We start from the raw sequence: 108,010 nt of genomic DNA on the forward strand, positions 1-108,010 counted from the left end.
TCTCCAACGGCGCCTTTCGGGCCCGGTGACACCACCCCCCAGGTCATTGGTTCGACAGGGGGGAACAGTCATGCCGGGCCCGAAGGCCAGCGGCCCTCTTGCAGGACCGCGAAGAAGATAACGGGGGAGCGGGGCGCGGCCGGGGCGGGCGGGCGCCGTGCTCAGTCGCGGGTGCGGGCGCGGTGGGCGGCGACCTTGTGCCGGTTGCCGCAGCGCTCCATCGAGCACCACCGGCGGCTGCCCGGCCGGGAGGTGTCCAGGAACAGCAGGCGGCAGTCGCTGGCGGCGCACTCGCGCACGCGCTCGGCGCGGGCCGAGGCCACCACGTCGATGGCGTCGCGCGCCAGCGCCCCCAGCACCTGGGTGCCGCTGATGGGCAGCTCCCAGGCGCGGGCGCGGGTGGCGGGGTCGATGCGCGGGCGGGGCGCGGCCCCGGCGGCGTCGTTGAGCGCGCGCAGGTGCTCGGGCCGCGCGGGGAGGTCGGCGGCCAGGTCGCGCGCCAGGGGGTGCAGGGTGTCGCGCAGCCGCTTGACCTCGCGCAGCTCCATGGGGCTGATGCGCAGGTGGGCGGGCACCAGGCGCACCGGCGCGCCCAGGCGGCTGCGCGGCAGCCAGGCGGCGAGGTCGGCCGGGGCGTGCAGGATCTCGAAGCGCTCGTAGGGGCCGGGGCCGCCGGTGAGCAGGATCTCCAGGAACAGGGTTCCGGCGTCGAAGCGGTAACGCGCACCGTCGGAGGAGGTGAGGAGTATGCCGGCGGCCATGTAACCACTATAGTCGGTGTCGGTAACCGGTTAAGGCGGTAGCGGGCGGCCGGCCCGGCCGCCGCAGGAGGGGAGGACGCCATGGCGCCCGTGGGCAAGACGCGCGACGCGGGGTACCAGATCGGCGTGTCCACCACACTGGACGTGCCCGCGGAGGCGGTCCTGCGCGTGCTGGCGGGCGCGCGGGGCCAGGAGTGCTGGCTGGGCGCGGGCGCCCGCCTGGAACTGGAGGTGGGCGCCGCCTTCCGCGCCGCCGACGGCTCCACCGGCGAGGTGCGGGGACTGGGCCGCGGCGAGCGGATCCGGGTGCGCCGCCACTGGCCCGACGGGCGCTGGACCACCCAGCAGGTCGCCGTGGGGCGGCGCGGGGCGCGCACGGTCATGGTGCTGCACGAGGAGGGGCTGGCCTCGGGCGAGGAGCGCGAACTGCGCCGCGACCACTGGCGGGCGGTGGCCCGGGAACTGGTGCGCCTGGCCGAGAAGGAGGCGGCGCGGGGGGCGGGGACTGAAGAGTGCGGGCCGGTGCGGCGGTCGCCTCACGGCGCAGGGCACAACGCGGCTCCATGGTCCGCCCGCGAAGCCGGGTGACCCGGCCGCGCGGACGCGGTATTCCGCGAAGGCGATATGTGGAGCCCGGGGGACACTTCTACCGCACCGGCCCGCACCCCGCACAACACCCCGCCGACCGGCCATTATTCCCGCGCGCGCCGGGAAGTCGCCCGAGTCCGGCCGGGGCGGCCGCGCGGCCGTGGGGTGCGGATCCGCGCGGAATTCGCGAGACTCGCGGTCTCCGGTTTCCCGTGCAATGCCGCAACCTGTGATGATTCACAGTGTGTGGCGTGAACTGATCCGTGAACTGTACCCGGAGGCCGAACCGGCCGACCCGGCAGAAGAGGCCGCCATCGCCGAGATCGAGAAGGCGCTGGCCCTGCCGCTGCCCTTCGAACTGGCCTCCCTGCTGCGCGAGTGCGACGGGGTGTACAACGAGTACGGCGACGCGGTGGTGTGGACCGCCGAGCGGCTGGTGGAGGACAACCTCGCCATGCGCGGCGAGCCCGACTACCTGGAGCTGTACGCCCCCTTCGACGAGATGATCTTCTTCGGCGACTCCGACATGGGGCCGCAGTTCGCCTACGTCCACACCGACTACGGCCCCGGGATCGTGGTGTGGGACCACGAGACCGACCGCCGCCGCCTGGTCGCGGTCTCCCTGCGCGACTACCTGGTGCGCTGCCTGACCCAGGGCAACGGCTGGTTCCGCTAGCCGCGCCGCCCCGCCCGCGCCCGCGCGCACCGTGCCCGGGCGCCCGCTCTCACGGAATCGGTTTGACCTGCGACTTTGTGCTATTTTGCGAAGGCCGCCCCGCGCAGCCGGGGCACCACAGCACACCGCAGCCCCACCAAGAGCGAGAATCCCAAGACCATGCCTGAGCCCTCCACCCCCCAGGAGCCCGCCGACCAGCGCGTGCGCGTCCAGGGCCACCCCGTCGACTCCTTCCCCGAGATGGCCCCCGAGGCCCTGCGCGGGCGGGCGCGCGCCATCACGGTCGTGGGCGAGGAGGTGCTGCACCGGCGCAACCGCGACGTCGCCCTCGAGCAGTTCGGCACCCCCGAGTTGGCCGCGCTCGTGGACGACATGTTCGCCACCATGTACGTCGCCGAGGGCGTGGGGCTGGCCGGCAACCAGGTCGGCGTGGACCTGCGGCTGTTCGTCTACGACTGCCACGACGACGACGGCGTGCGCCATGTGGGCCACGTGTGCAACCCCGTGCTGGCCGAGCGCGACCCCGAGGACAGCCCCCTGGTGGTGGACAACGAGGGCTGCCTGTCGGTGCCCGGCCCCCACGCCGAGGTCCCCCGCGCCGAGTACGCCCGCGTCAGCGGGTTCGACCGCGACGGCAATGCCGTGGAGATCGACGGCACCGGCTACTTCGCCCGCTGCCTCCAGCACGAGACCGACCACACCCTGGGCCGCCTCTACATCGACCGCCTCGGCAAGCGCCCGCGCCGCAAGGTCCTCAAGCAGATGGAGGAGATGCGCGAGGACGTGTTCGCCCGCCGCGAGGCCAACGCCGCCAAGCTCGCCGAGCAGCAGGCCGCGGCCGGCGCCCCCACCGCCGAGTCCTGACACCGGCACCGCGACCGCCGCCGCGATGCCGGGCGGCGGCCGGTCCACCGGCCGGTCAGCCGCCCGGTCAGCGCCGGGCGGTGGCGATGTAGTAGTCGACCAGCCCCTCCTCATAGGCGCGCAGCCAGTTGCGGCTCCACACGTCGCGGTACTCGGTCCGGGCGATCCAGGCGTCGAAGCGGTGCCACACGCGCGGGCCGATGGACTCCGCGGCGACGTCGGTGAACCCGGCCGCGCGCAGCACGGCGGTGAAGTCGTCCACCGCCACCACCACGTCGACGCCGTTGCCGAAGGTCTCCAGCAGGGTCGTGGCGCGCGCCCGGGCGGACTCGGCGGTGAGGAAGAACACCGCCACCGCCAGCCGACCCCCGGGGCGCAGCACGCGGCGGGCCTCGGCGGCGAACGCCGGCAGGTCCTCGAAGTGCTGGGCGGCCTCGACGGAGTACACGGCGTCCAGGGCGGCCTCGGCCAGCGGCAGGCGGTCGGCGTCGGCCTGGACGAAGCGCAGCGGCGCCGCCGCGCCCGGTCGGGCCTGGGGCACCCGCTCGCGCGCCCGGCCCAACTGCTCGGCCGAGAGGTCAAGAGCCACCAGCGCGGCGGGGGAGAACTCGGCGGCCACCAGGGCGGCGCCCACCCCCAGCCCGCAGCCGACCTCGGCCGCGCGCTGCCCCGCACCCAGGTCCAGGCGGCGGGCGACCTGGCGGTACATCTCCTGCTGGCTGGCGGTGCGCTCGGCCACGGTGGGCGCGGAGTCGGGGCCGCCGGGCGGGTCGGCCCAGTAGCCGAAGTTGATGAAGCCGCCGGAGAACAGGGTCAGCGACGACAGGTCGTTGGCGCCGTACATGGCGGAGCGCCGGGCGCGCCGATCGGCGGCGCCCGGCGCCTGCCCGTCGGCGCGCGGAGGGTCGGGTTCCACGACAGGGGCTGTGCCCGTCCCCGCTCCGCCCGAAACCGCGCCCTGCGGGGTGGGGAGGAGTGCGGGAGAGGTGTGTGCGGCGGCCCTGGCCGCCACGGGGGTCGGCGGGCTCGGCCGGCCGCTCCTGGCCGCCGCGTGCGCGGGGCGGAGGGGGCGCGTCCGAGGTGCGCCGCCCATGGCGGCCTGCGGACGCCCCCGGCCTCAGCGGGAAAGGGGGCGCACGGGTTCGCCGGGGACGAGGTGGTCGGTGAACCCGAGGGCGGCCAGGCGCTCGGCGGCCCGCCACGCCTCCTCGGGCACCTCGACGGGGGCGCTCCAGCCCCGGCCGGCGTAGACCGCCAGGCGTTGCAGGTCGCCCACCAGGAAGTGCACCAGCTCCTCGGCGGTGTGCTCGGGGTCGGCGCAGTAGCCGGTGTAGCCGCCGCCGAAGCAGGCGAAGGTCCAGTCCGCCGAGGGCCAGTGCACGGCGGCGGTGGCCAGCGCCCGCTGGGCCATGTAGGGCTTGGCGGTGACCACGGCCCGCCGCACCGGGATCCCGGCCGCCTCCACCAGGGCGCGGCTGCGGGTGAAGTTCTCCCCGGTGTTGGTGGCGCCGGTCTCCAGCAACAGCGCGGAGTCGGGGATGGGCGCGGCGGCGCGGGCGGCGTCGGCGAACACGTGGGCCTCGGAACGCTCCCAGCGCGGGGCGCGCCCGTCGCCGCCGGTGCGCCGCCCCCGGTCGCCGGAGATCACCACGAGCGGGGCCACCCCCTGCCGCCACATCCGCGCGGCGTGTCCGGCCACCCGCACGTCGTGGCTGCCCAGCACCAGGATGAGGTCGTTGCCCGCGCCGGGCACCGGATCGCACACCGGCCGGGTGTGGAAGTCCCACAGCACCCGCGCCAGGGCGTGCACCTCGCCGCCTAGTTCCTCCAGGTTTTCCAGCACCTCGCTCACGCCCGCCAGCCTAGATCTTCGAGGGGGGTTCGGTGGCCTTCGGGGCGGGCGGCCACCGGGCCGCTTGGGGGTGGTTGAGGCGGGCAACGAAGCGGCGGCGGGTGGTCCGGGCGGGCGGGTCCGGCGCGGCTTGGTGGCGGCCGCCCGCGCGAGTACGGCCTCAAGGTGAGGAGGGTGTCGGGGCTCCTGGCCGCTGGTCTCGCCGTTCCTCTGCGGTTGGGCGAGACCGCCTCATTCCCGAACCGGACAAGAGGGGCGCCGGGTGCCTGAAATCTCACATGGTAAGACGAAAACGGCCCCCTTTCACCACGAGATGCGCCTACGGATCGCCAGGGCGAAGGAGAAGGCACTTTCGTCGCCCTTGGAAACGGAGAGGGGGACAAAAGGGTACGGCGGGCACTTCGATCGTCTCACCATGCGGACGCTTTGGCCCTCATGGGGCCACTTCGGTGCAGTCATGGCCCATTCTGTAAGCGACAAACAGGGCAAAACATCATGAAACGCCGCGCCGAGTCCAGACGAGATGCGGATTCGCCCCGCCCACCCGCTCCGCCGAGCCACCTGAACGCGGAAACGGCCATCGGCGCCGCCGCGCCCGTCGCGTCGCCGCCTCGGCCGTCCACCCTGGGTACCGATGGCCGCCCCGCCGGACCACCCGCCGCCGTCGCCGCCCCGTTGCCACCTCGCCCATCCGCCCGGCTGGTCGGTGGCCGCACGCGCGGACCCGCGTCCCGCCTCGGCGCCCCGTCGCCCCCTCACCATCCGCCCAGGTGATCGGTGAACGCATGCCCGGACTCCCGCTTCGCGTCGGCGCCCCGTCGCCACCCCACCCATCCGCGGTGGTCGCGGCCCCGGACCCCCCTCGCATCGGTGCTCCGTCACCACCCTCGCCACTTGCCCAGGCGACCGCTGAACGCACGCCAAGACCAGGGCGCCGGGCGCCGCATTCGCGGCGCCTTCGCCGGTTTCGGCCCGGACGGTGGGGCGGCGGCGGTAGTCTGCCTGCTGCGGTGCGGCGCCGAGTCGTGGCGGCCGCGCGGTAGGAGAGGGGGCGCATCCGATGAGCCGGGCCTGGACCGCCGTGGACTTCGAGACCGCCAACCCCGACCGTGGCAGCGTGTGCGCCGTGGGGCTGGTGCGGGTGGTCGACGGCGCGGTCGTGGAGCGCTACTCCACCCTGGTGCGCCCGCCCGAGCCGGTGCGGTTCTTCTCGGCCCGCCACACCGCCATCCACGGCATCACCGCCGCCGACGTCGCCCAGGCGCCGCAGTGGCCCGAGGTGCTGGAGCGAATCACCGCCGTGGCCGGCGACGACCCGCTGGTGGCCCACAACGCCGCCTTCGACGTGGGCGTGCTGCGCGCGGCCTGTGCCCACACCGGGCTGGCCCGCCCCGCGATCTCCTACGCGTGCACGCTGGCGCTGGCCCGGCGCGCCTGGGCCGAGCTGCCCGACCACCGGCTGCCGACCGTGTGCGGGCGCATCGGCTGGGACATGGCCGGGCGCCACCACCGCGCCGACGCCGACGCCGAGGCCGCCGCCCGCATCGTGCTGGCCGCCATGGAGGCCACCGCCGCCGCGTCCCTCAGCGCGCTGGCGGCGGCGCTGAGCTGGCCGCTGACCCGGCTGGCCGGCGGCCTGGACCCCCGTCCGGCCGCCACCGGTGGCGCGGCCCGCCCCGGCGACCGGTTCGCCGCCTGGCAGGAGGCGGCGCGCGCCGAACTGCCCGAGGCCGACCCCGACGCCGACCCCTCCGGCCCTTTCTACGGCCGCACCGTGTGCATCAGCGGCGACCTCGACGGCATCCCCAAGCCCGACGCCTGGCGGCGCATCGCCGAGGCCGGCGGGCACCCGGCCAAGAACGTCACCCGCGCCACCGACGTGCTGGTGGTGGCCGACTCCACCACGAGCGCGCCTACCGCCAAGCAGCGCCGCGCCGAGGACTACCGCGCCCGGGGCCAGGCCATCGAGATCATCGGCGAGCGCGAGTTCACCGCCCGCCTGGCCCTGGCCGGCGGCTGAGCCGCACCGCGCCCCGTCCCGTCCTCTCCCACTCCCCGCCCGCCGCCCCCGGGACCGCCGTCCAACGCCCCGGGCGGCGTGTTTGCACGCGGCCGGCGAGGGGTAGAGCACAGGCGCTCCGCCGGGTCGCGCGACCGGGCCAATGCCGCTTCGGCAGCGCCTTTTCCATGCCTGCGAGGGTGCCACTGCCCTCGATTGGCCCTTGTCTGGCCCTGGTTTCGGCTCTCCGTCGCCCCGACGCGGCCGACCACCCCCCAGTTCCGGGCGTCGTTCAGGCCGGCGGCCGGCAGGTCGCGGACGTCCCGAAGGGTCAGCCGGATTTGGGAGTCGGCTCCCCGGCCGGTGCGGCGGCGCGGCGGGCCGCCCTGCGGTCGCCCGCGGCCGAGGCCGCCACCAGGAGCAGGCCCACCACCCCCAGCCCGGCGCCGAGCAGGCTGGGCGCGGCGAACCCGTAGCCCGCGGCGATGACCAGCCCGCCCAGCCAGGCGCCGCTGGCGTTTGCGAAGTTGAGCGCGGAGTGGTTGAGGGCGGCCGCCAGCGAGGGGGCGTCCTCGGCCTTGTCCATCAGCCGCGTCTGCAACGACGGCACCAGGGCGCTGCTGGTGAAGCCCAGCAGGAACACCATGGCCACCGCGCCCACCGGCGAGGCCGCCAGCAGGTGCAGCAGGAGCAGCGCCAGCGTCATGGCGCCCATGGCCAGGTACATGGTGGGCATCAGCGCGCGGTCGGCCGCCCGGCCCCCGGCCAGGGTGCCGCAGGTCATGCCCACGCCGTAGAGGGCCAGCACGTAGGGCACCGCGCCCAGCGGCAGGCCGGCGACCTCGGTCATCATGGGGGAGATGTAGCTGTAGGAGGCGAACATGCCGCCGAACCCCAGCGCGCCCACCGCCAGCGCCAGCCACACCTGGCCGCGCGCCAGCGCCCCGAACTCCGAGCGCATGGAGGCCCCCGGCCGGGGCCGCTGGTTGGGCACCAGCAGGGCGATGGCGATCACGGTGAGCACGCCCACCCCGGCCACCAGGGCGAACGCGGCGCGCCAGCCGAACTCCTGGGCGGCCATCGTGCCCAGCGGCACGCCCACGATGTTGGCCACGGTCAGCCCGGCGATCATCAGCGCGACCGCCTGGGAGCGCTTGTTGAACGGCACCAGCGCCGCCGACAGCACCGCGCCGACCCCGAAGAACGTGCCGTGGGGCAGGGCGGTGGCCACGCGGGCGGCCAGCAGCAGCCCGAAGTTGGGCGCCAGCGCCGAGGCGAGGTTGCCCAGGGTGAACATGGCGGCCAGCCCGATGAGCAGGTGCTTGCGGTCGACGCGGGCGCTGAGCGGCGCCAGCAGCGGGGCGCCCACCACCACGCCCAGGGCGTAGCAGGAGATGACGTATCCGGCGGTGGGGATGGAGACCCCGAAGGCGTCGGCGACGTTGGGCAGAATGCCCATCGCGACGAATTCGGTGGTTCCTATGCAAAAGGCGCCGACGGCCAGAGCGAGCAGGGCGATGGGCACGGCAGCCGTCCTCACTGGTGGGTGGTGCGGGAAGCGTCGCGGCGGAGGCCCCGGCCGCGCGCGCCGGGTGCCGGGGCTCGTGCGGGTCCGCCCGTCGACCGGGTGCACGGCGCCGGGGCGGCGGATACGGTCGCCGATCCCATGATGGGATCAAGAAGGCCGTCCGCCGCGCGGTGTTTCGTCCCCATCCTAACCAGGGCGTTCCGGTCTGTACGGTCTCACTGATGTTCGCTCCGCCACGCCGACCGCGCACGCCGCCCCGCGCCGCGCACGTCCGCACCGGGTTCACCCGGGCGGCGCCGGGGCATGGATCCGACCATGGTGAACGTCCTCAGCAGCCGCGTCCTGCTGCACCCCCGCGACCTCGCCGCCAGCCGCGCCTTCTACCGCGACGTGCTCGGCCTCGCCGTCTTCCGCGAGTTCGGCACCCCGCCCGACCACGGCACGGTGTTCTTCCTGGGCGGGGGCTTCCTGGAGGTCTCGGGCACCGGCGAGCCCGCCGCCGACCCCGCCGCGCTGCGGCTGTGGCTCCAGGTGCCCGACATCGCCCAGGCCCACGCGGAGCTGGCCGAGCGCGGCGCGCCCATCCTGCGCTCGCCCCAGCGCGAGCCCTGGGGGCTGCTGGAGATGTGGATCGCCGATCCGGATGGCGTCAAGATCTGCGTGGTGGAGGTGCCGGCCGACCACCCCATGCGCTACCGCCCCTGAGGAGGGCGGCTGGGCGCCCGAAGCGTGCGGAAAACGGTCGATCGCCGAACGCCGGAGTCCGTCCCGCGCAAGGGGTTCAGCGTGTCCTACGCTCCCGGTAGTGTTCCCCCAGCCGGCGAACACGCTTTCGATCAGGGCGGCCACATATCCGGCTCGGCGGCCGTGGTCGGGCGTCCGGGTGCACGCGCCGCCCGGCGGCCGCACCGTGGCGGGCACCGCCGCCGACGACGAGTACAAGGAGCGAGCATGTCCGAGCCGACGCCCCCCACCCCGGGCTACACCCCCGCCGACAAGGAGACGGTCCTCGGCGTACTGCGTCGCCTGGGCACGGCCGCCGCCCAGGCCCAGCGCGAGGCCGCCGCCGCGCCGAACGAGGCAGCGGCCGCCGAGCATCTGCGCCGGTCCCGGGAGGCGGTGGCCGAGCAGGCCCGCAGGGACATGCTCGCCATCCGCCCCGAGGCCATCGCGGCGCTGCACGCCGACATGGACGCCGACGACGACGAGAAGTGAGCTTCATGCCGCCGGATGATCCGCCGGCCTAGGCGGCGGTGGACCTCGACCGCTCACCCCCGGGGGTGCCGGTGCCAAGCGGATCCGGTGGCGGTCGCCCCCCGCCGGACGTGGCCCCGCGGATCGGTTCAACCAGCCTTAGCGCGCCCTTCACCGGCGCCCCGGCCCCCCGCCGCGCACGCGCACCACGATGGGGCGCATGCTCCTGCGCTCCCTCACCACCCTGCTGGTGGCGGCCGGGCTGGCCGCCGCCTCGCTCACCCCCGCCGCCGCCGACACCACCGACGGCCGCGACCACGACCGCCACCGCCCCGGCCGCTCCTTCGACCTCCAGGCCCACCGCGGCGGCCTCGGCCTGGTCGTGGAGAGCACCCTGCCCGCCTTCGCCAACGCCCTGGAACTGGGCGTGAGCACGCTCGAACTCGACGTCCAGATCACCCGCGACGGCGAGGCCGTGGTCACCCACGACCGCCGCATCAGCGACCGCAAGTGCCGCGACACCCAGCCCGTCACCCCCGGCGACCCCCAGTACCCCTACGTCGGCTCCTACATCAAGGACCTGACGCTGGCGCAGGTGCGCACCCTGGACTGCGGCTCCCAGACCCTGCCGGAGTACCCCGGCCAGCGGGCCGCCCCCGGCGAGCGCATGCCGCTGCTGCGCGAGGTGTTCGACCTGGTGCACCGCTACCGCGCCCACGGGGTGGGGCTCAACATCGAGACCAAGGTCGAGGCGGGCGCCCCGCACGAGACCGCGCCGCGCGAGGAGTTCGTCCAAGTGGTGGTGGCCGAGATCCGCCGGGCGCGGCTGCTGCGCCAGGCCACCGTCCAGAGCTTCGACTGGGGCGCGCTGATGCGGGTGCGCGAGGTGGAGCCGCGGCTGCCGATCGTGGCGCTGACCAACCACGACTTCCTCCAGACCGGGCAGCCCGGCGCCTCGCCCTGGCTGGGCGGCATCGACATCGACGACTTCGACGGCGACCCGGTCGCCGCGGTCGACTCCTTCGGCGCCGACGCCTTCTCCCCGGTGCACGGGTTCCCGCAGAACGGCACGGTGGGCGATCCCGACTACCGGCTCTACGTGGACGCCGCCATGGTGGCCCGCGCCCACCGCCGCGGCATCGAGGTGGTGCCCTGGACCGTCAACGACCCCGCAACCATGCACGCCGTGCTGGACACCGGGGTGGACGGGCTGATCACCGACTACCCCGACCGGCTGCGCACGGTGATGCAGGAGCGCGGGCTCAAGCTCCCCAAGCCCTACCGCCCGCGCGGCCGGGCCTGAGCCCCAGCCCCACGTCACGTGGGTTGGTGCGCCCGTCCCGGGCGGGGCGGGCACACCAACCGTCCGCGCGTCGGCCTTCCGCACGCTAGCGCGGCGCGGCCTCGGCGCTGTCGACGCTCCCGGCGTCGCCGGCTCCCTCGGGCGCGCGGGCGGCGCGGGCCCGCTGGTCGGCCGCCCCGCCCGCGCCCACCGCCGCGGCGCGCCGGTCGCGGGTGGCCTCCAGCCGGGCGTCCAGCCGGCTGATCTCGCGCGGCCCGAACGCGCCGATGAACCCCGGCAGCGCCCCGCGCACCCCTTGCAGCGCGCGCAGCCACGGCTGGCCGTAGACATGGGCGCGGCGGCGCGCGATCCCGGCCACGATGTGGTCCACCGCCGGCTCCAGGGGGAAGGTGCGGTTGAGCGGCCAGGGCAGCCGCGAGCGCATCTCGCGCAGCTCGTCGTCGGCGTCGGCCCCGCGCACCATGTCGGTGTCGGTCCAGGTCAGGTAGGCCACGCCCACGTCGACGCCCTTGTAGGCGACCTCGGGGCGCAGGCAGTGCGCGAACGCCTCCACCCCCGACTTGCTCGCGCAGTAGGCGGCCATCAGCGGCGCCGGGGTGATCGCCGCCAGCGAGGCGATCTGGAGCAGGTAGCCCCGGCTCTCCAGCAGCGCCGGCAGGAACGCGCGCGCGGTGGCGATGCTGCCGAGTAGGTTGACCTCGATGACGCGGTCGAAGGACGCGGCCCGGGTGTGGGCGAAGGGGCCGCCGGTGGCGATCCCGGCGTTGGCCACGACGATGTCGATGCGGCCGTAGCGCTCGGTGATCGCGGCCGCGGCCGCCTCCAGGGCGGCGGCGTCGGTGACGTCGGCCTGCCACCAGTCGGACTCGGCGCCGCAGTCCTTGGCGGTGGCGGCCAGTTCGTCGGGCTCCAGCCCCACCAGGGCGGTGCGCACGCCCTGGTCGGCCAGGCGGCGCGCCAGCAGCGCGCCCACCCCGCGCGCGGCGCCGGTGATCACGGCGGTGCGGCCGGCCAGGCGCGGATAGCGGCGGGTCATGCGGTCTCCTCCCGATGGGCGACGGGTGTGCGCAGGTGGGCGGCTGCGAGGTCGGCCAGCGCCCCGGCCACCGTCTCCGGCGCCTCCAACGGTGTCATATGGCCGGCGCCCGCGACCTCGATAAACCGCTCGCAGTTGGGCAGCAGGTCGCGGATGTGGCGGGCCTGGGCGATGGGGGTGAGGCGGTCGCGGGTTCCGGCCAGCACCACCGAGGGCATCTCCAGGTGCGCCAGGCCCCGGTCCAGTTCCAGGTGGGCCAGCACCCGGCCCCAGCGCCCGCGCGGCAGCCGGGCGCAGCCGTGCACGATGCGCACGCAGTAGTCGACCATCGCGGGGTCGGCGTCGGGGGCCATCGTGACGTAGTGCAGGGCCGCGCGGGTCAGCGGGGTCAGCGGCCCCAGGGGCAGCGTGGAGCCCAGCAGCAGCCGGTGGGCGGCGGCGCCCAGGCGGGGGAAGCGGGCGGCACCGGGCAGCACGCGCGAGGAGCCGGGCAGTGCGGTGCTGCCGGTGCTGGCCAGCAGGACGGCGGCGGCGCGGCGGGCGAACCGGGGCCGGTCGGCGGCGGCCATCACGGTCATGGCGCCCATGCTGTGGCCGCCCACCACCGCGCGCTCCTCGGGAGCGAGGACGGCCTCCAGCACGGCGCACAGGTCGTCGGCGAGGGCGGCGACGCTGTAGCCGTGGCGGGCGGGGTGGGAGCTGGCGCCGTGGCCGCGCTGGTCGTAGCAGATGACGCGGTGGTCGGCGCCCAGGTGCTCGACCACGGGCCGCCAGAAGTGGGTGGAGCAGGTCCAGCCGTGGCTGAGGACGATAGCGGGGGCGTCCTCGGGGCCGTGGGTCTCGACGTTGATGCGGGTGCCGTCGGGGGAGAGGACGGTGGTGCGGCGCGGGGCGGCGGTCATCTCGCCTCCCGGAGGGTGGTTCGGGGGCGGCGGCCGGAGGGGGCGCGGGGATCGCTGGAGGTGGGGCGGGAGGAGGGACGGAGGGTGCTCATGGGGGCCTCGACTCGCTCGGAGGTTACCGGTGAGTTCAGTAGTGGTGCCCGAGCGTAGACCATGACAATGATCATTGGAAGGGTTGGTGCGCGGCGGGACGGGTCCACCGCCCACGGCGGCGCTTCCGGGCACCGTCCGGCGGCCAGGCCTCTAGGATCGGGGCCAGGTCCGAGGCGCGCGGGGGGCGCGCCCGCGAGGGGAGAGGCGGCGGCGCGTGGACGAGGGAGCGGGCCTGGCCCACATCCTGGCGGGGGTGCCGCTGTACGCGCCCGTGGACGAGCCCCGCCGGGGGCGCGTCAGCTCCACCACCCTGGAGCCGGGCGGCGGGCGGCTGCTCAAGGCTGTCGTGGACTTCGGGTCCACGCCCGAGGGCGCCGACCTCGGCCCCGACCTGGAGATCGCCACGCGGCTGTGGGAGCGCGCCGAACCGCCCGCCGAGCGCGACCTGCGCGCCTTCTGCGCCGAACGCGACCTTATGGAGCGGCGCGCCCGCGACCCCCTGGCCGCGCAGTCCTTCACCCTGGGCGAGGACGCGCGGTGGTCGGAGCAGACACTGGCCGTCGAGGGCCGCGACCACCCCTGCGCCGTGCTCACCACCGACCGCTCCTGGGTGGCCGCCGCGGTGGTGGAGGGCGGGGCCATGGTGCGGGTGTTCACCCCGGCCCCGGGCCCCGGCCCGCGCGCGCTGCGCCGTCTCACCGACCCCGCCGAACTGGAGCCCCTGCGCGGACGCGGCTGAGGGGGCGGGCGGTCATCGACGTGCCCGCCGGCGGTCGAGGCGGGCGACCAGGGCGGCGTCGGCAGCGCTCACCGGGTCGCGGGTCGGATGGCCGGCGTGGGCGGCTTGTTCGCGAGCCCGGACACGCCAGTCATCGGCACTCATCGGTGTCGCGGCGCCCCGGTCGCAGCGGTCCCCCGCCGTCTCCCCGTCCGCCGCCGCCGGCCAGGGCGAGCGCCCGGCTAGCCGCCGCACTCCGCGCCGATCCCCGAGCAGCCGCGCGGGGTGAGCAGGCGGCGCGGACCGGGGCCGTCCTGGGCGAGTTGGTCGTAGGGGTTGGACAGCGCGCAGCGCTCCAGCGACAGGCAGCCGCAGCCGATGCAGTCGGTGAGGTTGTCGCGCAGCCGCTCCAGTTGCAGGATGCGGTCCTGCAACTCGTCGCGCCAGCGCTCCGACAGCCGCGCCCAGTCCTCGCGGGTGGGCGTGCGGTTGTCGGGCAGGCACTCCAGCGCCTCGCGGATCTCACTCAGCGGGATCCCCACGCGCTGGGCGGTGCGGATGAACGCCACCCGCCGCAGCGTGTCGCGGCGGTAGCGGCGCTGGTTGCCCGCCGTGCGGCGGCTGGTGATCAAGCCCTTGCGCTCGTAGAAGTGCAGCGCGGACACGGCCACGCCGCTGCGCTCGGCGACCTGGCCAACGGTCAGTTCCTTGGACTTCCACGACGCCTGGGTGGCGGTGGGCATCACGCATCCCTCCCCATCGACCTCAACGGCCCTTGAGGTTAACCCACCGGGGGCGGCCGGGGCGCCGCGCCCCCGGGGCCGGTCCCCGCGTCCGCGCCGGGCGGAGGGGGACCGGCCCCGGGGACCGGGCGAAACCGGAGCTTCGGGGCACCACGGCGAATTCGCCGTCAATTCCCGAAACCAGCCCACAGGGTCAGGAAAAGGCTGGACGGCGCGTAGAACCGCAACGCGTCGTTTTCAGCGCATTTTCGTCGCTTTCAGGGTGAGCGCGGAATGTCGGAGAGGACGCCCTCGATGAGTTCGGCCGAGCGGAGGGGGTCGAGCGCCTTTACGGTCAGGTCGTCGAAAAGCAGGTCGTAGGATTCCAGTTCCTCGGGCTCCTCCAGGTACACCGCACCGGTGCGGTACTCCACGTAGGCCAGGTCGCGGTCGCGCGGGTCGGGGAAGCGCAGCATGACGAACGCGCCGTCGGTGCCGGCGTGGGCCCCGGCCGCGAACGGTAAGACCTGGAGTGTCACGTTGGCCAGGTCGGCGGCCCGCAGCAGGTGGCGCAACTGGGCGCGCATGACCTCGTCGCCGCCGACGCTGCGGTACAGGGCGCCCTCGCCCATGATCGCGCGCAGCCGCACGGGGTCCTCCTCCCACACCCGGTGCTGGCGCCGCTGGCGCACGTCCACCCGGCGGAACACCGCCTCCTCCGGGCGCGGGGCGGGCTCGCTCTCGATCAGCGCGCGGCTGTACTCGGGGGTCTGGAGCAGGTCGGGGACCTGCTCGACCTCGTAGACGCACATCTGCGACGCCTCGGCCTCCAGGCCGACGTAGACGCTGAACCACGAGGGCATGTCCTTGGAGTAGCGCTGCCACCACCCCCGCCGCCGCGCCGAGCGGGCCAGGTCGATGAAGTAGCCGCGGTCCTCCGGGGGCACCTCGTAGAGTTCGAGCAGCATCGCCACGGTGCCGACCTCGGCCCGCACCTCGGCGTTCTCCAGGCGGGTGATGGTAACCGGGTTCTTGCCGACGTACTGGCCCACGCGCTCGCGCGGGATGCCCGCCGCGCGGCGGCGCTCACGGAGGAACCGTGCCAGGCTCCGGCGCGCGGCGGTGGGGCTGTTGCGTGGCACGGGGCACCTCCGAAACACGGCGAAATGAGGGGACGAAAAGGTATTCGCACTTGTGCTTTTCCAACGGGTTCTTTAATACAGCTTGCACGCCATACACGCGTGAGTGATATTGGAAGCGTAGCGAGGCGCCGCCGGGCCGGGATGCAAAACCGGACATGCGGCGCCAGCGCGAAAGTGCGCTGACCGGGTCGGGAGCGCCCGGTCACAGCCGCTTCCACCACCTTGCGGGATTCGGGGAGTCGTCTCGTGCACCACATCACCGCCAGCCCTGACCCGTCCTGTCCGGGCGCTCGGCGGCGCGACCCCGACCACCAGCTCACCTTCGCCGGCCAGCCCGCCAGCGTGGGCGTCATGCGCGACTGGGTGGCCCAGCACCTGCGGCGCGGGCCCTACGCCTACCCGTCCGGCCTGATCGACGACCTGCTGGTGTGCGCCAGCGAGATCGGCACCAACGCGGTGCGCCACTCCCGCTCGGGCCTGCCCGGCGGGGTGTTCACCGCCTCCCTGTGGCAGGCGCCGGCCGGGGTGTGCCTGGAGGTCCGCGACATGGGGCCGCGCCCGGGGCGCCCCAGCGTGCCGCGCATCAACGGCATCGCCCTGGACGACCCCGCCGCCGAGAACGGTCGGGGGCTGGGCTTCGTGTTCGCCCTGTGCGGTGGCAACTGCGGCTCCACCGCGCCGCCCCACCCGCGCGGCCACACCGTCTGGTGCGAACTGGAGGTCGGCGCCGACACCTCCTAGCCGGCCCGCGCCGGGGCCTGGCCCCCGGCACGTCGCGCCCGCCCGCCGCCGCCCCGCGCGGGTAGATTGGGCACACGGCGCCCGGCGCGCCCGGCGGCCTCCCCGCCCGGGTCCGCGCCTCCTCCCGCCCCTCTCGTCCCTCCCGCCCCCTGCACCGGCCCGCAGACCGCACCGTTTCGACAAGCCGAACCAGGGAGCAGGACATGATCACCAGATTGGGCGTGGCCGGCGTCTACGTGCTCGACCACGACGAGGCCAAGCGGTTCTTCATCGACCGGCTGGGCTTCGAGGAGCGCTTCGACCTCACGATGGACAACGGCATGCGGTGGCTGACCGTGGGGCCGCCGGCCGACCCGCGCTTCCAGCTCAGCCTCACCGTGCCCGGCTCGCCGATGCACGACGAGGAGACCGCCGCCGCCATCCGCGACCTGCTGGCCCGGGGCGCGCTCAGCGGCGGCGCGTGGAACACCGACGACTGCCGCGCCACCTACGCCGAGTACACCGCCCGGGGCGTGGAGTTCGTCCAGGAGCCGCACGAGGTCCCCTACGGCGTCGAGGCGGTCTTCCGCGACCCGTGGGGCAACTGGTACAGCCTCAACGAGGTGCCCGACTCCGCCTTCGACACCGAGGAGATGGCGCGCCACTACCGGCGGGGCGACTCCGCCTGAGCCGCCTGAGCGGCCCGGTCCGGCCGCGGCGACTGGGGCGGCTGAGCCGGTCCGGCCGGGCGCGCGGCGCGGGGCAGGCGCCGCGCGGTGTGGCGGGCCAGCTCCACCAGCGGCGCGGGCGCGCCGGGCGCGCGTTCCACCCGCAGCAGCGCGGTGCGCAGCCGGCGGCGGTTGCGGGCCGACTCCACACCGGCCGCCGCCTCGGGCAGCCCCGCCAGCGCGGCGGCGCACTCGGGCCAGGCGCGGGCCGCCGCCGCGGCGCCCACCGCCGAAACGCGGTGGAACAGGGCGCCGCGCGCACCGGCGGGCTGGGCCGCCACCGTCTCGGCCGCGCCCAGCAGCGCCTCCAGGGCCGCGCCCGGGCGCCCCAGCGCCAGCAGGACCAGCCCGCGGTGGCCCAGCACCTCGCCCTCGTCCACCCACCACGTCCACGCCGGGTCGCGGGCGGTGCGGGAGTCCTCCAGCGCCGCCTCGGCCCGGCCCAGGGCCGCCAGCGCCGCGCCGGTAGAACCGCCGCGCGCCAGCGCGCGGGCCAGCCGCACCCGCGCGAGCAGGGCGGTGCGCCCCGGCAGCCGGGGCCGCTCCAGGAGTTCGGCGGCGGCCGCGCGGGCCGCGCCGGCGCGCCCGGCCTCCAGCTCCTGGAGCGCCAGGTTGGTCAGCGCGAACGCGGCCATGGCGGAGTCGCCGGCCTCGGCCGCCAGCGCGTGGGCCTCGCGCGTGGCCAGGCGGGCGCCCGGGTGGCCGGCGTCGAACAGCACCCATCCGGCCACCTCGGCCGCCTCGGCGCGCGCGGCGGCCAAATCGCGCTCCACGCGGGCGGGCGCCGGAGGTCCCGGGCGGCGCGCGCAGCGCCACGCGGCCAGGGCCGCGCCGGCGACGGCGTCGCCGCCGCGGCGGGTGTCGTGGGCGACCAGCCGGCGGGAGCGGGCGCGCAGCTCTTCGGCGCGCTCGCGTGCGGGCGCGGCCACGCTCAGCCCCGGCGGGCGGGCCGGTGCTCGGTCGCGTCGTAGGCGCGGCGGGCGTCCTCGACCCGGTCCAGGTTGTCGGCGGCCCAGTGGGCGAGGCCGGCGAACAGCGGCGCCAGGCTGAGTCCCAGGTCGCTGATCTCATACTCCACGCGCGGAGGGACCTCGGGGTGGTAGGTGCGGACGACCAGGCCGTCGCGTTCGAGCTGGCGCAGCCGCTGGGTGAGCACCTTGGGCGTGACGGCGGGGATGCGGCGGTGCAGCTCCACGAACCGCTGCCGACCGAAGCGGTGCAGGCACCACAGGATGGGCGTGGTCCAGCGGCTGAAGACGATGTCGACCACGGGCGCGATCGGGCAGGCCGCGGCGGGGTCGGCCGGCGCGGCGGGCCGCCGCCCGACGGTGGTCTCGCTCACAGTGCCCCCCATTTCCCAATACTTTCTTCTAGGAACCTACTATCCCGCCGAATGTAGCCTCCTGGCGACCCCCGCGGAAACACCGCGGGCGTAGGCGAGGAGCGGGACATGATCGTGGTGACCGGAGCCACCGGCAACGTGGGGCGGCCGCTGGTGCGGGCGCTGGCCGAGGCGGGCGAGCGGGTGACGGCGGTGTCGCGCGGCCCCGGGGACGCGGGGTCCGCGCCCGGCGTCACCACACTGCGCGCCGATCTGACCGCCCCTGACGCGCCCGAGGTGCTGGCGCCCGCCCTGGCGGGGGCCTCGGCGCTGTTCCTGCTGACGGCCGCCTCGGTGCTGCCGCTGGGCGGGGCCGGGGTGGCGGGCGTCCTGGCGGCGGCCCGGGCCGCCGGGGTGGGCCGGGTGGTGCTGCTGTCGTCCCAGGGCGTCGGCACCGGCCGCCACCCCTCCGACATCGAGGACGCCGTGCGGGCGGCCGGAGTGGAGTGGACGGTGCTGCGGCCGGGCGGGTTCCACTCCAACGCCGGGCAGTGGGCGCCGGGCGTGCGGGCCGAGCGGACGGTGGCCGCGCCCTTCGGCGACGTCGCGCTGCCCACCGTGGACCCCGCCGACATCGCCGCCATGGCCGCCGAGGCGCTGACCGGCGAGGGCCACGCCGGCGCCACCTACGTGCTCACCGGCCCCGAACCCGTCTCGCCGCGCGGCCAGGCGGCGGCGATCGGCGCGGCGCTGGGCGAACCGGTGCGCTTCGTGGAGTTGAGCCGGGAGCAGGCCCGCGAGCGGATGCTGGGCTTCATGCCAGCCCCGGTCGTGGCGGCCACCCTGTCCGTGCTGGGCGAGCCCACGCCCGAGGAGGTCCGCGTCAGCCCCGACGTGGAGCGCGTCTTGGGCCGGCGCCCCCGCGCCTTCGCCGAGTGGGCCGCCGACAACGCCGCCCTGTTCCGCTGAGCGCGCGCCCCGGCGGCGGGGGCGCCGGGGCGGCGGGCTAGCGGGCCGGTGCGGGTGCGGCGTGGGCGCCGGCAGCCGCCGCGCTCGCCCAGGTCCCGGCGGGGATGGTGAAGTAGGACGGCCACTCCTCGTGGCGGTCGTCGGCGTCCAGGCGCACCAGGTAGCGGTAGGTGCCGTCGCCGCTGGGGGTGGCGTCCAGCACGCTGGCGGTGCCGCGGACCATGGCGCCGCGGTCGGTCTCGCCGACATCGTGGACGCGGGTGTGCGGCGCGTAGGGGTGGGCGGGCAGCGGCTGGCGCGTCACGGGGGCCTCCGAGGGCGGGGGTCAGGGGATGTGCCCGGCGCCCGCGCCGGGGCGGGGCCGGTGCGGGTCGCGCTACCCCGCCCCCTCCCGGCAAACGCGGCGCACGGCCCGCGCCCGCCGGGTCGGCGGGGGCCGCGCCCGCGACCTGCGCCGATGCCCGGCGCAGCGGCCGCGGAGTGACACAGGCCACGCGGCCGTGCGGCGGGCCGGCGGTCAGCCGGTGGATTCGGCGGGCGGGGGGGAGTCGGCGCGGGCGGGGGCGGCGAAGGAGAGCGCGCCGGGCAGGGCGTCGAAGGCGGCGTCCAACCGGGCGGCGAGGGCGCCGCGGGTGTGGCCGCCCTCCTGGGCGGTCCAGGTCTCCAGCGCGTGGTGCCAGGCCGCGACCACCAGGTCGATGGCCAGGCGCGGCCGGGGGTCGGCGGGGTCCACGTCGAGGCGGCGGTGCAGGTCGGCCACGATCCGCGCGCTGGTGCGGTTGCAGAAGTGCAGGCCGTGGGCGTCCATGGACGGCGTTGCCGCCGCGAGCCTGCGGCTGAGCAGCATGCGGTGCTCCCACCCCTCGTCGGGCATGGCCGCCACGGTTTCGCGCAGCACGGCCCGGAGTTCGGCCGCCACCGGCCGCCCGCCGAGGTCGCGGCCGGCCAGGCGGTCGGCGAAGGCCCGCCACATGTCCTCGGCCGGCGCCATGGCGACGTCCTCCTTGCTGGCGAAGGTGCGGAAGAAGGTGCGCTTGGACACCTCCACCGCGTCGCACAACTCGTCCAGGGTGGCGCCGTCGAAGCCCCGCTCGGTGAACATCCGCAGCGCGGTGTCGATGAGGGCGTGCCGGGTGCGCAGCTTCTTGCGTTCGCGCAGCGGCAGGCCGGAGGGCGGGGCGGCGGCCGGGGGCGGAGATGGGGTCACGCAGAGGAGTGTACTCGGAGCGCTTTTGCCTCTTGTAGGTTTATGCCACTTAGTGGCAAAGTCGTCCGGGTGGCGCCCGCTCCGGGCGTCCGCACCGTCTACCCATCCAACGCAGAAAAAGGTCCGCCATGCGCGCACTGCTCATCGACCACTCCGCCCCCGGCGGCCTGCGGCCGGGCGAGGCCCCGGCCCCCGACCCCGCCCCGCACCAGGCGCTGGTCCGGGTGGCGGCCACGTCGCTGAACTTCGGCGAGGTCAGCACCGGCATCGCCGGGGCGCCCGAGGGCAGCGTCCTGGGCTGGGACGCGGCGGGGGTGGTGGAGCGCGCCGCCGCCGACGGCTCCGGCCCCGCCGAAGGCACCCCCGTGGTCACCCTGGGACTCGACGGCGGGTGGGCCGAGCTGCGCGCGGTGGACACCGCCCTCCTGGGAACCGTGCCCGGCGGCGCCGACCTCGGCGCGGTGTCCACCGTCCCCGTCGCCGCCACCAGCGCCCTGCGCGCCCTGCGCCGGCTCGGCCCGCTGCTGGGCGCCCGCGTCTTGATCACCGGCGCCACCGGCGGCGCGGGCCGCTACGCCGTGCAGCTCGCCCGCCGGGCCGGCGCGCACGTGGTCGCCTCCACCGGCGACCCCGACACCCACGGCGCGGGGCTGCGCGCCCTGGGCGCCCACGAGGTGGTGCGGGGTCCGGGCGCCTACGGCGGGCAGGTCGACGGCGTGATCGACCTGGTGGGCGGCCCCCAGATGGTGGCGGCGTTCGAGCGCCTGGCGGCGGACGGCACGCTCGTGTCGGTGGGCCACAGCACCGGCGAGCCCGTGGTGTTCCCCATCGAGGCACTGCTGGCCACCGAGGGCCGCCACAACCGCTCCGTCACCACGTTCTACCTGCTGGGCGAGTCCGACCTGGCGCCCGACCTGACGTGGCTGGCCGAGCGGGTCGCCGCCGGCGAACTGGACCCCGCCGTCTCCTGGCGGGGCGGCTGGGAGCGGGCCGCCGAGGCGGTCGGCGCGCTGGTCGAGCGCCGCCTGCACGGCAAGGCGGTGCTCGACCTGTCCTGAGCGAGGCGCCGGGCGAACGCCGCATCGACCGCTCCGGCGTGGGTAGCCGGAGCAGCACGTTCACCTCCGGGGCCGCCGCCCCGCCCCCGGGCACCGCCGGCCGGCGCGGTGGCCCGGCGGGGGCGGTGCGGCGGCCCCGCCGCCCGCACGACAGGTCACCGCCCATGGTCTCGATCGAGGACTCCGCCCGCCTGCTGCACACCCTGCTGCGCAACAGCCACCTGAGCGTTTTCGAGGAGCTGCCGGGACTGGTCACCAGCGCCGCCGCGGCCGCCGGCCTCGCCGACGTCCGCATCCTGCTGGCCGACATGCAGGAGGAGACGCTGCGCGAGGCCACCGGCCGGGGCGACGACGCCGGCGACGGCGGCCAGGAGGCGCGCATCGACACCACCCTGCCCGGCCGCGTATTCCGCGCCGCCCAGGCGCACTCGGCGCCGGGGGAGGGGCGGGTGCAGCACTGGCTGCCGATCCTGGACGGCACCGAACGCCTGGGCGTGCTGCACGTGAGCACCGCCGAGGAGCCCGACGACCCCACCTGGGCGGCGATGGAGGACCTCGCCTCGCTGGTGGGCATGCTTGTGGTGTCCAAGCGGCCGCACAGCGACTCCCACGCGCGGCTGACCCGGCTCCGCTCCATGTCGGTCTCCGCGGAGATGCAGTGGACGCTCATGCCGCCGCGCACGTTCGCCGACAAGCGGGTCACCATCGCGGCGGCGATGGAACCCGCCTACGCCACCGCCGGCGACGCCTACGACTACGCCCTGGCCGGCGACACCGTCCACCTCGCCCTCTTCGACGCCATGGGCCACGACACCTCGGCCGGCCTCACCGCCAACCTCGCCCTGGCCTCCTGCCGCCGGCAGCGGCGCGAGGGCGGCGGCCCGGTCCGCATCCGCGACGCCGTGGAGGCCACGCTGCTGGAGCAGTTCGAGGGGTCCCGCTACGCCACCGCCGTGCTCGCCGAGCTCGACCTGCGCACCGGCGTGCTGACCTGGCTGAGCTGCGGCCACCCGCCGCCCATCCTGGTCCGCGCCGGGCGCTGGATCACCGGCCTGCCGTGCGAGCCCACCCATCCGATGGGCACCGATTTGGGGCTGCCCGCCGTGCTGTGCCGGGAGCACCTGGAGCCCGGCGACCGCCTGCTGCTCTACACCGACGGCATCACCGAGGCCCGCGACGCGCGGGGGCGGGAGTTCGGGCGCGAGCGCTTCGTCAACTTCGTCATCCGCCACCAGGCCGACGGGCTGGCCGCGCCCGAGACCCTGCGCCGCCTGGTGGCCGCCGTGCTGGCCCACCACGACGGCCGGCTCAACGACGACGCCACCGTGCTGATGTGCGAGTGGCACGGCGCCCCCGACGCCGACCCCCGGGCGCCGGTCCAGTACGGGGGCGGCCACGTCCCCGACGTCACCGGCCGGTCCTGAGTCCGCCTGAGCGGCGTTCCGGCGGACTCAGGCGGGCTCGGCCGGCACGCGCACGCGGTCGGACTCCCCGTCGCTGAGGAAGGCCGCGAGCGCGGCGCCCTCCTCGGCCGCGGCGGCGCGCTCGGCGGGGGACAGGCGCCGCAGCGGGGCCACGGCCACGGCGCCCTCCTCCACCGTCCAGGTCGCGGCGACCCGGCCGTCCAGCAGGAGCACGCGCGCGCCCGCCACCGACAGGCCCCGGTGGGCGTCGTCGACGATCCGGCCGCGGTCGTGGTAGCCCAGCAGCGCGTTGTCGAACGCCGGCAGGAACCGCACCGGGGCGGGGGTGTCGGGGTCGGGGCGCGGGGCGTCGGGCAGGTCCAGCAGTTCCCGGCCGCGCTCGTCGCGGAAGGACACCAGTTCGTCCCGGACCGCCGCGACGGCGGCGGGCAGCCCGGCGAGCCCGCACCAGGCGCGCAGGTCGGCGCTTGCGGCCGGCCCGAACGCGGCCAGGTAGCGGCGGACCAGGTGGGCGCCGACCGGGTCGGTGCCGTCGGGGGCGGGCGGGTCGGGCTCGCGGCCCAGCCATGAGGAGAGCAGGACGTTGCGCACCCCGGCCTTCTCGCGCCACAGCCCGCGCGGCGGGATCTGCACCACCGGGACCAGGGCCGCGACCACCAGCTCGCCCAGGGGGCGGCGGCCCGGTCGGGGCCAGCGGTCGGCCAGCGCGGCGGCGACCTCGGCCAGGGTGCGCGGCTCGCCGTCGGCCAGCAGGTCGCGGCCTGCCGCGGCGAGCGCGTCGAGGTCGAGGCCGCCGAATTGGTCACGGTAGACCCCGACGACGCGCTGGCGCAGCATGGCGTCGTGGCGGGAACGCCACGCCAGGGCGTCGGCGGCGGTGACGAGGTGGACGGTGCGCCGCATCAGGTGCATCCGCACCACGGCGCGCTTGCGGAGCAGGTCCGACAGGCGGGCCGGATCGAACGCCCGCAGCCGCGACCACAGTCCGGTGAACGGCTCCTGCGGCTCCTGGGCCTGCAAGCCGCACAGGTGGGCGACGGCGTCGAGGACGGGCAGGTCGGCGCGGTCGAGCAGGAGTTGGCGGGCGAGCGTGGCGCGGTTGAGGGCGCGGGTGCCCAGGACGGTCACCGGGCACCGGCCCGTCGGCGGTGGTGCGTTCTCACGGTGCGGGTTCCTTCCTGTTCGCGCCGAGGGGAGGCGCGGAGGCGGGCGGGGGCGGGACGGCGGCTCGGCGGTGGGGCGGTCCGGGTGGCACGACCTGCGGGGGCGCCGTTGTCGGTGCGCACCCCACGGTGCCAGAAGAAGAGGCCAGGGAGTGTCCGCGTCAGCGGGCATGATGGATGCCATGCCGAAGACCTCCGCGCGACTGCTGGCGCTGCTCTCCCTCCTCCAGGCGCGCCGGGACTGGCCGGGGGCGCTGCTGGCCGAGCGGTTGGACGTCAGCCCCCGCACCGTGCGCCGCGACGTGGACCGGCTGCGCGAGCTGGGCTACCCGATCGCGGCCGTGAAGGGTCCCGACGGAGGCTACCGGCTGGACGCCGGCTCGCACCTGCCCCCGCTGCTGTTCGACGACGAGCAGGCCGTGGCCCTGGCCGTGGCGCTCCAGACCGCCGCCGCCACCGGGGCCGGCATCGGGGAGGCGGCGGCGCGCGCCCTGACCACCGTCCGCCAGGTGATGCCGGCCCGGCTGCGCCGCCGCGTCGACACCCTCCAGGTCACCGCCGTGGGGGCGCCCGGCGACGCGCCCCGCACCCGGGTCCGCGGCGAGGTGCTCACGGCGCTCAGCACCGCCGTGCACGCGCGCGAGGTGCTGCGGTTCGACTACGCCGCCGCCGCGCCGCCGGAGGCGGCCGGGGGCGGGGGTGGAGGCGAGAGCGGGGGTGGCGGTGACCGTGGGGCCGAGGGCGGCGCCGACCCGCTCCCGCCGCTCCCGCCGCGCCGGGTGGAGCCCCACCACCTCGTGACGTGGGGCGGGCGCTGGTACCTGGTGGCCTGGGACCTGGGCCGGGCGGACTGGCGCACGTTTCGCGCCGACCGGATCTCGCCGCGCACCCCCACCGGTCCGCGCTTCGCCCCCCGCGAGGTGCCCGGCGGCGACGTGGCCGCGTTCGTCGCCTCCCGGTTCCGCGGCGGCGCGGAGGGCGTTCCGGACTGGCCCTGCCGCGGCGAGGTGGTCCTGGACCTGCCCGCCGCGGCGGTGTCCCCCCACGCCCGCGACGGGGTGGTGGAGGCGCTGGGCCCCCACCGCTGCCGACTCGTCCTGGGTTCGTGGTCGTGGGTCGGCCTGGCCGCCGCCATAGGCGCCTTCGACGCCGACGTGGAGGTGGTCGGCCCACCCGAGTTGGCGGACGCGTTCGCCCGCCTGGCCCGCCGCTACGGCCGCGCGGGCGCGGGGGATGAGTAGGAAGTCAGCGGCCGACCGGCTGGGAGGTCGCGGCATCAATCAGCCCATCAGGGCTCAAGGGCGGCAAGGGGGCACCGAGGACAAGCACGGCGTCAGGAGCGCGACCACCCCATCCGGGGCGGATGGTGAGGGTGGAGACGGGGCACCGAGGCGGGGCGCGGGTCCTGGTCCGCGGTCACCGGTCGGCAGGGCGGATGGTCGGGGTGGCGGCGCGGCGCGGGGCCATGGCCTGTTTCCGCTCTCGGCGGCCCGGCGGAGGGGCGGTGAAGTGAACCCGCATCTCGTCGGGACTCGGCGCGGCGTTTCCTTGTGATTTGACCTTTTAGTCTCTTGTAAAATGGGCTGCGGCGGCGCCGAAGTGACCCCATGAGGGCGAATATGTCCATATGGCGAGACAGCCGAGGTGCTCGCAATTCCTTTTTGTGTGCAATGCCCGTTTTCAACGGTGACGAAAGTGCTCTTTGCTTCGCAGTGGCGATCCGTAGGTGCATCTCCTGGTGAAAGAGGCCACTTTCTTCTCACCATGTGAAATTTCAGGCGCCCAGCGTCCGGCTTGTCCGGTTTGTGAATTGGGGGGCTCTCCCAACCGCAGAGGAACGGCGAGATCAGCGGCCAGAAGCCCCCGCGCCCGTTCCCCGGTACCGCGATCACCAGGGGCCGCCCCCCGAGCCGGTCCAGCTCGCCCGAGCCACCCGCCGCCTTCGGCGCCCCGACGCTCACACCAACCCCCGGTGCGCGATCCGATGACCACCCGCGCGAACCATCCGCCGCCGTCGCCGCCTCGTCGGGGGCATCGGCCACTGGCGCGCGATCCGATGGCCGCCAGCCCCGAGCGCCTGCCGCCGTCGGTCTGTCCCGTCTCCCACCTCAGCGACCCATAAGAGCGGGCGGCGCACGCTCTAGGGGGTGAGCGCCGGGGCGGCGTGCGGGTGGTGTTCGGCGGCGCGTACCGCGCAGGCGACGAACGCGGCCACCTCGCGTGAGCGGCTCCCGGCCGACCACACCACACCCAGGGTGGTCGGGGAGGCGTCGGTCACCGGTACGCACACCACTCCACCCCAGGCGTGGGCGCGCACCGACTCCGGGGCCACCGCGATCATCCGGCCCACCGACACCAGGTGCATGAGGTGGCCGATGTCGGCGACCGGGGCGCCGCCCGGCGCCGCGCCGGGTTCCGGGGTCCAGCGCGGCAGCGGCTCATCGGCCAGGTCGGCCGTGCTCAGCCGCTCGCGCCCGGCCAGGCGGTGGCCGCGCGGCAGCATCGCCACCTGCGGCTCCACCAGCAGCTCCTCGGTCTCCAGCCCGCGCGCGTCGGCCAAGGGCAGGTGCGCCAGCGCCAGGTCGGCGCGGCCGTCGCGCACCCGCGCGGGCAACTCGCCGGGCCGCGCGGCGGAGATCTCCACGGGGGCGAGGCCGGGCTCGGCCTCGTAGGCGGCCAGGACCGCGCCGAGCAGGCCGCCGTCGCCGCCCGGCTTCACGGCCAGGACCAGCGCGGCGCCGGGGCGGGCGGCCCGCCGGGTGCGCCGGGTGGCCGCCGCCACCGCGTCCAGGGCGGTGCGCGCCTCGTGCAGCAGCACCAGTCCGGCCTCGGTCAGCTCCACCCGGCGGTTGCCGCCGCGCTCCAGCAGCGGCCCGCCCATGCGGCGCTCCAGGCGCTGGATGGCGCGGGAGAGCGGCGGCTGGGCGATGCCCAGGCGCTCGGCCGCCCGGCCGAAGTGCAGTTCCTCGGCGACCGCCACGAAGTAGCGCAGCTCCCGCACGTCCGCAGCGTCCATACCCGCACGGTATCAACGGCCACCCAGGCGGTGTTGGCGCCGCCGGGACGGCACCTGGTGGAGTCGCGGCATGAGCGAGACGACTCCCACCGGCGCCTCCGGCGCCCGCACCCCCCGCGACAGCGGCCGCACCGCGAACCCCGAGAACGGCGCGGCGCCCGCCCCCACCGACACCCCCGCGACCACCGTGACCAGCGAGAACGTCGAGACCACCGAGAACGCCCAGCACGCCCCCGCCGGCGGCACCGCGCCCGTCGCCCTCGTCAGCGGCGCCACCCGGGGGATCGGCCGGCAGATCGCCGAGCAGTTGGCGCTGCGCGGCATGACCGTGCTCGTGGGCGCCCGCGACGCCGCGGCGGGCGAGCGCGCCGCCGCCGAGATCCGCGACGCGGGCGGCAGCGCCTACGCCGTGCCGCTGGACGTCACCGACGCCGCCTCGGTGGCCGCCGCCCGCGCCTGGATCGACGACCGGATCGGGCGCCTGGACGTGCTCGTCAACAACGCCGGGATCGCCGGGGACCCGGCCGCCCAGGCCCCCGGGTCGGCCGACCTGGCGGTCGTGCGCGACGTCTTCGACACCAACGTCTTCGGCGCCGTCGCCCTCACCGAGGCGGTCTGGGACCTGCTCGTGCGCTCCCCGGCCGCCCGCGTAGTCAACCTCTCCAGCGACGTCGGCTCCCTGACCCAGGCCCGGGACCCCGGCCACTACCTGTCCCGGCTGCCGGGCTTCCTGGCCTACGGCCCGTCCAAGACCGCGCTCAACGCCGTCACCGTGCAGTACGCCAAGGCGCTGGCCCGGCACGGCGGCCTGGTCAACGCCGCCGCGCCCGGCGCCTGCGACACCGACCTCACGCGCGGCACCGGGATGCCCGCGCCGCGCACCGCCGCACAGGGCGCGGAGGTGGCGGTGCGCCTGGCCACCCTGCCCGACGGCGGCCCCACCGGCGGCTGCTTCGGCGAGGACCGCGAGGTCCCCTGGTAGGCGCCCGGGGGCCGCGCGGCCGGTGCGGGTGGCGTGGTCGGCACAGGTGGCGCCGCCGTGTCCCCGTGTCCGCGACGCGGTGGGCGGCGCCCCTGCCCCTCAGGCGGGGACCGAGGCGACCTCGCGGTCCCACACGCGGTGGCCGGCCAGGATGCGGCGGAACTCTCCGTACAGTTCGGCGGCGCCGGCGCCCCGGCAGGTGACCACGCCCTGGTCCACCACCGCCCCGGTGTCGCCGGGCCGCGCGGTGCGCAGTTGCGGCAGCGGGGCGCGGACGAGTACGTCCACGCCCTCGTCCAGGGCGGCCACCGGCTTGGCGTGCTTGAACGCCTCGGCCACGAAGAACAGCGCGAGGCCGTCGGTGGCCAGGGTGGCGGCGCTCGATGCGCCGCCGGCCACCACCACCGCGTCGTAGAGCACCGAGGCCATGGTGTTCATGGCGCGGTCGGCGGCCAGGCGCGCCCCGTCCTCGGTGGTCAGCGCGCCGTCGTGGGGCGCCAGCACCTCCACCAGGGCGCCGTGCTCGGCCATGGCCGCGCGGAAGCGCTCGACGCCCCCGGCGTTGACCCCGTCGGCGGCCAGCACCGCGATCTGGCGCGAGTGGACGGAGTCCAGCACGGTGTTGGCCTGGCTGAGCGCGGGGGAGGACCGTCCGTGGTTGGGCACGGCCTCCTGGGCGGGCGGGGTGACGCCGATCCCCTGGGCGACCTCGACGGCCAGCGCGTGGTCGACGTGGTTGAGCCGTTCGACCACCCGCTCGCGCACGGCGACCTCCTCGCACTTGCCCAGCTCGAACCGGAACGCCGCCACCAGGTGCTCGCGCTCCCAGTCGGCCAGGCTGTTGAGGAACAGGGTGGCCTGGCTGTAGTGCTCCTTGAAGCTCTCGCTGCGCTTGCGGATCTTGGCGCCCTCCACCTTCTCCTGGTAGTGGGTGTAGGGGTTGTCGCCCAGGAAGGGGCAGCCGGCGCCCAGCGAGTTGGGGAAGTAGCTGGTGCGGCCCCGGTGCACCTTCTGCTGGCCGTAGCCGTCGCGCTGGTTGTTGCTGACCTCGGCCACCGGCCGGTTCACCGGGATCTGCTGGAAGTTGGGGCCGCCCAGGCGGATGAGCTGGGTGTCCAGGTAGGAGAAGTTGCGGGCCTGCAACAGCGGGTCGTTGGTGAAGTCGATGCCCGGCACCACGTGGGCGGTGTGGAAGGCCACCTGCTCGGTCTCGGCGAAGAAGTTGTCGGGGTTGCGGTCCAGCACCATCCTGCCGACCGGGGTGACCGGGACGACCTCCTCGGGGATGATCTTGGTGGCGTCGAGCAGGTCGAAGTCGAACGCGAACTCGTCGGACTCCGGCACCAGTTGCACGCCCAGTTCGTACTCGGGGTACTGCCCCCGCTCGATGGCGTCCCACAGGTCGCGCCGGTTGTAGTCGGGGTCCTTGCCGGCGATCTTCTGGGTCTCGTCCCACACCAGGGAGTGGGTGCCCAGCAGCGGCTTCCAGTGGAACTTGACGAACGTGCCCTCGCCGCGCGCGTTGACCAGGCGGAAGGTGTGCACGCCGAAGCCCTGCATCATCCGGTAGCTGCGTGGGATGGCGCGGTCCGACATCAGCCACATCATCATGTGCAGGGTCTCGGGCTGGAGGCCGACGAAGTCCCACAGGGTGTCGTGCGCCGACTGGGCCTGGGGGATCTCGTTGTCGGGCTCGGGCTTGACCGCGTGCACGAAATCGGGAAATTTAATGCCGTCCTGAATGAAGAAAACCGGCATATTGTTGCCGACCAGGTCGTAATTGCCCTCGCGGGTGTAGAACTTCGTGGCGAACCCCCGCACGTCGCGCACGGTGTCGGCCGAGCCGCGCGAGCCCGCCACCGTCGAGAACCGCACGAACACCGGGGTGCGCAGCGCTGGGTCGCACAGGAAGTCGGCGCGGGTGTAGCGGCTCAACGACTCATAGACCTGGAAGTGGCCGTAGGCGCCCGCGCCGCGCGCGTGCACCACCCGCTCGGGGATCCGCTCGTGGTCGAAGTGGGTGATCTTCTCGCGGAAGTGGAAGTCCTCCAGCAGTGTCGGCCCGCGTTCGCCCACGGTCAGCGAGTTGTCGGTGTCGTCGACCCGGACCCCGGTGTTGGTGGTGAGCGCGCCGGCGGAGTCGTCGCGGCGCTCCTGGAGTTGGCGGTCCTTGGCGTCGCCGCCCTCGGCACGGGAGTCGCCGTCGACGCGGGCACGGGAGAAGTCGGACATGGCGGTGGCCCTTCTGCGGTCTCGCACGGGGCGTGCGCGCCGCGAGGCGCGCGGCGGCGCACACCGGTCCCGCGCGGCCGCTGACCGCGCGGGTGTGGGCCCAAACCCCCGCGAGCGCCAAGACCGGATCCCGCGGTGCCCCGGTGGATGAACCGCCGGGGCCGCGCCTCCCGGTGTCAGTCGGCGGGCGCCTCGGCGGGTGGTGCCCCGGCGGGCGCGACGGCCGACAGGTCGGGTTCGAGGGTCAGCCCGAGGCCGGCCATGCCCAGCCAGTCCAGCCGCACCCCGGCGCGCCGCGCCCGCTCCTCCAGGCGCAGCCGCAGCCCGTAGACGCCCAGCAGCAGCGCCTGGAGTGAGTCGACCCCGAAGGAGGAGTCGGTCTCGGTGGCGCCCAGACCCTCGACCTGCCAGGGGCAGCACCAGTCCGTGCCGGTGCCCTCGGGATGGGTGTCGGGCCTCGGCCGTCCGAGCCGTACGCGCACGGGTGTGCGGGTGCCGTCGGCCGCGACGGCCTCGACCACGCGTTCGGCCACCACCTCGCCCAGGTCGGGGCCGGCGGGGGCGCCGGTCGCCGGGGGAGTGGGGGGTACTGCCATGGGTGCCGTTCCCTTCTCCGGTTGCGGGCTGCCCACCCTAGTCGGCCCGGTACGGGAGTTGCGGGGGCGCGGACATCACCAGGCCCGGGCCGGTCGCCTCCGCCATAGGTCTACTCGCGATCGGCGCCATCGGCCCCCGCCCGGGGGGCCGCCCCTTTGAGCAGGGTCTGGACGAATCCGGCGGCCACCCGCTCGGCGGGCTCCTCGGCGCGGTCGCGCGGGCCGGGGAACTTGCCCAGGAAGGCGTGGTTGAGGCAGGCCCCGATGAGCAGGTCGGCGGCCGACTCCGGGTCCAGGTCGGGGGCCAGGCGTCCGGCGTCGCGCTCGGCGGCCAGGTAGCGGGCCAGGGCGGTGGTGATGGCGGACGGCCCCGCCCGGCGCTCGCGCAGCGCGGCGCGGTGCGCCTCCAGGAGGGTGGGCTCGGAGAACACCGAGGCGGCGATCGGGAAGGTGTCGGTGTAGAAGGCGATGGCCGCGCGCGCCACCTCCTCCAGGGTGGCGCGGACCGATCCCTGCCCCACACGGTCGGGCAGGCCGGCCAGCAGCGGCTGGAGGTTGCTGGGCAGGCCCTCGCGCAGCACCGCGACGAACAGGTCGGTCTTGTCGCGGAAGTGCTTGTAGAGGGTGGCCTCGGAGAACCCGGCGGCCTTGGCGATCTCCTTGGTGGTGGAGCGGGCCAGTCCCCGCGTGCGCATGACGTGCGCGGCGGCGTTCACGATCCGGTCGCGGGTCTCCACGGTGCCTCCCTGCTCGGTGCCTGTGCGGTGCCTGCTGGCCTCGATGCCTGCCCGGCGGCGCCCGCTTGACAGGTTAGTAAGTACTCACCCACACTGTGGTTAGTGGGCACTCACCAACCTAGCAGTCCCCTGGCAGCCCACCCGATGGCCCCTGGCGGGCCCCGAAGACCCTTAACCAAAACCGCATGAGCACATGGGAGTGGAAATGAAGTTCACGCTGTTCGGCGCCACCGGCGGGGTCGGCGCCCAGTTCGCGCGGCAGGCGTGCGAAGCCGGGCACGGCGTCACCGCCGTGGTCCGCGACCCCGCGCGCATGGCCTACGCCCACCCCGGCCTCACCGTCACCCGGGCCGACGTCATGGACCCCGACGCCATCGGCCCGCTCATCGCCGGCCGCGACGCCGTGGTCTCGGCCCTGGGCCACCGGGGTCCCGGCCCCGCCACCGTCTGCGCCCAGAGCGCCCGCAGCATCACCGCCGCCATGGCCGCCCACGACGTGCGCCGGCTGGTGGTGGTCAGCGCCGCGGGCATGTTCACCGAGGGCGACGGCCCCTTCACCCGCTTCGTCGTCAAGCCGATCCTCCAGCGGGTGCTGCGCGACAGCTTCGCCGACATGCTCGCCATGGAGCAGACCGTGCGGGCCAGCGGCCTGGACTGGACGATCGTGCGCCCTCCCCAGTTGCTGGACCGGCCCCGCACCGGCACCTACCGCACCTCGGTGGACCGCACCGTCCCGCGCGGCATGCGGGTGGCCCGCGCCGACGTCGCCGACCTCATGCTGCGCAGCCTGGAGCGCGCCGAGCCGCTGCGGAAGGCCGTCTACCTCGCCAACTGAACCCGGCGCCGCCCCGAACGCCGCACCACCGCCCCCGTTTCCCCGCCCATCGCCCCACCTGCGGCGACGCCGCGCTTACGCCGGGGGAGAACGCTATGCCCGCTTAGTCGGCGATGTGCCATGCTGAGCGGCGAGCGCCCCCCGGTGGCGGCGGCGCGGGCACCGAGGAGCGGGGATTTCGGCCATGAGCAAGCCTGTCATCGTGACCGTCGACGACGACCCGGGGGTGTCCCGCGGCGTGGCGCGCGACCTGCGCCGGCGCTACGGCCAGGGCTACCGGATCGTGCGGGCGGAGTCGGCCGGCCAGGGCATCGAGGCCGTCCGCGAGATGCGGCTGCGCGGCGACGACGTCGCGGCCATCCTCGCCGACTACCGCATGCCGCAGATGAACGGCGTGGAGTTCCTGGAGCAGGCCATGGACCTCTACCCCTACGCCCGGCGGGTGCTGCTCACCGCCTACGCCGACACCGACGCCGCCATCCAGGCCATCAACGTGGTCGACCTCGACCACTACCTGCTCAAGCCCTGGGACCCGCCCGAGGAGAAGTTCTACCCCGTCCTCGACGCCCAGCTCGACGCCTGGCAGCGCACCGAGCGCACCGAGGTCGGGCGGCTGCGCGTGGTCGGCGCCCGCTGGTCGGCCCCCTCCTACCGGGTGCGCGACTTCCTCGCCCGCAACCACGTGCCCTATGAGTGGCTGCTGGACGAGGACCCCGAGGGCGAGCAGCTCGTCGCCGCCGTGCGGGCCGGCCTCGATCCCGACTCCTCCGACGCCCCGCCGCGCCTGCCGCTGGTGGTCACCGCCGAGGGCACCGCGCTGAGCGCGCCCACCGAGACCGAACTCGCCGCCGCGGTGGGCCTGTCCACGACACCCTCCACCGACTTCTACGACTTGGTCGTGGTGGGCGGCGGCCCCGGCGGGCTGGGCGCCGCCGTCTACGGCGCCTCCGAGGGGCTGCGGACGGTGCTGGTGGAGCGGCACGCCTCGGGCGGCCAGGCCGGGCAGAGCTCCCGCATCGAGAACTACCTCGGCTTCCCCGACGGCGTCTCCGGCGCCCAACTGGCCGACCGCGCCCGCCGCCAGGCGCTGAAGTTCAACGCCGAGCTGCTGACCGCGCGCACCGTCACCGGCCTGGAGGTCCACGGCAACACCAAGGTGGTGCGCTTCTCCGACGAGGAGAGCGTCTCGGCCCACACCGTCATCCTGGCCACCGGCGTGTCCTACCGGCGGCTGCCCGCGCCCGGCGTGGACGAGTTCGTGGGGCGCGGGGTCTTCTACGGCGCCGCCCTCACCGAGGCGCCCTCCTGCACCGGCTGCGACGTCTACATCGTGGGCGGCGCCAACTCCGCCGGCCAGGCCGCCGTGTACCTGTCGGGCTACGCCCGCCGGGTGGTGCTGCTGGTGCGCGGCGCGAGCCTGGAGGCGTCCATGTCCCACTACCTCATCGAGCAGATCGCCGCCATCGGCAACATCGAGGTGCGCACCCGCACCGAGGTGGTCGGCGGCGCCGGCGAGGGCCACCTCCAGCGGCTCACCCTGAAAGGCCCCGAGGGCACCGCCGACGTCGCCGCCGAGTGGCTGTTCGCCTTCATCGGCGCCGAGCCCTGCACCGACTGGCTGGGCGACACCGTCGAACGCGACGCCAAGGGGTTCGTGGTCACCGGCCCCGACCTGCTGGCCTCGGGGGAGCGACCGCGCAACTGGCCGCTGCGCCGCCAGCCCTACTTCCTGGAGACCAGCGTCCCGGGCGTGTTCGCGGCCGGCGACGTCCGCGCCGAGTCCATCAAGAGGGTCGCCTCCGCCGTCGGCGAGGGCGCCATGGCCGTGTCCCTGGCCCACCGCTACCTGGAGAAGACGTGATCGACGAACTGCGGCGGCTGTTCCTGTTCGAGCGGCTCGACGACGACCAGTTGCGGTGGCTCGCCGACCACGGCGAGGTCCGCTCCTTCGCCGAGGGCGACTACATCGTGCGCCAGGGCGACCCCGCCGACACCTTCGCGGTGCTCATGGAGGGCGAGGTCGTCATGGTCACCGACACCCCCACCGGCGAGGTCGGGCGCACGCCCACCTCCCAGCCCGGGGTCTACGCCGGGGCCACCGCCGCCTACCTGGGCGACCGCGCACCCGACACCTACGGCCACTCCCTGCGCGCCACCCGGCCCTCGCGGATGTTCCTGCTGCCGGCCGAGCGGTTCGCCCACATCATCGCCGAGTGGTTCCCCATGGCCGTCCACCTGCTGGACGGCATGCGGCTGGGCGGCCTGGCCCAGCGCGAGCTGATCGACCGCCGCCAGCGCCTGGCCGCGCTGGGCACCATCACCGCCGGCCTCACCCACGAGCTGAACAACCCGGCCGCCGCGGCGGCGCGGGCGGTGGGCGAGCTGCGCGGCCGGGTGGAATCCACCCGGCGCCGCCTGGCCGAACTGGCCGCCGCCGGGGTCGACCCCGCCGGGATGCTGGCCCTGGTGGAGTTGCAGGCCCGCTACGCCGCCGGCGCCGGCGCGGCGCCCCAGCGCGGTCCGCTGGAGGCCGCCGACGCCGAGGACGCGCTGGCCGAGGCCCTGGAGGAGCACGGGGTCGAGGACGGCTGGGACATCGCGCCCGCCCTGGTGGGCGCCGGACTCGACGCCGCGGCGGTGGAGGAGGTCGGGGCGGCCGTGGGCGCCGGCCACGTCGGCGCGGCGGTGCGCTGGCTGGCCGAGACCATGGAGATCGCCGAGCTGATGGACGAGGTCGCCGACGCCACCGGGCGCATCACCTCGCTGCTGGCCTCGGCCAAGCAGTACTCCCAGATGGACCGCGCCCCCTACCGCACCGTGGACCTGCGCGAACTGCTCGACAGCACGCTGGCGATGTTCCGCGGCAAGATCCCGCCGGGGATCAGCGTGGCCACCGACTACGACCCCGAGTTGGGCACCGTGCCCGCCTACGCCGGCGAGCTGAACCAGGTCTGGACCAACCTCATCCACAACGCCCTGGACGCCATGGGCGACACCGGCACGCTGACCGTGCGAACCCGCCGCGAGCACGACACCGCGCTGGTGGAGATCGCCGACACCGGCCCCGGCGTGCCCGAGGAGCTGCGCGAGCGCATCTTCGAGCCGTTCTTCACCACCAAGGGAGTGGGCCGGGGCACCGGGCTGGGGCTCGACATCAGCTACCGCATCGTCGCCGGGCGCCACGGCGGCGACCTGCGGGTGGAGTCGGTGCCCGGCGACACCCGGTTCCAGGTGCGGCTGCCGCTGAGCGAGCGCGTCGCGGTGTGAGGGCGGGGGGCGGCGCGCCGCACCCACCGCGGTGACCGCGCGCACGCGCACCGTCACCGCGTGTCGCAGCCTGTCCGCCCGCCGGCGCCTGGTCTCATGGGCGGGGGAGAGGGGTGAGCCGGTATGCGCCGCGAGACCGCCAACGCCGACACCGCCGTGCGCGCCGTGGCGGCCGCCGCGGCACTGTTCATGGTCGGGATCGGCTGCTGGGCCTGGTGGGACCCCGAGGGGTTCGCGGGCTGGGCGAACTGGCCCGTCCACGTGCACTTCATCCGCGACGGCGCGGTCTTCCAGATCACCATCGGTTTGATGATGCTGTTCGCGCTGCGCTGGCGCGACGTGCTCGCCGTCGTGCTGGCGGGCTTCACCCTGGCCAACGGGCTGCACGCCTTCAACCACTTCCTCGACGTGCACGCCGGCGGCCGGGCGTCCCACCCCTGGATCCTGCTGGGCGCCACCCTCCTGGGGCTGGCGGCGTGGGCGGCGCGCATGCGCGTCCTGCGGTCGCGCCGCCACCACCGCCGCGCCTGAGCGGGCCGGCTCACCCCGCCAGGCGCCGGCCCAGCTCCCGCACCCGCTCGGCGACCTCCGCCGTGGCCTCCTCGACGGAGAAGGGCGCGGCCAGCGCCGCGACCGCCGCCACGAATCGCACCACCAATTCGGGCTCCTCGGCGCTCAGGTGCACCGCGCAGTCGGCGGGGCCGCGCTCCTCCACCCACCCCGGCAGGGAGGTGAACAGCCGCTCGCCCAGTTCCCGCGCGGGGACCCCCACCGCGACCACGGCGCGGTGAGGGTAGACGGCGCCGGCCATGGACGCCGTCAGGTAGGCGGCGGGGTCGCCGCCGGGCAGTTCGCGCGGGGCGAAGCGGCGGCGGGTGGGCGAGGCGCGCTCGATCCGGTCCACCCGGAAGGTGCGCCAGTCGGCGCGGTCGGGGTCGAAGGCGATGAGGTACCACCGGCCGTGCACGGTGACCAGGCTGTGCGGTTCGACCCGGCGCTCACCGCGCCGGCCCGAACGGTCGCGGTAGTCCAGGGCCAGCGCCTCGTGCTCGCGGCAGCAGGCGGCCAGCCGGGCGAGCACGGAGGGGTCCACGGGCGGGGCGTCGGGCCGGACCACGGCGGCGGTGGCCGTGCCCAGCGCGGCCAGCCGGGGGCGCAGCCGGGCGGGCAGCAGCCGCTCCAGCTTGGCCAGCGCGCGCAGGGCGCTGTCGGCGATCCCGGCCGGGCCGGTGCCGCCCACGGTGGCCAGGCCCAGCGCCACGGCGGCGGCCTCCTCGTCCTCCAGCAGCAGCGGCGGCATGTCGCGGCCGGAGGCCATACGGTAGCCGCCGGCGGTGCCGGGGACCCCCTCGACCAGGTAGCCCAGCGCGCGCAGCCGCTCGACGTCGCGGCGCACGGTGCGGTCGGTGACCTCCAGACGCGCGGCCAGTTCGGCGCCCGACCACTCCCGGCGCGCCTGGAGGAGCGACAGCAGCCGCAGCAGCCGGCCCGGCGCGCCGCTCCCCGGTTCCCTGGCCATGCCCCCACCCTGCCACACTCGCGGACAAGGAGTGTCCGCAAGGCTTCCTAGCCTGGCCGCATGAGCGAAACGACAATCGACTCCGCCGCCGTGGCGCGCGCCCTGGAGGGGCGCGTGGCCGCCCCCGTCCACCTGCCCGGCACCGACGCCTACACCGCCGCGTGCACCGGCTACCAACTGCTCGCCCCGCACCGCCCGGCCGCCGTGGTGGCCGCGCGCGACGCCGAGGACGTCCGCGCCGCCGTGGCGGCCGCCGCGTCGCTGGGGGTGCCGGTCGCGGTGCAGGCCACCGGCCACGGCCGGGGCGCCCCGCTGGAGGGCGGGGTGCTGATCAGCACCGCCGCCATGGACGAGGTGCGGGTGGACCCGGAGGCGGGCACCGCCTGGGTCGCGGCGGGCGCGCCGTGGCGCCGGGTCATCGCGGAGGCCGCGCCGCACGGCCTGGCCCCGCTGTCGGGCAGCATGCCCGGGGTCGGCGCGGTCGCCTACACCCTGGGCGGGGGCGTGGGCCTGCTCTCCCGCCGCCACGGGTTCGCCGCCGACCACGTGCGGCGGCTGGAGGTGGTCACCCCCGACGGGGTCGCGCGCACCGCCACCGCGCGCAGCGAGCCGGAGCTGTTCTGGGCGCTGCGCGGCGGCGGGGGCGGCTTCGGCGTGGTCACCGGCATGGAGATCGGCCTGGTCCCGGTGGAGCGGATCTACGGCGGCGCACTGTACTTCGACACCGCCCACGTGCCCGGCGTGGTGGACGCCTGGCGGCGGTGGACCGCGACCGTGCCCGAGGAGTTGACCTCGGCGGTGACGATGCTGCCCTTCCCCGACATCCCCGCGCTGCCCGAGCCGCTGCGCGGCCGGCACGTGGCCCAGGTGCAGATCGCGTTCGCCGGGCCGGCCGAGGAGGGGGCGCGCCTGGTGGCGCCGCTGCGCGGGATGGGTGAGCCGCTGCTGGAGACCCTGCGCGACCTGCCCTACGCGGAGTCGGGCGCGGTGTTCGACGAGCCCGAGCAGCCGCACGGCTACCGCTCCCGCGCCCTGCTGCTGAAGGGGGTGGACCCCGGCGCGGCGGCCGCGCTGACCGAGGGCGCCGGCCGCAAAGCGCCGCTGATGTGCGTGGTGGGACTGCGCCACCTGGGCGGGGCGCTGGACCGGGCGCCGCGCGTGCCCAACGCGGTGCGGCGCGGCGGGGCCGCCTACGCGGTGAGCGTGCTGTCGCCGGTGGAGCCGGGCCAGGAGGACGCCGCCCGCGACCTGCACGCCGGCCTGCTCGCGCCGTTCGCGCCGCAGGCGGTGGGCACACCGCTCAACTTCTCCTTCGGCCCCAGCGACGCCGCGACCGTGCGCTCCGCGTTCACCCCCGAGGACCACCGGCGACTGGCCGCGCTGCGCGCGCGGCTGGACCCGCACGGGCTGCTGCGCACCAATCACCCGGTCGCCCCCGCGCCCGAGGCCGGCTGAGGCGGCCGGGCGGTGCCGGGACGGTGCCGCGCGCGGGGTCAGCGCGCGGCACCACCGGGCGCGGGCGCCGCCCGCCGGGGCGACCAGCCGCCCCAGGCCAGCAGCACGCCGACCAGCGCCAGGGCGCCGAAGAACACGCGGGCGGCGGCGAGGGCGGCGGGGGAGTCCATCGTGGCCTGGACCCCGGCCTCCATCGCCCCGGGCGCGGCGATGAGCGCCAAGCCCCGCAGCGCCACGAACCAGCCGAACAGGGACACGGCCACGGCCAGGGGGCCGCGCCAGTGGCGGTGGCCGCCGATGACGGTCAACCCGCCGGCCAGCATCAGGGCGCCCAGCATCCACACCATGAGCGGCTGGGCGAAGAGGTCGCCGGTCAGCCCGGCGAGGTCGGGCAGGCGGACGGCGATGACGGCGGTGAAGACGGCGACGTAGGGGCCGATGACGCGGGCGTAGGCGCGGGTGCGCTCCTGGGCGGCGGAGTCGGTGGACGGCATGGCGGGTTCCTCTCCTCTGCGGTCCGCCCCGGCGGGGCGGCGGTCAGGGGGCGTCGGCGTCGGGCGGGTGCGCGGCCGGCCGGTACCCGGCCTGGCGCAGCACGGCGCGCAGGTACTCCCGCGCCTCGGCCGCGGTGGTGGTGTCGGGACGGGTGGCCAGGTGCTGCCAGACGGCGCCGGTCAGCAGGTCCAGCACGACGGCGGGGTCGGTGTGGCCGGGGAGTTCGCCGCGCTGTCGGGCGCGTTCGAGGACGTCGCGGCGGACGCGGTCGCGCTCGGCGCCCAGCCGCGCCTGGTAGGCCCCTGCGACCTCGGGGAAGTCGTCAATGGCGCCGTAGAGGCGGCGAAGCAGCCGGCGCCAGCGGGGCTCGGCCAGCGCGAGGGCCCAGCCGTCCAGCAGGTGCTCGACGTCGCGGATATCAGGCGCGGCCGGCGGATCGCCGAACGCCGACTCGACGGCGGCCAGCAGCAGCCGGGTCTTGTCGGGGAACCGCCGGTAGACCGTGGCCCGGGTGACGCCGGCGCGCCGCGCCACCTGCTCGACGCTGGCGGCCTCGGCCCCCCGCTCGATCAGCAGGTCCAGGGCGGCGGCGAGGATGGCGGCGTCGGCGTCGGCGCTGCGGGGCCGACCGGGCGGGCGCGGAACGGTGCTCACCCGATTAACGATACAGGGCAGACCTGTATTGAAAAAGGGGCAGGCGCCCGCACCGTGCGGTTCTTCGAGCATGCGGGCTTGACCTGGCCGCCGTAAGGTCGTCCGCACCGGGGCCGTGGTGACCTTCTAGCTCGACCACGTGCGGGGTCGTGGCCGTCCGCCCCCGCACCTGAGCGGCCCCCGCCGGGCGCGGCCGCGCCCTGATCCTGACCCACCGATAGGGCGGATCGTTCTCGCGTCAATACCCCGTGCGCGACCGCATGCGGTCAGGGCCGCGCCTGGCCCCGTGGACTGTGCGGCAGCACCGCGTCCGGTCATGGCCATACATGGACGCCCCTGGGGCCTGGCTGCGCCGGCCAGGGAACGGCACGCTGTCCTCGCCCTACTTCCCCTTGACACGAGGAGTCTCCGCCATGCTCTTGAAGAAGGCCGCCGCGGCGGTGGCCGCCGCCTCCGTCGCACTCGGTCTGAGCCTGGCCACCGCCCCACCCGCCGCGGCCGCGAGCGGTCAGTTGGTGCGGTACGGCAACACGAACCCGATCACCTCCAGTTCCAGCACATGGCGCTGCGGCGGCAGTGAGGCCATCGCCACCAACATGGTGGCGCAGGTGTGCGCGGTCAGATCGGCCAACGGGACGGGGGTACAGGCGGCGGTGATCTTGCGGAACAACGCCAGCTACAGCCGGAGCGTCAATGTCTCGGTGAATCTTCTCAACAGAACCGACGGCACTGTAGGCAACTGGACCTGCGACTCCGCAGGCGTCTCGTCGAATTCCTGGTCGGTGTGCTTCGGGAGGACCCTCAGCCGCACCAGTGACCACTCGGCCTGGGGCTTCGCCAACGGCACAGACCTCGGGTCCTCACCGTTTGTCTGAGTATCCCCAGTGGCACCGTGCTCAGTTCGCGACATCGGACGGGGGCAGGGCCGGCTTGCCGGCGGCCGCGAGCGCGACCCGAGGGAAGCGGGAACGGGCGGCATGCTGATCCGGACCGGCGGCGGTGATGCCCGGTGTCGCGGATCTGCCAGGCGTGCTCGTAGGCGCTCTTCTCCCGGGCCCGGTACCAGGCAGGCACCCCGGGTCGACGTCGAGCTGGTCGGCGACGAACGCGACCGCGCGTTTCCTCCTCGACCCCCTGACGCGCGCGGACGCGACGGGCGCCTCAGCGCGGCGCGCCCGACCCCGCCGCCTCGGCGTCGGGGTCGGGGGCGGCCAGCCAGGTGTCGACGCGGCGCAGCAGGTCGGCCTTGAGGTCATCGGGGGCGAAGGAGGCGGCCACGCTCGCGCGGGCCAACTCCGCCAGGTCGGCGTCGTCCCAGCCGAAGGCCGCCCGCACGCGCGCGTACTCCCGCGCCAGCGTGGTGCCGGCCACGTCGGGCACGTCGGTGTTCAGGGTCACCGCCAGCCCGGCCGCGCGCAGGCGCGGCAGCGGGTGCTCGGGCAGGGAGGGGGCGAACCCCAGCGCCACGTTGGAGGAAGGGCAGACCTCCAGCGCGATGCCGCGCTCGCGGACCTCGGCGACCAGGTCGGGATCGTCCAGGACGCGGATCCCGTGGCCCAGCCGCTCGGCGCGGCCGAGCCCGACCGCCTCGCGGACGCTGGCGGCCCCGGCCGCCTCCCCGGCGTGGTGCACCAGGTGGACGCCGGCCTCGGCGGCCTCGCGCAGCACGCCGGCGAAGGGCGCCAGGGGGTAGGTCTCCTCGCCGGCCATGCCCATCGCCACCACACCGTGGTCGCGGTAGCGCACGGCGAGGTCGAGCGTGCGGCGGGCGCGCTCCACCGACCGGCGGCGGGAGTGGTCCAGGATCACCCGGCACCGGACACCGTACGCCTCACCGCCCTCGGCCAGCCCGCGCAGCACCGCCTCCAGCGGCATCTCCGGCTGCCCCAGCCGCTCGCCGTGGGAGGCGGCGGTGAAGGTGACCTCGGCGTAGGCGGTGCCGTTGGCGGCCTCGTCGGCGCAGAACTCCCGCGCGATCCGGGTGAAGTCCTCGGGGCGGCGCAGGCAGGCGCGCACCAGGGCGTTGTGGTCGGCGAACGCGCGGAACCCCGCGAAGGCGCCGCCGCCCACCGGCCGGTCCGGCACCTCCACCCCGGCCCCCGCGCAGATCTCCCGCAGCGTGCCGGGGCGGATCGTGCTCTCCAAGTGGACGTGCAGGTGAGCCTTTGGCAGGCGGACCGGATCGCGCATGCGGGCCAGGATAGGGACGCGCCATATCGGCCCGCACCCGGATTTCCGCGCCGACCGGAGCGCGCGCCCGGCCGCTCAGGCGCCGTGGGAGGCGCCCGGCCGCACGATCATCAGCACCGTCACCACCGCCCACAGCAGGTTGAACACCCCCGTCCACATCGCCAGGCGGGCGCGGGCGCGGCGGGCGTCGAAGCCCGCGGCCGCCGCCCCGCCGGCCGACAGCGCGGCCAGCGCGCGCTCCTGGCCCGGCAGGACGAGCGCCACCAGCACGGCGGCGGCCAGCGCGGTCAGGCCGATGGAGACCATCAGCCACGGGTCACCCAAAACGCCCATGCTGATGGCCGTGGCGAACCCGAACATCGGCACCAGCGCGCCCAGCACGGCGTAGACCCGGCAGATGCGGGCCAGCAGCCGCATGGCGGTCAGGCGCGGGCCGGTGTCCTCCTCGGCGCCGGCCGCGCGCACGTAGGGCGGGAACATGCTGGCGGCCACCGCCACCGGGCCGACGGCGAGGATGGCCGCCAGGACATGGACGCTGAGCAGGAAGTCGTTCACGGCCAAGGCTTCCCGTACACGTGGGGAGGAGGGACGCGGCCGCCGCCACCCCGGCCGCCGGTCGGGCGGCGGGGGTTGGGGGCGGGCCACCACGACCCTAGGAACCCGCCGGATCCCCCACCAGCGGCGGAAACGCCACACACCCGCGAATTCGTGCCATGGCCGCTCCCGGTCGCCGCCCGAGCCGGGGCGCGAGTGGTCTTTCAACGCGCGAACAGGGCAGGATAGGGTGCGCGCCCCGCCGGCGGGCGCCCGCGCGCGGGCGTCGGAGGGTCGTGTGGCGCGTGCCATGCTGGAAGCGGACCCCTTCGCCGCACTCCGGCGGGCGAACCGTTAACCCGCAGGCCACCGCCGGTTGAGCAAGACCCTGTACACCGGCAGTAGGCGCAGCCCCGGCCGGCAACGGCAGCCAGCAACCGTCCACCACAACGACAACAACAATGAGGCAGTCCCGTGAGGATTTCGGTGATCGTCCCGGCCTACAACGAGGAAGCGGTCATCGGCCGCTGCCTGGAAGCCCTCGTGACCCAGACGGTACCGGCTGACGAGATCATCGTGGTCGACAACAACTCCTCCGACCGCACGGTCGAGGTCGCCGAGCAGTTCAGCGAGCACGGCGTGCGGGTGGTCCGCGAGACCCGGCAGGGTGTGGTGTACGCGCGCAACCGCGGGTTCGACGAGGCCACCGGCGACATCCTGGGCCGCATCGACTCCGACACCATGGTCGGCCCCGAGTGGGTGGGCCGCCTCGCCGAGGCGTTCGCCACCGACCCCAAGGGGATGCCCGCCGCCGTCACCGGGCCCTCCTGGTTCTACGACATCCCCATGCGCCGCTTCGGGCTGTTCGCCCACCGCCTGTTCTGCCACCAGGTCAACCGGCTGATCTCGGGGCACCCGATGCTGTGGGGCTCCAACATGGCCGTCAGCCGCGAGTGCTGGGCCAAGGTGCGCGACCACGCCTGCACCGGGACCGGGCTGTGGGAGGACCTCGACCTCGCCGTCCACCTGCACCGGCTGGGGCTGCGGGTGCGCTACGTCGACAGGCTGCGGGTGCCGGTGTCGGCCCGGCGCATCGGCGCCACCACCCGCGACCTCTACTCCTACCTCAAGGCGTGGCCGCAGACCTACCGCCGCCACGGCCAGCGCCGCGCCGCCGGCGGCGCCATGGTGTTCCTGCTGTTCGGCCTGGTGGCGCTGCGGCCGTTCTCGCTGCTGGTGCGCGCCCACACCCCCTACGACGGCACGCTGTCGCTGGGCCGGCTGTTCTCGCGCTCCTCCTCGGCCAGCCGCCCGCTGCCCTAGCCGCGAGCCCGGCGGGCGGGGTGCGGGGGCCGGCGGCGCTCAGCGCGCCACGCCGCCGGCGAAGGGCGTCGTCCGCCAGTGGTCCAGGGCGGGGCGCAGGAAGTCCGCCGCCGAGGGCAGTTGCGGCACGAGCGTCAGGTAGGCCACCACCCGCAGCATGCCCACGGCGTTGACGAACCCCAGGACGTCGGCGTCCAGTTCGCGCAGGCCGTTGCGCCGCGCGCCGCGGTTGTAGGCGGCCTCCAGGTCGGGGCCCAGGGCCGCCATGTCCCACTCCACCGGCCCCAGGGTGACCAGTTCGAAGTCGGCGTGGCGGTCCCCGGCCGCGCCGGGGAACACGTTGGCGGCGGGGGAGTCGCCGTGCACGGGCTGGAGGCCGATCCCGGGGAAGCGCGCCTCGAACGCCGCGCGCGAGCGCACCCACGGCTCCAGAACCGCCCACTCACGGCGCGCGCGGTCCAGGTCGGCGGCGCCGATGAGGTCGGGGCGGCGGCCGAGCCGCTCCAGGCTCCCCGCCACGAAGTCGGGTTCGGCCGCCGACAGGAAGGACAGCCGGCCCGGGTAGCCGCGCAGCGCGGCGTGCAGGTCGGCGACGGACTCGGAGTTCGCCGCGTAGTCGGGCACGGCGTCGGCGTCCTCCTCCACGAACTGCCAGAACGTCATGGAGAACCCGCCGCGCTGGACGGGCTCGGGCGGCACCAGCGGGCTGGGCGGGATCACGGGCGTGCCCTGGTCGGCGAGCCAGCGGGTGACGTCGAGTTCGGCCCGCTGGCGGCGGGCCAGGGCGGGGAGGTCGTCGGGGTCGGGCAGCACGGTGGGGATCCGGGCCACCACGGGCGCGGGCGCCAGGTGGACCACGACGGAGAACAGGTCGTGGAGCACCCGGGCGTCGGTGACGGTGAGCCCGTGCTCGCGCCCGGCCGTGACCGCCGCGTCGACGGCGGCGGAGGTGCGGCGGGCGGTGTCCTGGTGCGTAGCGAATCCGCTCATGCCCTGATGGTTCCATGCCGCGCCCCGGGCGCGCGGGCGGATGAAGAGCGGAGCGCCGACCGCATTCCATAGCATTGCACTGCTATAGTTTGCTGGCTGGACCGCGCGGCACACGGCCGCGCGGGCGGCCGCGACGCGAAGGAGTCGGCATGGCCGTCACGCTGGTCAATCCCGAAGGACTGCCCCAGGGCGGCGCCTACCACCAGATGGCCCTGGCCCGCGGCTCCACGATGGTGTTCCTGGCCGGCCAGGTGGCCCGCGACGCCGAGGGCCGCCGGATCGGGGAGGGCGACCTGGCGGCCCAGGCCGAGCGGTGCTACCTCAACGTGGGCACCGCCCTGGCCGCCGCCGGCGGCTCCTTCGACGACGTCGTCAAGCTGACCGTCTACGCCGTGGACTGGTCCCTGGACAAGATGCCGCTCCTGATGGAGGGCGCCTCGCGCGCCGCCGCCGCGCTGGGCACCGCCGCCCTGCCGCCCGTCACCCTGGTGGGCGTGGCGGCGCTGGGCGAGCCCGACCTCCTGGTGGAGGTGGAGGCGGTCGCGGTCCTGGACTGAGCCGGGGACGGGACGCCGGAGCCGACGAGGCGGCGATCCGGCGCGGCGGCGGGGCGCACCGTGCTCAGGCCAGGGGGTGGCCGGTGGTGGCGTCGACGTGGTCGGGGACCTCCTCGTGGCGGTCGCCGACGCTGAGCGTCCCGGCCGCCTCGACCATCATGATCGCCGCGCCCTCCGGCGAGGAGGGGCGGTGCTCGACCCCGCGCGGGACGACGAAGGACGCCCCCTCGCCCAGCACCACCGTGCGCTCGGCGCCGCCGCCGCGCAGGCCGATGCGCAACTCCCCCGACAGCACCAGGAAGAACTCGTCGGTGGCCTCGTGCACGTGCCAGACGTGGTCGCCGCCGACCTTGGCGATGCGCACCTCGTGGTCGTTGACCCGCGCGAGCACGCGCGGGCTCCACAGTTGGTCGAACCCGGCCAGGGCGTCGGCGAGGCGGACGGGGGCGGGGGCGGTCTCCGGTGCGCTGTGCTGCGGCTGTTCGCTCATGGGGTGATCCTGGCGTCCGGTGCCGCTCGGCGACAGTGCTAGGAATCGCATATGCCGCACCGTTCCTCGCACCCCGCCCCGCCCGCCCGCGCCCACCGCGTCGCCGTCATCGTCGACGAGGGCTCCAACCCCTTCGAACTGGGCGTGACCACCGAGCTGTTCGGGCTGCGCCGCCCCGAGCTGGACCGGCCCTGGTACGACTTCACCCTGTGCGCGGCCCGGTCGGCGGTGCGCATGCACGCCGGCCTGTTCACGCTGTCGGGGGTGGCCGGGCTGGAGGCCGTGGACGCCGCCGACACCGTGATCGCGCCCAACCGCCCCGACCCCCTCGAGCCGCCGAGCGCGCCGGTGCTGGCGGCGCTGCGGCGGGCCGCGGACCGGGGCGCGCGGCTGGTCAGCCTGTGCACGGGGACGTTCACCCTGGCCGCCGCCGGGGTCCTCGACGGCCGCCGCGCGACCACGCACTGGCGCTGGGCCGAGGTGTTCGCCGCCCGCCACCCCCGTGTGCGGCTGGACCCCGGCATCCTGTTCGTGGACGACGGCGACGTGCTGACCGCCGCGGGCAGCGCCGCCGCCCTGGACCTGGGGCTGCACCTCATCCGCCGCGACCACGGCGCCGAGGTCGCCAACGCGGTGAGCCGCCGCCTGGTGTTCGCCGGCCACCGCGACGGCGGCCAGCGGCAGTTCGTCCCGCGCCCGGTGCCCGAGGTCCCCGACACCTCGCTGGCGCCGGTGCTGGCCTGGGCGCGCGAGCGCCTGGACGAGCCGCTGGCGGTGGCCGACCTGGCGGCCCGCGCGGCGGTCAGCCAGGCCACCCTGCACCGGCGGTTCCGGGCGGAGGTGGGCACCACGCCGCTGGCCTGGCTCACCGGCGAGCGTGTGGCGCTGGCCTGCCGCCTCCTCGAACGCGGCGAGCACCGGCTGGAGGTGGTGGCCCGCGCCAGCGGCCTGGGCACGGCCGCCAACCTGCGCGCCCAGCTCCGCCGGCGCACCGGCCTGAGCCCCTCCGCCTACCGCGACCGCTTCGGGCGGGCCGCCGGTCCGGTGTGAAAGCGGTCGCCGTCCGTCCGCCCCGGACGGCGACCGGGCGTGGGGCCGCGGCTACCGGCGGCGGAAGTAGGCGTTGGCGCTGGGCCGGTACATCAGGACCAGGCCCGCGAACACCGCGACGACGTGCAGGGCGCGCAGTCCCGCCATCACCGCGAACGGCGGGGTGAGCAGCGGCAGGCCCTCGGCCAGGCCGCCCTGGAGCAGCCAGGCGACCGGCTCGTAGACCAGGCTCAGCGTGCCCACGACCCCCAGGCCCAGCGCCAGCGCCGGGCGGGCCCAGCGGTGCCCCCGGTACAGGGCCGCCACCACGGCCAGCACCACCCCGTACACCACGGCGCGCAGTCCCAGCCCGGGCAGGAGTTCGGTCCACGGGGTGCCGCCGGCGGTCAGGCCGGCCGCCATGACCGCCGACTCGGCCACGCCCAGGGCCACCGCCGCCGCCCACACCCCGGCCGCGATCCCGACCGTCCTGGGTCGGGCCGGCGCGCGGCCGGCCTCCCGCTCCGCGCGCGCTTGCCGCTGCTCCACCGTCGTCGCCGCCATGGCCGGTTCCTCTCCGCCGTGCCTGTGCCCTGCTGACGGAGACGATTCTGGCGGGGCCGACCGGCCGCGGTCGGGAGTGCGCGGCCCCCACCTGCCCCGCTGCCGCCCACCCCCCGACGTGGTGGTGCCCGCACCCCCGCGCCCGGTGGGGCGCCGCCGGGCGCGGGCGGCTCAGGCGCCGACCCGCAGGTGGGTGGTGAGGAACTCGACCTGGTCGGCGACGATCCGCTCGACGGCGGGCGGGTGGTAGACGGTGAAGTGGTCGGCGTCGTAGTGCTTGAGGACCGCGTCGCGGGCGGAGGCGGCCACGGTTGCCGCGATCCCGGGATCGATGAGGTTCTCCCGCTCGCAGGCGCACACCAGCAGCGGGCAGCGCACCCGGCCGGCCTTGGCCGCGGCGTTGTAGAAGAGCATGCCCAGCCCCGAGGCGGCGGTGATGCGGTTGTCGAACCGGTGGCCGGGCGGGGTGACGGACCCCCAGCCCTCCAGGGCGCCGGGCTGGTTGACGAAGGCGAGTTCGCCGGGCCGGCCGACCAGCGGCACGTACCTGCGGGGCAGGCCCAGCGCCGCGCGCACCAGGTCGGAGGCGATCGGCCCGGTGAACCTGGCGAGGTGGCGCAGCCCGGCGCGGGCGACGACCGCCCGCCCGCTGAACACCGGGCACTGCACGACCGCGGCGGCGAGCCCGGAGTGGCGGGCCGCCGCGGCGAGGACGTGGCTGGCGCCGAAGGAGGTGCCCCACAGGGCCGTGCGCGCGGCGTCCAGTTCGGGGCGGGAGCGCGCGAAGGCGAGCGCGGCGTCGACGTCGGCGGCGTAGCGCCGCTGGCTGACCAGTTGGCGGGGCCGGCCGCCGGACTCGCCGAGGTGGCGGAAGTCGAAGGCCACGACCGCGATGCCGGCCTGGGAGAACCACCGCTCGTACTGGTCGAGCATCATCCCGTGGGTGGCGCCGCCGCCGTGGACCAGCACGACGACCGGGTGCGGCCCGGGGCCGGGGGGAACGGTGAGCCAGGCCGCGCACTGGTCGCGGCCGGACGGGAAGGCGGTGCGGATGGTGATCATGGCCCCTCGTTCAGGTACGACGTACGTTAACGCGGACAGTCAATCACGTACGTTGTACTTGAACAAGGCGCGCACAGACCGGCTCCCGCATCACCGCGCGGGCCGCCGGGGGCGCCGCGCGCGGCGCCCCCGGCCGGGTTCAGAGCGGCAGCGGGCGCTCGGGGACCACCTGCTTCATCACCAGCGTGGAGTTCAGCCGGCCCAGGCCGGGCAGGGTGGCCAGGCGCTCGTCGTAGAGGCGCTGGAACCCCTCAAGGTCGGCGGCCACCACCCGCACCAGGTAGTCGGGGTCGCCGAAGAGGCGCTGGGCCTCGACGACGTTGGGGATCGCGGCCAGGGCCGCCTCGAAGTCGGCGACGGTGGCGCGGTCCTCCTGGCGAAGCGTCGCGAACACCAGCGCCTCGAACCCCAGGCCCACCGCCGCCGCCTCCACCACGGCGCGGTAGCCGCGGATGGTGCCCGCGCGCTCCAGTTCGCGGACCCGGCGGTGGCACGCCGAGCCGCTGAGCCGCACGCGGGCGGCCAGTTCGGTGAGGGTGGCGCGGCCGTCCCGTTGCAGCTCCGCAAGAATCTTCCGGTCAAGCGCGTCCATACCGTCGATTCTCCCGCGAATCACCGCTCAGGTGGGCAAAGACCGCAACACCTTCGGCCCCCGCGCGTCTAGGCTCAACCCCGCCCCCCGAGCCCCCGCCGCCCCGCTGAAGGAGGAGAACCGATGGACGCCGGCGCCGTGGTCGCCTTCCAGACCGTGTCGCTGCTGCTGGTGTGCGTGCCCGGCGCCGACTGGGCCTTCGCCGTCAGCGCGGGCCTGCGGCACAACGCGGTCGCCCCCGCCGTGGCCGGGCTGGTGGTGGGCTACCTGGGCTACACCGCCCTGGTGGCGGCCGGCGTGGGCGCGGTCATCGCCCGCTCGCCGCTGCTGCTGGCGGCCCTGACCTGGGCCGGCGCGGCCTACCTGATCTGGCTGGGCGCCGCCTCGCTCCTGCGCCCCGCCGCGGCGCCCACGGCCGGCGATACCGCCGCGGCGGGCGGCGGACGCCGCGCGCTGGCCCAGGGGATCGGCGTCACCTGGCTCAACCCCAAGGCGCTGCTGCTCTACCTGGCCCTGCTGCCGCAGTTCGCCGACCCGGCCGACCCCTGGCCCATGGCCGCCCAGATCGGCCTGCTCGGCGCGCTGCACACCCTCAACTGCGGCGTGGTGTACTTCGGCGTGGGCACGCTGGCCCGGCTGGTGCTGCGCACCCGCCCGGCCGCCGCCCGCGCGGTGAGCCGCCTGGCCGGCGCCGCCATGGTGGTGATCGGCGCCCTGCTGCTGGTGGAGCGGCTGGTCGGCTGAGCGGCCGGCCGCGCCCGCCGCCTACAGCAGCACCACGCAGCCGCGCCGGCGCAGGCCCTCCAGCCAGGGCGGCTCGCTCTCCAGCTTGGTCCAGCGCAGGTCCAGCTTCTCCAGGCGCGGCAGGGTGGCCAGCGTCGCGGGCAGCGCGCGCAGCCGGGTCGCCCGCAGGTCCAGGTGGCGCAGGTCGGTCAGCCGGCCCACCGCCGCCGGCAGGTGGTCCAGGGGGTTGTTGCGCAGGTCCAGCAGGCGCAGCCCGCGCAGGTTCCCGACCGACTCGGGCAGGGTGCGCAGCCGGTTGCCGGCGGCGTGCAGCTCGCGCAGCCGCCCCAGCCGCCCCAGCGAGGCAGGTAGGCGCTCCAGGCGGTTGCCGTAGACGCGCAGCTCCCGCAGGGCCGCCATGTCCCCGATCGTCTCCGGCAGCTCCCGCAGCCGGTTGTCAGTGGCGTTGAGGTAGTCCAGCCGGGCCAGCCGCCCGATGGAGCGCGGCAGCGCCGCCAGCCCGTTGTCGCTGAGGTAGAGGTAGCCGCTCAGCCCGGTCAGCCCGCCCACCGCCTCGGGCAGCGCGCCCAGCCGGTTGTGGCCCAGGTCGAGCATGCGCAGCCGGGACAGCCGCGCGACGGCGGGCGGGAGTTCGGTGAGCGCGTTCTGCGCGAGGTTGAGCGTGCGCAGGCCCCGCAGCTCCCACAGCCGCGCGGGCAGGCGCTCCAGCGCGTTGGCGCCCAGGCTGAGGTCGGTCAGCGCCCGCGCGCCGCCCAGCTCGGGCGGCACATCGCGCAGCCGGTTGCCGTAGAGCAGCAGCGCGCGCAGCCGGGGCAGTGCGCCGACGAACGGCGGCAGCACGGTCAGCGCGTTGTGGTCGAGGTCGATGCGGGTGAGGCCGGTGAGGCCGGCCACCGCCTCCGGCAGCCGGGTCAGCCCCGCGCCGGGCGCCACGAGTTCCACCGCGCCGTCCCCGCCGCGGCGCAGCGCCCCCTCGGGCAGGCCCGCGAGCCCCCGCGCGGCCACCTCAGCGCTCCAGGACGTAGGTGCGGGTGCGGGCGTAGGGGGCGAACCCCAGCCCCCGGTACAGCGGCAGCGCGGCCTCGGCGTTGGGGTGGTTCTCCACCGGGTACACCACCGCCTCCTCGGCGCCCAGCGCGCGCAGGGCGTGCAGGGCCGCCAGGCAGACCGCGCGGCCCAGCCCGGCGCGGCGGAAGGCGGGCGCGGTGCCCACCGGCTCAAGTTCGCCGACGCGGTTGTACTCGTCCCACCAGACCAGGCAGTTGGCCGCGAACGCGCCGCCGGGCGCCTCGACCACCCAGTCCAAATCCTCGCGGTAGGGCCAGGCGGCGCGCACGTTGCGGTAGGAGTCGACGGTGACCGCCGAGGGGTGCCACACCTCGCGGTGCAGCGCCACGCGCCGCTCCAGGTCGGCCTCGCCGCGCAGCGGCCGGGCGGTGAACCCGGCGGGCAGCACCGGGCGCGGCAGGCCGGCCAGGGAGCGGGACATGTACACGCCCCGGTAGGCGCGCCTGTCCCACGTGTAGCCGGCGCGCTCCAGCGCGGCGACCAGGTGCGCCTCGCGCTCCAGCACCGTGACGAGCAGCCGGGGCGCGGTGGCGGTGGCCGCGAACCAGGCGAGCACGTCGTCGGCGAGTTCGGGCCGCGCCGGGTCCACCAGCAGGTCCAGGGTGCCGGGCAGCTCCACCCACCCCCACGCGCGCACCCGCCCGGCCTCCTCCCACAGCAGGGTGGGGCGGTCGGGTTCGCGGCCCAGGTGCTGGTTGCGCTGCCAGGCGAGGTCGCCGACGTGGAAGCGGGCGGACCGCGACCACGTCCGCCGCGCGAGGTCCTGCATGGCCCGCAGGTCGGCGGGGACGGTGTAGGGGCGGATCGTCGTGGGCACCGCCCGATCATGCCAAGGCGCCCGCCGGGCCCGCCACTCCTTTGGCGCGGCGCCGCACCGCCACCCGGGCGCGCGCCCTCGGTAGTGTCGCAAGGGTGCGGCCCGGTCGGGGCCGCAGCGATTCGACCGCGCCGCCCGGGGCCGCGCCCCGGCGGCGCACGAGGGGGGAGCAGCACATGGCACGGATCCTGTTCGTCGTGACCGGCGCCGACCACTGGACGCTGACCGACGGCACCAGGCACCCCACCGGCTTCTGGGCGGAGGAGCTGCTGGCGCCCTACCGCGTGTTTGTCCAGGACGGCCACGAGGTCGCGGTGGCCACGCCCGGCGGCGTGCGCCCGGTGGCCGACGAGGCCAGCCTGGCGCCCGACGCCAACGGCGGCGAGGAGGGCGCCGCGCGCGCCCGGCGCGAACTGGCCCAGATCACCCAACTGGAGTCGCCGCTGGTGCTGGCCGACGTCGACCCCGCCGCCTACGGCGCGGTGTTCTACCCGGGCGGGCACGGTCCCATGGAGGACCTGGCGCGCGACGCCGACTCCGCCCGCGTGCTCACCGAGGCGATGGGCGCCGGCACACCGCTGGGCGTCGTCTGCCACGGCCCGGCCGCGCTGCTGGCCACCGCCGCGGCCCCGGGCGGCTCGCCCTTCGCCGGGCGCCGCCTCACCGGGTTCACCAACGCCGAGGAGCGCCAGGCCGGGCTCGCCGACAAGGCACCGTGGCTGCTCCAGGACCGGCTGGGCGAACTCGGCGTCGAGTTCGTCGAGGGCGAGCCGTGGCTGCCCAACGTGGTGGTCGACGGCACCCTGATGACCGGGCAGAACCCGGCGTCCTCGCTCCCGCTGGCCCTGGAGGTCAGCGCCGCGCTGCGCTGAGGGCCGGGCCGGGCGCCGGCCGCGCGGCCGTGCTCAACGGGTGTCGGCGGCCAGCCGCACGGCCAGGGCGGCGTAGACGGTGCCCGAGATCCCGTTGAGCCAGCGCTGGACGGCGGGGCGGGCGCGCACGGTGTCGCCCAGGCGCCCGGCCAGCACGCCGGCCGTGCCGTCCACCGCCAGGCCCACCGCGATGAACATCAGGCCCAGCAGGAAGAACTGCGCCAGCACGCCGCCCTGCTCGGGGTGGATGAACTGCGGGAAGAAGGCCAGGTAGAACGCGATCACCTTGGGGTTGGCCAGGTTGGTCAGCAGCGCCTGGCCGAAGACCCGGGCGCCGGAGCGGCCGCGCGCCCCCGCCTCCGGCGCGCCGGCCCGGCCGGCGGCGGGGCGGGCGGCGTCGCGGAAGGCGCCGACGGCCAGGTAGAGGAGGTAGACCGCGCCCAGCACGCGCACGGCGGTGAAGGCGGCGGGGAACGCCTCCAGCAGGGCGCCCAGTCCCAGCGCGGCGGCGGTGGTGTGCACCGCCAGCCCGGCCGAGACGCCGAGGGCGGCGACGATCCCCGCGCGCGGGCCCGTGGCCAGGCCGGTGGCGGTGATGAAGAGCATGTCGGGGCCGGGGATGAGCGACATCACCAGCGCGGCCAGGCAGAAGGCGGCGGCCACACCCGGGTCGATCGGCATTGGTGCACCTGTTTTCGTGGGGGTCCCTGAGACCGGCGCGGCGGCGTCGGCGGGGGCGCTCGGCGGACGCGGGCGCGCGGCGGGGCAGGGCGCCGCCGGTCCGGGATCCGAACGCGCGCGGAATGGTACCGCGCTTACCGGGCGATATCAGGTGGATTTTCCGGTTGCGGGGCTCACGGCGGGGGACCGGCGGAGCGGGGCGGGACTCCGGTGCGCGGCGGCCCGGAGGCCGCGGCGCTCACGCCGTGCTCACTCCGTGCGGCGCAGCCCCGTGATGAGGAGCCCGGCGAGGCGGCGGGCGTCGTAGTCGGGGTCCTTGTCGGCGCCGATGCACAGGTTGCCCACGCCGCGCATCAGCTCCAGGGCCGCCACGTCGGAGCGGATCTCGCCGGCGGCGGCAGCGGCGTCGAGCAGACGGGTGCACACGGGCACGAGGCGGTCGAGGAAGTAGGCGTGCAGCGTCTCGAAGCCCGCGCTGTCGGACTGGAGCACGGCGGCCAGGCCGTGCTTGGTGACCAGGAAGTCGACGAAGAGGTCGATCCAGCGCGCGAGCGCGGCGTGGGGGGTGGGGCTGCTCGCCAGCAGGGCCGGTCCGGCCTCGGCGCAGGACTCGACCTGGTGCCGGTAGACGGCGACGATGAGGTCGGCGCGGGTGGGGAAGTGCCGGTAGATGGTGCCCACCCCGACACCGGCCTTGGCCGCGATGTCGCGCACCGGCGCCTCCACGCCCGAGGCGACGAACACCGCCGCCGCGGCGTCGAGCAGGGCCTCCTTGTTGCGCCGGGCGTCCGCCCGCTGGGAGCGGGCGGGCCGCCCCGCGTTCCCGCCGTCGTCCACCGCGCCCTCCCGCTTCCCGGTTCCGCTGGTTGGACCCTAGCAAACGGAACAAAGTTCCCCTTGGTCGCCGTGCGCGTGCGCCCGGCGAGGCCGGTGCCGTCGGCCCGCCCGGAGCCGCGGCCCTCAGGAGGCGGCGCGCTCGGCGGCGGACGCGCCGGCCAGCAGCCGCTCCAAGAGCGCCTTGAGCAGGTCGGCGTCGTCGGCGCCCAGTTCGGCGGTCAGCGCCTCCAGGCCGGCCATCACGTCGCGGTGGGTGGCCACGGCGACCCGCTGCCCCTCCTCGGTGAGGCCCACCCGCCACATGCGGCGGTCGCGGGGGTCGCGCACCCGCTCGACCAGGCCGCGCCGCTCCACGCGGTCGACGAGGCCGCTGAGGCCGGGCTTCTCCAGGTGGAGCATGCGCCCCAGGGCGGCCATGTACACCGGTCCGCCCACCAGGCGGCACATCAGGTGCGCCTGCTGGGAGGTGAGGCCGTGGCGGCGGGCGACGCCCCCGAACAGCTCCTCGACGGTGCCGGACAGGCGGATCAGCAGGTAGGGCGTGCTCTCGGTGTGGTCGGGGGAGTCCGTGACCGCTGCCATACCCGCAGCCTAGTTGACGAAGGTTCACGCCACGAACTAATTTGTTCGCGACACGAACCATTCGTATTGCAAACTAGGAGTGCCCATGCCCAGCACCGTGGCGGTTGTGGGAGGCGGGTACGGCGGCATCGGCGCGGCCCGGGAACTGGACGCGGCGGCCGACGTCGTCCTCATCGAGCCCCGCGACACCTTCGTGCACCACGTCGCCGCACTGCGCGGCCTGGTCGACCCCGCGTGGGTGGACCGGATCTTCCTGCCCTACGACCGGCTCCTGGAGCGGGGCCGCGTCGTGCGCGACCGGGCGGCGGCCGTCGACCCGGGCGGGGTCGTGCTCGGGTCGGGCGAGCGGATCGACGCCGACTTCGTGGTCCTGGCCACCGGCGCGTCCTACCCCTTCCCGGCCAAGTTCGCCGAGGCCGACAGCGCCGAGGCCAAGGCCCGGCTGCGCGACGCCCACGCCGAACTCGCCGCGGCCGACGCCGTGCTGCTGCTGGGCGCCGGTCCGGTCGGCCTGGAGTTCGCCGGCGAGATCAAGGCGGCCTGGCCCGGCACCGCCGTCACCGTGGTCGACCCGGCCGACGACATCCTCGCCGGCGCCTTCCCCGAGGAGTTCCGCGCGGAGGTGCGCCGCCAACTCGCGGACCTGGGGGTGGAGCTGGTGCTGGGCACCGCGCTCACCGCCGAGCCGGCCACCCCGCCGGGCAAGACCGCCCCGCTGACCGCCGCCACGGAGTCGGGCCGCGCCATAAGCGCCGACATCTGGTTCCGCTGCCACGGCGTCGCGCCCGCCACCGACTACGCCTTCGACGGCGGCCTGGCCGCGGCGCGGCAGGTCGGCGGCGGCCTCCAGGTCACCGCCGACCTGCGGCTGCCCGGCCACGGCACCGTGTTCGCCATCGGCGACGTCACCGCCCTGCCCGAGGCCAAGACCGCCCGGAACGCCTCGGCCCAGGCGCGGGCCGCCGCCGCCGGCGTCCGCGCCCTCATCGAGGGCCGCGAACCCGCCCCCTACGAGCCGATGCCGCCCGGCATCATGCTGCCGCTGGGCCCCGCCCGCGGCGCCGGCTTCAGCCCCGCGACGGGCGTGCTCGACGCCGCCACGACCGCGCAGTTCAAGGGCTCGGAGATGATGGTCGGCCACTACCGCGAACTGCTCGGCCTGGACTGAGCCGAGTCCTCGGCCGCCCGTCCGCCCACCGGCCGGCCGCCGCGCGGCGGCCGGCCGGGGCCGGCGGATCACCCGGTGAGCGCGGCCAGCAGCGCCTCCTCGCTCTGCTCACCGTTGAGCACCCGCCCGCCGTCGAAGCGGAAGCCCGGCACGGCCTCCGCCACGAAGTCCAGGCCCCGCACCCGCTCCAGCTCCCGCCGCAGCTCCTCCTCGCCGCCGGGACCGGGGTCCACCCCGACTTCGGCGGCGAGCCGCGCCAGCACGGCGGGATCGGCCACGTTGACGCCGTCGGTGAAGTAGGCGCGGAACAACCGCTCGGCCATGGCCTCGCCCCGGTTCAGCGGCGCGGCCCGAGCGATGAGGCGGTGGGCCTCGAAGGTGTTGGTCGAGACCACCCGCGTGAAGTCGACGCGCAGGCCGTCGGCGGCGCCGAAGCCGGTGGTGGCCTGTACCGCGCGGGCCGCCTCCTCGCCGCGGTCGCGCAGGTGGGTCACGAAGAGGGGCTCTCCGGCGGGGTCGGCGTCGGGCCGGAACCGGTAGGGCAGCAGCACCGTCTCGACCTCGCCGCCGGCCGCGCGGAACCGCTGCTTCGCCCGGCGGTAGCGGGTGAACATCTGGTAGGAGAAGACGCAGGCGAGGTCGAAGACGAACTCGACTCGGCGCGGGGACGCCATCGCGGATACCGCCCTTCCGTGGCGGGTCGGGGACTGGGCGGGGCGTGCGGCGCTCACCAGGGCACCGGCCCGGCGCTGGAGAAGAAGCCGCCGGTGGGCCCGCCGGGTCCGGCCGCCGCCATGCGCACGATGATCTCGGCCCCCTCCTCCACGGTCTGCGGACCGCTGTGGCCGTTGAGGTCGGTGGCGGTGTGGCCGGGGTCCACGGCGTTGACGCGCAGGCGCGGGAAGGCTTGGGCGTACTGGGCGGTGACCATGTTGAGGGCGGCCTTGGCCGCGGCGTAGTCGAGCGCGGGCAGCCACGTGGGCACGTGCGCGGCGCGGACGTCCGGGTCGGTGGTCACGGCCAGCGACCCCAGGCCGCTGCTGACGTTGACCACGAGGGGCGCGGCGCCGCGCTCCAAGAGGGGCAGGAACGCCCGCAGCACGCGGACCGCGCCGAACAGGTTGGTGTCGAAGCAGGCGCGCATGTCCTCGGCGGTGGTGTCGGCGACCGGCTTGCGCGCGCCCACGATTCCGGCGTTGTTGACCAGGACGTCGAGGTGCCCGGCCTCCTCGGCGACCCGGGCGGCTGCGCGCGCCACCGACGCGGGGTCGGTGACGTCCAGGAGCAGCGGCCGGGCGCCCAGCGCGCGGGCCGCCGCCGTGCCCCGGGCGGCGTCGCGGGCCCCGGCGTAGACGGTGTGCCCGGCCGCCACCAGTTGGCGCGCGGTCTCATATCCGAGCCCTTTGTTGGCCCCGGTGATCAGTGTGGTGGTCATGGCCGCCAGCCTCGCCGCACGCGGCCGGGGCGGGCAGTACCCGGCTCTTCCTGGGAAACGCTGTACCCCCCTGGCGCCCGCCCCGGCCCGGGGCGCCCTCCTATAGTGGGCACATGACGGGAGAGGACCGGGCGACCGAACGGCGCGCCGGCGGCGAACTCGGCGCCGCCCTGCGCCAGTGGCGCGACCGCGTCCGCCCCGCCGACGTCGGGCTGCCCGCCGACCGGCCGCGGCGGGCGGCGGGACTGCGCCGCGAGGAACTGGCGCGGCTGGCCGGCATCTCCGTGGACTACGTGGTGCGCCTGGAGCAGGGGCGGGCGTCCTCGCCCTCGGTGCAGGTGCTCGCCGCCCTGGCGCGGGCGCTGCGCCTCACCGACGAGGAGCGGCGCCACCTGTTCCTCCTGGCCGGGCGGCTCGAACCCGCCCGGGACCGGGTGGCGGCGCACCTGACCCCCGGCGTGCTGCGGCTGGTGGACCGGTGGGAGGGCTCCGCGGTCGCCGTGTTCGACGCCGCCTGGACCTTGACCGCCTGGAACCGGTTGTACGCCGCGCTGGCCGGGGACCCCTCAGGCGAGACCGGGCGCGGCCGCAACCTGCTGTGGCGGCACTTCACCGGCATGCTCAGCCGGGTCAGCCACACGCCCGAGCAGAACGAGCGCTTCGAGCGCGCGGCGGTCGCCGACCTGCGTGCCGCCACCGCGCGCTACCCCGGCGACACCCGGCTGCGTCGCTGGCCGCCGACCTGCGGCGGCACAGCCCGCGCTTCGCCGAACTGTGGGCCGCCCACGCCGTGGGCGCGCACGTCACGGACACCAAGACCGTGCACCACCCCGAGGTGGGCGTGCTGGAGCTGGACTGCGACGTGCTGGCCGTACCCGGCGGCGACATGCACGTGGTCGCGCACACCGCCGCGCCCGGCTCGGTGTCCGCCGAGCGGCTCCGCCGGCTCGGCGACATCGGCACCCGGTACACGGCCTGCGCGCTGTAGTGCCGTTTCGGCAACAGGGTTTGCCGGAACCGCGCCCGCCGGGTGAGGATGAACGGATGGAACAGGCGGAGCAGCCGGAACAAGCGGAGCGGACGGGTCGGCAGCCGGACCCCATGGTGCGGGTGCTCAACGAGGTCGGGCCGCGGCTCAAGCGGCTGCGCGCCGAACGCGGCGTCACCCTGTCGGCGCTGTCGGAGGCCACCGGCATCTCCGCGAGCACCCTGTCGCGGCTGGAGTCGGGCCGGCGGCGGCCCAGCCTGGAACTGCTGCTGCCGATCTCGCGCGCCCACCAGGTGCCCCTGGACGAACTGGTCGGCGCGCCGGAGGTGGGCGACCCCCGGGTGCGCCTGACACCGCACCGCTCCAACGGCGCCACGGTGGTGCCGCTGACCCGCCAGCCCGGCCCGCTTCAGGCGTACAAGATGGTGCTCCCGGCCGGACGCTGCACGCCCGAGCCCCGCACCCACGAGGGCTACGAGTGGCTGTACGTGCTGGCCGGGCGCCTGCGCCTGGTGCTGGCCGACCACGACCTCGTGCTGGGCACCGGCGAGGTCGCGGAGTTCGACACCCGCCTGCCGCACTGGTTCGGCAGCACCGGCGAGGCGCCGGTGGAGATCCTCAGCCTCTTCGGCCGCCAGGGCGAGCGCATGCACGTCCGCGCCAAGCCCCGCCGAGCGGAGCAGGCCGAGGAGTAGGCCGGTCGGGCGCTCCTCGGCCCCGTCCTCCCACGGCTGCGGCCCAGGGCCGTGCGGCGCCGCGTGACGGGGAGCCGGCGGGAACCGCGGCACCGGCCGCAGACGGTGGTGACCACTCCGCGGACCGTGGTCTTCCCGGGCCGGGCGGCTCCTACACTGACGAAAATGGGGGACCACACGGCCACCGAAGTCCGTGCCCGTCCGGCGCCCGTCTTGCGGGAGTACGTCGACTCCTATGTCGGCTTCGACCTCCGCGGGCTCCCGACGGGTGTGCACTGCGGCCCGCCGGGCCGCGCGCTGACCGCGGTGATCAGCCTGTCCGATCCGCTGGAGGTGGCGGCGGGCGTTGACGACGGTTCACCGGTCACCCGGTTCGGCAGCGTGGCCGGCGGCCTGATGTGCCGTTCCGTCGCGATCCACCACGGCGGACGCCTGCAAGGTGTGCAGGTGGCGCTGACACCGCTGGGGGCCCGGGCCGTCTACGGCATGCCGTCCGCCGAACTGGCCCACCGACTGGTCCCCCTTGACGAGCTTCTCGGCGCGCTCGCCGGCGAGCTGGTCGACCGGCTCCGGTCGGCGACGACGTGGGCGGCGCGGTTCACCGCGCTGGACGAACTGCTCCTCCGGGCCGTCGGCCGTGGCGCCCGCGGCGACCAGGTGAGTCGGGTGCGCCCCGAGGTGGCCGAGGCGTGGCGCCGCCTCGTCGCCGCGCGCGGGTGCGTCCAGGTGGGTGCGGTCGCCGCTGAGCTCGGCTGGAGCCGCCGGTACCTCACCGAGCGGTTCCGCGGTGAGGTCGGCCTGTCGCCGAAGACCTTCGCCCGCGTCCTGCGCTTCGAGCACGCGCACGAACTGGCGGCGGCGCGGGACCCGCTCCCGTGGGGCGATGTGGCCGCCGCCTCCGGCTACGCCGACCAGGCCCACCTCGTTCGGGACTGGCGCGAGTTCACGGGCCGGTCACCGACGGCCTGGCGCCGCGGCGAAGTCCTCCTCGGAGCCGGGTAGCCGCCGACCGTCCGCCCGTCGCCTCGGCCGCTCTTCCCTTTTCTTCAAGACCGCCCGAGCGCGGCCGTGGAAGATCATCGGCATGAGACTCCTCAATCACGAACGCAACGCCGTGGACCTGCGGACCACCCCCGTGCACCTCGGACTGGGATCGACGGCGCGACCCGTCGAGGGATTCGCCTGGGAGCCGGAGGTGCTCCGGGCCTACAGCGCCGCGGTCGCGGCGGACGGCGCCGAGGGCCGGATGGTGATGGTCTTCGACGGAGAGGGGCCCGGCGACCACTGGGAAAGCCACACCGCGGGCGACGAACTGGTCATCTGCCTCAGCGGGTCCGTGACGGTCACCCGCGACGTGGACGGGGCGCCCGAGCACGTCCGGCTCGGACCGGGCGAGGCCACCGTCAACCCGGCCGGGGTGTGGCACGCGGTCGACATGGAGGGGCCGACGTCCATCCTGGCCATCACCCCGACCCTCGGCACCGAGCACCGTCCCCGGACCGCCGACACCCGCCCGGCCGAACGCGTCGGCACCCCCGGCCCGGAGGAAGCGCCGTGACGACACGCATCGCGTGCCTCGGCGACAGCCTCACCCGCGCGCGGTTCAGCGCCGACTACCTGGACCTCCTCCGAGGGCGCCACCCCTCCGGTGACGTGCAGTTCACCCGGTTCGGCGTCAACGGCGACTTCGCCTACAACCTTTTGCAGCGCCTCGACGTTGTCGTCGCGGACCCGCCCGACGTGGTCACCGTGCTGATCGGGACCAACGACGCCCGAGCGAGCCTGCCCGGCTACCCCGTCGAGCAGGCCATGAGGCGAAAGAAGCTCCCCGAGCGCCCGTCGGCGGGCTGGTTCCACGAGTGCCTGGGAGCCGTCGTCGCACGGCTGCGAGCGGAGACCGACGCGGCGATCGGTCTGCTGTCGCTGCCGGTACTCGGCCAAGAACTCGACGGAGCGGCGGCGCGGGCGTCGCAGGCGTACAGCCGGATGATCGCCGAGGTCGCCGCCGCCAACGAGGTGGCCTACCTTCCGCTCCACGAGCGCCAGGTCGAGGAACTGCGCCGAGCGGACCCGCCGCCGACCCCCTACCGGGAGGCGACGCCCGCGGTGGTCATCGGCGTCCTCCTCCAGCAGGCAGTGCTGCGCCGCAGCCTCGACACGATCTCGCGGCGGCGAGGTCTCGTGCTCACGACCGACCAGATCCACCAGAACAGCCGGGGCGCCGCCCTTATCGCTGAGGTGATCGACGCCGGTCTGCTGACCCCGAGCGCGTAACCGGTTCCGGCGCCCGGCCCGTCCGATGCCGTCTCCCGCGAGGAGTCGGCGAATCCGGGGGCCGGGGCGCGCGATCGTCGGCGGGCGGGAAGCGGGCTGCGCGACCTGCGGGGGCGCCGCCAACCGCCCTCGCCCCCGCTTCCCGGTCTCCCGCCCCACCGCTCAGTCGGCGTCGGTGTCGGTGTCGGCGGTGGCCTCCGCCAGTGCCTCGCGGGCCGCCGAGTGCAGGGCGGCGCCGTGCTCGGCGACCAGGGCCGCGCGGGTGCGGCGTTCCAGCAGGTCGGATACCTCAAGCGCGCCCTCCCGGCGCACCGCCCAGCGCAGTTCCGCGCCCGTGACCCCCGCCGCCAGCGGCTCAAGCAGCTCCGGGCGCCCCTCCGCTTCGGCGAGCACGGCCGGGGCCTCGGCGCCGTAGCGCGCCACCAGGCGGCGCGGCGCGCGGACGCGGCGCAGTTCGGCGGGCGAGGCCGCGCCCACCAGCGGCAGCGCGCGGGTGCGGCAGGGCCCGGCGCGCAGTCCGGCGCGGGCCAGCGCGGTGTCCACGGCGTCCTGCGCCATGCGCCGATACGTCGTCAGCTTCCCGCCGACCACCGTCACCACGCCCTCCGGTGAGGTCAGCACGGCGTGGCGGCGGGAGAGGTCGGCGCTGGGGCCCGACCCGGTGTCCAGCAGGGGCCGCAGCCCGGCGAACGCCCCGGCCACGTCGGCGCGGCCGGGCGGGGTGCGCAGCGCCCGCCCCGCCGTGGCCAGCAGGAACGCGATGTCGTCCTCGGTCGGCTCGGGGACGTCGGGCACCGGCCCCTCCACGGGCTCGTCGGTCAGTCCGAGGTAGACCCCGCCGTCGAGCTGGGGGAGCACCAGCGCGAACCGGGCGCGGTGGCCGGGCACCGGCAGGGTCAGCGCGGTGCGCAGGCCGGGGAACAGCCGACCGGGCAGCACCAGGTGGGTGCCGCGGCTGGGGCGCAGCCGCACCTCGGGCGCCAGGCCGGCGGCCCACACGCCCGTGGCGTTGACGACCGCCCGCGCCCGCACGCGCAGCGCGGCACCGCTGAGGCCGTCGCGCAGCAGGGCGCCGCCGCCGTCGGCCTCCTCCACCGCGCACCGGGTGAGGACGGCGGCGCCGCGCGCGGCGGCGGTGCGGGCCAGGGCCACCACCAGGCGGGCGTCGTCGACGAGCTGGCCGTCGTAGGAGAGCTGGCCGCCGCGCAGCCCCTCGGGCCGCAGCCCCGGGGCCAGTTCCAGCGCGCGGGCGCGCGACACGCGCCGGGAGGCGGGCAGCAGGGCGCCCGGGGTGCCGGCCGACACCCGCAGCGCGTCGCCCATCAGCAGCCCGGCGCGGGTCACGGCGGCCTGGAGGCGGCCGGTCTCGGCGTGCAGGGGCAGCAGCATCGGCAGCGCCCGCACCAGGTGCGGGGCGGTGCGCGCGATGAGGATGTGGCGCTCGCGCGCGCTCTCGCGGGCGATGCCGACCTGGCCGGCGGCCAGGTAGCGCAGCCCGCCGTGGACCAGCTTGGAACTCCACCGGCTGGTGCCGAAGGCGAGGTCGTGCTTTTCGGCGAGGACGACGCGCAGGCCGCGCGCCGCGGCGTCCAGCGCGATCCCGGCGCCGGTGACCCCGCCGCCGGCCACCACCAGGTCCACGTCGGGGTCCTCGGCGAGCCGGTCCAGGTCGCGGGCGCGGCGCGCGGCGTTGAGGGAGGAGCCGGGTGCGGGCGCGGGGCTCACTCCCGGCCCTCGGGGCGCAGGTAGGCGTCGAGCATCCGGCGCAGCTCGGCGGTCTGGCGCTCCAGCGGCAGGGTGTCCTCGACCAGCCGCCAGGACAGCGCCGCGCTTTGTGCGGCCAGCAGCATCATGCGGGCCAGCTCGGCGGGGTCGCCCGCGCGCACCGAGCCGTCGGCCTGGCCGGCGCGGATCTGGCGCTCGGCCACGGCCAGCAGGCTGAGCTGGCTGGAGCCCAGCCGGTGGAAGGTGTAGGTGATCAGCGCCTCGGGCTCGGTGTCGATGATGCGGCCCAGCAGCGGGTGGCCGCGCAGTTCGGCGACGACGAGGACGGTCCCGGCCACCAGGCGGGCGCGTGCGTCGCCGCCCGCGACGGCGGCGCGCGGTGTGACGGCGTCGGCCACCGCGCGCATCTCGCGGGTGAGCAGGTCGGCCAGCAGGGTGCCGATGTCGCGCCAGCGCCGGTAGACGGTCGGGCGGCTGACCCCGGCGCGGCGGGCGACGTCGGTCAGTGTGAGCCGCCGCAGCCCGAAGAGGGCGATGGACTCATAGGCGGCGTCGAGGAGGGTGTCGGCCAGGGGGTCGGGGGAGGGGGAGCCGTCCCCGCCGTCCTCGTTACTGATTGACATCACGTGCAAAACTGTAACGCATGACGGCACCCACCCACCGTATCGGTGAACCCGCCTGGGACGCCTGGGGCGACCCCGCCCGCGCCCACCACCTCACCCCCGACCAGCGCGCGCTCATCGCCCAGGTGCTGGGGGTGCCCGCCACCACCGCCGCGCCGCGCGCCGCCGAGACCGAGCTGCGGGTGGCGCGCAGCGCCCTGCCTCCGGCGGCGCGGGCCGCCCTGGCCGCCGCCGTGGGGCCGGCCCACGTCAACACCAACCCCGCCGCCCGCCTGCGCCGCGCCGGCGGCAAGAGCACCCCTGACCTGCTGCGCCGGCGCGCCGGGGACGTCGCCCGCGCGCCCGACGCCGTCGTGTCCCCCGCCGACCACGACCAGGTGGCGGCGGTGCTGGCCGCCTGCGCCGAGCACGGGGTGGCCGTGGTGCCCTTCGGCGGCGGCACCAGCGTGGTGGGCGGCGTGGAGCCGCTGCGCGGCGGGTTCGCCGCCGCGATCACCCTGGACCTGCGCCGCCTGGACCGGCTGGTCGCGCTGGACCCGGTCGCCCGCACCGCCACCCTCCAGGCCGGGCTGCGCACGCCCGAGGCGGAGGAGGTGCTGGCCGACTTCGGCATGACGCTGGGGCACCGGCCGCAGAGCTACGAGTACGCCACCATCGGCGGCTACGCGGCCACCCGCTCGGCCGGCCAGGACTCCGCCGGCTACGGCCGCTTCGACTCCATGGTCCTGGCGCTGCGGGCGGCCACCCCGCGCGGCACCCTCGACCTGGGCCGGGCGCCCGCCTCGGCCGCGGGCCCCGACCTGCGCCAGCTCCTGCTGGGCTCCGAAGGGGTGTTCGGCGTGATCACCGAGGTCACGCTGCGGGTGCGCCCCCTGCCCGCGGCCGAACACGAGGAGGCGTGGGGCCTCCCCGACTTCGCCGCCGGCACCGAGGCGCTGCGCGCCCTGGCCCAGGGCGGCCTGCGGCCCACCCTCGTGCGGCTCTCCGACCCCGCCGAGACGTTCGTCAACGCCGTCCTGGCCGGAGCGCCGGCTCCGCAGGGATGCCTGGCCGTGGTGCGCTGCGAGGGCGACGCCGCCTACGTGGCCGCCGCGCGCGACGCCGCGGCCGCCGCCCTGCGCGCGGTCGGCGGCGCCCCGCTGGGCGCGGAGCCCGTGGCGCACTGGCGCGAGGGCCGCTACTCGGCGCCCTACCTGCGCGACGCGCTGCTGGACGCCGGCGTGCTGGCCGAGACGCTGGAGACCGCCGCCACCTGGTCGCGGCTGCCCGGGCTGCGCCGGGCGGTCACCGCCGCCCTCACCACCGCCCTGGGCGGCGGGGGCGGGCCCGAGCCGCTCGTGCTGTGCCACATCTCCCACATCTATCCCGAGGGCGCCTCGCTCTACTTCACCGTGGCCACCGCCGCCGGGGACGACCCGCTGGAGCGCTGGCGGGCCGCCAAGCGGGCGGCCGGCGACGCGATCACCGCGCACGGCGGCACCATCACCCACCACCACGCCGTGGGCACCGACCACCGGCCGTGGTTGGGCGCCGAGGTGGGCGATCTGGGCGTGGAGGTGCTGCGCGCGGTCAAGCGCACACTGGACCCGGCCGGCGTGCTCAACCCCGGCAAGCTGATCCCCGCCTCCGCTCCCGGCACCGGTCGAGGGGGCGGTGCCGGGAGCGGGACGGAGAGCGGCGCCGAGGAGGGACGGCGGTGACCGGTGGGGGAGAGGCCGCCCCGCGCACGGTGACCCTGCTGGCCAACCCGGTCGCGGGCGGTCGGCGCGGCGCCGCCTGGGCCGCCGAGGCCGCGCGCCGGCTGCTGGCCCGGGGCATCGACGTCGACCTCGTCGCCGGGCGCGACGCGGCCGAGTCCCGCGCCCGGGCGCGGGCGTGCGTGGCCGCCGGCTCCGACGTGCTCGCGGTGGCCGGCGGCGACGGCATGGTGCACCTGGCCGTGCAGGAGTTGGCGGGCAGCGCCACGGCGCTGGCGGTGCTGCCCACCGGCACCGGCAACGACTTCGCCCGCGCGCTGGGGATCCCGGCGGGCGACCCCGCCGCGGCCGCCGCGGTGGTGGCGGGCGGCCGGCGCCGCCGCATCGACGTGGGCGTGTGCACCCCTTCGGCGGCCGCCGGGGCGCCCGCGCCCGAGGCGCGCCGGTTCGCGACCGTGCTGACCAGCGGCTTCGACTCCTTCGTCAACGAGCGGGCCAACCGCATGGCCTGGCCGCGCGGGCGCGCCCGCTACGCGGCGGCGGTCCTGGCCGAACTGGGCCGGCTGCGCCCCCGGCCGTTCACCGTCATTGCCGACGGCCGAGCCGAGGAGTTCGAGGCGGTCCTGGTGGCGGTGGGAAACACCGGCGTCTACGGCGGCGGCATGCGCGTCTGCCCCCACGCCCTCCCCGACGACGGCCTGCTGTCGGTCACCGTGGTGGGTCCGGCCACGCGCGCCGGGCTGCTGCGCGCCTTCCCCCGCATCTACCGGGGCAGCCACGCCACCCACCCGCTGGTGCGCACCTTCCACGCCCGCACGCTGCGCGTGGAGGCCCCCGACGTGCCCGCCTTCGCCGACGGCGAGCCCGTTGGCGCGCTGCCCCTGGCGGCCGAGGCCGCCCCGGCGGCCCTGGAGGTCGTCGTGCCGCGCCCCCGCGCCCGTCCCGGGATCACCGGGGGCGACGGGTGCGGCGGGCACCGGTAGCGTCGGGGCAGGTGTCCGGCACACCGGGCACCTCGGTACATCCCAGCGGAAAGGACGGCGCGACCGACCATGGAGGAACCCCCCGGCAACCGATGGGCCGCGATCGCGGGAGACGACCACGGCGCCCGCTACGCCGCCCGGTTCGCGGACCTGGCCGCCTCCGGCGCCGACGTGCACGGCGAGGCGCACTTCTGCGCCGCCCTGCTGGCCCCCGGCTCCCGGGTACTGGACGCCGGGTGCGGGACCGGGCGGGTGGCGATCCGGCTCGCCGAACTGGGGCACGAGTGCACCGGGGTGGACGCCGACGCCTCCATGCTGGCCCAGGCGCGCTCCCGCGCCCCCGCGATGACGTGGATCCAGGCCGACCTGGTCACCGCGGACCGGCTCGATCTGCGCCCGGACTTCGACATGGTGGTGGCGGCGGGCAACGTCATCCCGCTGCTGGCGCCCACGACCGAGCCCGCCGTCGTGGCCGCCCTGGCGGCGCTGCTGCGCCCCGGCGGACTCCTGGTCGCCGGGTTCGGCCTGGACGCCGCGCACCTGCCCCTGGACGACGCCCCGGTGACCCTGGCCGACTACGACAACTGGTGCGCCGACGCCGGACTCGCCCTCGCCACCCGCGCGGCCACGTGGGACGGCGCCCCCTACACCGGCGGCGGCTACGCGGTCAGCGTGCACCGCCGCGACTGACCCCGCGACCGCCTTCCGTGACCGACCCGCCCGCCACGCGCGTGCGTCGATTCTGGAATAACCGTCCGGTTCCGGGTAGGCAGGGACTGGAATCCCGACAGATTGGAAGCAGCGACCACCATGGCAGCAAATCTCGTGCGCACCCGCAACAAGGTCATCGCCGGAGTCTGCGGCGGCCTCGCCCGCCGCTTCGGCCTCTCACCGTCCCTGGTCCGGGTGCTGTTCGTCGTCTCGTGCCTCATCCCGGGCCCGCAGTTCATCATCTACATCGCCCTTTGGGTGATCATGCCCAAGGAGGCGTAGCACCGGCCGTCCCACCCCACGCCTTCCCCGGCCCGGCCCAAACCGCCCCCCGGGGAAGGCCCCGCCACCCGCGCGCAGCGGCCCGGGGCGTCTTGCTGCGGCGGGCGGCCTGTTGCGGCGGGGCTCAGCGGGTTTTGCCGTGGGCTCCCGGGGTGTAGCCGATGGCGCGGTGGAAGACGTCGATGAAAGCGCTGGGGGAGGACCAGCCGCAGTGGTGGGCCACGGTGGTGACCGGGGTTTCGTCGGCCAGGAGGCGCAGGGCGTGGTAGAGGCGCAGTTGGGTGCGCCACTGGGGGAACGTCATGCCCAACTCGCGGCGGAAGAGGCGGCTGAGGGTGCGTTCGGCCGCGCCGGTGGCGGTGCCCAGTTGGGACAGGGTGCGGGGGTCGGCCGGGTCGCGGTGGAGGAGGTCGCACACGGCGGCCAGGCGGGGGTCGGTGGGGGCGGGGAGGTGCACGGGCTGCTGGGGTGAGGCGCGCAACTGGTCCAGCAGCACCGCGCGCAGGCGGCGGCGCTGGGGGGTCTCGGCGCGCGGGCCGCGCGTGTAGGCCACGATCAGCTCGCGCAGCAGCGGGCTCACCGCCAGGACCGTGGGGGTGTCCAGGCGCAGCGGGTTGGTGTCGGCGGGCAGGCCCAGCAGGTGCAGCTCCAGGCGGCCGTGCGCGCGGTGGGCGTGCACGCAGCCGGCCGGCACCCAGATCGCGCGGGTGCCCGGCGCGAACCACGTGCCCGCGTCGGTGGTGACGGCCAGCACCCCCGAACCCGCGTAGATGATCTGGTGGTCGTCGTGGCGGTGCGCCCCGATCACCTCCCCCGGCGCCAGCGGCCGGATGTCGGTGGGCGCCTTCGGGGTGTGGCGGATTTCCGGCATAAGTTGGCAGGTTATCGGAAGCGCGCTCGCCCCCTCCGCCGCCACGATGGCCGGGTGGTCAACCGCCTCCTCACCCCGCACACCCGCCCGGTCGTCCTGCTGGCGCTCGGGCACGCCTGCGTCGACGTCTACCAGGGCGCGGTCGCCGCGCTGGTGCCCTTCCTCGTCTCCGAGCGCGCCTACACCTACGCCGCCGCCTCGGGGATCGTCCTGGCCGCCACCCTGCTGTCCTCGGTGGTGCAGCCGCTGTTCGGCGCGCTCACCGACCGGTGGGCCATGCCCTGGCTGCTGCCGGTCAGCACCCTGGCCGGCGGGGCGGGGGTCGCCCTCGCCGGTGTCACCGGCTCCTACGGCCTCACCCTGGCGGTCGTGGCCCTCTCGGGTGTCGGCGTCGCCGCCTACCACCCCGAGGCCGCCCGGGCGGCGCGGACCGCCAGCCGCGGCAGCCACGTCGCGATGGGCTGGTTCTCGCTGGGCGGCAACCTCGGGTTCGCCGCCGCACCCCTGCTGGTGGCCGCCGTGGTCGCCACCGGCGGCCTGGGCGCCTCGCCGCTGCTGGTGGTGCCCGCCATCGCCGGCGCGGCCCTGTGCGCGGCGGCGCTGCGCGCGATCGCGCCCCCCTCCGGCGCGGCGCGGGCCGCACGGGCGCGCGGCCCCGCCGGGCGGGACGACTGGCGGTCCTTCGCGCTGCTGTCGGGGGCCATCGCGTACCGCTCGGTCGTGTTCGTGGGCCTGAGCGCGTTCATCGCCCTCTACGCGCGCGAGCGCACCGGGGGAGGCGACGCCGCCGGCGCGGCCGCGCTGTTCGTCCTCTACCTGGGCGGCGCGGTGGGGACCGCGGCGGGCGGCCGGCTCGCCACCCGCTTCGGCCGCCTGCCCGTGGTGCGCTGGTCCTACGCCCTGTCCGTCCTGGCCGTGGCCGGGGTGGTGCTGGTGCCCGGCCCGGTGCTCTACCTGTTCGTCGCGCTCGCCTCGGCCGGCCTGTACGTGCCGTTCTCCCTGCACGTCACCCTGGGCCAGGACTACCTGCCCCGGCGCGTGGGCACCGCCGGCGGGGTCACCCTGGGCCTGGCCGTCAGCGTCGGGGGGATCGCCAGCCCCGCCGTGGGCGCCCTCGCCGACGCGGCGTCGTTGCAGACCGCCCTCGCGCCGCTGATCGCGCTGCCCGCCCTGGGCTGGGTCCTGCTGCGCCCCCTGGAGGAGCCCGCGCGCCTGGAGCAGGGGGCGGGCTGAGGCCGCCACCACCCCGGCGGCGCGCTGCCGGACACTAGGGTGGGGGCCATGGCGAGAGGGCGGGTCACCCGGGATGACTGGACGCTGGCGGCGCTGCGCGCCCTGGCCCGCGGCGGCGTGGCCGCCGTGTCGGTCGACGCCCTCGCCGGGGAGCTGGACATCACCCGCGGCAGCTTCTACTGGCACTTCAAGGACCGCGAGGCGCTGCTGGTGGCCGCGCTGGAGCTGTGGGAGCAGCGGGCCACCGCCGACGTCATCACCCGCATCGAGCCCATCGCCGACCCCGCCGAGCAGTTGCGCGTCCTGCTGGAGACCGCGCTGGGCGCCGACGCCGTGGCCGGCCTGGAGCCCGCGCTGCTGGCGCACTCCGACCACCCCGTGGTGGCGCCCGTGCTCACCCGCGTCGTCGAGCGGCGCATCGGCTTCCTCACCGGCCTCTACCGCCGCCTGGGCCTGGACGCCGACACCGCGCGGCGCCAGGCGGTCGTGGCCTACGCCGCCTACCTGGGCTGGGCCGACCTGCGCCGCGCCGCCGCCGTGGTGCCCGAAGCCGCGGCCGAGGACCCGCGCGGGCAGGCCGCGCTGCGCCACCTCGTGGAGCAGTTGTCGGCCGTGCGCTAGCCGTGTCCTTGCTCACCGCCCTTGACGTACACGACTGTACGGGCGGAACATACACCTGTGTATGTTTCCCGAAACCGGAGGTCCAAGCCGTGCCGCGTCCCGTTGTAACCACGTTCGGCATCGGCGCCGGGGCGTGGGTCCTCACCGGCGCCGGCCACCTGGCCACGGTCGCCGCCCAGGCGCTGCGCCCTGAGACCGCCGAGGCGGCGCGCGCGTTCGCGGCCATGCGCGCTCACACCGTGGCCATCGCCGGCCTGCCGCGCGACCTCTACCAGCTCGACCTGGGGATGTCGCTGGTCATGGCGGTGGCCCTGGTCTTCGGCGGCCTGGTCTGCCTGCTTGTGGCGCGCTCGGCCCCCGAACTGGTCACGGGCGCGCGCTCACTGAGCGGCCTGGCGCTGGCGGCGTCGCTGGCGGCGCTGGGGCTGTCGGTGTGGCTGCTGCCGGTGCCGCCGATCGCGCTGTTCTCGGTGGCGGTCGCGGCGTTCGGCTGGTCCCTGGCCGCCGCCCGCCCGGCACCCGCCGCCCGACCCGTTCAGGCCACCGCCGGCCGCGGCTGACCCGGCCGCGGCCTCAGCACCGGTGGGCCGGTGGGCCGGTGGGCGGGTGGGCCGGTGCCGCGGCGGGGCGTCCCCGCTGCGGCACCGGCCCCGCGCGTCGGGGCGGCCGTCACCGCAGGCGCACTGGCAGGGCGGTCAGCCGACTGCCCTGGATCCCGCCGAAGTCGGTCTGGCGCAGGCCGGAATAGGGCACGGCCAGGCGCGCCGCCGGGAAGTCACTGCGCAGGACCTCCACCACCGTGCGCAGTTCGAGGCGGGCCAGGTGCACGCCGGTGCAGTAGTGGGGCCCCGCCCCGAACGTGAGGTCGGGACCGATGGCGCGCCGCGGATCGGTGTTGATCCCCTGGATGTCGATGAGAACGGGGGATCGGGCGGGCAGGGTCACCCCCGCGAGTTCGGTCTCCCGCGAGGTGAAGCGCCACAGGGTGAAGGGAGCCGGGGCGTGCACGCGCAGCGTGTCGCGGACCAGGTCCTCGGTCGCCGCACCCCGCTCCTCGCGGTCGGGCCCCAGGGCGCGGGACAGCAGGAATCCCAGGGCCGGGTCGGTGGTCAACTGCCCGGCGTAGATCAGGGTGAAAAGCAGATAGTGCAGTTGCGCCTCGGTGATCTCCGCGGGCACCCGGTCCCGCAGTTCGGCCGCCAGACCGCTGCCGCCCTCGGCCAGCGCGGCGGCGGCCAGGTCGGCGAACGTGGCCATGGCCGCGCCCACCTCCTCAGGATCGCTGCTGTACATGCGCCGGCAGGCGGCGATGGCCTGGTCGATCCGGTCGAGGGGGACACCCAGCACGTCGCAGACCACGGTGAGGGAGAACCGGATGGTGAAGTCGGCCGCCAAGTCCACCGTGCCCTCGGTCTCGGCCAGGCCGGTGAGCAGGTCGCGGGCGAACCCGGCGATCCGCTCGGCGTAGCCGGCCATGCGCCGCGCGGTGAAGAGCGGGGCGTGCGCCCGGCGCAGGCGCGTGTGCGCGGGTCCGTCGTAGGTGGTCAGCGACGGCTGGGCGGCGGCGGTCGGCTCCAGTCCCGCCCGGCGCGGATCCCAGCCGGCCGGGGCATAGGCGGGGTCCTTGACGATGTCCGGGTGGCGGAGCGCCTCGCGGGCCAGGGTGTCGTCGGTGATGATCCACGCCGGGCCGCCGGCCGGAGCCGCGACGCGCACCAGCGGGCCGGCCGCGCGCAGCTTCACCCGGGCGGGGTGGGGGTCGGTGATGCCGCGCGTGGTGACGGCGAAGGGGTCGGCGGCGGTCGGGTGCACGGAGGTCATCGGGCTCTCCTGACATGGGCGGCGGGGTGGTGCCGGTGCGCGGCGGGCGCGGTCACGCGCGGGGCTCCTGCGCGCGGGCGGGCAGCAGGAGCATGAGTGGGGCGGCGGCGACGTAGCAGGCGATCTGCCAGGGCAGGATCGCGCTCAGCCCCTCGCTGTAGGCGGTGAGCTGTGTCGCGCCGCCGGCGGCGGAGTCGGCCGCCCGTGCGAAGAACACGGCGCCCAGCACGGCCACGCCCAGCGCGTTGCCCAGTTGGGTGACGGTGGTCAGGACGCCTCCGGCCGCGCCGGCGTCCCGGGCGGACACCCCGGCCAGGACGACGTTGATCAGCGACGGCGCGGTGAGTCCGAGCCCCATCCCACCCAGCAGCAGCGGTGCGGCCAGCGCCCCGAAGAACAGCAGGCAGACGGCGAGCCCCGCCGCGAAGGCGCGCACGCGCAGCAGCGCGGGGTCCAGGACGGGGTGCCCGCCGCGTCGGGCGAGCCGGCGCTCCCGGCGCAGGAACACCGCGGCGACCGGGACCACGCAGGCCATCAGGGCGAATCCCCACCACGGCCAGCCCCACTCGCGCCCCTGCACCAGGGGCAGGAGCAGCAGTACCGCCGCGGTGGCGGCCAGCAGTGCGCCGGGCAGGTCCAGGCGGGCGGCACCGGGCGAGCGCGAGTCGGGCAGGGCGCGGTGGCCGATCGCCAGCCCCGCGAGCGCGATGGGCACGTTGACCCAGAAGATCGCCCGCCACCCCAGGCCGAACAGGTCGGCCTGGGTCAGGATGCCGCCGAGCAGCGGCCCGGCCACCGACGCCAGGCCGAGCACGGCGCCGTAGACGCCCAGGGCCGCCGCGCGGGCCTGCGGCGCGAAGGAGGCGCGGATGATTCCCAACACCTGGGGGATCATCAGGCCGCCGGCGAGCCCCTGCACGACGCGGGCGGCCACCAGCACGCCGGGGTCGGGGGCCAGCCCGCAGCCGGCCGATGCGAGCATGAACCCGGTCAGCCCGAGGAGGAACACGCGGCGGCGCCCGAACTGGTCGCCCAGGCGGCCGCCGAGGACCAGGGCGGCGCCGACGGCGAGCGTGTAGCCGGCCATGGTCCACTGGATCGCGGCCTCTCCCGCGCCCAGGTCGGCGGCGATGGCCGGGGCGGCGACGCTGACGATCGTGGCGTCGAGGAGTTCCATGAAGGCGGCGATGAGGACGGTGGCCAGGACGACGGCCGCCCTGCGCCCGGTGAGGGGAGCGGCGGTGTCGGGGGGTCCGCCGCCGCGGCGGCGGGAGGGGGTGGTGGTCATGCGGGATCTACTCCTGAGGGAGAGGGTGCGATAAAATCACTGCGCCACACATCAACTGCGTGACGCAGTGAAATTAGCACACATTTCCCTGCGCCGCGCAGCGAAACGAGTGAAAGAAGAGGCCGCCGTGACGAAGCCGACGCCCCACCGGGCCGCCGCGCTCGACGAGATCACCGGGTCCGCCATCCCCGGCTGGGCGATCCTGGTCGTGCAGGTCAACAACGTGGTCGCCACCCGGCTGGGGGTCACCGACACCGACGTCCAGTGCCTGCACGTGCTGGGCCGGCACGGCCCGGCCACCCCGGGTGCGCTCGCCACGCGGGTGAACCTCACCACCGGCTCGGCCTCGCGCATGATCGACCGGCTGGTCGCCGCGGGCTGCGTGCGGCGCGTCCCCGACCCCGGCGACCGCCGGCGCGTCCTCATCGAACCCACCCAGGAGGGCCTGGACCAGGTCCGCGCCGCCTACGCGGGCCTGGTCGACCGCACCCGCGCCGACCTCGACGCCTTCACCGACGGCGAACTCGACGCCATCCTGCGCTTCCTCCGGGCGGCCGAGCGCTCAACCGAGGCCGAGATCCAGCGCCTCCGCTGACCCGCCGCCGCGCGCGCCTTGGCGCGGCGCGCCTCGGGCGGGCGTCCTCACAGGGCGCGCAGCCCCCGGTCGGCGAAGGCGATCAGCCACGCGAAGCTCTCCTCCACGTCGGCGCTCCACTGGAACCCGTCGGCCGCCTCCAGCGTGGCGAAGCCGTGGAAGAGGCTGCGCAGCATGCGCAGCGCGTGGTCGACGTCGGCCTCCGCCACGTCGTAGCCGCGCAGGACCGCCGTGAAGGCGCCGAGCAGCCGTCCGCTCGCGGCGGCCACAGGGTCGTCCGGGCCCGACGGCTCCACCCCGATCGTCGCCGCGTAGCGGCCCGGGTGCTCCACCACGAAGGCGCGGAAGGCGCGCGCCGCCGCCGCCAGCGCGTCGCGGCCCGCACAGCCCTGGATCGCGCCGCCCACGGCGTCGGCGGCCTCGCCCAGCGCCAGGGCCGCGATGCGCCGGTTGAGGTCCTGCTGCCCGCTGACGTGCTTGTACAGCGAGGGCGTGCGCACGCCCAGCCGCGCCGCCAGCAGGCCCATCGTGGCGTTGGCCGGCCCCACCTCGTCGGCGAGGGCGGCCCCGGCCGCCACCACGGCCGCCGGGTCCAGGCCCGCCCTAGGCACGGGCGCCGCCGGTCCGCAGGAAGTCGAGCACCAGTGCCGCCACCTGGTCGGGGAACTGGTCGTGCGGGTAGTGCCCGGCGCCCTCTATCATCTCCAGGCGCCCCAGCCCCGGCGGCAGGGCGTCGACCACCGCCGCGCCCTCGGCCCGGGGGTCGGCCCAGTCGGGGTCCTGCGTGCCCATCACGACCAGCACCGGGCAGCGGACGCCGCCCAGGTGCGCGCCGGCGTCGGTGGGGACGCTGCGGCCCATGCCCTGCATCGCCTTCATCCGGCCTGGTTCGCGCAGCAGGGACTCGATGCGGTCGAGCCGCTCGGCCCAGTGCGCCGGCTTCGCGCCGGGATAGGCGACGTCGAGGTAGGAGCGCCACAGCCGGACGCTGCCGAAGGCGCCCGCGCCGAGCAGCCGCAGCATGCCCCGCCGGAAGCGCCGCACCCGCAGGTCGCCCGGGGCGATCGACTGCGCGCGGGTGAAGGGCGCCAGTTCGACCACGGCGGTGACCAGGGAGGGTTCGAGCGCGGCGGCGATGGTGGCGGCGCCGCCGGACACCGAGTGGCCGACCAGCACGGCCGGGCCGCCCAGGTGGCGGATCACGGCGAGCAGGTCGCCCGCGATGGCGGTGCGGGACCAGGCCGGCCAGTCGACGCTGGACTCCCCGCAGCCGCGCAGGTCCACCGCCGCGACCCGGTAGCCCGCCGCCACCAGCGGGGGGATCACGGAGCGGTAGGCGTCGCGGCTGTCGCCCATGCCGTGCGCGAGCACGATGAGCGGGCCGGAGCCCGTCACCTCGTAGGCGATCGTGCCGCCGTCGCGGTCGAGGTAGTCGGTCATGGCGCCCCCAAGTGGCTAATGAAGTTAGCTAAAAGCTAATGGCGTTAACCAGTCATGTCAACACCTCCGACCAGCGCGGACCGCGCGCGGGGTGCCGCACGACCCCCTGAGCTGGGAGGATTCATTTATCTGCATCTGACTTCCAGAAAGTTGAAGTTTTCGAGTTGCGAGGTTAAGAAAATCAATGTACAAATCAATGGCAGGCGCGACACCACAGGCACGAGCACGAGCAAGGGAGTCAACGGTGGACTGGCAGGCACTGACCGAACTCACCCAGGGGCGGCCCTTCACGGTCGAACGCGTCCGCCTCGCCGACAGCGGCATCGCGGTCGAGGGCCGGTTCGACCCCCCGCAACTGGCCCAGCTCAGCGCCGAGGACCAGGTGTTCGTCGCGGCGTTCGTGCGCGCGCACGGCTCCATCAAGGAGATGGAGCGGATCTTCGGGGTGAGCTACCCCACCGTGAAGGCCCGCCTGAACCGGATCGCCGAGCGCCTCGAGTTCGTCGACACCGACCCCGCCCCGAGCCGCGCCGACGTCGTGGACCGACTGCGGCGCGGCGAGATCACCGCCCAGGAGGCCCTGGCCGAACTGGAGCGGCCGCGGTGATGCCGCAACTGGTGACCCTGCGATGGCGCCGCCCCGGCGGCCGCCGCCACACGGTCCACATCCCCGTGCTGCCGGTGCTGGTGGTGCTCTCCCCGCTGCTGCTGCTCGCCGTGCTGGCCGGCCTGGTGGCCTGCCGCATCTTCGGGATCAGCCCGGGGGGAGCGCTGCGCGGCGCCGGGCGGCTGCTGTGGGCGCTGCCCGGAACCCAGGTGGAGTTCCACGACGGCTCGACGGCCATGACCGTGGCCGTCAACTGACCCCACCCGACCAACCCTGACACCTCCAACAACCCCAACAACCCCAACACCCTCAGGAAGAAGGAACCCGATGAACGAGCAGCGCCGGCAGATCCTCCAGATGCTGACCGAGGGCAAGATCACCGCCGACGAGGCCGAGCGGCTGATCGACGCCCTCGACACCGACCAGCCCGAGCCGCGTGCGCTGGACGCGCCCCGCTCCGGCTCCCGCCCCAAGTACCTGCGCGTGGTGGTGGAGGCCGGGCAGGGCACCGAGGCCGATGGCGACGGCCCCACCCGCATCAACGTCCGCGTCCCCCTGCAACTGCTGCGCGCCGGGGTCCGGCTGGCCAGCCTGCTGCCCCCGCAGGCCATCACCAAGGCCAACGCGGAGCTGAGCAAGGCGGGCGTGCCCATCGACCTCGCCCAGCTCAAGCCCGCCGACGTCGAGGAGCTGGTCGACCAACTGGACGAGCTGACCATCGACGTGGACGACCCCGACTCCAAGGTGCAGGTGTTCTGCGAGTAGCCCCGCACCCCCGACCGGTCGGCCCCGGCCCGCCGCCGGCACGCGCGCACGCGCGGTCCGGGCCGCCCGGACACCCCCACCAGCCCACACCCTCACCCGCACCGCCTGGAGACCTTCATGGCAAAGCCCCCCACCTCCCCGGCCCCCGCCCCCTGGACCGGCATGGTCCCGGTCGATGACACCGCCCTGGCCGTCACCGACACCGGCGGCTCCGGCACCCCCGTCGTCTACCTCAACGGCCAGTTCGCCACCCAGGGCTACTGGCGCCGCGTCATCGCCGACCTCGGCCCCGACTGGCGCCACATCACCTACGACGAGCGCGGCCGCGGCCGCAAGTCCCAGCGCTCCGCCGACTACTCCTTCGAGGCCGCCGTCCGCGACGTCGACGCCGTCCTGGCGGCCCGGGGCGTGGCCCGCGCGGTGGTGGTCGGCTGGTCCTACGGCGCCTTCGTCGCCGCCCACTGGACCCACCGCAACCCCGACCGCGCCCTGGGCACGGTCCTGGTCGACGGCGCCCAGCCCTACGACTGGATGAACGAGGAGATGGAGCGGCACATCCGCAAGCTGTTCCGGCGGCTGAGCCTGATCGCGCCGCCGCTGCGCCTCACGGGACTGATGCCGCGCATGAGCGCCGAGCAGATGGCCGCCAGCAACATCGAACTGGGCTGGCTGGCCCGCGAGAGCGAACTGGGGCCGGTGCTGGACGCCATCACCGTGCCCACCCGGCACGTGGTCGCCTCGGGATCTTCCTTCGGCGACAGCGGCGGCGGGCAGGAGCTGATCCGCACCAGCCTCCAAGGGGTGACCGAGCGCAACCCCAACATCCGGATCCACGCCAAGGTCCCCAGCAACCACGGCGCGATCCTCAAGAAGGACCACCGCACCGTCGCCGAGGCCGTCCGCGCGGTCGCCGACCTCGCCCGCGACCGCGGCTGACCCGGGGCGGCGGCCGGGGCGCGGGCGCGCGGCGGCAGCCTCCGCAAGTGCCGGTGATCACCCCGGTGCCACCGCGATACGCAACACCGCATGTGGTTGGATTGGCGGCGCAGTTTCGCACCGGAACCCCCCGGCCGGTTGGGCGCTCGCTGCCCGTCGTCCTTCGGTCGTGGGCCGACGGGCCGGGCCGCGGGGCGGTTCCGGCGGAAGGCCGCTCGGCCGGCCGCCCATCGGGCCGGCGGCACACCCAGTAAGGAACACCGCGATGACCACCGCCTCCGCCTTCCCCTTGCAGCCCGTTCCGATCCACGTGCCCGACGAGGTCCTCACCGACCTGCGCGCCCGCCTCGCGCTGACCCGTGCGCCGCTGGACGAGGGAAACGAGGACTGGTCCTACGGCGTCCCCGCCGACTACCTGGGCGAACTGGTCGCCTACTGGCGGGACGGCTACGACTGGCGCAAGGCCGAGGCCGCCATCAACGTCTACGAGCACTACCAGGTGAGCGTGTCCGGCATCCCGGTGCACTTCATGCGCAAGCCCGGCCGCGGCCCCCACCCGATCCCGCTGATCCTCACCCACGGCTGGCCGTGGACGTTCTGGCACTGGTCGAAGGTGGTCGACCCGCTCGCCGACCCGGCCGCGTTCGGCGGCGACCCCGCCGACGCGTTCGACGTCATCGTGCCCTCCCTGCCCGGCTTCGGGTTCCCCGGCCCGCTCACCGGGTTCCCCGACGTCAACTTCTGGAAGGTCTCCGACCTCTGGCACACCCTGATGACCGAGACCCTGGGGTATGCCAAGTACGCCGCCGGGGGCTGCGACATCGGCGGGATCGTCTCCAGCCAGCTCGGCCACAAGTACGCCGACGAGCTGTACGGCATCCACATCGGCTCGGGGCTGCCGCTGGACTTCTTCACCGGCCCCCGGGCCTGGGACTTCGCCCGCAACCGGCCCCTCACCGACGACCAGCCCGAGGAGATCCGCGCCCGGATCATCGAGATGGACCACCGCTCGGCGAGCCACCTCACCGTGCACATGCTCGACGGCGCCACCCTGGCCCACGGGCTCAGCGACTCACCCGCCGGGCTGCTGGCCTGGCTGCTGGAGCGCTGGAACGCCTGGAGCGACAACGGCGGCGACCTGGAGTCCGTCTTCACCAAGGACGCCCTGCTCACCCACGCCACGATCTACTGGGCGAACAACTCCATCGCCACCTCGATGCGCTACTACGCCAACGCCAACCGCTACCCCTGGGCGCCCGCCCACGACCGCACCCCGGTCGTGCAGGCCCCGGTCGGCCTCACCTTCGTCACCTACGAGAACCCGCCCGGCATCCACAGCGCGGCCGAGCGCGTCGAGGCCTTCAAGAACGGCCCCCAGGGCGCGTGGTTCAACCACGTCAACGTCAACGCCCACGACCACGGCGGCCACTTCATCCCCTGGGAGAACCCCGAGGCATGGGTGGGCGACCTCCGCCGCACCTTCCGCGACCGCCGCCCCTGACCCTCGGCCGCGGCCACCCGCCCGCAACAACGCGCACGCCCCGCCGGACGGCGTCCGCCCGGCGGGGCGTGCGCGCGCGCTGAGCCGTACGCGCGGGCGGATCCGCTGTCCGGCTACCCGCGCCGCGCGGCGGCGCAGTAGGCCGCCAGGACCGCCGCGCCCCACACCGCCTGGGCCCCCAGCAGCGGGGCGGTGACCCCGCCGGCGAACGCCATCAGCGCGGGCAGGCAGCCCAGGGCCGCGATGTCGGCGCCCTCCAGCGCCCACCGCAGCGGTCCCAGCGGCACCGGGCCGAGCGGGGTGTCCATCACCGGCATCGTGTGTTCGATCGGGCGGCGCCGCGCCAGGCGCAGCGCGCCCGCCGCCAGCGCCGGCGCGCACAGCGGCCCCAGCGGCCACAGGCTCCCGCCGGCGCCCGCGAGGTCCAACCCGGCCAGGGCCAGGGTCAGCCAGGCGCCGCCGAGCACGGCCGGCAGCACCGCCCGCGCCGCCAGGAGCGCGCGCGGGGCGGCGCCCAGCAGCCGCGCCAGCGCGGGGTCGCCGGCGTCGCGGCGCGCGCCCGCCGTGCTGGTGGCGGCGACCGCCAGCGCACCCGCCGCGAGCACGAGCAGTACGGCCCACCCCGCACCGCCCGCCCGCGCGGCCAGCACGGGCAGCACCGCGGCCGCCGCCACCAGCGCCAGCCGTCCCGGCCGCCGCGCCAGGCGGCGCCAGTCCAGCCAGGCCACCGCGGCCGCCCCCGGCAGCCGCACCGGCCACGCGCGCGACCGCAGGCGGCGCGTCCGCCAGTGCGCGTCCTCGGCGATCCAGGTCAGCGTGCCCGGGTCCATGGCTGCGAGCGCGCCCGCCGCCAGCCCCACCCGGGTCGAGGCGTCCAGCACCGCGCGGGCGGGGAAGCGCGCGAGGGCGCTCCAAGCCCGCCCGGCGAGACCGGCGGCCGCCGCGGCCGAGGCGCACGCCGCCGCCGTCCACGCCGCCACCGGAGCCGACGCGGCGGCGGCGAGCACGCCGCTCCCCGGCCCCGCACTCATCGCGGCGGCGGCCACCGCCACCGCGACCAGGACGGCGATCACCCCGACCAGCCGGGCGTCCCAGGACTGCGCGCCCTGCGCCAGCACGGCCACCGACATCCCGCCCAGCGTCCACGACACCCCCAGCACCACCGACGCCGGCAGCCGCAGGGTCAGCGCGTCGGGGGTGCCCAGCGCGCTCAGCAGCGCCAGCCCCACCAGCGCGCCGCCGGCCACGCACACCGCACCCAGCACCAGCAGGGTGCGGGCCAGCACGCCCCGGCGCGGCAGCGGCGAGAGCACCAGCCACGCGGCGTCGGCCGCCGAGACCGACACGGGTCCCACCGCGCGCGCAAGGACCAGCCCGCCCGCCAGCAGCAGCGCGATCAGCGCCAGCCCCGCGCCCGCGCGCTCGGGGGCGAGGGCGCCGGGTACGGCCTCCACGGCGCGGACCAGCACCGGGGTGACCAGCATCGCCGCCAGCGCGAGGGCGACCAGGGTGATGTAGTGGTCCGACCAGGTGCGGCGCCGGTGGTCCCGTGCCCGCACGAACGCCCGGACCGGTGCGACCGCGCTCACGCGGCGGCCTCCAGGGCGACCGGGCGGGCGGCCTGGGCGAACGCGGGGTCGTGGGTCACCATCACCACGGTGCCGCCGGCGGCGGAGTAGTCGGCGAGCAGGCCGGCGAGCCGCTGCCGGAACGCCGCGTCGAGGCCGCGTTCGGGCTCGTCCAAGAGCAGGAGGCGGCTGGGCCGCAGCAGCGCCATGGCCAGGGACAGCCGCTGGCGCTGCCCGGTCGACAGCGAGACGGGGGAGCGGTCGACGCAGCCGCCCAGCTCGAACAGCTCCAGGGCGGCCGCCACCTCCAGCCGGCCGGGGCCGTGGACGGCCCGCATCAGCTCCAGGTGCTCGCCCACGGTCAGCCCGGGGTACCAGGCGGGCTCGTCGCCGACCAGGGCGACCTCGCGCCAGAACCCCGGTTCGTCGGCGGGCGGGCGGCCCAGCACGCTCACCCGTCCCTCGGCCCGCTGAAGACCGGCCAGGCAGCGCAGCAGAGTCGTCTTGCCGGCGCCGTTGGCGCCGACCACCGCGACCACCTCCCCGGGTGAGACGGTGAGGTCGACTCCACGCAGAACGGCGGCGCCGCCCAGGTCCACGGCCACGTCTTGGGCCTCAATGATCGGCTGTGTCACCGGCCCAGAGTAGAGGCAACGGGGTTGGCGGTTCGGGCGCTTTGGGGTACCAGTGCGTGATGAAGTACGTCAACTCGATCGAGATCGCCCTGCCGCGCGAACGCGTGGCGCAACTGCTCGCCGACCCGGCCCACCTGCCGAAGTGGCTGCGGGGCTTGGTGCTGCACGAGCCGGTGAGCGGGGTCCACGGGCAGCTCGGAACCACGTCGCGGGTCGTACTGCGATCAGGGCGGCGGGAGATGGAGTGCACCGAGACGATCACCCGCCGGGATCCGGCCGACCTGCGCGGTATCCCGAAGGGGAGCGTGGTGCACTTCGAGCGCGAGATCTCCGGCCCGGGCATGTGGAGCGTCGTGCGCGACCGGTTGACCGAAGCCGGTCTGGAGACGACGCTGTGGGAGAGCGAGAGCGAATACCGGTTCACCGGCTTCAGCGGCCTGCTGATGCGGCTGGTGGCGCTGCTGATGCCGGGCGCCTTCCACAAGCAGTCGCAGCAGCACATGGAGGATTTCAAGGCGTTCGCCGAACTGGGGAAGGACGTCCGCGAAGAGGCGAACTGATCCGCCCCCGAGCAGCCGGGGCGATCCTCGACGGCGGCCGGCCGCCGCTGCGAGCGTCCGGCCACGGGATCCTCGGGCGCCGTTGCCGAACGCGGCACACGTCGCGTCCAAGCCGTGAGTCCCGCCGGCCGTGGCCGCCCGTCCTCTGCACGTCGTCGCGGTCTTCGGCAGCGCGCGTCAGTGGCGGCGTTCCGGCTTGAGGTCAGGCCGGCGGTCGGGGGCGTATCTGGCGAGCATCGTCTGGACGGCCTCTTCGACGGCGTTGTGGATGTCGGAGGCCGCGGGGTTCCAGTCCGTCAGCAGCAGGCGGGGCCACAGGACGTAGTTGGCGATCATGCCGAGGAACTGGTTCGCGGCGCTCTCGGCGTCAAGCACCTCAGCGTTGCCCGCGTCATGCTCGGATTCCAGGTACTGCTGGACCGCGGCGAAGTAGGGCATTTTGCCGAGCTGGAACTGCATCCGGCCCAGTTCGGGGAAACGCGGCAGTTCGGCGATGACGATCCGGAACAGGCTCGCCATGCGGGGCTGTCCGATCAGGTCGGCGTAGCGGTGGCCGATGGCGCTCAGCCCGGAGCGCAGGTCTCCCGCCGGCGGCCGCGCGGTGGTGTCGGCGGCGCCGCGCTGCCAGGACTCGGTGACGATGGCCTCGAAGAGGGCCGCCTTGGTGGGGAACTGCTTGAACAGCGTGGACTTGGAGACCCCGGCCGCTTCGGCGATCCGGGCCAGGGAGGTGCCGTCGTAGCCCCGGTCCAGGAACAGCTCCGTGGCGGCGGAGATGATCGCCTCGCGCTTCTGCTGGGCGAGCCTGCGGTGGTGGGCGGTGAGTTCTGCTGCCATGCGGAGAGTATGCCCCAGTGCCGAGGCGAGTCACTTGACTCGCCTCGCAGTCCGGCTTACGCTGCACCAGCAAGACGAGTCGAGTGACTCGCCTCTGATCCGCGGCACCCGGGCGCATCCGGCTGTCGCATGGCCGCGAAGGACGTTCATGACAATCGACAAGACCGCCCTGGTGACCGGTGCGAACCGCGGCCTGGGGCGCAGCGCGGCCGTCGCCCTGGCCGCACGCGGAGCGCGGGTCGTGGTCACCCACCGCGGCGATGCGGCCGGGGCGGAGAAGACGGCGGAGCAGGTGCGGGCCGCAGGCGGGACCGCCGCGGTTCTCCGGCTCGACATCAGCGACGTCTCCTCTTTCGCGCCCTTCACCGCCGAACTGGGCGGGCAACTGGAGCGCTGGGGTGCCTCGCGGCTCGACATCCTGGTCAACAACGCGGGCGTGGGAGTCTTCGGGCCGCTGGAGACCGTCACGACCGACGACTTCGACACGGTGATGGGCACCAACGTCCGGGGCACGTTCTTCCTCATCCAGTCGCTCGCGCCGCTGCTGGCCCAGGGCGGCCATATCATCAACGTCTCGACGTCGTTGACCCGCCACACCAGCCCCGCCACCTCGGTCTACTCCGCCTCCAAGGCCGCCGTCGAAGCGCTGGGCCGCACCCTCGCCGCGGAACTCGGACCCCGCGGCATCCGGGTCAACTCCATCGCCCCGGGGCCGACCGCCACCGACTTCAACGGGGGAGCGATGCGGGACGACGCCGGTATGCGCCGGGTCCTGGCCGGACAGACCGCCCTCGGCCGCGTCGGCCAACCCGAGGAGATCGGCGACGCCATCGCCGCGCTGGCCGCCGAGGGACTGCACTGGGCCACCGCCCAGCGCGTCGAGGTCTCCGGCGGCGCCCTTTTGTGACCCGGGCAACCTCTCGGCTTGGCTCGCGGTGTCGCAGGAGTTGAACAGCACCAGAAGAACCGCTCCAACTCCGGGCGGGTCGGTTCCTCGTCGAACTTCCCGTACGACGTGGCCTGTTCATCGGTTGAGAACTCCACCGGCATGCCGAGCGGCCGTACGCGGACAAGCCCCGCCGTGAGGCCGACTTCACCGAACCGGAACCGAATCCTCAGCCAAGATGCTTAGCGTTAACGGCTGTACCGCTACTACTCAAGCTGGGTGACGCCGGGCGCGCCGAGCCGATCCTCCATGCCCCTCCCGGCGGTCAGGCCGGGGCCTGCACCCCCGCCAGGGCCAGCCGCAGCAGCCGCCGCGCCTCCCCGGCGGCGTCGGCACGGCCCTCGGTCGCCAGGGCGATCCCGCTCACCAGGGTCACCAGGTCCGCCGGGGTCGCCTCCGGGGCCGCCGCGCCCTCCCGTGCGGCGCGGTGCAGCAGCGGGGCGACGGCGGCCGTGAGCCTGGCCGAACAGGCATCCGCGTCGTCGGTGCCTACGAGCCCCTCCGCCACCAGGGCCTCGGCCATCCCCCGCGCCGAGGCCGCGTAGTCGGTGAACGCCTCCAGCCACCGCGTCAGGGCCGTGCGCGCGTCGGCGGTGTCGGCGAGTTCGGCGGCCAGGGCCGCCAGCGCCTCGATCCGCCGCGCGAAGACCGCCTGGAGCAGTTCGCGGCGGCCGGGGAAGTGCCGGCGCACGGTGGCCGATCCCACGCCGGCCACCCGGGCGATCTGCTCCAGCGAGGCGTTCGCTCCATGCTCGGCGACCTCCGCCTCAGCGACCTCGAGGATGCGCGCGTGGTTGCGCCGGGCGTCGGCCCGCTTGCTCACCGCCATGTCGACTCCTTGCTCACGCCGCCCGCCGGCCCGGCGGGTTCCGGGCCCTGTTGCCAAACGGCGGACCCCGCCGTTTTACGGTTCCCGTTCTGGAGGCACGATGCCGGAGACATCCGGACCCCGCCCACGCAGCACCGCCGACCGGCCTGTCCTGGTCACCGGGGCGACCGGACAGCAGGGCGGCGCCACCGTCCGCGCCCTGCTCGCGGCCGGGGCATCCGTCCGCGCCCTGGTCCGTGACCCCCGGTCCGCCCCGGCCAGGGCCATCGCGGCCCTGGGCGCCGAGACGGTGGTCGGAGACCTCCGTGACCGCGACTCTCTGGTCCGGGCCGCCCGGGGCGCCCGGGCGGTCTTCTCGGTGCAGCGGCCCGACCCGGCGTCCGGAGGGGTCGAGGGGGAGGTGGCGCAGGCCACGAACCTGATCGCGGCGGCGCGGGCCGCCGGGGTCCCGCAGTTCGTGCACACCTCCATCTCCGGCGCCGACGCCCGCACCCGGGCCCCGGGGTGGGACGAGGGACGGTGGGACGCGACGGTGGGCCCAGTCCTCACCGCCAAGGCGGCGATCCAGGCGCGGGTGCGTGAGGCGGGCTTCCCCCGGTGGACGATCATCTGCCCCGGGACCTTCATGGAGAACTTCCTGCCCGCGAACAGGTTCCTGTTCCCCCGGGGGATCGAGGGGGGACTCGTCACCGTCATCAAGCCCGCGACGCGCCTGGCGCTCGTGGCGGTGGCCGACATCGGCGCGACCGCGGCGGCCGCCGTCGCCGACCCCGAGCGGTTCCATCGCGTGGAACTGGAGCTGGCCGGCGACCGCCTGTCGATGGCCGAGGTCACCCGGACCCTGTCGGAGGTGCTGGGCCTGAGCCTGGAGGTGCCGGACATGACCTTGGAGGAGGCCAGGGCCGCGGGCCTGCACCCGGCGGGCACCGGCCACGACTGGATGAACGCGGTCCCCCAGGTGGGACGCCCCGAACATGCCCGGGCCCTGGGGATCGACGTCACCTCGTTTGAGCAGTGGACCCGGGAGCACGCGGACGCCTTCGCCTCCGCGGATTCCTAACCCGGCGCGCGGCCCGCGCCGGACCAGGGCTGGGCCGTGCCGTGGTCGGAGCGCGCCGCAGTTCCGTTGTGTACCAAGCAATGTACCAAAATATCGTCACCTCCGATAAGGTTCACTTATCGGAGGTGAGAAACCGGGGTTCTTCTTATGGTCCAAGCGTTTGCTGTTTCGTTTTCCGTTTGTAACTAAACGTAATTGGGTGACGAAACGAAAGGGCGCGCCGGGCAGCCCCCGGATGCCGTGAGGCCACGAGGGCTGAGGGGTCGATGATCACAGAACCGCCTCGGTGGGCTGAGCGGCCGTTCCGGGCGTCCCGTCCGGATGAGAGCGCCACGGGAAAGCGGACGTGAGAACGCGCGTGCGCGCTGATGAGGATGAGGCCCGCACCACCCGCGATCCCGTGACGGGGCGCTCCAGTTCGGGCCGGCGCGATGGGGGTGCCGTCGCTGTCGGCGACGAATCAGTTCGTCCCCTCGCGGACGTCCGTCCCGTTTTCGGCGAACGCCTTGAAGTCCTCCATGTGCTGTCGCGACTGCTTGCGGAAGGAGCCGGGCAGCAGAAGCCCCACCAGCCGCATCAGCACCCCCTCGAACCGGAACTCGCTCTCGCTCTCCCACAGCGTCGCGTGCGGACCCGCCTCCAACAGCCGGTCTCGCTGGACCTGCCACATGCCCTCGGCGACGATCTCGCGTTCGTAGTGCACGACGACCGAACCGGGCGCCGCGTGCGGGTGCGCGGGCTCCAGGCGAGTGATGGTCTCGGTGGCCTCCATCCGCTGCCCGCCCGTCTGGAACACAACACGCGAGGTGGTACCGACCTGGCCGTGTGCGCCGTTCACCGGCTCGTGCAGCACCAGGCCGCGCAACCACTTCGGCATCTGCGCGGGGTCGGCGATCAGCCGGAGCACCTCGGCGCGCGGCAGCGCGATCTCGATCGAGGTGGTGTACTTCATCGCGCGTCCCCGGTGGACAGGTAGAACGCGGTGGTGGCCTCGACCGCCGCGGCGACGTGGTCGGGTTCGCCGCCGCCGGCCAGGTGGGCCTCGCCCCAGGCGGCGGCGCTGCGCCGGCTGAACTCCTGTCCGGCGGGCGATGCCCGGAACTGCTCGTGGTCAAGTACCTCGCCGTCAGCCAGGAACCCCGCGAGGGTGAGGAGGTGCAGGTCCCAGCCGACACCGCCGGCACCGGGGCCGTAGGTGGGGAACATGGGCTCCCCGAGGGCCGCGGCGTGGACCAGTTCGAACTCGGTGCCCCCGGCCGAGCCAGGAGACAGGCGAACCGTGACCTCGCTCGTGCCCGGCCACTCGTCGGCGCCGGGTCCGAACATCCAGGACACCCGCAGCAGGCGCGGCGGCTCGCACCGGAGGATCTCACCGTGCTCGCCGCCCTCCAGCTCGAAGGCCCCGCCGAGGCGCAGGTCGCCGGTGACCGGCTGCATCCAGCGGCTCAGTCGCTCGGGGTCGGTGATGGCGTCCCACACGTCGTCCGGGTGCGCGTCGTAGCGACGCCTCAGTTCCATGGTGTAGGCCTCACCGGCGGGCAGGGTCGCCGTGCCCATCTTCCGGCGGGCGGCGGCCAGTTCGTCGAGTACGTCCTTCATCGTCATGCTCCGTCCGGTAGGGAATTCCTGGTGCCGACGCTTCTTCGCCGACCCCGCGCGGCCGGCCGGGCCCGCCGACGGGCTGTCGGACGGCACGCCTGCCCCGGGCCAGCTCGGTCTCCAGTGCGTCGAGCCGCTGGTCCCAGAACCTGCGAAACCGGCCCAACCACGCGTCGACCTCGCTCAGCGGCCCGGCCTCGACGGCGTAGAACCGGCGAGTCCCCTCAGCCCGCACCGACGCGAACCCGTTCTCCCGCAGAACGCGCAGATGCTGGGAGACAGCCGGTTGCGACAGGGCGAACTCGGCTTGGATCACGTCTGTGACCGCGCCGGAGGTCTGCTCACCGTCGGCGAGAAGCTCCAGAATGCGCCGGCGCACCGGGTCGCCGAGGACATCGAACGCGTGCACGAGACCACCCTATACCAAGACACACTTATATAAGTTTGAACTGATATTTTTCCCAGCGGCTCTCGGCGGTGTCGACGTCCCTCGACATCCGATGAGCCCGTTTCGATTCCGGTGGCGAACGAGCACCGCCGGCGGGCCGCGACCGTCCGGCAGGTTCACGCGCGCGAGGCGGACGTCACTCCGATCGCCGGCTGATCCTGGCGGCCACGGCGTCGAGGACCCACTCCAGGCCGGTGGCGAAGGACTCCTCGGCGTCCACGTGGGTGGCCTCGCGGACGGCCCTGGCCAGGGCCGGGAAGCGGCCCGTGGCCAGCATCCGCTCCACGTGCGGGCCCGAGGCGCGCTGCCAGTCGCTCTTGGACAGGCCGGTGGCGCGCTCGGCGCGAAGGTTGGCCACCTCACGGCGGATCGCGCCGATAGTGTAGGCGTTGACGGTCTCCACGGCGCGCAGGGCGGTGTCGATGTCGGTGCGGCCGTCGAGGGGCGCCAGTGTGGCCTCGGTCGCGGCGAGGGCGTTGGGGCCCAGGGTCGGGCGGCCGCCCAGCAGGTCGGCCAGCCACGGGTGGCGCAGGGCGGCCCGGCGGGTGCGGTGGGCGCGCACGCGCAGCGCCTCCCGCCACTGGGAGGGCGGCTCCTCGGGCAGGATCTCGGCGTGGACCTCGTCCACCATGAGGTCGAACAACTCCTCCTTGGTGGCGATGAAGCCGTACAGCCGCATCGGCCCGACGTCCAGCCGGGCGGCGACCTTGCGCAGCGACACCGCCTCCAGCCCGCCCTCATCGGCCAGGGCGAGGGCGGCGGCGACGATGCGCTCGCGGTCGAGCGGCGCGGGGCGGGCCGGGGGCTCGGGGCGGTCCCACACAGTCATGATGACACCGTACAGTTGCGATACGCCGTACACGGTCAATACAGTGTATCGCCATGAGACAACGTATCGCCGTGGTCGGCGCCGGCCCCGCCGGTCTGACCTGCGCCCGCGTTCTGCACCGCCACGGCCGTGCCGTCACCGTGCTGGAGCGCGACGCCGGCCCCCACGCCCGCCCGCCCGGCGGCACGCTGGACCTGCACGAAGAGCTGGGCCAGGCCGCTCTGGAGCGGGCGGGACTGCTGGACCGGTTTCGGGCGCTGTCCCGGCCCGAGGGGCAGGCCATGCGCATCCTGGACGTGGACGGCACCGTCCTGCGCGACTGGCAGCCCCGCCCGGAGGAGCGGGCCAACCCCGAGATCGACCGGGGACAGCTCCGCGACCTGCTCATCGGCCCCCTCCCGGTGCGGTGGGGCCACGGCGTGGCGGAGGTGGGCCCGCCAACGCGCGGCGGTGTGCCGGTCCACTTCACTGACGGCCGCCAGGAGACCTTCGACCTGGTGATCGGCGCGGACGGCGCCTGGTCCCGCGTCCGCCCGGCCCTCTCCCCGGCCACTCCCCGCTACACCGGCGTCACCCTGGTCGAGACCTCCCTGGACGACGTCGACACCCGCCACCCCGACCTCGCCCGGCTGGTCGGTGACGGCTCCCTGGCCGTGTACGGGGTGAACCGCGCCCTGGTCGCCCAGCGCAACAGCGGCGGCCACGTCAAGGTCTACGCCCAGTTCCGCGCGCCGCTGGACTGGCACACCGACCCCGCCCGCCACCTGGGCCTGAGCCCGCGCGCGGGAGTGGACCCGGCCGACGCCGCGGCGGTGCGCGCCACGCTGCTGGACCTGTTCGCGGGCTGGGCCGATCCACTCCTCGACCTGCTGCGCCGGGGCACCGCCTTCGCCCACCGCCCGATCCACGTCCTGCCCCCGGGCCACACCTGGCCCCATGTCGCCGGGGTGACGCTCCTGGGCGACGCCGCCCACCTGATGCCCCCGCTGGGGGCCGGCGCCAACCTCGCGATGGCCGAGGGCGCCGAACTCGCCGAGGCCCTCGCCGCCGCAGACGGCTTCGACGACCTGGACGCGGCCGTGCGCGCCTTCGAAAAGCGCACGTGGGCGCGGGCCGGCCGGTGGGCCGCGATCACCACGGCCGGCCTGGAGCGCCTGGTGAGCGCCGACCCCGCCCAGGCGATCGCCCTGTTCGACGAGGTCCAGCCGTCCTGACCCCTGCGCCGGGCGGGCCGCCGGTCAGGCGGGGGTCAGGACGCAGAACTCGTTGCCCTCGGGGTCGGTGAGCACCGTCCAGGGCACGCCCGACTGCCCGATGTCGGCGTCCCGCGCGCCCAGTTCCCGCAGCCGCTCGACCTCCGCCGCCTGGTCGTCGCCCGGGTAGGGGCGCAGGTCGAGGTGGACGCGGTTCAGCCCGGTCTTGGCGTCGGGGGTGCGCACGAACTCCACATAGGGGCCGACGCCCTCAGCGGAGCGCAGCCCGGCCCCGTCCTCGCCGACCTCGTGCACGGTCCAGTCGGTGGCCGCGCTCCAGAACCGCGCCATCGCCACGGGGTCGGCGCAGTCCACCACCACCGCCCCGATCGGGCCGGTGTCGCGGTAGAGGGGGCGCGGCTCAAGGACGCAGAACTCGTTGCCCTCGGGGTCGGCGAGCACCGTCCAGGGCACCTCGCCCTGGCCGATGTCGACCGGCCTGGCGCCCAGCTCCCGCAGCCGCCGCACCGTCTGCTCCTGGTGGTCGGCCGAGTGCGTGGCCAGGTCCAGGTGGACGCGGTTCTTGCCGGTCTTGGGTTCAGCGACGGTCACGAGGTCGATGACGAGCGCGCTGGCGTGCGGGTAGGCGAAGCCCGCCGGTTCGATGTTGGTCTCCTCAGCAGTGTCGGCGGTGACCTCCCAGCCGACCGCCTGCGCCCAGAAGCGGCTCAGCCGCGACGGGTCGGCGGCCTTGATGTTGACCTGGACGAATCTCAGTGCCATGGGCGGCCTTTCAGCAGGTGGCGGGCTGCGGCCATGCCAGGGTGGTGGGTGGGGCCGCCGCGGCGCAACCGGTTTCCCGCCGCGCGCCGTCGGGCCGCGCCGAGCGCCCCGACGGCGCGCGGTGCTCCTTTGCCCGGTCCATGCCCGGCGCCCCGCTTGGCCGGGCGCCGGGGCGGGTAGCGGCAGCGGCGGGCGCCGCGCGGGTCTGCCGTCGGCGCGCGGTCGAGCCGGGCGAGGAGGAGCCAATGCAGTTCGGGGTCTTCAGCGTCGGCGACGTCACACCCGACCCCCTCACGCACCGCGCCCCCACCGAGCACGAGCGGATCCAGGCCATGGTGCGCATCGCGCTCAAGGCCGAGGAGGTCGGCCTCGACGTCTTCGCCACCGGCGAGCACCACAACCCTCCGTTCGTGCCCTCCTCGCCCACCACCCTGCTCGGCTACATCGCCGCGCGCACCCGGCGGCTGGTGCTGTCCACCGCCACCACGCTGGTCACCACCAACGACCCGGTGAAGATCGCCGAGGACTACGCGATGCTCCAGCACCTGGCCGAGGGGCGCATGGACCTGATGCTGGGGCGCGGCAACACCGGCCCGGTCTACCCGTGGTTCGGCAAGGACATCCGCCAGGGCATCGACCTCGCCCTGGAGAACTACGCGCTGCTGCACCGGCTGTGGCGCGAGGACGTCGTCGACTGGGAGGGCCGCTTCCGCACGCCCCTCCAGTCCTTCACCGCCACGCCGCGCCCCCTCGACGGGATCCCGCCGTTCGTGTGGCACGGGTCGATCCGCAGCCGCGAGATCGCCGAGCAGGCCGCCTACTACGGCGACGGGTTCTTCGCCAACAACATCTTCTGGCCCAAGGAGCACTTCCAGCGGCTCATCCGCATCTACCGTCTGCGCTTCGCCCACTACGGCCACGGCGACCCCGACCAGGCCGTGGTCGGGCTGGGCGGGCAGGTCTTCATGCGGCCCAACTCCCAGGACGCGGTGCGGGAGTTCCGGCCCTACTTCGACAACGCCCCCGTCTACGGCCACGGCCCCTCCCTGGAGGAGTTCATGGCCGAGACGCCGCTGACGGTGGGCAGCCCCCAGCAGGTCATCGACCGCACCCTGGCGTTTCGCGAGTACTTCGGCGACTACCAGCGGCAGTTGTTCCTGATGGACCACGCCGGCCTGCCGCTGGCGAGTGTCCTGGAGCAGTTGGACATCCTCGGCGAGGAGGTCGTCCCGGTGCTGCGTGCGGAGTTCGCCGCCGGGCGCCCTGACCGGGTGCCCGACGCCCCCACCCACGCGAGTCTGCTCGCCCGAGCCGCCGAGGAGCCCGACCCGACATGAGCACCCCAGCGCAGTCCCAGCGGCTCAGCCTGGTGGCCGTCTCGGCGGGGCTGGGCCGGCCCTCGGCAACGCGGCTGCTGGTGGACCGGCTGACCGCCGCCACCGCCGAGCGGCTCGCCGAGCACGGCGCGGCCCCCGCCACGCGCGTCGTGGAACTCCGCGAGCACGCCTCCGACATCGCCAACGCCATGGTGACGGGCTTTCCCGGCAGCGGGCTGCGCGCGGCGGTGGAGGCCGTGGCCGGCGCCGACGGCGTCATCGCGGCCACCCCCGTCTTCACCGCCTCCTACAGCGGGCTGTTCAAGTCCTTCATCGACGTGCTGGAGGACACCGCCCTGGCGGGCACGCCCGTGCTGCTGGCCGCCACGGGCGGCACCATGCGCCACTCCCTCATGCTGGAGCACACGATGCGCCCGCTGTTCGCCTACCTGCGCGCGCTGACCGTCCCCACCGGCGTGTTCGCCGCCTCCGACGACTGGGGCGCCGGCGGCGACTCCTACACCGCCGACCTGTCCCGGCGCATCGACCGGGCCGCCGGCGAACTGGCGGCCTTCATGGCCGGGCGTCCCCGGCCGGGCGGCGCGCACGGCACGGCCGAGGAGGACGAGGACGCGGTGGTGCCGTTCGAGCAGCGCCTGGCCCAGATCCGCGAACCTGGAGGTGGCTGATGTCCACCGCACCGACCCCGGGCGTCACCGTCCGCGACAACCCGGCCGCCGGGCGCTTCGAGATCCTGGAGGCCGGCCGCCTCAGCGGCTACACCCGCTACGACGCGGGGGAGTGGTCGGTCGTCTTCACGGCGACCTCCCTGGACCCGGGCGCGTCGGGGCTGTGCGACCGCCTCCTGGCCGAGGCGCTGGAGGCGGTGGGCGGGCTGGGCAAGGCCGTGCTGCCCGAGTGCTGCTGCGTGGCGCGGTTCATCGCCGAGCACCCCGAGTACCGCGACCTGGTGCCCGAGCCGCGCCGGGCGCACTACGGCCTGGAATGAGGCCGGGGCGCGGCCCCGCCGGTGGGCGCTCCGCCGGCGGTGAGGGGGTGTGGCCGCGCGCGTGCCGCCGGTCGCGCTCAGGTGTCGAGTTCGACCGCGGCGGTGGCGTGCACGGGCGGCGACTGGAGCGCCAGTGCCCGCGCGATGGCCGGGACCTCCGGGTCGGCGAGGAACCCCGCGTAGTCCTCGGCGTCCCAGTCGAAGACCGACCACGCGCGGTGCGGGTCGTCGGGGTCGAAGTAGACCCGGGCGCCCCGGCAGCCGTGCTCGGCCCGTTTGCGCGCGCCGACGGTCGCGAAGACCTCCAGGAACCGCTCGGGGTCACTGACTTTGGCGATGGTGACGATCACAGCCTGCTCCCCAGGACCGAAGAGGAATTGCCGCCTCGGTCCGCACGATAGGACCCCGACCGGGGGTGAGGTCAACGCCCGGGGGCGCTCGCCTCAGCGGCGGGCGAGCCAGGTCACGGCGGCGCCGTTGGCGAAGGCCGCGCGCTCGGTCACCGTGAACGCCGTCGGGTCGAACCCGCCGTCGAAGGCGGGCACGCCCGCGCCGGCGACCACGGGGTAGGTCTTGAGGATCAGCGCGTCGATCTCGGGCAGCAGGGCGCCGGCGAGGCGGCCGCCGCCGCACAGCCAGATGTCGGCGCCCGGTTCGGCCTTGAGGCTGCGGACCAGGGCCAGGGGGTCGGCGGTCACGGTCACCGCCGGGTCGGTGTCCGGTGCCAGGGTCGAGGAGACGACGTACTGGCGCAGGTGGGCATAGGGGCTGGTGACGCCGGTGGACTCCTGGTTGAGGCGGTAGGTGCCGGCGCCCATGACGACCGTGTCGAAGCGCCGGTTGGGTTCCTCGGCCACTCCGGCGGCCGTGCGGAAGGCGGTGGGGACGGTCTCGGGGTAGCGCGCGTTGATCGCGCCGGCGTAGGCGGCGGCCTGCTCGGGGTCGCCCACGGGGAAGAAGTCGAACTCGCCGCGCGGGCCGGCGATGCGGCCGTCGAGGGTGAGGGCGACGTAGTAGACGAGTGCGCGCATACGGGGCTCCATGTGTAGTACTACGTTTGAAGTGTTATGAACGTAGTACTACACATGGAGCGGTGTCAATCGGGAGGTGCGGGGCTCCTGCCGGGCCGCCGCCGGTGCGGCGGACCGGACCTCACCTCAGGTGCCGGGCGAAGAACCGCGCCCCCTCGTGCATCTCCGACTGCGGGACCCCGGTGTGCCCGCCCAGGTTGGCGTGCAGGGACTTCTCCGCGGAGCCGAAGGCGTCGAACAGCTCCAGGGCCGCCTGGCGGTCGTTGCCCTCGTCGTCCCACTGCACCAGGACCCGCAGCGGGATGGAGACCTGCCGGGCCTCCGCGAACGTGGCGGCGGGCACGAAGCTCCCGGCGAAGAGGCAGGCGGCGGCGATGCGGGGCTCGACCAGCGCCAGCCGCACGCCGACGGCGATGACTCCCCCCTCATAGGCCACCGGGCCGCCGATCTCGGGCAGCTCCAGCAGGGCGTCAATAGCGGCCCGCCACTCGGGGACCGCCGCGTCGACCATGGGGAGGACGAGCCGGTCCACGACCTCGGTGACCGGTTCGCCGGCCGCCCTCGCCCGCAGGAGGTCGGCGCGGGCCCGCTCGACGCCGGGCATCGGGGGCCGGTCGCCGGCCCCGGGCATCTCGACGGTGGCCGCCGCGAAGCCGTGCTCCGCCGCGTAGTGCCGCGCCCGCCCCGCCACGCGGGGGCGCATCCGGTGCAGCCCGCCGGGGTGGCCGACCAGCACCAGCGGCGCGGGCGCGGCAGGGGAAGGGGAGGCGCCGGGCGTCCACAGGATGCCGGGGATGCCGTCGAGGGTGAAGTCGCGTTCGAGGACGCCGTCGTCCAGGCGTCGTTTCGAGGTGAAGCGCACGGTCGTGCCTTTCGGGAGTGCTTCGGAACGGCGCTCCCGGACGGCCTACCGCCCGACCGTGACCCCGAAGGGGAGCACCCATGTCGTCGCTGCGTTCACGGGTACCACCTCCTCGTTCACCGGCACGGCCTCGGGCACGCTAGCAGCGGGCGCGCCGGCCCGCCAACGGGTTTTCGCGGCGGCCCGGCGCCCCCGGGCACCGGGCCGCCGCCTCCCCCTCCCCCGCGTTTGCGCGGACCGCCGCCCGGTCTCGTCCGGCCGTGCCCTGAGGGCTCCGGCTCAGGCCGGGGCGGTCAGCGGGATCGCGGCGAGCTTGGCCGGGTCGACGACGATGCGGATGCCGGTGATCCGCCCTTCGGCGACCGTGAAGGCGATGACGGAGAGCGGGGTCCCGTCGGAGCGCCAGGACATGTGGCCGGGGACGCCGTTGACCAGTACGGGGCGCTGGCGGGCGACCTCGCCGGAGAACATGCGGGCGCCGGCGGCGACCTTGGTGGCGCCGAGGGTGACGACCACGCCGTCAGGGGTGTCGACGGTCAGCTTCACGTTGGGGTCCAGGACGCGCAGGAGCGCCTCGAAGTCGCCGCCGAGGGCGGCGACCCGGAAGGCGTGGACGACCTCCCGGTGCTCGGGGCCGGGGCCCGCCGGCCGGTCCGTGGCTCGGACCTTCCGGCGGGCGCGACTGGCGGTCATCTTGGCGGCGTCGGCCGACTTGCCCAGGATCTGGCCGATCTCGCCGAACGGCACGCCGAACATGTCGTGCAGGACGAACGCGAGGCGCTCGCCCGGGGTGAGCGAGTCAAGCACCACGAGCAGGGCCAGGCCGACCGAGTCGGCCAGCACCGCCTGCTCGTCGGGCGCGGGGCCGTCGGCGGGCGTCACCGCGAGGTCCGCGGACTCCTGCCCGTAGGCGGTCTCGGGGTGGGCCTGGCGCGATCGCAGGAGGTCCAGGCTGACGCGGCCGACCACGGTGGTCAGCCACCCCGCCAGGTTCCCGATGGCCGCCTCGTCCTGGCGGACGAGGCGCATCCAGGCTTCCTGGACCACGTCCTCGGCGTCGGCGTACGAGCCCAGCACACGGTAGGCGACGGCGCGCAACCGATCGCGCTGGGCCTCGAACGCCTCGGTCACGAAGCCGGAGGGGTGGGCGGTCACGGCTTGCGCGGCTGACGGAGCGAGACCCGGTTGCCGTCGGGGTCCACCGCCTCGATGCGGGTCCCGAACGGATAGTCCACGGGTTCGGGCTGCTCGAAGGTGACGCCGTAGCGGCGCATGACCTCGACATCCCTCCGAAGGTCGTCGGATCGCAGGATCAGCGGACCGGGCGCGCCCGGGTCGCCCGGCTGCCCGGCGGCCGCCGCGTGCGACCACAGGATGATCTGCACCGGGCTGTCGGGAACGCCGACGGTGAGGAAGCGTCCGTCGGGGCCGGGGAAGTCGATCTGCTTTTCCAGACCGAGCCCCTCGGTGTAGAACTCCAGCGCGCGGTCCTGGTCGGTGACGTAGACCGTCACGTACATGATGTCGGTGAGCATACGGTTCTCGATTCACTCGTCGGTGTGACGACCGTTCGTTTTCGGCCGTCGCTCCTCTGACGAGTGCCGCCGGAAGAAGGTAACAGGGGCCGGCCCACCTGCGGGATCGCCCGGTGTGCGCACCGGTGGGGTGGGGAGGGCGAGCGTCTCGGCCGGCCGGGGGACGCACCGGATCCGGGCGGTGGGACACGGCGGCCCGGACGGAGGGGCATGGCTGGGCACCGCTGTCCTTCGGGGGGACACACCGAATCGGCGCAGCCCGAGTACCCCGGCAAGCTCGCTCCTCCCTTTATCTGGGCGCGGAATGCAGCGTTGGGTCCAGGGGTGGGCTCGCCTACAAGGCAGGTAGGGCGCCGGGGGCACGGTTATCGGTATAAGGAACGACGGAATGCGTGATACGCGCGGTCGGCCGTCGTGAATTCGCCTCTGCGCCTCGGCCCCTTATGGACCGCGGCGGGAAAGAGGGCGATGAACCGCACACCTGAACGCCTGTTGCGGATTCACCGCGGACGGGCACTCGTTGGCCCGGCATGTGTGGCGATGCTCTCACCTGCGCGCACCTGACCGCCCTTCGCTGGCCGTCCGGTGCGCGCACTCGGCGGCGGAGGCGAACTCCGCCGATTAAGTCAAGACTTATCTTTCCGGGATCGCCGATTGTAGGGTGCGGCTCGAATCGAAGGAGCCCACTCTTGTCGAATGTGAATGATCCCGCCGTGCGCGAGGTTGCGTCGGAGCGGGATTATGTGTCCTCCCTGTACGCGTTGCTCACCGAGCGGATTTCCGAGGCGCGGGCGCGCCGCGCGCAGGTGCTGACGACCCCGGCGGAGAACGCCGCCGAGGCATACGAGAGGGAAACCGCCGCCGGGCGCCTGGCCACGGAGATCAGCCGACTGGAGGGCGCCGAGAAGGGCCTGGTCTTCGGCCGCGTCGACTGGGCGGACGGCACGGCCCTGCGCATCGGGCGGATCGGGCTGCGCCGGGACGAGGACGAACTGCCGCTGCTCGTGGACTGGCGCGCGAACGCGGCGCGGCCCTTCTACGAGGCCACACCGGTGCACCCCATGGGCCTGCGGCGGCGCCGGCACCTGCGCCTGGAGGAGCGCACGGTGGTGTCGGTGAGCGACGAACTGCTGGACGGGAGTGCCCCGACCGACGAGGACGTCGTGGGCGACGGCCCGCTGACCGAGGCGTTGGCGGCCCGGCGCACGGGCCGGATGCAGGCGGCCGTCGCGACGTTGCAGGCCGAGCAGGACGCGATCGTCCGCTCCGCCCACCGGGGGGTGACCGTGGTACAGGGCGGCCCCGGCACCGGCAAGACGGTGGTCGCCCTGCACCGGGCGGCCTACGTCCTCTACGCGTTCCCGCGCGCCGCCGAGGAGGGTGTCCTGGTGGTGGGGCCCAACGACCGGTTCATCGACTACATCTCCCAGGTCCTGCCCTCGCTGGGGGAGAACGACGTCGTTCTGGCGACCTGCGGGGAACTGGCCGGAGTGGCGGCGGACGCGGCGGCCCCGCTCGACACGGCGCGCCTCAAGGGCGGCGCCGACCTCGCCGGCGCCCTGGCCGGCCTGCTGCGGACATACCAGGCCCCCGCCGGCGGCTTCACCCTGCGGGTGGGGCGGCAACCGGTCCACCTGTCCGGCGCGGAGGTCGCCGCGGCGCGCGACGCCGCCGTGTCGGCCGTACCGGGGCACAACCCCGCGCGCCGGGTGTTCACGGAGCTGCTGGTCGACGCCGTGACCGACGCGCTGCGGCGCGACATGGGCGACCTCCTGGAGCGGATCGACGCCGAGGCCGCCGAGATGACGGGCATGGACCTCGACCGGTTCACCGGCGCCGACCAGCCCCGCGCCGAAGGCGAGGCCGACGCGGGTCCGGCCCACGAACTTGACGTGGAGGCCGTCCGGGCCGACCTCCTCGGCGACGCCGGCGTGGACCGCGCGGTCGAGGCGCTGTGGCCGCGCCTGGAACCCGGCGACCTCGTGAACGCGCTGCTGGCCGACCCCGCCGCCCTCGCCGAGCACCTGCCCCGCCTGACCGCGCGGGAGCGGTCCCTGCTGCTGCGCCGTCCGGACGACCCCTGGACCGACGCCGACGCGGCGCTGCTGGACGAGGCCGCGAGCCTGGTCGACGGCCCGCCCGAGCGCACCTACGGGCACGTCGTCGTGGACGAGGCGCAGGAGCTGACCGCCATGCAGTGGCGGATGATCGTGCGCCGCTGCCCGGCGCGGGCGATGACCTTGGTGGGCGACTTCGCCCAGGCGGGCCCGGTCGCCACCGCGCGCGACTGGAAGGAGGCGCTGAGCCCCCACGTCGGGCCGTGGTTCAGACTGCACGACCTCACTGTCAGCTACCGCACCACGCGGGAGATCCTGGAGAGCGTCGGCGACCTGCTCACGCGGATCGCCCCGGACCAGCGGCCCACCCGGTCGCTGCGCGGCGGGGAGCGCCCCCGCACCGTGGCCGCTCCTTTGGACGGGGTGGCCGCGGCCGTCCTGCGGGAACTCCGCGCGCAGAGCGGCGCGCACCCGGGCGAACTGCTGGGGGTGGTCTGCGCGGACGCCCGGGTGAGCGAACTGGCGGCCCGGGGCGTCGCCGAGCACGCCCGCGTCGTGCCGGCCTCCGAGGCGCGCGGCCTGGAGTTCGACGGAGTCGTCGTCGTGGACCCCGAGGGGATCGCCGCGGCCCGCCCCGGCGGGGAGAGGGACCTGTACGTGGCCCTGACCCGGGCCACCAAGCGCCTCTGCACGGTCATCGTCCAGCCCGCCTGAGGACGGGGCGCGCTCGCCGCGACGCGGCGGGCGCACCCGGCCACCGCGCGGACCTCCTCCGCGCACCGCCCGCCGAGGAGCCAGCCACCTCAACCCAGGTAGGGGTCAGGAAGGCGGGTCGGCCGGGCGGCTGCTCCGCGGCTACGCCTCGGGCTTGCGCCACACCGAGACGTGGGAGGTGCTGTCGGCGGTGAAGGGCGCGCCCGACCAGTCGGCCCAGCGCGCGTGCGGGCGCAGCCCGGCGATGCGCGCCATGAGGTCGAGTTCGGCCGGCCAGACGTAGCGGAAGGGCACCGAGCGGTAGGTGCCGCGTCCCCCGTCGACCTCCAGGTAGTTGCTGCTCATCTGTTGGGTGGCCACGTCGTAGACGTCCACCGCCCACCTGCCGGGGTCGGTGCGGAAGGGCACGGCGTTCTGGCCGGGTGGCAGCCGGCGCAGGTCGGGCACGCCCACCTCGACTAGGAAGCAGCCGCCGGGCGCCAGGTGCGCGGCGGCGTTGACGAAGCAGTCGACCTGGGCGTCCTGGGAGGTCAGGTTCATGATGGTGTTGAAGACGAGGTAGACCAGGCCGTAGTCGCGGCCGGGCGCGCGGGCGGTGGCGAAGTCGCCGAGGGTCACGCCGATCTCCTCGGCGCCGGGCTTGGCGCGCAGCCGCGCCACCATCGCCTCCGACAGGTCGATGCCGTCCACGCCCACCCCGCGCGCGGCCAGCGGCAGGGCCAGGCGCCCGGTGCCGATGCCCAGTTCCAGGGCCCGCCGGCCGCCGGCCAGCCGCACCAGTGCGTCCACGGCGGGCTCCACCGCCTCGGGGGCGAACATGTCGGCCGAGGAGGCGTCGTAGTCGGCGGCGACGTCCTCGCCGAAGTGGTCCGCGTGCTCGTACATGGGCGCGAGGCTACGCCGCGCGGCCGGGCGGCGCCTCCGGTTTTTCCGCCCGCCGGACCGCCGCCCCGGCGTCGTCAACTGTAGTACTCTGCGCGCAGTGGTCAACGAGCCGAAGGCGGAGCGATGGTGCGCAGGAACGACGAGCGAAGAGCGGCCCTGGTCGACGCGGCGATCGAGGTTTTGGCCAAGGAGGGGGCGCGCGGACTGACGTTCCGCGCGGTGGACGCCGAGGCCGCGGTGCCGGTGGGCACGGCCTCCAACTACTTCGCCAACCGCGACGACCTGCTCACCCAGGCCGGGGCGCGGGTCTATGAGCGGTTGCAGCCCGACGACGCCACCATCGCCCGCCAGCGCTCCGCCGCGCCCGACCGCGAGACCTACGCGGCGCTGATGCGCGAACTGGTGGCGCGCATCAGCGCCTTCCGCACCGGCTACCTGGCGCTGCTGGAACTGCGGCTGGAGGCCACCCGCCGGCCCGACCTGCGCGCGGTGCTGACCGAGCGGGTGCGCGCCGACGTTGAGGCCAACGTCGCCTACCACCAGGCGTCCGGCCTGCCCGGCGACGCCACCGCCGTCAAACTGCTCTACCTGGCGTTCAACTGGCTGATCGTGGAGCAGTTGACACTGCCCGAGGTGTTCACCGAGGCCGAGCGCGAGCGCCTGGTCGAGGCGGCGGTGGACCGCATCGTGGCGCCCTGACCAGAGCCGGGCCGCCGGGAAGGGCCACGGCCCGTCCGAGGACCGCGCCGCGCGGCCGCCCGCCCCGTGAGCGGCCAGGCGGGCACCGGGGCGTGACCCCCGCCCGCCGGCTCCGTTCCCCGTCGGCTCCGGCTTGATCGAAGGTGCGCGGCAACGGTCGGGAACCGCTCGCGCCCCGCTCGTTAGCGTCGGTGGCGAACGAAGGGGGAAGCGATGCTGGACCGGTTGAACCAGGCCCTGGAGCACATCGAGGAGGACCCGGCACGTCCGGTGGACGTGGCGGCGATGGCGCGCACCGCGCTGACCTCCGAGCACCACCTGCGCCGGATGTTCGCCGCGCTGGCGGGGATGGGGCTGGCCGAGTACGCGCGGCGGCGCCGGCTCACCCTGGCCGGCGCCGAGGTGATGGCGGGCGACCGGCCCCTGCTCGACATCGCCGTCGCCTACGGATACTCCTCGGCCGAGGCGTTCACCCGGGCGTTCCACTCCGTCCACGGCATCACCCCCGGCCAGGCCCGGCGCACCGGGGCCGCACTGGTCTCCCAGTCGCGCCTGGCCTTCCGCCTCACCGTCGAAGGGAGCACCCAGATGCGCTACCGCATCCTCGACAAGGACGCCTTCGCCCTGGTCGGACCGCGAACGCGGATCCCCACCGTCGCCGAGGGCCCCAACCCCGACATGATCGCCTTCACCGAAGCGGTCGACGACGCCACCTGGCAGCGGCTGGAGGAACTCAGCGACCAGGAGCCGCGCGGCGCGCTGTCGGTGAGCGTCGCCCTGGAGGAGGGCGGGGACTTCGGCGAGGAGATCGACTACTACGTCGCCGCCGCCACCACCGCCCCCACGCCTGAGGGGATGGAGCGCCTGGAGGTCCCCGCGACCACGTGGGCGGTGTTCCCCTTCGAGCGAGTGGGGTTCCCCCACGGGCTCCAGGCGCTGTGGCGGGCGGTCTACACCGAGTGGTTCCCGGCCCACCCCGGCTACCGCACCGCGCCCGGCCCCGCGCTGGTGGCCGTGGCGGACGAGCAGGAGCCCGACCTCGGCTCCGGGCACCTGTGGCTGCCCGTGGAGAAGCAGGGTCCCGGCACCGTACCGGGCGGCGGCCGCCGCTGACCGAGCCCCCGGCGGCCGGGGCTCCCGCCCCGCCGCGCCCCCGCCCCGCGCCGGGGCGGGGGCGCGGGTCAGCCGGCGCCGCCGGCCTGAGGCGGCGGGGCGGGGCGGTGGTGGGGGATGTCGTGGACCGCGTGGTAGGCGTAGCCGAGCGCCTCCTCAACCAGGGCGGTGAGGTGGCCGCTGGTGATGCGGTACAGCATCCGGCGCCCCTCGCGGCGGGAGGTGACCAGCCCCGCCAGGCGCAGCCGGCCCAGGTGCTGGGACACCGAGGAGCGCGACGCCTCCACCTGGGCGGTCAGGGTGGAGACGTCCTGCTCGACGGTGAGCAGCCGCAGCAGGTGCAGCCGGGTGGGGTCGGCCAGCAGGCCCAGGACCTCGGCGGCGGCGCCGTACTGCTCGTCGCTGCCCTCGGGGGGCCGACCCGGTTTGTTGTCATGCGCGTGCACGTTTGCATAATGTCGGATGCGCCGCGCCCGCCGCAACACCGGGGGCGCCCTCCGACGTTTCCGTGAAAGGCGTCCGCCATGGCCGAGCAGCACTCCCACCACCGCCGCGACCACGGCGGCCACCACGGACACGGGCATGGACACGGCCATGGGCACGGGCGCGGCGGCGCGCTCCTGGCGCGGCTGCTGCACGCCTTCACCCCGCACAGCCACGACACCGCCGACCGCTTCGACTCCGCGCTGGAGTCCAGCCGCCTGGCGGTGCGCACGCTGGTGTGGTCCCTGGTCGCGTTGATGGCCACGGCCGCCGCCCAGGCCGCCGTCGTCGCCGCCACCGGCTCGGTGGCCCTGCTGGGCGACACCGTCCACAACCTCGCCGACGCCCTGACCGCCGTCCCGGTGGGCATCGCCCTGGTCCTGGGTCGGCGGGCGGCCAGCCGCCGCTTCACCTACGGCCTGGGCCGCGCCGAGGACCTGGCCGGGGTCGCGGTGGTGGCGGTCATCGCCGCCTCGGCCGTCCTGGCCGGCTATGAGGCGCTGCACCGGCTGGCCGACCCCCGGCCGGTGGAGCACCTGTGGGCGGTGGCCGCCGCCGGGGTGGTCGGATTCATCGGCAACGAACTGGTGGCGCGCTGGCGCATCGGGGTGGGGCGGCGCATCGGCTCGGCCGCGCTGGTGGCCGACGGCGCCCACGCCCGCGCCGACGGGTTCACCAGCCTGGCCGTGGTGGGCGGCGCGGCGGGGGTGGCGCTGGGCTTCCCGGCGGCCGACCCGCTGGTGGGCCTGGCCATGGCGGTGGCCATCGCGTTCGTCGCCTACGGCGCGGCCAAGCGGGTGGGCGCGCGGCTGCTGGACGCCGTCGACCCCGCCGGGGTGGAGCTGTGCGAGCGCACGGCGGCCGCCGTGCCGGGCGTGGCGGGGGTGTCGGAGGTGCGCATGCGCTGGATCGGCCACAGCCTGCGCGCCGAGCTGTCGGTGGCCGTGGCGGCGGGGCTGAGCGTGGCCCGGGGCCACGGCATCGCCCACCAGGTGGAGCGCGCCCTCATGGCGGCGGTGCCCCGGCTGGGCGCGGTGACCGTGCACGTGGAGCCCCACACCGGCGCCGAGGACGCCCACCGGGGCCTGGCCCACCACGGCTGAGCGGGCGCGGACCGGCCGGCCCGCGCCGTCTCAGTCGGGGCGGGCCGCGATCGCGGCGGTGCGCACGGCCTCGCGCGCAGCCCCCACGACGTCGGCGCCGCCGGACTCCACCTCGTCTATGGCCGCCGCCACCGCCGCCCCCACCACGGCCCCGATGACGGCGCGGGCCCGCCGGGCCGGCAGTTCGGGTGCGGCCTCGTGCAGCACCTCGCCCCACTGGCGCTGCACCTCGAAGACCCGGCCCACCGCCGCCGAGCGCAGCGCGGGCGAGGCCACCACGACCGCGCCCCGGCCGGCCAGCAGCCCGCCGGTCGCGGCGAGCGGACCGGTGGCCGCGACCTCCTCGAACGCCCGCAGGATCAGGTCGGGCACGGGTTCGCCGGGGCGCCTGCCGCGCAGGGCCTCGCTGAAAGCGGCCACGCGTTCGGGCAGGTCCACGAAGACGACGTCCTCCTTGGTGGGGAAGTAGGTGAAGAACGTCGCCGGGGAGACCATCGCCGCCTCCGCGATCTGGGTGACCGAGGTGGCCTCATAGCCCCGCTCCAGGAAGAGGCCGAAGGCCGCGCGCAGGATGTTCTCCCGCGTGGCCTGCTTCTTGCGCTCGCGTAGTCCCGCCATGGCACAACTGTAGACCGACCCGGAAACTGGAGCTAATCTGATTTTAGAGACGCTATAAAAATTGGGAGGGCGTGTGCTCATCGACTCCGCCACGGTCGCCGTGGTGACCGGAGGCTCCCAGGGCATCGGCCTGGGCATCGCCCGCGCGCTTGCCCGGCGCGGCGCCGCGCTGGCCCTGCTCGACATCGACCCCGCCGCCATGGAGGCGGCCGCAGCGGAGCTGTCGCCCATGACACGCGTGGCCACCCGCCGCGTCGACGTCCGAGACCGCGCCGCCATGGCCGCCGCGGCGGACGGCATCGGCGCCGACCTGGGCGCGGTCAACCTCGTCGTGGCCAACGCCGGCGTCGGCCTGGGGGTCTTCCAGCCCCTGGACCGGGAGCTGCGCTACTCCACTTGGGACTACGTGGTCGGCGTCAACCTCGAGGGCGTCAACAACACCGTCCAGACCTTCCTGCCCGCCATGCTGGAGCGCGGGGCGCCCGGCCACGTGGTCACCACCGCCTCCGCCGCCGGGCTGGCGGTGTTCCCCGAGCGCAGCTCCGGCTACACCTACCACGCCTCCAAGTTCGCGGTCGTGGGCCTGACCGAGGCGCTGCGGCGCGGGCTGGCCGACCTCGGCTCGCCGGTCAGCGCCTCGGTGCTGATCCCGGGCCTGGTCGCCACCCAGGTGGCCGCCAACAGCGTCCGCCACGCACCGGCGGCCAGCGTCGACCCCGGCGACCGCGAGCGCATCGGCGAGATGGTGGCCGCCGGCACGGCCGCGGCCGCCGCCCTGGGCCGCGACCCCGACGCCGTCGGCGAACAGACCCTCGCCGCGATCGAGGCCGACGCCCTCTACATCCCCACCGACCGGCTCGCCGAGTCGGCCGTGCGCGACCGCGCCGCCGCCGTCATCGCGGCCATGCCACCCGCCAGCGCCTACGACGGCGGCCTGGCCGCCGCCATGGAGTCCCGCCGGAGCGGCGGCGGGGGCGGCCGTCCCGCCCGGCCGTAGGGGCGCGGGTCCAGGGGGCCGGCGCGGGGACGGGCGGGTGCCCTCACGCCATCAGGACCACCAGTTTGCCGCGCACGCCCCCGGCCTCCAGCGCCGCGTGCGCCTTGGCGATGTCGGCCAGGGGGTACACCGTGTCGACCACCGGCCGCAGTGCGCCGTCCTGGACCAGCCGCGTCAGCTCGGCCAGCAGTTCGCCGCCGGGGTCGCCGCGGAAGAACCGCACGCGACGGCGGCCGAACACCGTCGAGGCGGCGATGTAGCCCAGGGAGGCGAGGAGGTGGTCGGGGTCGACGCTGACCGTCACCATCCGCCCCCGCCGGATCAGCAGCCTGCGCCAGGCCGCCAGGCCGGTGCCCACGGTGTCGAGGACGACGTCGAACCGGCCCAGGTCGCCGGGGGCCACGGCCCGGCGGTCCAGCGCCTCGTCGGCGCCCAGCTCCCGCACGAAGTCCAGGTTGTGGGCGCCGGCCAGGGCGGTCACGTGCGCGCCGTAGGCGCGGCCGAGCTGGACGGCGGCGCTGCCCACGCCCCCGGCGGCACCGCGCACCAGCAGGCGCTCCCCGGCGGCCAGGCCGGCCTTGTCCCGCAGGGCGGTGATCACGGTGGTGCCCACGGCGGGCAGCGCCGCGGCCTCCACCACGTCGAGGCCGGCGGGCGCGGGGGCGATCCGGTCGGCGGGGACGGCGACGTACTCGGCGGCGCAGCCGCGCGCCAGCAGCGACGCCGGGAGCACCCCCCACACGCGGTCGCCGACCCGCCATCCGCCGCCGGCCCCGCCGCCCAGGTCGGCGACCTCGCCGGCGAAGTCGATGCCCACCCGCCGGGGCCACCCGCCCCCGGCCCGCTCGGTCACCACCCGCAGGCGCCCGGCCCGGCCGGTCAGCTCGCCGCCGTTCACGCTGGCGGCGCCCACCTTCACCAGCACCTCGCCGGGGCCGGGGGCGGGAGTGGGCACCCGGCCCACGTACAGCACCTCCGGCGGGCCGTAGCGGTCGTAAAGGGCCGCACGCATCTCGCTCACGCTGCCACGTTCCATCCTGTGCCTCGGGTGCGGGGCCCCGACCGGCCGCCGCACGTCAACCTGGCCCCACGGTAGGTTCCACGGGGAGGGCTCCTTGGGAAAAGAGGCCGATGTGAGAGACACCCGCGCCCGATCCTCTCGGTTGCCGCACCGGGCGGCCGGTGCCGCACCCGCGCCCGCCCCGGCGCTGCGCGCAGACGCCGCGCACAACCGCCTGCGCGTCCTGCGGGCCGCCCGCGAGGTGTTCGCCGAGCGCGGCCTGGACGCGCCCGTGGCCGCCGTCGCGCGGCGCGCGGGGGTGGGGGTGGCCACCCTCTATCGGCGGTTCCCCACCCGCGACGCGCTGCTGGCCGAGGTCTTCGCCGACGAGATGGCCGCCTGCACCGGCGCGGTCGAGGACGCGCTGGCCGACCCCGACCCCTGGCGCGGATTCTCCGCCTTTCTCGAACTGGTCTGCGCGGCGCAGGCCACCGACCGCGGGTTCACCGCCGCCCTGCTGACGACCGCGACGGCCGGCGGGAGCGCGTTCGAGGACTCCCGCGCGCGCATGGAGGAGAAGGTCGCCGCGGTGGTGCGGCGCGCCAAGGCCGCCGGGGCGCTGCGCCCCGACTTCAGCCGGGCCGACCTCTCGCTGGCGCTGATGGCCAACCGCGGGATCACCGCCGAGTCTCCCGAGGCCGCGGCCGCCGCCTCCCGCCGCCTGGTGGCCCTGCTGCTGCGGTCCTTCCGGGCGGGTGCGCCCGAGCCCGACCCGCTGCCGCCCGTGGCAGCAGTCGGCCTCTACCCCGCACGCGCGACGCCGGGCGCGCCGCCGCCGCGCCGCTGAGGCGGCGGTCCCTCACACCTTGAGGCCGTAGAAGCGCACCGGCGAGTTCGGGGTGAACCCGATGCGGGGGTAGACGGGCGCCCCGGCCGCGGTGGCGTGCAGGGTGGCGCGCGCCAGGCCGGTGGCGCGGGCGCCCTCGTAGAGCGCCTTGCGGGTCACGGCCTCACCGTAGCCGCGGCGCTGCCACTGGGGGTCGGTGGCCACGAGCGCGACGAACAGCCGGCCCTCGGCCTCCACCGCCGCCGCGCACGTCACCGGGACACCTGCGCGCAGCCCCAGGTAGGCGTAAGCGCGGGTGGTCCACAGCGTGGAGCCCAGCAGTCCGTCACGGCCCTCGGCCTGGTCGAACCCGTAGGCGCGGGAGTTGAGGTCGGCGTAGGCCCGCAGGTGGTCCTCGGTCGCCACGCGCGCGAAGACGAGGTCGGGGTGTGCGGGCTCGGGCAGGGGCGGGAGGTCGGCGGCCATGCCGGTCCCGGAGAAGGCGAGGGCCAGGCCCGCGTCCTCGGCGGCGGCGGGCGCGGCCGCGCGCGCCTGGGCGTCGAGGAGGTCCTCGAACAGCCACAGGAAGCCGGGGCGGTTCTTGGCGCGCATGAGGGCGGCCGCCTGGTCCAGGCGGGTTCGCAGCAGGTCGACCCCGGCGCCGACGTCGGTGAGGGTGAGGCAGTTCCAGAACACGAACCGGGAGTCGGCCCACCGCGCGGCGATGCCGGAAAGGTCGCGCACGTCGGCGCCGGGGTCGCGGTCCAGCAGCACGGCCCGCCACACCGCCGCCAACTGCTCCATCGATTCGATCGCGTCCGATTCGATCGCGTCGCTGCGGTCGGTCATCAGCACCCCCTCAAGCGGTGGAACCCCGGCCCCTCCATCAAAGGGGATGGCGGGGGCCCGGCGCGGGCTTTTGGCCCGAGCGCGCTTGGCGCGGGGCCGGGCGGGGCGGTCAGCCCGCCAGGAGGCGCCCGATGAGGAACCGCCAGCCCTCGACCAGGAGGTGGGGCGCCTCCGGCGCGGGGGGTTCGGGGACCTCCTCGACCGACAGGTACAGCAGCAGCGGACCCTCCAGCGCGGCGGTCAACTGCACGGCCAGGCCGTCCAGATGGGCGGGGGGCAGGCCGGCCTGGCCCAGGAGCATGCGGATGTGGGGCTGGGTCATGCTGGCCGCGCCCGCCGGCACCGGCAGGGTGCGGTCCACGGCGGCCCGGGCGATGGCGTGGTGCTCCAGGAGGAAGGGGATGCGGGCGCAGCCGTAGGCATCCAGGCGCTGGGCGGGGTCGGCGCCGGGGCCCAGCGGCGGCGGTCCGGACAGCACGCGCTCCTGGAAGCGGCGCTCGTCGTCGTCCAGGAGGGCCTGGAAGATGCCGGCGCGGCTGCCGAAGCGGCGGAAGACGGTGCCCTTGCCCAGCCCCGCGCGCTCGGCCAGGGCGTCCATGGTCACGTGGCGCGTGCCCTGCTCGGCGATCATCGCGCGGGCCGCCTCCAGCAGGCGCTCGCGGTTGCGCGCGGCGTCGGC

118 protein-coding genes and 1 pseudogene (1 of these 119 cut by a window edge) are annotated in these 108,010 nt (G+C 75.5%); 58 read left to right on the forward strand and 61 right to left on the reverse strand.

Annotated features, from left to right (window positions below; translation table 11 throughout):
- Positions 1–161 precede the first annotated feature (161 nt).
- Complete coding sequence (locus LG943_RS02745) at positions 162–761, reverse strand: CGNR zinc finger domain-containing protein (protein ID WP_270070551.1); 600 nt, start codon at positions 759–761, stop codon at positions 162–164.
- Between the two features lie 81 nt (positions 762–842).
- Here LG943_RS02745 and LG943_RS02750 point away from each other — a divergent pair, with 81 nt between their 5' ends.
- From LG943_RS02750 to def, 3 genes are all read left to right on the forward strand, one after another.
- Entirely contained in the window at positions 843–1,349 is a 507-nt protein-coding gene (locus tag LG943_RS02750; protein WP_270070552.1) for an SRPBCC family protein, read from the forward strand.
- Positions 1,350–1,581: 232 nt separating this feature from the next.
- Complete coding sequence (locus tag LG943_RS02755) at positions 1,582–2,025, forward strand: SMI1/KNR4 family protein (protein WP_270070553.1); 444 nt, start codon at positions 1,582–1,584, stop codon at positions 2,023–2,025.
- Between the two features lie 159 nt (positions 2,026–2,184).
- On the forward strand, positions 2,185–2,889 hold the full coding sequence (gene def, locus LG943_RS02760) for a peptide deformylase (protein ID WP_270070554.1): 705 nt from the start codon (positions 2,185–2,187) through the stop codon (positions 2,887–2,889).
- A 67-nt stretch (positions 2,890–2,956) separates the two neighbouring features.
- Here def and LG943_RS02765 read toward each other — a convergent pair whose 3' ends face one another.
- Positions 2,957–3,805: a class I SAM-dependent methyltransferase gene (locus LG943_RS02765; protein WP_270070555.1), complete on the reverse strand. Its 849-nt coding sequence runs from the start codon at positions 3,803–3,805 to the stop codon at positions 2,957–2,959.
- A gap of 201 nt (positions 3,806–4,006) precedes the next feature.
- The gene (locus LG943_RS02770; protein WP_270070556.1) at positions 4,007–4,741 is read right to left on the reverse strand and encodes a YdcF family protein; all 735 of its coding nucleotides are present in this window, start codon (positions 4,739–4,741) and stop codon (positions 4,007–4,009) included.
- A 1,060-nt stretch (positions 4,742–5,801) separates the two neighbouring features.
- Between LG943_RS02770 and LG943_RS02775 the strand changes: the two genes are divergently transcribed.
- Entirely contained in the window at positions 5,802–6,761 is a 960-nt protein-coding gene (locus LG943_RS02775) for an exonuclease domain-containing protein (protein WP_270070557.1), read from the forward strand.
- Between the two features lie 310 nt (positions 6,762–7,071).
- On the opposite strand, the gene LG943_RS02780 is transcribed toward LG943_RS02775, so the two are convergent.
- Positions 7,072–8,265: an MFS transporter gene (locus tag LG943_RS02780; RefSeq protein WP_270070558.1), complete on the reverse strand. Its 1,194-nt coding sequence runs from the start codon at positions 8,263–8,265 to the stop codon at positions 7,072–7,074.
- A gap of 318 nt (positions 8,266–8,583) precedes the next feature.
- Here LG943_RS02780 and LG943_RS02785 point away from each other — a divergent pair, with 318 nt between their 5' ends.
- The 3 genes from LG943_RS02785 (at position 8,584) to LG943_RS02795 (ending at position 10,765) form a co-directional block, all read left to right on the forward strand.
- Positions 8,584–8,973: a VOC family protein gene (locus tag LG943_RS02785; RefSeq protein ID WP_270070559.1), complete on the forward strand. Its 390-nt coding sequence runs from the start codon at positions 8,584–8,586 to the stop codon at positions 8,971–8,973.
- Positions 8,974–9,219: 246 nt separating this feature from the next.
- On the forward strand, positions 9,220–9,483 hold the full coding sequence (locus LG943_RS02790) for a hypothetical protein (RefSeq protein ID WP_270070560.1): 264 nt from the start codon (positions 9,220–9,222) through the stop codon (positions 9,481–9,483).
- A 199-nt stretch (positions 9,484–9,682) separates the two neighbouring features.
- A complete protein-coding gene (locus LG943_RS02795) occupies positions 9,683–10,765 on the forward strand; it encodes a glycerophosphodiester phosphodiesterase family protein (protein WP_270070561.1) in 1,083 nt (360 codons plus the stop codon).
- A gap of 85 nt (positions 10,766–10,850) precedes the next feature.
- On the opposite strand, the gene LG943_RS02800 is transcribed toward LG943_RS02795, so the two are convergent.
- A complete protein-coding gene (locus tag LG943_RS02800) occupies positions 10,851–11,801 on the reverse strand; it encodes an SDR family oxidoreductase (protein ID WP_270070562.1) in 951 nt (316 codons plus the stop codon).
- Entirely contained in the window at positions 11,798–12,703 is a 906-nt protein-coding gene (locus tag LG943_RS02805) for an alpha/beta fold hydrolase (RefSeq protein WP_270070563.1), read from the reverse strand. Before LG943_RS02805 ends, LG943_RS02800 begins: the two co-directional genes overlap by 4 nt.
- Positions 12,704–13,010: 307 nt before the next feature.
- Here LG943_RS02805 and LG943_RS02810 point away from each other — a divergent pair, with 307 nt between their 5' ends.
- On the forward strand, positions 13,011–13,535 hold the full coding sequence (locus LG943_RS02810) for a hypothetical protein (RefSeq protein ID WP_270070564.1): 525 nt from the start codon (positions 13,011–13,013) through the stop codon (positions 13,533–13,535).
- 221 nt (positions 13,536–13,756) lie between these two features.
- Here LG943_RS02810 and soxR read toward each other — a convergent pair whose 3' ends face one another.
- A complete protein-coding gene (gene soxR / locus LG943_RS02815; RefSeq protein WP_270070565.1) occupies positions 13,757–14,257 on the reverse strand; it encodes a redox-sensitive transcriptional activator SoxR in 501 nt (166 codons plus the stop codon).
- Between the two features lie 257 nt (positions 14,258–14,514).
- A complete protein-coding gene (locus tag LG943_RS02820) occupies positions 14,515–15,378 on the reverse strand; it encodes a helix-turn-helix domain-containing protein (protein WP_270070566.1) in 864 nt (287 codons plus the stop codon).
- 246 nt (positions 15,379–15,624) lie between these two features.
- Between LG943_RS02820 and LG943_RS02825 the strand changes: the two genes are divergently transcribed.
- Both LG943_RS02825 and LG943_RS02830 read left to right on the forward strand, forming a co-directional pair.
- Entirely contained in the window at positions 15,625–16,119 is a 495-nt protein-coding gene (locus LG943_RS02825) for an ATP-binding protein (RefSeq protein ID WP_270070567.1), read from the forward strand.
- Positions 16,120–16,322: 203 nt separating this feature from the next.
- Positions 16,323–16,787 carry a VOC family protein gene (locus tag LG943_RS02830; RefSeq protein ID WP_270070568.1) on the forward strand — a complete coding sequence of 155 codons (465 nt, stop codon included), beginning with the start codon at positions 16,323–16,325 and terminating at the stop codon, positions 16,785–16,787.
- Here the strand turns inward: LG943_RS02830 and LG943_RS02835 are convergent.
- Both LG943_RS02835 and LG943_RS02840 read right to left on the reverse strand, forming a co-directional pair.
- Positions 16,763–17,755, reverse strand: coding sequence for a hypothetical protein (locus tag LG943_RS02835; RefSeq protein ID WP_270070569.1), 993 nt, complete (start codon positions 17,753–17,755; stop codon positions 16,763–16,765). The two genes, LG943_RS02830 and LG943_RS02835, sit on opposite strands and share 25 nt — an antisense overlap.
- 2 nt (positions 17,756–17,757) lie before the next feature.
- Positions 17,758–18,168 (reverse strand): winged helix-turn-helix transcriptional regulator, encoded by a 411-nt coding sequence (locus LG943_RS02840; RefSeq protein ID WP_270070570.1) that lies wholly within the window; start codon positions 18,166–18,168, stop codon positions 17,758–17,760.
- Between the two features lie 108 nt (positions 18,169–18,276).
- Here LG943_RS02840 and LG943_RS02845 point away from each other — a divergent pair, with 108 nt between their 5' ends.
- Positions 18,277–19,116: an NAD(P)H-binding protein gene (locus LG943_RS02845; RefSeq protein WP_270070571.1), complete on the forward strand. Its 840-nt coding sequence runs from the start codon at positions 18,277–18,279 to the stop codon at positions 19,114–19,116.
- Positions 19,117–19,153: 37 nt separating this feature from the next.
- Here the strand turns inward: LG943_RS02845 and LG943_RS02850 are convergent, their stop codons facing one another.
- Both LG943_RS02850 and LG943_RS02855 read right to left on the reverse strand, forming a co-directional pair.
- Complete coding sequence (locus tag LG943_RS02850) at positions 19,154–19,420, reverse strand: hypothetical protein (RefSeq protein ID WP_270070572.1); 267 nt, start codon at positions 19,418–19,420, stop codon at positions 19,154–19,156.
- A 213-nt stretch (positions 19,421–19,633) separates the two neighbouring features.
- The gene (locus LG943_RS02855; RefSeq protein WP_270070573.1) at positions 19,634–20,323 is read right to left on the reverse strand and encodes a TetR family transcriptional regulator; all 690 of its coding nucleotides are present in this window, start codon (positions 20,321–20,323) and stop codon (positions 19,634–19,636) included.
- Between the two features lie 128 nt (positions 20,324–20,451).
- Between LG943_RS02855 and LG943_RS02860 the strand changes: the two genes are divergently transcribed.
- Entirely contained in the window at positions 20,452–21,381 is a 930-nt protein-coding gene (locus LG943_RS02860; RefSeq protein WP_270070574.1) for a zinc-binding dehydrogenase, read from the forward strand.
- A 164-nt stretch (positions 21,382–21,545) separates the two neighbouring features.
- Entirely contained in the window at positions 21,546–22,805 is a 1,260-nt protein-coding gene (locus LG943_RS02865; protein WP_270070575.1) for a PP2C family protein-serine/threonine phosphatase, read from the forward strand.
- 27 nt (positions 22,806–22,832) lie between these two features.
- On the opposite strand, the gene LG943_RS02870 is transcribed toward LG943_RS02865, so the two are convergent.
- Entirely contained in the window at positions 22,833–23,933 is a 1,101-nt protein-coding gene (locus LG943_RS02870; RefSeq protein ID WP_270070576.1) for a winged helix DNA-binding domain-containing protein, read from the reverse strand.
- Positions 23,934–24,150: 217 nt separating this feature from the next.
- On the opposite strand from LG943_RS02870, the gene LG943_RS02875 reads away from it, so the two are divergent.
- Positions 24,151–25,209, forward strand: a complete 1,059-nt coding sequence (locus LG943_RS02875) for a helix-turn-helix transcriptional regulator (RefSeq protein ID WP_270070577.1) — start codon at positions 24,151–24,153, stop codon at positions 25,207–25,209.
- An 899-nt stretch (positions 25,210–26,108) separates the two neighbouring features.
- Here LG943_RS02875 and LG943_RS02880 read toward each other — a convergent pair.
- Positions 26,109–26,984, reverse strand: a complete 876-nt coding sequence (locus LG943_RS02880) for a LysR family transcriptional regulator (RefSeq protein ID WP_270070578.1) — start codon at positions 26,982–26,984, stop codon at positions 26,109–26,111.
- A 70-nt stretch (positions 26,985–27,054) separates the two neighbouring features.
- Between LG943_RS02880 and LG943_RS02885 the strand changes: the two genes are divergently transcribed.
- Positions 27,055–27,966, forward strand: coding sequence for an SDR family NAD(P)-dependent oxidoreductase (locus LG943_RS02885; protein WP_270070579.1), 912 nt, complete (start codon positions 27,055–27,057; stop codon positions 27,964–27,966).
- A 99-nt stretch (positions 27,967–28,065) separates the two neighbouring features.
- Here LG943_RS02885 and LG943_RS02890 read toward each other — a convergent pair whose 3' ends face one another.
- The 3 genes from LG943_RS02890 to LG943_RS02900 form a co-directional block, all read right to left on the reverse strand.
- Positions 28,066–30,198 carry a catalase gene (locus LG943_RS02890; protein ID WP_270070580.1) on the reverse strand — a complete coding sequence of 711 codons (2,133 nt, stop codon included), beginning with the start codon at positions 30,196–30,198 and terminating at the stop codon, positions 28,066–28,068.
- A gap of 176 nt (positions 30,199–30,374) precedes the next feature.
- Entirely contained in the window at positions 30,375–30,794 is a 420-nt protein-coding gene (locus LG943_RS02895) for a DUF6968 family protein (protein WP_270070581.1), read from the reverse strand.
- A 110-nt stretch (positions 30,795–30,904) separates the two neighbouring features.
- Positions 30,905–31,531 (reverse strand): TetR/AcrR family transcriptional regulator, encoded by a 627-nt coding sequence (locus LG943_RS02900; protein WP_270070582.1) that lies wholly within the window; start codon positions 31,529–31,531, stop codon positions 30,905–30,907.
- 205 nt (positions 31,532–31,736) lie between these two features.
- Between LG943_RS02900 and LG943_RS02905 the strand changes: the two genes are divergently transcribed.
- The 4 genes from LG943_RS02905 (at position 31,737) to LG943_RS02920 (ending at position 36,164) form a co-directional block, all read left to right on the forward strand.
- Positions 31,737–32,366, forward strand: coding sequence for an NAD(P)-dependent oxidoreductase (locus LG943_RS02905; protein WP_270070583.1), 630 nt, complete (start codon positions 31,737–31,739; stop codon positions 32,364–32,366).
- Between the two features lie 184 nt (positions 32,367–32,550).
- A complete protein-coding gene (locus LG943_RS02910) occupies positions 32,551–34,227 on the forward strand; it encodes an FAD-dependent oxidoreductase (RefSeq protein WP_270070584.1) in 1,677 nt (558 codons plus the stop codon).
- Positions 34,224–35,633, forward strand: a complete 1,410-nt coding sequence (locus LG943_RS02915; RefSeq protein ID WP_270070585.1) for an ATP-binding protein — start codon at positions 34,224–34,226, stop codon at positions 35,631–35,633. Before LG943_RS02910 ends, LG943_RS02915 begins: the two co-directional genes overlap by 4 nt.
- A 123-nt stretch (positions 35,634–35,756) precedes the next feature.
- Positions 35,757–36,164 (forward strand): hypothetical protein, encoded by a 408-nt coding sequence (locus LG943_RS02920; protein ID WP_270070586.1) that lies wholly within the window; start codon positions 35,757–35,759, stop codon positions 36,162–36,164.
- 10 nt (positions 36,165–36,174) lie between these two features.
- Here LG943_RS02920 and LG943_RS02925 read toward each other — a convergent pair whose 3' ends face one another.
- Entirely contained in the window at positions 36,175–37,152 is a 978-nt protein-coding gene (locus LG943_RS02925; RefSeq protein ID WP_270070587.1) for a helix-turn-helix transcriptional regulator, read from the reverse strand.
- Between the two features lie 60 nt (positions 37,153–37,212).
- Between LG943_RS02925 and LG943_RS02930 the strand changes: the two genes are divergently transcribed.
- On the forward strand, positions 37,213–38,607 hold the full coding sequence (locus LG943_RS02930; protein WP_270070588.1) for an FAD-binding oxidoreductase: 1,395 nt from the start codon (positions 37,213–37,215) through the stop codon (positions 38,605–38,607).
- A gap of 38 nt (positions 38,608–38,645) precedes the next feature.
- Here LG943_RS02930 and LG943_RS02935 read toward each other — a convergent pair whose 3' ends face one another.
- Both LG943_RS02935 and LG943_RS02940 read right to left on the reverse strand, forming a co-directional pair.
- A complete protein-coding gene (locus tag LG943_RS02935) occupies positions 38,646–39,101 on the reverse strand; it encodes a hypothetical protein (RefSeq protein ID WP_270070589.1) in 456 nt (151 codons plus the stop codon).
- A 43-nt stretch (positions 39,102–39,144) separates the two neighbouring features.
- Positions 39,145–39,756 (reverse strand): TetR/AcrR family transcriptional regulator, encoded by a 612-nt coding sequence (locus LG943_RS02940; protein WP_270070590.1) that lies wholly within the window; start codon positions 39,754–39,756, stop codon positions 39,145–39,147.
- A 413-nt stretch (positions 39,757–40,169) separates the two neighbouring features.
- On the opposite strand from LG943_RS02940, the gene LG943_RS02945 reads away from it, so the two are divergent.
- Positions 40,170–40,631, forward strand: coding sequence for a hypothetical protein (locus LG943_RS02945; RefSeq protein ID WP_270070591.1), 462 nt, complete (start codon positions 40,170–40,172; stop codon positions 40,629–40,631).
- A gap of 286 nt (positions 40,632–40,917) precedes the next feature.
- Here LG943_RS02945 and add read toward each other — a convergent pair whose 3' ends face one another.
- A complete protein-coding gene (gene add / locus LG943_RS02950; RefSeq protein ID WP_270070592.1) occupies positions 40,918–41,946 on the reverse strand; it encodes an adenosine deaminase in 1,029 nt (342 codons plus the stop codon).
- Between the two features lie 75 nt (positions 41,947–42,021).
- Positions 42,022–42,501 (reverse strand): DUF2269 family protein, encoded by a 480-nt coding sequence (locus tag LG943_RS02955; RefSeq protein WP_270070593.1) that lies wholly within the window; start codon positions 42,499–42,501, stop codon positions 42,022–42,024.
- A gap of 453 nt (positions 42,502–42,954) precedes the next feature.
- On the opposite strand from LG943_RS02955, the gene LG943_RS02960 reads away from it, so the two are divergent.
- Positions 42,955–43,803, forward strand: coding sequence for a glycosyltransferase (locus LG943_RS02960; RefSeq protein WP_270070594.1), 849 nt, complete (start codon positions 42,955–42,957; stop codon positions 43,801–43,803).
- Between the two features lie 39 nt (positions 43,804–43,842).
- Here the strand turns inward: LG943_RS02960 and LG943_RS02965 are convergent, their stop codons facing one another.
- Positions 43,843–44,793 (reverse strand): aminoglycoside phosphotransferase family protein, encoded by a 951-nt coding sequence (locus LG943_RS02965; protein ID WP_270070595.1) that lies wholly within the window; start codon positions 44,791–44,793, stop codon positions 43,843–43,845.
- A gap of 149 nt (positions 44,794–44,942) precedes the next feature.
- Between LG943_RS02965 and LG943_RS02970 the strand changes: the two genes are divergently transcribed.
- A complete protein-coding gene (locus LG943_RS02970; protein WP_270070596.1) occupies positions 44,943–45,350 on the forward strand; it encodes a RidA family protein in 408 nt (135 codons plus the stop codon).
- Positions 45,351–45,414: 64 nt separating this feature from the next.
- On the opposite strand, the gene LG943_RS02975 is transcribed toward LG943_RS02970, so the two are convergent.
- Positions 45,415–45,840: a cupin domain-containing protein gene (locus tag LG943_RS02975; RefSeq protein ID WP_270070597.1), complete on the reverse strand. Its 426-nt coding sequence runs from the start codon at positions 45,838–45,840 to the stop codon at positions 45,415–45,417.
- A 51-nt stretch (positions 45,841–45,891) separates the two neighbouring features.
- Here LG943_RS02975 and LG943_RS02980 point away from each other — a divergent pair, with 51 nt between their 5' ends.
- The gene (locus LG943_RS02980) at positions 45,892–46,890 is read left to right on the forward strand and encodes a helix-turn-helix domain-containing protein (RefSeq protein ID WP_270070598.1); all 999 of its coding nucleotides are present in this window, start codon (positions 45,892–45,894) and stop codon (positions 46,888–46,890) included.
- A gap of 51 nt (positions 46,891–46,941) precedes the next feature.
- Here the strand turns inward: LG943_RS02980 and LG943_RS02985 are convergent, their stop codons facing one another.
- The 3 genes from LG943_RS02985 to LG943_RS02995 form a co-directional block, all read right to left on the reverse strand.
- Positions 46,942–47,433 carry a hypothetical protein gene (locus LG943_RS02985; protein ID WP_270070599.1) on the reverse strand — a complete coding sequence of 164 codons (492 nt, stop codon included), beginning with the start codon at positions 47,431–47,433 and terminating at the stop codon, positions 46,942–46,944.
- 171 nt (positions 47,434–47,604) lie between these two features.
- A complete protein-coding gene (locus LG943_RS02990) occupies positions 47,605–48,495 on the reverse strand; it encodes an alpha/beta hydrolase (protein WP_270070600.1) in 891 nt (296 codons plus the stop codon).
- Between the two features lie 139 nt (positions 48,496–48,634).
- Positions 48,635–49,087 carry an Lrp/AsnC family transcriptional regulator gene (locus LG943_RS02995; protein ID WP_270070601.1) on the reverse strand — a complete coding sequence of 151 codons (453 nt, stop codon included), beginning with the start codon at positions 49,085–49,087 and terminating at the stop codon, positions 48,635–48,637.
- A 123-nt stretch (positions 49,088–49,210) separates the two neighbouring features.
- Between LG943_RS02995 and LG943_RS03000 the strand changes: the two genes are divergently transcribed.
- Positions 49,211–49,831, forward strand: coding sequence for a LysE family translocator (locus LG943_RS03000; RefSeq protein ID WP_270070602.1), 621 nt, complete (start codon positions 49,211–49,213; stop codon positions 49,829–49,831).
- 21 nt (positions 49,832–49,852) lie between these two features.
- On the opposite strand, the gene LG943_RS03005 is transcribed toward LG943_RS03000, so the two are convergent.
- Entirely contained in the window at positions 49,853–50,836 is a 984-nt protein-coding gene (locus LG943_RS03005) for a leucine-rich repeat domain-containing protein (RefSeq protein ID WP_270070603.1), read from the reverse strand.
- A gap of 1 nt (position 50,837) precedes the next feature.
- Complete coding sequence (locus LG943_RS03010; protein ID WP_270070604.1) at positions 50,838–51,716, reverse strand: GNAT family N-acetyltransferase; 879 nt, start codon at positions 51,714–51,716, stop codon at positions 50,838–50,840.
- Between the two features lie 176 nt (positions 51,717–51,892).
- On the opposite strand from LG943_RS03010, the gene LG943_RS03015 reads away from it, so the two are divergent.
- Positions 51,893–52,588, forward strand: a complete 696-nt coding sequence (locus LG943_RS03015) for a type 1 glutamine amidotransferase domain-containing protein (RefSeq protein ID WP_270070605.1) — start codon at positions 51,893–51,895, stop codon at positions 52,586–52,588.
- Positions 52,589–52,621: 33 nt separating this feature from the next.
- Here the strand turns inward: LG943_RS03015 and LG943_RS03020 are convergent, their stop codons facing one another.
- The 3 genes from LG943_RS03020 to LG943_RS03030 all read right to left on the reverse strand — a co-directional run bounded on the left by LG943_RS03020 (position 52,622) and on the right by LG943_RS03030 (position 54,688).
- A complete protein-coding gene (locus LG943_RS03020; RefSeq protein ID WP_270070606.1) occupies positions 52,622–53,269 on the reverse strand; it encodes a LysE family translocator in 648 nt (215 codons plus the stop codon).
- A 249-nt stretch (positions 53,270–53,518) separates the two neighbouring features.
- On the reverse strand, positions 53,519–54,106 hold the full coding sequence (locus LG943_RS03025; RefSeq protein ID WP_270070607.1) for a TetR/AcrR family transcriptional regulator: 588 nt from the start codon (positions 54,104–54,106) through the stop codon (positions 53,519–53,521).
- Between the two features lie 123 nt (positions 54,107–54,229).
- Positions 54,230–54,688: a MarR family winged helix-turn-helix transcriptional regulator gene (locus LG943_RS03030; protein WP_270070608.1), complete on the reverse strand. Its 459-nt coding sequence runs from the start codon at positions 54,686–54,688 to the stop codon at positions 54,230–54,232.
- Positions 54,689–54,773: 85 nt separating this feature from the next.
- On the opposite strand from LG943_RS03030, the gene LG943_RS03035 reads away from it, so the two are divergent.
- A complete protein-coding gene (locus LG943_RS03035) occupies positions 54,774–55,856 on the forward strand; it encodes an FAD-dependent oxidoreductase (protein ID WP_270070609.1) in 1,083 nt (360 codons plus the stop codon).
- Between the two features lie 68 nt (positions 55,857–55,924).
- Here the strand turns inward: LG943_RS03035 and LG943_RS03040 are convergent, their stop codons facing one another.
- Positions 55,925–56,530 carry a DsbA family oxidoreductase gene (locus LG943_RS03040; protein ID WP_270070610.1) on the reverse strand — a complete coding sequence of 202 codons (606 nt, stop codon included), beginning with the start codon at positions 56,528–56,530 and terminating at the stop codon, positions 55,925–55,927.
- A 53-nt stretch (positions 56,531–56,583) separates the two neighbouring features.
- Positions 56,584–57,291 (reverse strand): SDR family NAD(P)-dependent oxidoreductase, encoded by a 708-nt coding sequence (locus tag LG943_RS03045; RefSeq protein ID WP_270070611.1) that lies wholly within the window; start codon positions 57,289–57,291, stop codon positions 56,584–56,586.
- Positions 57,292–57,404: 113 nt separating this feature from the next.
- Here LG943_RS03045 and LG943_RS03050 point away from each other — a divergent pair.
- The 5 genes and pseudogenes from LG943_RS03050 to LG943_RS03070 all read left to right on the forward strand — a co-directional run bounded on the left by LG943_RS03050 (position 57,405) and on the right by LG943_RS03070 (position 61,248).
- Positions 57,405–58,279 (forward strand): annotated as a pseudogene (locus LG943_RS03050) (helix-turn-helix domain-containing protein).
- A gap of 113 nt (positions 58,280–58,392) precedes the next feature.
- On the forward strand, positions 58,393–58,974 hold the full coding sequence (locus LG943_RS03055; RefSeq protein ID WP_270070800.1) for a helix-turn-helix domain-containing protein: 582 nt from the start codon (positions 58,393–58,395) through the stop codon (positions 58,972–58,974).
- A 306-nt stretch (positions 58,975–59,280) separates the two neighbouring features.
- Complete coding sequence (locus tag LG943_RS03060; protein WP_270070613.1) at positions 59,281–59,976, forward strand: AraC family transcriptional regulator; 696 nt, start codon at positions 59,281–59,283, stop codon at positions 59,974–59,976.
- 82 nt (positions 59,977–60,058) lie between these two features.
- A complete protein-coding gene (locus LG943_RS03065; RefSeq protein ID WP_270070614.1) occupies positions 60,059–60,532 on the forward strand; it encodes a cupin domain-containing protein in 474 nt (157 codons plus the stop codon).
- Positions 60,529–61,248 (forward strand): GDSL-type esterase/lipase family protein, encoded by a 720-nt coding sequence (locus LG943_RS03070; RefSeq protein WP_270070615.1) that lies wholly within the window; start codon positions 60,529–60,531, stop codon positions 61,246–61,248. Before LG943_RS03065 ends, LG943_RS03070 begins: the two co-directional genes overlap by 4 nt.
- Before the next feature lie 162 nt (positions 61,249–61,410).
- Here the strand turns inward: LG943_RS03070 and LG943_RS03075 are convergent, their stop codons facing one another.
- Together LG943_RS03075 and LG943_RS03080 are read right to left on the reverse strand one after the other, a co-directional pair.
- Positions 61,411–62,973, reverse strand: a complete 1,563-nt coding sequence (locus LG943_RS03075; protein ID WP_270070616.1) for a glycerol-3-phosphate dehydrogenase/oxidase — start codon at positions 62,971–62,973, stop codon at positions 61,411–61,413.
- Positions 62,970–63,596: a TetR/AcrR family transcriptional regulator gene (locus LG943_RS03080; protein WP_270070801.1), complete on the reverse strand. Its 627-nt coding sequence runs from the start codon at positions 63,594–63,596 to the stop codon at positions 62,970–62,972. The genes LG943_RS03075 and LG943_RS03080 overlap by 4 nt, the downstream gene beginning before the upstream one ends.
- A gap of 20 nt (positions 63,597–63,616) precedes the next feature.
- On the opposite strand from LG943_RS03080, the gene LG943_RS03085 reads away from it, so the two are divergent.
- The 4 genes from LG943_RS03085 (at position 63,617) to LG943_RS03100 (ending at position 67,269) form a co-directional block, all read left to right on the forward strand.
- Positions 63,617–65,296 carry an FAD-binding oxidoreductase gene (locus tag LG943_RS03085; RefSeq protein WP_270070617.1) on the forward strand — a complete coding sequence of 560 codons (1,680 nt, stop codon included), beginning with the start codon at positions 63,617–63,619 and terminating at the stop codon, positions 65,294–65,296.
- Positions 65,293–66,276 carry a YegS/Rv2252/BmrU family lipid kinase gene (locus LG943_RS03090; RefSeq protein WP_270070618.1) on the forward strand — a complete coding sequence of 328 codons (984 nt, stop codon included), beginning with the start codon at positions 65,293–65,295 and terminating at the stop codon, positions 66,274–66,276. Before LG943_RS03085 ends, LG943_RS03090 begins: the two co-directional genes overlap by 4 nt.
- A 69-nt stretch (positions 66,277–66,345) precedes the next feature.
- Entirely contained in the window at positions 66,346–66,966 is a 621-nt protein-coding gene (locus LG943_RS03095; protein WP_270070619.1) for a class I SAM-dependent methyltransferase, read from the forward strand.
- A 120-nt stretch (positions 66,967–67,086) separates the two neighbouring features.
- Complete coding sequence (locus LG943_RS03100; protein ID WP_270070620.1) at positions 67,087–67,269, forward strand: PspC domain-containing protein; 183 nt, start codon at positions 67,087–67,089, stop codon at positions 67,267–67,269.
- Between the two features lie 124 nt (positions 67,270–67,393).
- On the opposite strand, the gene LG943_RS03105 is transcribed toward LG943_RS03100, so the two are convergent.
- The gene (locus tag LG943_RS03105; RefSeq protein WP_270070621.1) at positions 67,394–68,140 is read right to left on the reverse strand and encodes an AraC family transcriptional regulator; all 747 of its coding nucleotides are present in this window, start codon (positions 68,138–68,140) and stop codon (positions 67,394–67,396) included.
- Positions 68,141–68,194: 54 nt separating this feature from the next.
- Between LG943_RS03105 and LG943_RS03110 the strand changes: the two genes are divergently transcribed.
- From LG943_RS03110 to LG943_RS03120, 3 genes are all read left to right on the forward strand, one after another.
- Complete coding sequence (locus LG943_RS03110; protein ID WP_270070622.1) at positions 68,195–69,373, forward strand: MFS transporter; 1,179 nt, start codon at positions 68,195–68,197, stop codon at positions 69,371–69,373.
- A 48-nt stretch (positions 69,374–69,421) separates the two neighbouring features.
- Positions 69,422–69,994 (forward strand): TetR/AcrR family transcriptional regulator, encoded by a 573-nt coding sequence (locus tag LG943_RS03115; protein ID WP_270070623.1) that lies wholly within the window; start codon positions 69,422–69,424, stop codon positions 69,992–69,994.
- 89 nt (positions 69,995–70,083) lie between these two features.
- The gene (locus LG943_RS03120; RefSeq protein WP_270070624.1) at positions 70,084–70,554 is read left to right on the forward strand and encodes an LIC_13387 family protein; all 471 of its coding nucleotides are present in this window, start codon (positions 70,084–70,086) and stop codon (positions 70,552–70,554) included.
- A gap of 109 nt (positions 70,555–70,663) precedes the next feature.
- Here LG943_RS03120 and LG943_RS03125 read toward each other — a convergent pair whose 3' ends face one another.
- Positions 70,664–71,815, reverse strand: coding sequence for a cytochrome P450 family protein (locus LG943_RS03125; RefSeq protein ID WP_270070625.1), 1,152 nt, complete (start codon positions 71,813–71,815; stop codon positions 70,664–70,666).
- A 52-nt stretch (positions 71,816–71,867) separates the two neighbouring features.
- Positions 71,868–73,103, reverse strand: a complete 1,236-nt coding sequence (locus tag LG943_RS03130; protein ID WP_270070626.1) for an MFS transporter — start codon at positions 73,101–73,103, stop codon at positions 71,868–71,870.
- 127 nt (positions 73,104–73,230) lie between these two features.
- Here LG943_RS03130 and LG943_RS03135 point away from each other — a divergent pair, with 127 nt between their 5' ends.
- Positions 73,231–73,698: a MarR family winged helix-turn-helix transcriptional regulator gene (locus LG943_RS03135; protein ID WP_270070627.1), complete on the forward strand. Its 468-nt coding sequence runs from the start codon at positions 73,231–73,233 to the stop codon at positions 73,696–73,698.
- Between the two features lie 47 nt (positions 73,699–73,745).
- Here LG943_RS03135 and LG943_RS03140 read toward each other — a convergent pair whose 3' ends face one another.
- Together LG943_RS03140 and LG943_RS03145 are read right to left on the reverse strand one after the other, a co-directional pair.
- On the reverse strand, positions 73,746–74,309 hold the full coding sequence (locus tag LG943_RS03140; protein WP_270070628.1) for a TetR/AcrR family transcriptional regulator: 564 nt from the start codon (positions 74,307–74,309) through the stop codon (positions 73,746–73,748).
- Positions 74,302–75,138, reverse strand: a complete 837-nt coding sequence (locus tag LG943_RS03145) for an alpha/beta fold hydrolase (protein WP_270070629.1) — start codon at positions 75,136–75,138, stop codon at positions 74,302–74,304. The genes LG943_RS03140 and LG943_RS03145 overlap by 8 nt, the downstream gene beginning before the upstream one ends.
- A 244-nt stretch (positions 75,139–75,382) precedes the next feature.
- On the opposite strand from LG943_RS03145, the gene LG943_RS03150 reads away from it, so the two are divergent.
- The 5 genes from LG943_RS03150 (at position 75,383) to LG943_RS03170 (ending at position 78,947) form a co-directional block, all read left to right on the forward strand.
- Positions 75,383–75,745, forward strand: coding sequence for a DUF2089 domain-containing protein (locus tag LG943_RS03150; RefSeq protein ID WP_270070630.1), 363 nt, complete (start codon positions 75,383–75,385; stop codon positions 75,743–75,745).
- Complete coding sequence (locus LG943_RS03155; protein ID WP_270070631.1) at positions 75,745–76,002, forward strand: hypothetical protein; 258 nt, start codon at positions 75,745–75,747, stop codon at positions 76,000–76,002. Before LG943_RS03150 ends, LG943_RS03155 begins: the two co-directional genes overlap by 1 nt.
- A gap of 70 nt (positions 76,003–76,072) precedes the next feature.
- On the forward strand, positions 76,073–76,510 hold the full coding sequence (locus LG943_RS03160) for an SHOCT-like domain-containing protein (RefSeq protein ID WP_270070632.1): 438 nt from the start codon (positions 76,073–76,075) through the stop codon (positions 76,508–76,510).
- 117 nt (positions 76,511–76,627) lie between these two features.
- Positions 76,628–77,446 (forward strand): alpha/beta fold hydrolase, encoded by an 819-nt coding sequence (locus LG943_RS03165; protein ID WP_270070633.1) that lies wholly within the window; start codon positions 76,628–76,630, stop codon positions 77,444–77,446.
- 265 nt (positions 77,447–77,711) lie between these two features.
- Complete coding sequence (locus LG943_RS03170) at positions 77,712–78,947, forward strand: epoxide hydrolase family protein (protein ID WP_270070634.1); 1,236 nt, start codon at positions 77,712–77,714, stop codon at positions 78,945–78,947.
- A 113-nt stretch (positions 78,948–79,060) separates the two neighbouring features.
- Here LG943_RS03170 and LG943_RS03175 read toward each other — a convergent pair whose 3' ends face one another.
- Complete coding sequence (locus tag LG943_RS03175; RefSeq protein WP_270070635.1) at positions 79,061–80,536, reverse strand: DUF6297 family protein; 1,476 nt, start codon at positions 80,534–80,536, stop codon at positions 79,061–79,063.
- A complete protein-coding gene (gene ccmA / locus LG943_RS03180) occupies positions 80,533–81,150 on the reverse strand; it encodes a heme ABC exporter ATP-binding protein CcmA (RefSeq protein ID WP_270070636.1) in 618 nt (205 codons plus the stop codon). The genes LG943_RS03175 and ccmA overlap by 4 nt, the downstream gene beginning before the upstream one ends.
- Before the next feature lie 59 nt (positions 81,151–81,209).
- On the opposite strand from ccmA, the gene LG943_RS03185 reads away from it, so the two are divergent.
- Complete coding sequence (locus LG943_RS03185) at positions 81,210–81,710, forward strand: SRPBCC family protein (RefSeq protein WP_270070637.1); 501 nt, start codon at positions 81,210–81,212, stop codon at positions 81,708–81,710.
- 177 nt (positions 81,711–81,887) lie between these two features.
- On the opposite strand, the gene LG943_RS03190 is transcribed toward LG943_RS03185, so the two are convergent.
- Positions 81,888–82,547 (reverse strand): TetR/AcrR family transcriptional regulator, encoded by a 660-nt coding sequence (locus LG943_RS03190; RefSeq protein WP_270070638.1) that lies wholly within the window; start codon positions 82,545–82,547, stop codon positions 81,888–81,890.
- Positions 82,548–82,695: 148 nt separating this feature from the next.
- Between LG943_RS03190 and LG943_RS03195 the strand changes: the two genes are divergently transcribed.
- Positions 82,696–83,454, forward strand: coding sequence for an SDR family NAD(P)-dependent oxidoreductase (locus LG943_RS03195; RefSeq protein WP_270070639.1), 759 nt, complete (start codon positions 82,696–82,698; stop codon positions 83,452–83,454).
- Positions 83,455–83,758: 304 nt separating this feature from the next.
- Here LG943_RS03195 and LG943_RS03200 read toward each other — a convergent pair whose 3' ends face one another.
- Positions 83,759–84,322 carry a TetR/AcrR family transcriptional regulator gene (locus tag LG943_RS03200; RefSeq protein WP_270070640.1) on the reverse strand — a complete coding sequence of 188 codons (564 nt, stop codon included), beginning with the start codon at positions 84,320–84,322 and terminating at the stop codon, positions 83,759–83,761.
- Between the two features lie 100 nt (positions 84,323–84,422).
- Between LG943_RS03200 and LG943_RS03205 the strand changes: the two genes are divergently transcribed.
- Positions 84,423–85,382, forward strand: a complete 960-nt coding sequence (locus tag LG943_RS03205; RefSeq protein WP_270070641.1) for an NmrA/HSCARG family protein — start codon at positions 84,423–84,425, stop codon at positions 85,380–85,382.
- Positions 85,383–85,842: 460 nt separating this feature from the next.
- Here the strand turns inward: LG943_RS03205 and LG943_RS03210 are convergent, their stop codons facing one another.
- The 4 genes from LG943_RS03210 to LG943_RS03225 form a co-directional block, all read right to left on the reverse strand.
- Complete coding sequence (locus LG943_RS03210) at positions 85,843–86,334, reverse strand: SRPBCC family protein (protein WP_270070642.1); 492 nt, start codon at positions 86,332–86,334, stop codon at positions 85,843–85,845.
- Positions 86,331–86,981, reverse strand: a complete 651-nt coding sequence (locus tag LG943_RS03215) for an SRPBCC family protein (protein WP_270070643.1) — start codon at positions 86,979–86,981, stop codon at positions 86,331–86,333. The genes LG943_RS03210 and LG943_RS03215 overlap by 4 nt, the downstream gene beginning before the upstream one ends.
- Positions 86,911–87,390 carry an ArsR/SmtB family transcription factor gene (locus LG943_RS03220; protein ID WP_270070644.1) on the reverse strand — a complete coding sequence of 160 codons (480 nt, stop codon included), beginning with the start codon at positions 87,388–87,390 and terminating at the stop codon, positions 86,911–86,913. The genes LG943_RS03215 and LG943_RS03220 overlap by 71 nt, the downstream gene beginning before the upstream one ends.
- A 175-nt stretch (positions 87,391–87,565) precedes the next feature.
- A complete protein-coding gene (locus LG943_RS03225; protein ID WP_270070645.1) occupies positions 87,566–88,258 on the reverse strand; it encodes a TetR/AcrR family transcriptional regulator in 693 nt (230 codons plus the stop codon).
- 53 nt (positions 88,259–88,311) lie between these two features.
- Here LG943_RS03225 and LG943_RS03230 point away from each other — a divergent pair, with 53 nt between their 5' ends.
- The gene (locus tag LG943_RS03230) at positions 88,312–89,472 is read left to right on the forward strand and encodes an FAD-dependent oxidoreductase (protein WP_270070646.1); all 1,161 of its coding nucleotides are present in this window, start codon (positions 88,312–88,314) and stop codon (positions 89,470–89,472) included.
- Positions 89,473–89,496: 24 nt separating this feature from the next.
- Here LG943_RS03230 and LG943_RS03235 read toward each other — a convergent pair whose 3' ends face one another.
- Positions 89,497–90,234, reverse strand: a complete 738-nt coding sequence (locus tag LG943_RS03235) for a VOC family protein (RefSeq protein ID WP_270070647.1) — start codon at positions 90,232–90,234, stop codon at positions 89,497–89,499.
- Positions 90,235–90,479: 245 nt separating this feature from the next.
- Here LG943_RS03235 and LG943_RS03240 point away from each other — a divergent pair, with 245 nt between their 5' ends.
- From LG943_RS03240 to LG943_RS03250, 3 genes are read left to right on the forward strand one after another with little or no spacing between them, the layout of a single operon-like run.
- Positions 90,480–91,571 (forward strand): LLM class flavin-dependent oxidoreductase, encoded by a 1,092-nt coding sequence (locus LG943_RS03240; protein ID WP_270070648.1) that lies wholly within the window; start codon positions 90,480–90,482, stop codon positions 91,569–91,571.
- On the forward strand, positions 91,568–92,239 hold the full coding sequence (locus LG943_RS03245; RefSeq protein WP_270070649.1) for an FMN reductase: 672 nt from the start codon (positions 91,568–91,570) through the stop codon (positions 92,237–92,239). Before LG943_RS03240 ends, LG943_RS03245 begins: the two co-directional genes overlap by 4 nt.
- Positions 92,239–92,559: a GNAT family N-acetyltransferase gene (locus tag LG943_RS03250; RefSeq protein WP_270070650.1), complete on the forward strand. Its 321-nt coding sequence runs from the start codon at positions 92,239–92,241 to the stop codon at positions 92,557–92,559. Before LG943_RS03245 ends, LG943_RS03250 begins: the two co-directional genes overlap by 1 nt.
- A gap of 77 nt (positions 92,560–92,636) precedes the next feature.
- Here the strand turns inward: LG943_RS03250 and LG943_RS03255 are convergent, their stop codons facing one another.
- From LG943_RS03255 to LG943_RS03275, 5 genes are all read right to left on the reverse strand, one after another.
- Positions 92,637–92,909 carry an antibiotic biosynthesis monooxygenase family protein gene (locus tag LG943_RS03255; protein ID WP_270070651.1) on the reverse strand — a complete coding sequence of 91 codons (273 nt, stop codon included), beginning with the start codon at positions 92,907–92,909 and terminating at the stop codon, positions 92,637–92,639.
- A 93-nt stretch (positions 92,910–93,002) separates the two neighbouring features.
- Positions 93,003–93,590 (reverse strand): dihydrofolate reductase family protein, encoded by a 588-nt coding sequence (locus tag LG943_RS03260; RefSeq protein WP_270070652.1) that lies wholly within the window; start codon positions 93,588–93,590, stop codon positions 93,003–93,005.
- A gap of 121 nt (positions 93,591–93,711) precedes the next feature.
- Positions 93,712–94,452: a dienelactone hydrolase family protein gene (locus tag LG943_RS03265; RefSeq protein ID WP_270070653.1), complete on the reverse strand. Its 741-nt coding sequence runs from the start codon at positions 94,450–94,452 to the stop codon at positions 93,712–93,714.
- A 279-nt stretch (positions 94,453–94,731) separates the two neighbouring features.
- Complete coding sequence (locus LG943_RS03270) at positions 94,732–95,607, reverse strand: sigma-70 family RNA polymerase sigma factor (RefSeq protein WP_270070654.1); 876 nt, start codon at positions 95,605–95,607, stop codon at positions 94,732–94,734.
- The gene (locus LG943_RS03275) at positions 95,604–95,987 is read right to left on the reverse strand and encodes a VOC family protein (protein WP_270070655.1); all 384 of its coding nucleotides are present in this window, start codon (positions 95,985–95,987) and stop codon (positions 95,604–95,606) included. The genes LG943_RS03270 and LG943_RS03275 overlap by 4 nt, the downstream gene beginning before the upstream one ends.
- A gap of 698 nt (positions 95,988–96,685) precedes the next feature.
- On the opposite strand from LG943_RS03275, the gene LG943_RS03280 reads away from it, so the two are divergent.
- Positions 96,686–98,758 (forward strand): HelD family protein, encoded by a 2,073-nt coding sequence (locus tag LG943_RS03280; protein WP_270070802.1) that lies wholly within the window; start codon positions 96,686–96,688, stop codon positions 98,756–98,758.
- Positions 98,759–98,899: 141 nt separating this feature from the next.
- Here LG943_RS03280 and LG943_RS03285 read toward each other — a convergent pair whose 3' ends face one another.
- Positions 98,900–99,643 carry a class I SAM-dependent DNA methyltransferase gene (locus LG943_RS03285; protein ID WP_270070656.1) on the reverse strand — a complete coding sequence of 248 codons (744 nt, stop codon included), beginning with the start codon at positions 99,641–99,643 and terminating at the stop codon, positions 98,900–98,902.
- Between the two features lie 126 nt (positions 99,644–99,769).
- Between LG943_RS03285 and LG943_RS03290 the strand changes: the two genes are divergently transcribed.
- Positions 99,770–100,342, forward strand: coding sequence for a TetR/AcrR family transcriptional regulator (locus tag LG943_RS03290; protein WP_270070803.1), 573 nt, complete (start codon positions 99,770–99,772; stop codon positions 100,340–100,342).
- 213 nt (positions 100,343–100,555) lie between these two features.
- Positions 100,556–101,455: an AraC family transcriptional regulator gene (locus LG943_RS03295; RefSeq protein WP_270070657.1), complete on the forward strand. Its 900-nt coding sequence runs from the start codon at positions 100,556–100,558 to the stop codon at positions 101,453–101,455.
- 68 nt (positions 101,456–101,523) lie between these two features.
- Here the strand turns inward: LG943_RS03295 and LG943_RS03300 are convergent, their stop codons facing one another.
- A complete protein-coding gene (locus LG943_RS03300; RefSeq protein ID WP_270070658.1) occupies positions 101,524–101,901 on the reverse strand; it encodes an ArsR/SmtB family transcription factor in 378 nt (125 codons plus the stop codon).
- A 78-nt stretch (positions 101,902–101,979) separates the two neighbouring features.
- On the opposite strand from LG943_RS03300, the gene LG943_RS03305 reads away from it, so the two are divergent.
- Positions 101,980–103,041 carry a cation diffusion facilitator family transporter gene (locus LG943_RS03305; protein WP_270070659.1) on the forward strand — a complete coding sequence of 354 codons (1,062 nt, stop codon included), beginning with the start codon at positions 101,980–101,982 and terminating at the stop codon, positions 103,039–103,041.
- 30 nt (positions 103,042–103,071) lie between these two features.
- On the opposite strand, the gene LG943_RS03310 is transcribed toward LG943_RS03305, so the two are convergent.
- A complete protein-coding gene (locus LG943_RS03310) occupies positions 103,072–103,659 on the reverse strand; it encodes a TetR family transcriptional regulator (protein ID WP_270070660.1) in 588 nt (195 codons plus the stop codon).
- A gap of 73 nt (positions 103,660–103,732) precedes the next feature.
- On the opposite strand from LG943_RS03310, the gene LG943_RS03315 reads away from it, so the two are divergent.
- Positions 103,733–104,656, forward strand: coding sequence for an SDR family NAD(P)-dependent oxidoreductase (locus tag LG943_RS03315; protein WP_270070661.1), 924 nt, complete (start codon positions 103,733–103,735; stop codon positions 104,654–104,656).
- 43 nt (positions 104,657–104,699) lie between these two features.
- Here the strand turns inward: LG943_RS03315 and LG943_RS03320 are convergent, their stop codons facing one another.
- Positions 104,700–105,668, reverse strand: coding sequence for an NAD(P)-dependent alcohol dehydrogenase (locus LG943_RS03320; RefSeq protein ID WP_270070804.1), 969 nt, complete (start codon positions 105,666–105,668; stop codon positions 104,700–104,702).
- Between the two features lie 121 nt (positions 105,669–105,789).
- Here LG943_RS03320 and LG943_RS03325 point away from each other — a divergent pair, with 121 nt between their 5' ends.
- Positions 105,790–106,503, forward strand: a complete 714-nt coding sequence (locus LG943_RS03325; RefSeq protein WP_333486319.1) for a TetR/AcrR family transcriptional regulator — start codon at positions 105,790–105,792, stop codon at positions 106,501–106,503.
- A 12-nt stretch (positions 106,504–106,515) separates the two neighbouring features.
- On the opposite strand, the gene LG943_RS03330 is transcribed toward LG943_RS03325, so the two are convergent.
- A complete protein-coding gene (locus LG943_RS03330) occupies positions 106,516–107,331 on the reverse strand; it encodes a GNAT family N-acetyltransferase (protein ID WP_270070662.1) in 816 nt (271 codons plus the stop codon).
- A 109-nt stretch (positions 107,332–107,440) separates the two neighbouring features.
- Positions 107,441–108,010, reverse strand: the 3' portion of a protein-coding gene (locus tag LG943_RS03335) for a TetR/AcrR family transcriptional regulator (RefSeq protein WP_270070663.1). 45 nt of this gene lie beyond the right edge of the window; only the last 570 of its 615 coding nucleotides appear in the window; its start codon lies beyond the right edge, outside the window — the gene reads right to left on this strand; it ends in the stop codon at positions 107,441–107,443.

Origin of the sequence: Streptomonospora mangrovi, assembly GCF_027604915.1 — a bacterium.
Classification (GTDB): Bacteria; Actinomycetota; Actinomycetes; order Streptosporangiales; family Streptosporangiaceae; genus Streptomonospora; species Streptomonospora mangrovi.

What these genes read in the sequence shown, in the direction of transcription:
- LG943_RS02745 (WP_270070551.1), bottom strand. Translation starts at nt 761, where the DNA reads ATGGCCGCCGGCATACTCCTCACCTCCTCCGACGGTGCGCGTTACCGC.
- LG943_RS02750 (WP_270070552.1), top strand. Translation starts at nt 843, where the DNA reads ATGGCGCCCGTGGGCAAGACGCGCGACGCGGGGTACCAGATCGGCGTG.
- LG943_RS02755 (WP_270070553.1), top strand. Translation starts at nt 1,582, where the DNA reads ATGATTCACAGTGTGTGGCGTGAACTGATCCGTGAACTGTACCCGGAG.
- def (WP_270070554.1), top strand. Translation starts at nt 2,185, where the DNA reads ATGCCTGAGCCCTCCACCCCCCAGGAGCCCGCCGACCAGCGCGTGCGC.
- LG943_RS02775 (WP_270070557.1), top strand. Translation starts at nt 5,802, where the DNA reads ATGAGCCGGGCCTGGACCGCCGTGGACTTCGAGACCGCCAACCCCGAC.
- LG943_RS02785 (WP_270070559.1), top strand. Translation starts at nt 8,584, where the DNA reads ATGGTGAACGTCCTCAGCAGCCGCGTCCTGCTGCACCCCCGCGACCTC.
- LG943_RS02790 (WP_270070560.1), top strand. Translation starts at nt 9,220, where the DNA reads ATGTCCGAGCCGACGCCCCCCACCCCGGGCTACACCCCCGCCGACAAG.
- LG943_RS02795 (WP_270070561.1), top strand. Translation starts at nt 9,683, where the DNA reads ATGCTCCTGCGCTCCCTCACCACCCTGCTGGTGGCGGCCGGGCTGGCC.
- LG943_RS02800 (WP_270070562.1), bottom strand. Translation starts at nt 11,801, where the DNA reads ATGACCCGCCGCTATCCGCGCCTGGCCGGCCGCACCGCCGTGATCACC.
- LG943_RS02805 (WP_270070563.1), bottom strand. Translation starts at nt 12,703, where the DNA reads ATGACCGCCGCCCCGCGCCGCACCACCGTCCTCTCCCCCGACGGCACC.
- soxR (WP_270070565.1), bottom strand. Translation starts at nt 14,257, where the DNA reads ATGCCCACCGCCACCCAGGCGTCGTGGAAGTCCAAGGAACTGACCGTT.
- LG943_RS02830 (WP_270070568.1), top strand. Translation starts at nt 16,323, where the DNA reads ATGATCACCAGATTGGGCGTGGCCGGCGTCTACGTGCTCGACCACGAC.
- LG943_RS02845 (WP_270070571.1), top strand. Translation starts at nt 18,277, where the DNA reads ATGATCGTGGTGACCGGAGCCACCGGCAACGTGGGGCGGCCGCTGGTG.
- LG943_RS02860 (WP_270070574.1), top strand. Translation starts at nt 20,452, where the DNA reads ATGCGCGCACTGCTCATCGACCACTCCGCCCCCGGCGGCCTGCGGCCG.
- LG943_RS02865 (WP_270070575.1), top strand. Translation starts at nt 21,546, where the DNA reads ATGGTCTCGATCGAGGACTCCGCCCGCCTGCTGCACACCCTGCTGCGC.
- LG943_RS02875 (WP_270070577.1), top strand. Translation starts at nt 24,151, where the DNA reads ATGCCGAAGACCTCCGCGCGACTGCTGGCGCTGCTCTCCCTCCTCCAG.
- LG943_RS02880 (WP_270070578.1), bottom strand. Translation starts at nt 26,984, where the DNA reads ATGGACGCTGCGGACGTGCGGGAGCTGCGCTACTTCGTGGCGGTCGCC.
- LG943_RS02885 (WP_270070579.1), top strand. Translation starts at nt 27,055, where the DNA reads ATGAGCGAGACGACTCCCACCGGCGCCTCCGGCGCCCGCACCCCCCGC.
- LG943_RS02890 (WP_270070580.1), bottom strand. Translation starts at nt 30,198, where the DNA reads ATGTCCGACTTCTCCCGTGCCCGCGTCGACGGCGACTCCCGTGCCGAG.
- LG943_RS02895 (WP_270070581.1), bottom strand. Translation starts at nt 30,794, where the DNA reads ATGGCAGTACCCCCCACTCCCCCGGCGACCGGCGCCCCCGCCGGCCCC.
- LG943_RS02905 (WP_270070583.1), top strand. Translation starts at nt 31,737, where the DNA reads ATGAAGTTCACGCTGTTCGGCGCCACCGGCGGGGTCGGCGCCCAGTTC.
- LG943_RS02910 (WP_270070584.1), top strand. Translation starts at nt 32,551, where the DNA reads ATGAGCAAGCCTGTCATCGTGACCGTCGACGACGACCCGGGGGTGTCC.
- LG943_RS02920 (WP_270070586.1), top strand. Translation starts at nt 35,757, where the DNA reads ATGCGCCGCGAGACCGCCAACGCCGACACCGCCGTGCGCGCCGTGGCG.
- LG943_RS02925 (WP_270070587.1), bottom strand. Translation starts at nt 37,152, where the DNA reads ATGGCCAGGGAACCGGGGAGCGGCGCGCCGGGCCGGCTGCTGCGGCTG.
- LG943_RS02930 (WP_270070588.1), top strand. Translation starts at nt 37,213, where the DNA reads ATGAGCGAAACGACAATCGACTCCGCCGCCGTGGCGCGCGCCCTGGAG.
- LG943_RS02935 (WP_270070589.1), bottom strand. Translation starts at nt 39,101, where the DNA reads ATGCCGTCCACCGACTCCGCCGCCCAGGAGCGCACCCGCGCCTACGCC.
- LG943_RS02945 (WP_270070591.1), top strand. Translation starts at nt 40,170, where the DNA reads ATGCTCTTGAAGAAGGCCGCCGCGGCGGTGGCCGCCGCCTCCGTCGCA.
- add (WP_270070592.1), bottom strand. Translation starts at nt 41,946, where the DNA reads ATGCGCGATCCGGTCCGCCTGCCAAAGGCTCACCTGCACGTCCACTTG.
- LG943_RS02965 (WP_270070595.1), bottom strand. Translation starts at nt 44,793, where the DNA reads ATGAGCGGATTCGCTACGCACCAGGACACCGCCCGCCGCACCTCCGCC.
- LG943_RS02970 (WP_270070596.1), top strand. Translation starts at nt 44,943, where the DNA reads ATGGCCGTCACGCTGGTCAATCCCGAAGGACTGCCCCAGGGCGGCGCC.
- LG943_RS02975 (WP_270070597.1), bottom strand. Translation starts at nt 45,840, where the DNA reads ATGAGCGAACAGCCGCAGCACAGCGCACCGGAGACCGCCCCCGCCCCC.
- LG943_RS02980 (WP_270070598.1), top strand. Translation starts at nt 45,892, where the DNA reads ATGCCGCACCGTTCCTCGCACCCCGCCCCGCCCGCCCGCGCCCACCGC.
- LG943_RS02985 (WP_270070599.1), bottom strand. Translation starts at nt 47,433, where the DNA reads ATGGCGGCGACGACGGTGGAGCAGCGGCAAGCGCGCGCGGAGCGGGAG.
- LG943_RS02990 (WP_270070600.1), bottom strand. Translation starts at nt 48,495, where the DNA reads ATGATCACCATCCGCACCGCCTTCCCGTCCGGCCGCGACCAGTGCGCG.
- LG943_RS02995 (WP_270070601.1), bottom strand. Translation starts at nt 49,087, where the DNA reads ATGGACGCGCTTGACCGGAAGATTCTTGCGGAGCTGCAACGGGACGGC.
- LG943_RS03000 (WP_270070602.1), top strand. Translation starts at nt 49,211, where the DNA reads ATGGACGCCGGCGCCGTGGTCGCCTTCCAGACCGTGTCGCTGCTGCTG.
- LG943_RS03015 (WP_270070605.1), top strand. Translation starts at nt 51,893, where the DNA reads ATGGCACGGATCCTGTTCGTCGTGACCGGCGCCGACCACTGGACGCTG.
- LG943_RS03020 (WP_270070606.1), bottom strand. Translation starts at nt 53,269, where the DNA reads ATGCCGATCGACCCGGGTGTGGCCGCCGCCTTCTGCCTGGCCGCGCTG.
- LG943_RS03030 (WP_270070608.1), bottom strand. Translation starts at nt 54,688, where the DNA reads ATGGCAGCGGTCACGGACTCCCCCGACCACACCGAGAGCACGCCCTAC.
- LG943_RS03035 (WP_270070609.1), top strand. Translation starts at nt 54,774, where the DNA reads ATGCCCAGCACCGTGGCGGTTGTGGGAGGCGGGTACGGCGGCATCGGC.
- LG943_RS03040 (WP_270070610.1), bottom strand. Translation starts at nt 56,530, where the DNA reads ATGGCGTCCCCGCGCCGAGTCGAGTTCGTCTTCGACCTCGCCTGCGTC.
- LG943_RS03045 (WP_270070611.1), bottom strand. Translation starts at nt 57,291, where the DNA reads ATGACCACCACACTGATCACCGGGGCCAACAAAGGGCTCGGATATGAG.
- LG943_RS03055 (WP_270070800.1), top strand. Translation starts at nt 58,393, where the DNA reads ATGGTGCGGGTGCTCAACGAGGTCGGGCCGCGGCTCAAGCGGCTGCGC.
- LG943_RS03065 (WP_270070614.1), top strand. Translation starts at nt 60,059, where the DNA reads ATGAGACTCCTCAATCACGAACGCAACGCCGTGGACCTGCGGACCACC.
- LG943_RS03080 (WP_270070801.1), bottom strand. Translation starts at nt 63,596, where the DNA reads ATGTCAATCAGTAACGAGGACGGCGGGGACGGCTCCCCCTCCCCCGAC.
- LG943_RS03085 (WP_270070617.1), top strand. Translation starts at nt 63,617, where the DNA reads ATGACGGCACCCACCCACCGTATCGGTGAACCCGCCTGGGACGCCTGG.
- LG943_RS03095 (WP_270070619.1), top strand. Translation starts at nt 66,346, where the DNA reads ATGGAGGAACCCCCCGGCAACCGATGGGCCGCGATCGCGGGAGACGAC.
- LG943_RS03100 (WP_270070620.1), top strand. Translation starts at nt 67,087, where the DNA reads ATGGCAGCAAATCTCGTGCGCACCCGCAACAAGGTCATCGCCGGAGTC.
- LG943_RS03105 (WP_270070621.1), bottom strand. Translation starts at nt 68,140, where the DNA reads ATGCCGGAAATCCGCCACACCCCGAAGGCGCCCACCGACATCCGGCCG.
- LG943_RS03115 (WP_270070623.1), top strand. Translation starts at nt 69,422, where the DNA reads ATGGCGAGAGGGCGGGTCACCCGGGATGACTGGACGCTGGCGGCGCTG.
- LG943_RS03125 (WP_270070625.1), bottom strand. Translation starts at nt 71,815, where the DNA reads ATGACCTCCGTGCACCCGACCGCCGCCGACCCCTTCGCCGTCACCACG.
- LG943_RS03130 (WP_270070626.1), bottom strand. Translation starts at nt 73,103, where the DNA reads ATGACCACCACCCCCTCCCGCCGCCGCGGCGGCGGACCCCCCGACACC.
- LG943_RS03145 (WP_270070629.1), bottom strand. Translation starts at nt 75,138, where the DNA reads ATGACCGACTACCTCGACCGCGACGGCGGCACGATCGCCTACGAGGTG.
- LG943_RS03155 (WP_270070631.1), top strand. Translation starts at nt 75,745, where the DNA reads ATGCCGCAACTGGTGACCCTGCGATGGCGCCGCCCCGGCGGCCGCCGC.
- LG943_RS03160 (WP_270070632.1), top strand. Translation starts at nt 76,073, where the DNA reads ATGAACGAGCAGCGCCGGCAGATCCTCCAGATGCTGACCGAGGGCAAG.
- LG943_RS03165 (WP_270070633.1), top strand. Translation starts at nt 76,628, where the DNA reads ATGGCAAAGCCCCCCACCTCCCCGGCCCCCGCCCCCTGGACCGGCATG.
- LG943_RS03170 (WP_270070634.1), top strand. Translation starts at nt 77,712, where the DNA reads ATGACCACCGCCTCCGCCTTCCCCTTGCAGCCCGTTCCGATCCACGTG.
- LG943_RS03185 (WP_270070637.1), top strand. Translation starts at nt 81,210, where the DNA reads ATGAAGTACGTCAACTCGATCGAGATCGCCCTGCCGCGCGAACGCGTG.
- LG943_RS03190 (WP_270070638.1), bottom strand. Translation starts at nt 82,547, where the DNA reads ATGGCAGCAGAACTCACCGCCCACCACCGCAGGCTCGCCCAGCAGAAG.
- LG943_RS03195 (WP_270070639.1), top strand. Translation starts at nt 82,696, where the DNA reads ATGACAATCGACAAGACCGCCCTGGTGACCGGTGCGAACCGCGGCCTG.
- LG943_RS03200 (WP_270070640.1), bottom strand. Translation starts at nt 84,322, where the DNA reads ATGGCGGTGAGCAAGCGGGCCGACGCCCGGCGCAACCACGCGCGCATC.
- LG943_RS03205 (WP_270070641.1), top strand. Translation starts at nt 84,423, where the DNA reads ATGCCGGAGACATCCGGACCCCGCCCACGCAGCACCGCCGACCGGCCT.
- LG943_RS03210 (WP_270070642.1), bottom strand. Translation starts at nt 86,334, where the DNA reads ATGAAGTACACCACCTCGATCGAGATCGCGCTGCCGCGCGCCGAGGTG.
- LG943_RS03215 (WP_270070643.1), bottom strand. Translation starts at nt 86,981, where the DNA reads ATGAAGGACGTACTCGACGAACTGGCCGCCGCCCGCCGGAAGATGGGC.
- LG943_RS03225 (WP_270070645.1), bottom strand. Translation starts at nt 88,258, where the DNA reads ATGACTGTGTGGGACCGCCCCGAGCCCCCGGCCCGCCCCGCGCCGCTC.
- LG943_RS03230 (WP_270070646.1), top strand. Translation starts at nt 88,312, where the DNA reads ATGAGACAACGTATCGCCGTGGTCGGCGCCGGCCCCGCCGGTCTGACC.
- LG943_RS03235 (WP_270070647.1), bottom strand. Translation starts at nt 90,234, where the DNA reads ATGGCACTGAGATTCGTCCAGGTCAACATCAAGGCCGCCGACCCGTCG.
- LG943_RS03240 (WP_270070648.1), top strand. Translation starts at nt 90,480, where the DNA reads ATGCAGTTCGGGGTCTTCAGCGTCGGCGACGTCACACCCGACCCCCTC.
- LG943_RS03245 (WP_270070649.1), top strand. Translation starts at nt 91,568, where the DNA reads ATGAGCACCCCAGCGCAGTCCCAGCGGCTCAGCCTGGTGGCCGTCTCG.
- LG943_RS03250 (WP_270070650.1), top strand. Translation starts at nt 92,239, where the DNA reads ATGTCCACCGCACCGACCCCGGGCGTCACCGTCCGCGACAACCCGGCC.
- LG943_RS03260 (WP_270070652.1), bottom strand. Translation starts at nt 93,590, where the DNA reads ATGCGCGCACTCGTCTACTACGTCGCCCTCACCCTCGACGGCCGCATC.
- LG943_RS03275 (WP_270070655.1), bottom strand. Translation starts at nt 95,987, where the DNA reads ATGCTCACCGACATCATGTACGTGACGGTCTACGTCACCGACCAGGAC.
- LG943_RS03285 (WP_270070656.1), bottom strand. Translation starts at nt 99,643, where the DNA reads ATGTACGAGCACGCGGACCACTTCGGCGAGGACGTCGCCGCCGACTAC.
- LG943_RS03295 (WP_270070657.1), top strand. Translation starts at nt 100,556, where the DNA reads ATGCTGGACCGGTTGAACCAGGCCCTGGAGCACATCGAGGAGGACCCG.
- LG943_RS03305 (WP_270070659.1), top strand. Translation starts at nt 101,980, where the DNA reads ATGGCCGAGCAGCACTCCCACCACCGCCGCGACCACGGCGGCCACCAC.
- LG943_RS03310 (WP_270070660.1), bottom strand. Translation starts at nt 103,659, where the DNA reads ATGGCGGGACTACGCGAGCGCAAGAAGCAGGCCACGCGGGAGAACATC.
- LG943_RS03320 (WP_270070804.1), bottom strand. Translation starts at nt 105,668, where the DNA reads ATGCGTGCGGCCCTTTACGACCGCTACGGCCCGCCGGAGGTGCTGTAC.
- LG943_RS03330 (WP_270070662.1), bottom strand. Translation starts at nt 107,331, where the DNA reads ATGACCGACCGCAGCGACGCGATCGAATCGGACGCGATCGAATCGATG.